82 protein-coding genes, 4 tRNA genes and 1 pseudogene (2 of these 87 cut by a window edge) are annotated in these 92,725 nt (G+C 58.3%); 42 read left to right on the plus strand and 45 right to left on the minus strand.

Annotated elements, in window-relative coordinates; all coding sequences use genetic code 11:
* On the plus strand, window positions 1–165 hold the final stretch of the coding sequence (locus LF599_RS08375) for a glutaredoxin family protein (RefSeq protein ID WP_319023438.1). It extends 183 nt beyond the left edge of the window; only the last 165 of its 348 coding nucleotides appear in the window; its start codon lies beyond the left edge, outside the window; it ends in the stop codon at window positions 163–165.
* 3 nt (window positions 166–168) lie between these two features.
* Entirely contained in the window at window positions 169–501 is a 333-nt protein-coding gene (locus LF599_RS08380) for a ferredoxin-thioredoxin reductase catalytic domain-containing protein (protein ID WP_279522973.1), read from the plus strand.
* Between the two features lie 93 nt (window positions 502–594).
* On the opposite strand, the gene cimA is transcribed toward LF599_RS08380, so the two are convergent.
* From cimA to LF599_RS08415, 7 genes are read right to left on the minus strand one after another with little or no spacing between them, the layout of a single operon-like run.
* Window positions 595–2,193: a citramalate synthase gene (gene cimA / locus LF599_RS08385; RefSeq protein ID WP_269943217.1), complete on the minus strand. Its 1,599-nt coding sequence runs from the start codon at window positions 2,191–2,193 to the stop codon at window positions 595–597.
* A gap of 3 nt (window positions 2,194–2,196) precedes the next feature.
* Window positions 2,197–3,426 carry an aspartate kinase gene (locus LF599_RS08390; RefSeq protein ID WP_279522974.1) on the minus strand — a complete coding sequence of 410 codons (1,230 nt, stop codon included), beginning with the start codon at window positions 3,424–3,426 and terminating at the stop codon, window positions 2,197–2,199.
* A gap of 34 nt (window positions 3,427–3,460) precedes the next feature.
* Window positions 3,461–3,931 (minus strand): tRNA (adenosine(37)-N6)-threonylcarbamoyltransferase complex ATPase subunit type 1 TsaE, encoded by a 471-nt coding sequence (tsaE, locus tag LF599_RS08395; RefSeq protein WP_269943218.1) that lies wholly within the window; start codon window positions 3,929–3,931, stop codon window positions 3,461–3,463.
* Between the two features lie 15 nt (window positions 3,932–3,946).
* Window positions 3,947–4,396 (minus strand): CBS domain-containing protein, encoded by a 450-nt coding sequence (locus LF599_RS08400; RefSeq protein ID WP_279522975.1) that lies wholly within the window; start codon window positions 4,394–4,396, stop codon window positions 3,947–3,949.
* A complete protein-coding gene (locus LF599_RS08405; protein ID WP_279522976.1) occupies window positions 4,390–5,940 on the minus strand; it encodes an NAD(P)H-hydrate dehydratase in 1,551 nt (516 codons plus the stop codon). The genes LF599_RS08400 and LF599_RS08405 overlap by 7 nt, the downstream gene beginning before the upstream one ends.
* Before the next feature lie 24 nt (window positions 5,941–5,964).
* A complete protein-coding gene (locus LF599_RS08410; RefSeq protein ID WP_269943219.1) occupies window positions 5,965–6,339 on the minus strand; it encodes a holo-[acyl-carrier-protein] synthase in 375 nt (124 codons plus the stop codon).
* 10 nt (window positions 6,340–6,349) lie between these two features.
* The gene (locus LF599_RS08415; RefSeq protein WP_279522977.1) at window positions 6,350–7,075 is read right to left on the minus strand and encodes a pyridoxine 5'-phosphate synthase; all 726 of its coding nucleotides are present in this window, start codon (window positions 7,073–7,075) and stop codon (window positions 6,350–6,352) included.
* A gap of 177 nt (window positions 7,076–7,252) precedes the next feature.
* Here LF599_RS08415 and LF599_RS08420 point away from each other — a divergent pair, with 177 nt between their 5' ends.
* The 12 genes from LF599_RS08420 (at window position 7,253) to LF599_RS08475 (ending at window position 21,729) form a co-directional block, all read left to right on the plus strand.
* Complete coding sequence (locus LF599_RS08420; RefSeq protein ID WP_279522978.1) at window positions 7,253–8,590, plus strand: UDP-glucose dehydrogenase family protein; 1,338 nt, start codon at window positions 7,253–7,255, stop codon at window positions 8,588–8,590.
* 162 nt (window positions 8,591–8,752) lie between these two features.
* Window positions 8,753–9,139 carry a hypothetical protein gene (locus LF599_RS18300; RefSeq protein WP_404823761.1) on the plus strand — a complete coding sequence of 129 codons (387 nt, stop codon included), beginning with the start codon at window positions 8,753–8,755 and terminating at the stop codon, window positions 9,137–9,139.
* Between the two features lie 88 nt (window positions 9,140–9,227).
* Window positions 9,228–9,728, plus strand: coding sequence for a chemotaxis protein CheW (locus LF599_RS08430; RefSeq protein ID WP_269943221.1), 501 nt, complete (start codon window positions 9,228–9,230; stop codon window positions 9,726–9,728).
* A gap of 105 nt (window positions 9,729–9,833) precedes the next feature.
* Window positions 9,834–13,319, plus strand: a complete 3,486-nt coding sequence (gene mfd / locus LF599_RS08435; protein ID WP_279522979.1) for a transcription-repair coupling factor — start codon at window positions 9,834–9,836, stop codon at window positions 13,317–13,319.
* Between the two features lie 9 nt (window positions 13,320–13,328).
* Window positions 13,329–14,417 (plus strand): peptidylprolyl isomerase, encoded by a 1,089-nt coding sequence (locus tag LF599_RS08440; RefSeq protein ID WP_269943222.1) that lies wholly within the window; start codon window positions 13,329–13,331, stop codon window positions 14,415–14,417.
* Between the two features lie 94 nt (window positions 14,418–14,511).
* Entirely contained in the window at window positions 14,512–15,483 is a 972-nt protein-coding gene (locus tag LF599_RS08445; RefSeq protein WP_279522980.1) for a SurA N-terminal domain-containing protein, read from the plus strand.
* A complete protein-coding gene (locus tag LF599_RS08450) occupies window positions 15,480–16,508 on the plus strand; it encodes a helix-turn-helix domain-containing protein (RefSeq protein ID WP_279522981.1) in 1,029 nt (342 codons plus the stop codon). Before LF599_RS08445 ends, LF599_RS08450 begins: the two co-directional genes overlap by 4 nt.
* Before the next feature lie 34 nt (window positions 16,509–16,542).
* Window positions 16,543–17,301, plus strand: coding sequence for a DNA repair protein RecO (gene recO / locus LF599_RS08455; protein ID WP_279522982.1), 759 nt, complete (start codon window positions 16,543–16,545; stop codon window positions 17,299–17,301).
* 13 nt (window positions 17,302–17,314) lie between these two features.
* A complete protein-coding gene (glyQ, locus tag LF599_RS08460) occupies window positions 17,315–18,184 on the plus strand; it encodes a glycine--tRNA ligase subunit alpha (protein WP_279522983.1) in 870 nt (289 codons plus the stop codon).
* Between the two features lie 42 nt (window positions 18,185–18,226).
* Window positions 18,227–20,335, plus strand: a complete 2,109-nt coding sequence (gene glyS / locus LF599_RS08465; protein WP_279522984.1) for a glycine--tRNA ligase subunit beta — start codon at window positions 18,227–18,229, stop codon at window positions 20,333–20,335.
* Between the two features lie 120 nt (window positions 20,336–20,455).
* Window positions 20,456–20,722 carry a 30S ribosomal protein S20 gene (gene rpsT, locus LF599_RS08470; protein WP_269943227.1) on the plus strand — a complete coding sequence of 89 codons (267 nt, stop codon included), beginning with the start codon at window positions 20,456–20,458 and terminating at the stop codon, window positions 20,720–20,722.
* A gap of 158 nt (window positions 20,723–20,880) precedes the next feature.
* Window positions 20,881–21,729, plus strand: a complete 849-nt coding sequence (locus LF599_RS08475; protein ID WP_279522985.1) for a substrate-binding domain-containing protein — start codon at window positions 20,881–20,883, stop codon at window positions 21,727–21,729.
* Window positions 21,730–21,783: 54 nt separating this feature from the next.
* On the opposite strand, the gene LF599_RS08480 is transcribed toward LF599_RS08475, so the two are convergent.
* Window positions 21,784–22,458: a Crp/Fnr family transcriptional regulator gene (locus LF599_RS08480; protein ID WP_269943230.1), complete on the minus strand. Its 675-nt coding sequence runs from the start codon at window positions 22,456–22,458 to the stop codon at window positions 21,784–21,786.
* A 102-nt stretch (window positions 22,459–22,560) separates the two neighbouring features.
* Here LF599_RS08480 and LF599_RS08485 point away from each other — a divergent pair, with 102 nt between their 5' ends.
* The 6 genes from LF599_RS08485 (at window position 22,561) to LF599_RS08510 (ending at window position 28,702) form a co-directional block, all read left to right on the plus strand.
* Entirely contained in the window at window positions 22,561–23,877 is a 1,317-nt protein-coding gene (locus tag LF599_RS08485) for a 4Fe-4S binding protein (RefSeq protein WP_279522986.1), read from the plus strand.
* Between the two features lie 30 nt (window positions 23,878–23,907).
* Window positions 23,908–24,687, plus strand: a complete 780-nt coding sequence (locus LF599_RS08490) for an ATP-binding protein (protein ID WP_279522987.1) — start codon at window positions 23,908–23,910, stop codon at window positions 24,685–24,687.
* Between the two features lie 17 nt (window positions 24,688–24,704).
* Window positions 24,705–25,022, plus strand: a complete 318-nt coding sequence (locus tag LF599_RS08495) for a cupin domain-containing protein (protein WP_279522988.1) — start codon at window positions 24,705–24,707, stop codon at window positions 25,020–25,022.
* Between the two features lie 35 nt (window positions 25,023–25,057).
* Window positions 25,058–25,717 carry a nitrite/sulfite reductase domain-containing protein gene (locus tag LF599_RS08500; RefSeq protein WP_279522989.1) on the plus strand — a complete coding sequence of 220 codons (660 nt, stop codon included), beginning with the start codon at window positions 25,058–25,060 and terminating at the stop codon, window positions 25,715–25,717.
* Between the two features lie 159 nt (window positions 25,718–25,876).
* Window positions 25,877–27,244: a Trk system potassium transporter TrkA gene (gene trkA / locus LF599_RS08505; RefSeq protein ID WP_279522990.1), complete on the plus strand. Its 1,368-nt coding sequence runs from the start codon at window positions 25,877–25,879 to the stop codon at window positions 27,242–27,244.
* On the plus strand, window positions 27,245–28,702 hold the full coding sequence (locus LF599_RS08510; RefSeq protein WP_269943232.1) for a TrkH family potassium uptake protein: 1,458 nt from the start codon (window positions 27,245–27,247) through the stop codon (window positions 28,700–28,702).
* Between the two features lie 6 nt (window positions 28,703–28,708).
* Here LF599_RS08510 and LF599_RS08515 read toward each other — a convergent pair whose 3' ends face one another.
* The 4 genes from LF599_RS08515 to nadC form a co-directional block, all read right to left on the minus strand.
* Window positions 28,709–29,446 carry a COG3650 family protein gene (locus LF599_RS08515; protein ID WP_279522991.1) on the minus strand — a complete coding sequence of 246 codons (738 nt, stop codon included), beginning with the start codon at window positions 29,444–29,446 and terminating at the stop codon, window positions 28,709–28,711.
* Between the two features lie 105 nt (window positions 29,447–29,551).
* Window positions 29,552–31,138, minus strand: coding sequence for an L-aspartate oxidase (gene nadB, locus LF599_RS08520; RefSeq protein WP_279522992.1), 1,587 nt, complete (start codon window positions 31,136–31,138; stop codon window positions 29,552–29,554).
* 26 nt (window positions 31,139–31,164) lie between these two features.
* The gene (nadA, locus tag LF599_RS08525; protein ID WP_279522993.1) at window positions 31,165–32,205 is read right to left on the minus strand and encodes a quinolinate synthase NadA; all 1,041 of its coding nucleotides are present in this window, start codon (window positions 32,203–32,205) and stop codon (window positions 31,165–31,167) included.
* Window positions 32,206–32,216: 11 nt separating this feature from the next.
* A complete protein-coding gene (gene nadC / locus LF599_RS08530) occupies window positions 32,217–33,086 on the minus strand; it encodes a carboxylating nicotinate-nucleotide diphosphorylase (protein WP_279522994.1) in 870 nt (289 codons plus the stop codon).
* Window positions 33,087–33,245: 159 nt separating this feature from the next.
* Here nadC and mgtE point away from each other — a divergent pair, with 159 nt between their 5' ends.
* Window positions 33,246–34,583, plus strand: a complete 1,338-nt coding sequence (gene mgtE / locus LF599_RS08535; RefSeq protein ID WP_279522995.1) for a magnesium transporter — start codon at window positions 33,246–33,248, stop codon at window positions 34,581–34,583.
* An 81-nt stretch (window positions 34,584–34,664) separates the two neighbouring features.
* Here mgtE and LF599_RS08540 read toward each other — a convergent pair whose 3' ends face one another.
* Genes LF599_RS08540 through ileS form a run of 7 tightly spaced genes read right to left on the minus strand, consistent with a single transcriptional unit; the run spans window position 34,665 to window position 40,979 of the window.
* A complete protein-coding gene (locus LF599_RS08540; protein WP_269943234.1) occupies window positions 34,665–35,402 on the minus strand; it encodes a protein phosphatase CheZ in 738 nt (245 codons plus the stop codon).
* A gap of 18 nt (window positions 35,403–35,420) precedes the next feature.
* Window positions 35,421–35,939 carry a PilZ domain-containing protein gene (locus tag LF599_RS08545; RefSeq protein ID WP_279522996.1) on the minus strand — a complete coding sequence of 173 codons (519 nt, stop codon included), beginning with the start codon at window positions 35,937–35,939 and terminating at the stop codon, window positions 35,421–35,423.
* Window positions 35,940–35,956: 17 nt separating this feature from the next.
* Window positions 35,957–36,400 carry an NIL domain-containing protein gene (locus tag LF599_RS08550; RefSeq protein ID WP_269943236.1) on the minus strand — a complete coding sequence of 148 codons (444 nt, stop codon included), beginning with the start codon at window positions 36,398–36,400 and terminating at the stop codon, window positions 35,957–35,959.
* Between the two features lie 48 nt (window positions 36,401–36,448).
* Window positions 36,449–37,423 carry a tetratricopeptide repeat protein gene (locus LF599_RS08555; RefSeq protein WP_279522997.1) on the minus strand — a complete coding sequence of 325 codons (975 nt, stop codon included), beginning with the start codon at window positions 37,421–37,423 and terminating at the stop codon, window positions 36,449–36,451.
* Window positions 37,420–37,644: a PLD nuclease N-terminal domain-containing protein gene (locus LF599_RS08560; protein ID WP_279522998.1), complete on the minus strand. Its 225-nt coding sequence runs from the start codon at window positions 37,642–37,644 to the stop codon at window positions 37,420–37,422. Before LF599_RS08560 ends, LF599_RS08555 begins: the two co-directional genes overlap by 4 nt.
* Window positions 37,645–37,656: 12 nt before the next feature.
* A complete protein-coding gene (gene lspA, locus LF599_RS08565) occupies window positions 37,657–38,157 on the minus strand; it encodes a signal peptidase II (RefSeq protein ID WP_269943239.1) in 501 nt (166 codons plus the stop codon).
* A gap of 5 nt (window positions 38,158–38,162) precedes the next feature.
* Complete coding sequence (ileS, locus tag LF599_RS08570) at window positions 38,163–40,979, minus strand: isoleucine--tRNA ligase (protein ID WP_279522999.1); 2,817 nt, start codon at window positions 40,977–40,979, stop codon at window positions 38,163–38,165.
* Between the two features lie 211 nt (window positions 40,980–41,190).
* On the opposite strand from ileS, the gene LF599_RS08575 reads away from it, so the two are divergent.
* Window positions 41,191–41,817: a tetratricopeptide repeat protein gene (locus LF599_RS08575; RefSeq protein ID WP_279523000.1), complete on the plus strand. Its 627-nt coding sequence runs from the start codon at window positions 41,191–41,193 to the stop codon at window positions 41,815–41,817.
* A 73-nt stretch (window positions 41,818–41,890) separates the two neighbouring features.
* Here the strand turns inward: LF599_RS08575 and epsC are convergent, their stop codons facing one another.
* The 5 genes from epsC to LF599_RS08600 all read right to left on the minus strand — a co-directional run bounded on the left by epsC (window position 41,891) and on the right by LF599_RS08600 (window position 46,169).
* The gene (epsC, locus tag LF599_RS08580; protein ID WP_279523001.1) at window positions 41,891–42,811 is read right to left on the minus strand and encodes a serine O-acetyltransferase EpsC; all 921 of its coding nucleotides are present in this window, start codon (window positions 42,809–42,811) and stop codon (window positions 41,891–41,893) included.
* 11 nt (window positions 42,812–42,822) lie between these two features.
* Window positions 42,823–43,743, minus strand: coding sequence for a cysteine synthase A (gene cysK, locus LF599_RS08585; RefSeq protein ID WP_279523002.1), 921 nt, complete (start codon window positions 43,741–43,743; stop codon window positions 42,823–42,825).
* 2 nt (window positions 43,744–43,745) lie between these two features.
* Window positions 43,746–44,942: a cysteine desulfurase NifS gene (gene nifS / locus LF599_RS08590; RefSeq protein ID WP_279523003.1), complete on the minus strand. Its 1,197-nt coding sequence runs from the start codon at window positions 44,940–44,942 to the stop codon at window positions 43,746–43,748.
* Between the two features lie 2 nt (window positions 44,943–44,944).
* Window positions 44,945–45,799 (minus strand): Fe-S cluster assembly protein NifU, encoded by an 855-nt coding sequence (nifU, locus tag LF599_RS08595; protein WP_279523004.1) that lies wholly within the window; start codon window positions 45,797–45,799, stop codon window positions 44,945–44,947.
* 109 nt (window positions 45,800–45,908) lie between these two features.
* Window positions 45,909–46,169 (minus strand): DUF493 family protein, encoded by a 261-nt coding sequence (locus LF599_RS08600; RefSeq protein ID WP_269943245.1) that lies wholly within the window; start codon window positions 46,167–46,169, stop codon window positions 45,909–45,911.
* Window positions 46,170–46,387: 218 nt separating this feature from the next.
* Here LF599_RS08600 and LF599_RS08605 point away from each other — a divergent pair, with 218 nt between their 5' ends.
* From LF599_RS08605 to LF599_RS08645, 9 genes are all read left to right on the plus strand, one after another.
* Window positions 46,388–48,526 (plus strand): putative bifunctional diguanylate cyclase/phosphodiesterase, encoded by a 2,139-nt coding sequence (locus tag LF599_RS08605; protein WP_279523005.1) that lies wholly within the window; start codon window positions 46,388–46,390, stop codon window positions 48,524–48,526.
* Between the two features lie 44 nt (window positions 48,527–48,570).
* The gene (locus tag LF599_RS08610) at window positions 48,571–48,753 is read left to right on the plus strand and encodes a hypothetical protein (protein ID WP_269943248.1); all 183 of its coding nucleotides are present in this window, start codon (window positions 48,571–48,573) and stop codon (window positions 48,751–48,753) included.
* A 128-nt stretch (window positions 48,754–48,881) separates the two neighbouring features.
* On the plus strand, window positions 48,882–49,298 hold the full coding sequence (locus LF599_RS08615; protein ID WP_279523006.1) for an Hsp20/alpha crystallin family protein: 417 nt from the start codon (window positions 48,882–48,884) through the stop codon (window positions 49,296–49,298).
* 17 nt (window positions 49,299–49,315) lie between these two features.
* Window positions 49,316–51,817, plus strand: coding sequence for a Lon protease family protein (locus LF599_RS08620; RefSeq protein WP_279523007.1), 2,502 nt, complete (start codon window positions 49,316–49,318; stop codon window positions 51,815–51,817).
* 70 nt (window positions 51,818–51,887) lie between these two features.
* Entirely contained in the window at window positions 51,888–52,055 is a 168-nt protein-coding gene (locus LF599_RS08625) for a hypothetical protein (RefSeq protein ID WP_279523008.1), read from the plus strand.
* 517 nt (window positions 52,056–52,572) lie between these two features.
* Window positions 52,573–54,249 (plus strand): acetolactate synthase large subunit, encoded by a 1,677-nt coding sequence (gene ilvB, locus LF599_RS08630; protein WP_279523009.1) that lies wholly within the window; start codon window positions 52,573–52,575, stop codon window positions 54,247–54,249.
* Window positions 54,242–54,520: an acetolactate synthase small subunit gene (gene ilvN / locus LF599_RS08635; protein ID WP_269943251.1), complete on the plus strand. Its 279-nt coding sequence runs from the start codon at window positions 54,242–54,244 to the stop codon at window positions 54,518–54,520. Before ilvB ends, ilvN begins: the two co-directional genes overlap by 8 nt.
* A 220-nt stretch (window positions 54,521–54,740) precedes the next feature.
* Window positions 54,741–55,586: a flagellin gene (locus LF599_RS08640; protein ID WP_269943252.1), complete on the plus strand. Its 846-nt coding sequence runs from the start codon at window positions 54,741–54,743 to the stop codon at window positions 55,584–55,586.
* Window positions 55,587–55,823: 237 nt separating this feature from the next.
* A complete protein-coding gene (locus LF599_RS08645) occupies window positions 55,824–56,432 on the plus strand; it encodes a DVUA0089 family protein (RefSeq protein ID WP_279523010.1) in 609 nt (202 codons plus the stop codon).
* Window positions 56,433–56,648: 216 nt separating this feature from the next.
* On the opposite strand, the pseudogene LF599_RS08650 reads toward LF599_RS08645, so the two are convergent.
* The 13 genes and pseudogenes from LF599_RS08650 to LF599_RS08710 all read right to left on the minus strand — a co-directional run bounded on the left by LF599_RS08650 (window position 56,649) and on the right by LF599_RS08710 (window position 70,069).
* Window positions 56,649–57,280: pseudogene (locus LF599_RS08650) on the minus strand (IS1595 family transposase).
* Window positions 57,281–57,439: 159 nt separating this feature from the next.
* Window positions 57,440–60,586, minus strand: a complete 3,147-nt coding sequence (locus tag LF599_RS08655; RefSeq protein ID WP_279523011.1) for an efflux RND transporter permease subunit — start codon at window positions 60,584–60,586, stop codon at window positions 57,440–57,442.
* Window positions 60,583–61,791: an efflux RND transporter periplasmic adaptor subunit gene (locus LF599_RS08660; RefSeq protein ID WP_279523012.1), complete on the minus strand. Its 1,209-nt coding sequence runs from the start codon at window positions 61,789–61,791 to the stop codon at window positions 60,583–60,585. The genes LF599_RS08655 and LF599_RS08660 overlap by 4 nt, the downstream gene beginning before the upstream one ends.
* Before the next feature lie 1,144 nt (window positions 61,792–62,935).
* Entirely contained in the window at window positions 62,936–64,165 is a 1,230-nt protein-coding gene (locus LF599_RS08665; protein WP_279523013.1) for an RHS repeat domain-containing protein, read from the minus strand.
* A gap of 198 nt (window positions 64,166–64,363) precedes the next feature.
* A tRNA-Thr gene (locus LF599_RS08670) sits at window positions 64,364–64,439 on the minus strand.
* A 296-nt stretch (window positions 64,440–64,735) separates the two neighbouring features.
* Window positions 64,736–65,293 (minus strand): hypothetical protein, encoded by a 558-nt coding sequence (locus LF599_RS08675; protein ID WP_279523014.1) that lies wholly within the window; start codon window positions 65,291–65,293, stop codon window positions 64,736–64,738.
* On the minus strand, window positions 65,294–66,553 hold the full coding sequence (locus LF599_RS08680; RefSeq protein ID WP_279523015.1) for an RHS repeat domain-containing protein: 1,260 nt from the start codon (window positions 66,551–66,553) through the stop codon (window positions 65,294–65,296).
* Window positions 66,554–66,751: 198 nt separating this feature from the next.
* Window positions 66,752–66,827 (minus strand) — tRNA-Thr (locus LF599_RS08685).
* 293 nt (window positions 66,828–67,120) lie between these two features.
* A complete protein-coding gene (locus LF599_RS08690) occupies window positions 67,121–67,753 on the minus strand; it encodes a hypothetical protein (RefSeq protein WP_269943262.1) in 633 nt (210 codons plus the stop codon).
* Window positions 67,719–68,009, minus strand: coding sequence for a hypothetical protein (locus LF599_RS08695; protein ID WP_269943263.1), 291 nt, complete (start codon window positions 68,007–68,009; stop codon window positions 67,719–67,721). The genes LF599_RS08690 and LF599_RS08695 overlap by 35 nt, the downstream gene beginning before the upstream one ends.
* A gap of 334 nt (window positions 68,010–68,343) precedes the next feature.
* A complete protein-coding gene (locus LF599_RS08700; protein WP_279523016.1) occupies window positions 68,344–69,651 on the minus strand; it encodes an RHS repeat domain-containing protein in 1,308 nt (435 codons plus the stop codon).
* Window positions 69,652–69,850: 199 nt separating this feature from the next.
* Window positions 69,851–69,926, minus strand: a tRNA-Thr gene (locus tag LF599_RS08705).
* A gap of 66 nt (window positions 69,927–69,992) precedes the next feature.
* Window positions 69,993–70,069 (minus strand) — tRNA-Pro (locus tag LF599_RS08710).
* 262 nt (window positions 70,070–70,331) lie between these two features.
* Here LF599_RS08710 and LF599_RS08715 point away from each other — a divergent pair.
* Complete coding sequence (locus tag LF599_RS08715) at window positions 70,332–70,874, plus strand: chemotaxis protein CheW (protein ID WP_269943266.1); 543 nt, start codon at window positions 70,332–70,334, stop codon at window positions 70,872–70,874.
* A gap of 39 nt (window positions 70,875–70,913) precedes the next feature.
* Here the strand turns inward: LF599_RS08715 and LF599_RS08720 are convergent, their stop codons facing one another.
* Window positions 70,914–71,198 carry a hypothetical protein gene (locus LF599_RS08720; protein WP_269943267.1) on the minus strand — a complete coding sequence of 95 codons (285 nt, stop codon included), beginning with the start codon at window positions 71,196–71,198 and terminating at the stop codon, window positions 70,914–70,916.
* Window positions 71,199–71,216: 18 nt separating this feature from the next.
* Window positions 71,217–71,939 (minus strand): Smr/MutS family protein, encoded by a 723-nt coding sequence (locus LF599_RS08725; protein WP_279523017.1) that lies wholly within the window; start codon window positions 71,937–71,939, stop codon window positions 71,217–71,219.
* Between the two features lie 139 nt (window positions 71,940–72,078).
* On the opposite strand from LF599_RS08725, the gene LF599_RS08730 reads away from it, so the two are divergent.
* From LF599_RS08730 to LF599_RS08745, 4 genes are all read left to right on the plus strand, one after another.
* Complete coding sequence (locus tag LF599_RS08730; protein WP_279523018.1) at window positions 72,079–72,837, plus strand: ABC transporter ATP-binding protein; 759 nt, start codon at window positions 72,079–72,081, stop codon at window positions 72,835–72,837.
* Between the two features lie 25 nt (window positions 72,838–72,862).
* Window positions 72,863–74,023, plus strand: a complete 1,161-nt coding sequence (locus LF599_RS08735; protein ID WP_269943268.1) for a SufB/SufD family protein — start codon at window positions 72,863–72,865, stop codon at window positions 74,021–74,023.
* A gap of 150 nt (window positions 74,024–74,173) precedes the next feature.
* Entirely contained in the window at window positions 74,174–74,743 is a 570-nt protein-coding gene (locus tag LF599_RS08740) for a TetR/AcrR family transcriptional regulator (RefSeq protein ID WP_279523019.1), read from the plus strand.
* A gap of 19 nt (window positions 74,744–74,762) precedes the next feature.
* On the plus strand, window positions 74,763–75,218 hold the full coding sequence (locus LF599_RS08745) for a metal-dependent hydrolase (protein ID WP_279523020.1): 456 nt from the start codon (window positions 74,763–74,765) through the stop codon (window positions 75,216–75,218).
* Window positions 75,219–75,258: 40 nt separating this feature from the next.
* Here the strand turns inward: LF599_RS08745 and LF599_RS08750 are convergent, their stop codons facing one another.
* Window positions 75,259–76,320 carry a glycosyltransferase family 4 protein gene (locus tag LF599_RS08750; protein WP_279523021.1) on the minus strand — a complete coding sequence of 354 codons (1,062 nt, stop codon included), beginning with the start codon at window positions 76,318–76,320 and terminating at the stop codon, window positions 75,259–75,261.
* A 9-nt stretch (window positions 76,321–76,329) separates the two neighbouring features.
* Entirely contained in the window at window positions 76,330–78,408 is a 2,079-nt protein-coding gene (gene sucD / locus LF599_RS08755) for a succinate--CoA ligase subunit alpha (protein ID WP_279523022.1), read from the minus strand.
* Window positions 78,409–78,551: 143 nt separating this feature from the next.
* Here sucD and LF599_RS08760 point away from each other — a divergent pair, with 143 nt between their 5' ends.
* A complete protein-coding gene (locus LF599_RS08760; protein WP_279523023.1) occupies window positions 78,552–79,325 on the plus strand; it encodes a hypothetical protein in 774 nt (257 codons plus the stop codon).
* A 12-nt stretch (window positions 79,326–79,337) separates the two neighbouring features.
* Here LF599_RS08760 and LF599_RS08765 read toward each other — a convergent pair whose 3' ends face one another.
* Window positions 79,338–80,243, minus strand: coding sequence for an exopolyphosphatase (locus LF599_RS08765; protein WP_279523024.1), 906 nt, complete (start codon window positions 80,241–80,243; stop codon window positions 79,338–79,340).
* 112 nt (window positions 80,244–80,355) lie between these two features.
* Complete coding sequence (locus LF599_RS08770; RefSeq protein WP_279523025.1) at window positions 80,356–81,459, minus strand: tRNA nucleotidyltransferase; 1,104 nt, start codon at window positions 81,457–81,459, stop codon at window positions 80,356–80,358.
* A gap of 50 nt (window positions 81,460–81,509) precedes the next feature.
* Here LF599_RS08770 and LF599_RS08775 point away from each other — a divergent pair, with 50 nt between their 5' ends.
* From LF599_RS08775 to LF599_RS08785, 3 genes are all read left to right on the plus strand, one after another.
* Window positions 81,510–82,382, plus strand: a complete 873-nt coding sequence (locus tag LF599_RS08775; RefSeq protein WP_279523026.1) for a biotin--[acetyl-CoA-carboxylase] ligase — start codon at window positions 81,510–81,512, stop codon at window positions 82,380–82,382.
* Between the two features lie 72 nt (window positions 82,383–82,454).
* On the plus strand, window positions 82,455–86,156 hold the full coding sequence (locus LF599_RS08780; protein WP_279523027.1) for a pyruvate carboxylase: 3,702 nt from the start codon (window positions 82,455–82,457) through the stop codon (window positions 86,154–86,156).
* A 362-nt stretch (window positions 86,157–86,518) separates the two neighbouring features.
* Complete coding sequence (locus LF599_RS08785; protein WP_279523028.1) at window positions 86,519–90,109, plus strand: PEP/pyruvate-binding domain-containing protein; 3,591 nt, start codon at window positions 86,519–86,521, stop codon at window positions 90,107–90,109.
* Window positions 90,110–90,181: 72 nt separating this feature from the next.
* Here the strand turns inward: LF599_RS08785 and LF599_RS08790 are convergent, their stop codons facing one another.
* Both LF599_RS08790 and LF599_RS08795 read right to left on the minus strand, forming a co-directional pair.
* On the minus strand, window positions 90,182–90,481 hold the full coding sequence (locus tag LF599_RS08790; protein WP_269943274.1) for a hypothetical protein: 300 nt from the start codon (window positions 90,479–90,481) through the stop codon (window positions 90,182–90,184).
* 140 nt (window positions 90,482–90,621) lie between these two features.
* The gene (locus LF599_RS08795) at window positions 90,622–91,011 is read right to left on the minus strand and encodes a flagellar protein FlaG (protein WP_269943275.1); all 390 of its coding nucleotides are present in this window, start codon (window positions 91,009–91,011) and stop codon (window positions 90,622–90,624) included.
* 277 nt (window positions 91,012–91,288) lie between these two features.
* Here LF599_RS08795 and LF599_RS08800 point away from each other — a divergent pair, with 277 nt between their 5' ends.
* Entirely contained in the window at window positions 91,289–92,410 is a 1,122-nt protein-coding gene (locus tag LF599_RS08800; RefSeq protein WP_279523029.1) for a DUF342 domain-containing protein, read from the plus strand.
* Window positions 92,411–92,413: 3 nt separating this feature from the next.
* Window positions 92,414–92,725, plus strand: partial view of a motility protein A gene (locus LF599_RS08805; protein WP_279523030.1) — the 5' portion only. The gene runs 441 nt beyond the window's last position; 312 of the gene's 753 nt are visible here — the first part of the coding sequence; its start codon is at window positions 92,414–92,416; its stop codon lies beyond the right edge, outside the window.

Raw genomic sequence — 92,725 nt, forward strand, 5'->3', positions numbered from 1 at the left:
GAGTGCGTACACGTGGACGAGTTGACCGGCGACGAGCGCAAGCAGATCGTTCAGGAGGTCAAGGAGCACAACCCGGCGGTTTCCTTCCCGACCATCGTTATTCGCGACAAGGTTGTCGTCGGTTTCCACAAGGACAAGATCGACGACGCGCTCAAGGAGGACTGATTCATGGACGTCAATCAGCTCTACGAGATGTTGAAAAAGGTGCAGGAACCCAAGGGGTATCATTTCAACGCGGACAAGGACATGACAATGCCCCTGCTGGAGAGCCTGCTCACCAACAAGGAACGGTTCGGTTACATGGCCTGCCCATGCCGGTTGGCCAACGGCGACTACGAGGCCGACAAGGACATCATCTGTCCCTGCGTTTACCGCGAGGAGGACGTCAAGGAGTACGGCGCCTGTTACTGCGCTTTGTACGTGAGCAAGGAGTTCAACGAGGGGTCCGTGGAAAAACAGGTGGTCCCGGAGCGCAGGCCCCCGGAGAAAATCCTTTTTTGATTTTTATCCCCGCACGCAATAAAAAGGCCCGCTTTCGAGCGGGCCTTTTTATTGTCGTTGGCGAACGCGCGCCGGGGTTCCTGCGGAGTCGTTCTACTTGGCTATTTCGGCCATTTCGTCCTTGAAGAGCTTGTAGTTGATGGCGTCGACAACGGCCTGCCAGGAGGCTTCGATTATGTTGTGGGAGACACCCATGGTGGTCCAGCGGTCGGTCTCGTCGCCGGTTTCGACCAGGACGCGGACAAAGGACGCCGTGCCGCCGGTGTCGCGTACCGCTCCGGACAGGACGCGGACCTTGAAGTCGAGCAGGCGGATGTTCCTGAGCTGCGGGTAGAATCGCTCAAGCCCCTTGCGCAGGGCCTGGTCAAGGGCGTTGACCGGGCCCATGCCGGTGGCCGCGGTGTGCTCCTGCTGGCCCTTGACGTCCACGATGACCGTGGCTTCGGACATGGGCTCGGCGTCTTCCTCGCGCTTGGCGTCCACCACGAAGAAGTGGCGGAAGTGGAAGTAGTTGAGCGGCTTGCCCAGCGCCTCGCGGAGCACGAGTTCGAAGGAGGCGTCGGCCACGGAGTATTCGTAGCCCATGCTTTCCCTGGCCTTGAGTTCCTTGAGGAGCCGGTCCAGGGTGGGGTCACCCTTGGCCAGTTCGTAGCCCAGTTCGCGGGCCTTGAACAGGATGTTGGATTTGCCCGCCTGATCGGAGAGGAGAACCCGCCGTTCGTTGCCCACGGTTTCGGGCTGGATGTGCTCGTAGGTGCGCGAATCCTTGAGGATGGCGCTGACGTGAATGCCGCCCTTGTGGGCGAATGCGGACGAGCCCACGAAGGGCTGGCGCATGAACGGGCGCAGGTTGCCGATCTCGCTCACGAAGTGGGAAACGGACAGGAGCCGGGCAAGGTTGTCCCGGCCGATGACGTCGAAGCCCATCTTGAGTTCCAGATTGGGGATTACCGAGCAGAGGTTGGCGTTGCCGCACCGTTCGCCGTAGCCGTTGATGGTGCCTTGGACCTGCGTAGCCCCGAGACGGACCGCTTCCAGGGAGTTGGCCACAGCCAGTTCGGAATCGTTGTGGGCGTGTATGCCGAGGCTGGCCTCGGGGAGGCGTTTGCGAACGGCAGCGACGGCTTCCCCGACCTCGCTGGTCAGGGAGCCGCCGTTAGTGTCGCACAGGATTATCCGGTCGGCCCCGGCTTTGAAAGCGGCGGTCAGGGCCTGCATGGCGTATTCGGGATTGCGCTTGAATCCGTCGAAGAAGTGCTCCGCGTCGAAAAACACTTCGTCCACCCGCGCCTTGAGAAAGGCCACGGAGTTGGCAATGAGTTCAAGATTGCGCTCAAGAGGGATGCCCAGTGCGGTGGTGGCGTGGAGATCCCAGGTCTTGCCGAAGATGGTGACCACCGGAGTTTCGGCTTCCAGCAGCCCGATCAGGTTCAGGTCCTTCTCGGGCGTGGTCTTGGCCAGATGCGTGGACCCGAAGGCCGCGAGCTTGGCGTTCTTGAACCTGTGGGATTTTATCGCGTCGAAGAATCTCCTGTCCGTGGGATTGGAACCGGGCCAGCCGCCTTCAATGTAGTGAATGCCCAGATCGTCCAGCTTTTGCGCTATGCGGACCTTGTCCTGAGTGGTCAGATTCAGTTCTTCGGCTTGGGCTCCGTCCCTTAACGTAGTGTCATATATGGTGATGTTTTGCATCGGCTACTCTATGTGTTTGCCTTCCTCCAAGTTGAAGGCTTTATGGAGTGTGCGTACGGCCAGTTCGGTGTACTTGTCGTCGATCAGGCAGGTTACCTTGATCTCGGAGGTGCTGATCATCAGGATGTTCACGTTCTCATCGGCAAGCGCCCGGAAGGCCTTGGAGGCCACGCCGGAATGGTTACGCATGCCGACGCCGATAATCGACACCTTGGCGACGTTCAGGTTGCTGGTCAGCTCTTCGTAGCCAATTTCATATTTTAGTTTGTCCAGGGCCTTGATGGTCTGTTTCACGTCTGCGCGCGGCACGGTGAAGGTCATGTCGGTCAGGCCGTCTTTGGACGGGTTCTGGACGATCATGTCCACGAGAATCTTTTTGTCGGCCAGGGGAGAAAAAATCTGGGCGGACACGCCGGGGGTGTCCTTGACGTGTATCAGCGTAATGCGGGCCTGATCCTTGTCGTATGCGATTCCCGAGACGAGAACGGATTCCATGGTTTCATCCTCCTGAGTGACTACGGTGCCCAGCTCGTCGGAAAAAGTGGAGCGGACGTGAACGGTTACATTGTATTTTTTGGCGAATTCGACGCTTCTGATCTGGAGCACCTTGGCACCCATGCTGGCCATTTCGAGCATCTCGTCGTAGGCGATTCGGTCGATCTTGCGGGCGTCGGAGCAGAGGTTCGGGTCCGTGGTGAACACGCCCGGAACGTCGGTGTAAATTTCGCAGACATCGGCTTTGAGAGCGGCGGCCAGGGCAACGGCGGAAGTATCGGAGCCGCCCCGTCCCAGAGTGGTGATGCGATTGTTGTCGTCGCACCCCTGGAAGCCCGCCACCACGAGGATGTCGTAATCCTGGAGCATGACAAGGAGCCTTTCCTTGTCGATGGCGGTGATGCGTGCTTTGCCGAAGCAGCCGTCGGTTTTGACCGGCGCCTGGAAGCCAAGCACGGAGCGGCATTTAACGCCCTGCTGTTTGAGGAGCATGGCGAAGAGGGTGCAGGAGACCTGCTCGCCGGTGGCGACCAGGGCATCCGTTTCGGCGGGATCGGGATTTTCCGACCATTCGTTGGCAAGGTTCAGCAGGCGGTTGGTCTCACCGGACATGGCGGACAGAACCACGATGACCTTGTTGCCCTCTCGGTAGGGACGCAGAACCTTCTGCATGACCTGGCGTTGACATTCCAGGTCGCGGACAGAGGTGCCTCCGAACTTTTGTACGACGATGTTCATTTTTCGATACTGCTTTCTCTTGATACGGTTGTCATTAGGGCCGCAAGGCGTCGACGACGTCCCGCGCCGCTTTTCCCATGGCACGCAAAACGAGGCTTCGTCCAGTGTCCGACGGGGTCCACTCCAGGAAAAGAGCCTCGGCGGGCCATATTTCCGTAGGCAGGAATTGTATCCATTCCACTATGGTGATCGTCGCCGGGTCTTCGAAGGAGTCGAACAGGGCGTCATCCGGGGACATGCCCTCAAGCCGGTAGAGATCAAAGTGCGCCACGCCGGGTGTTGTCGGATACAGGTTGCAGATGTTGAAGCTCGGGCTTGACACCTCCGCCGCCTCCGCGCCGGGCAGGGATTCTACAAAACCCCTGACCAACGTGGTTTTGCCCGATCCGAGGTCGCCTTGCAAGAGCAAAGCCGGAGGGGTGTCCATTCCGGACAGCAGGGACGCTAGGCGTTGGCCAAGAGCCACGGTGGCGTCGCTGTCGGGAAGATGTAGTTTAAGGCTCACGCTTTGTTCCGCTCCCTAGTCGTTGAGAAGGGTCTTGAGGACGTCTTCCTTGCCGACCACGCCCTTCAGCTTGCCGTCTTCGACAACGGGCAGGGTGTAGAGCTTTTCGTTGGCCATCATGGTGGCCACGTCTTCAATGGACGTGTTCGGATGTACGAAGGTCGGGGTCGGGGTCATGGCGTCGCCCACCTTGAGGGCCGCGATCTTGGTCATCTCGCGCTCCAGCTCATCGTGAGAGGAGAGGGGAAAGACCCCGTCCAACAGAGTGAAGAAGGAGGGCAGGGTGACTTTTTTCTGCTGGGCCACCAGGTCGGACTGGCAGAGCACGCCCACCACCTCGTCGCCATCCAGGACCGGGGCACCGTTGATCTTCTTTTCCAGAAGGGTCTTGGCGGCGACGATGATGTCGGTGTCAGGGGAGAAGGTGATGCATTCGGTGGTCATGATGTCTTTGGCTGTCAGCATGTTTCAAGCTCCTTGATGAAGGATGCCGCCGCGTGGGGCAGCATGTTGGCGATTTCGGACGCGAGGTTGCCGCGTGCGGGAAATTCGTGTTTGAGGGCGTGCCCCGCAAGGCCATGCCAGAAGACGCCGACGCAGGCCGCGTGCAGAGGCGGAAGTCCCACGGCCAGCAGCGCGCCGATGACGCCGGACAGGACGTCGCCGGAGCCGCCTATGGAAAGGTTGGGTTCGGCAAAGGGCGAGACGCAGGTCATGGATTGGTCTGCGGCCAACGTTCCCGCCCCCTTGAGGACCAGGGTGGCGTCGCATTCGGCCAGGAAGCGGTCCGTCGCCCCGAGACGGTCGGCCTGGACTTCCGGTGTGTCCACGCCGAGAAGGCGTGCCATCTCGCCTGGGTGGGGCGTGAGCACGGTCTTTTCATGCAACGCCTTGAGGTGCTCGGGAAAAGCGGCCAGGGCGAAGAGTGCGTCGGCGTCCACCACCATGGGAACATCGCACGACGCCATTAGCTCCAGGGCGAAGGCCGTTGCGCCCGGCTCCCGGCCCAGTCCGGGGCCGATGACCATCGCGTCGAAGCGGTGCAGTTCGGTCTTGACGGCATCGGCCATGTCTTCGGTCCAGGCGGAGCCCTGGCCCAGCGGCAGGGTCATGATGTCGGGGGAACCGCCTTTGACGGCGTCGGCCAGTTCGGCGGGGCAGGCAACCGTGACCAGTCCCGCGCCGCTGCGCAGGGCGGCCAACGCGGCCAGGTGCGGCGCGCCGGTCAGGCCGAAGCTGCCGCCGACCACGAGGACATGCCCGGCTCTGCCCTTGTGCATGTCCCGGGTGGGAGCGGGCAGGGTGTCCATGACACGACCCGTTATTAGATGATGTCTGACCGGATTGTCTTCCTGGACCTTCACGGGGATGCCGATGGGGCAGACGTGCAGCGCGCCGGTGAAGGGCGCGGCTTCAGGCGTGACCAGTCCGAGTTTGGGCGACTGGAAGGTGGCTGTGGCGTCGGCCAGCACCGCCTCGGGCTGGGGACGGCCGGTGAGTCCGTTCAGCCCGGAGGGGATGTCCACGGAAAGGACGAAGGCGCGTTGGCCCAGACGGTTGATGGCCCGCACCAAGTCCAGGAAATCCTGCCGAAGCGTCCCTTGGAAACCGGTGCCCAGCAGGCCGTCCACGATGATGTCGGGTTGGGGCAGGGCGTCGAGGCTGATTCCCGCGAGATGGATGAGGGGGATGCCCAGTTTTTGCGCCCATCGGAGGTTGGTCCGGGTTTCGCCCCGGTATCCTTTTTTTGGGCGTGTGTGAAAGACCGTGACCTCTGCGCCGAGGTCGAGAAGGTGGCGGGCCAGCGCTAAGGCGTCGCCGCCATTGTTGCCGGACCCGGCGAAGCAGTGGATGGCGGCTCCGTCCACCGCGCCGTACTCCTCAAGCAGGACATTGACGGCCTCGCGGCTGGCGGATTCCATGAGGGTGATGCCGGGGATGCCGATGGTGTGGATGGTTTCCCTGTCCCACGCGGACATTTCGGCTGGGGTCGGAAGAGGCAGCAGCATGAGCTCTCCTGAACTGGGGTTTCTCTATCCTTCCAATATCACGACGGCGGCGGCGGTGTCACGGGAGTGGGTCAGCGAAACATGCGCCCCGGTCACGCCGAGTCGTTCGCACACGGCCAATCCCTTCCCGAGGAATCGAATCTCGGGTTTGCCGCTTTCGAGGTGGAGGATTTCCACACACTTGAAATGGACGCCTCCGGCGAACCCTGTGCCGAGTGCCTTGACCGCCGCCTCCTTGCCCGCGAACAGCGCCGCCAGTCTGGGCTCCGGGTTCTTCGCGGGGAGCTGGGCCAATTCACGCTCGGTCAGAATCTTGGCGGCGAACCGGCGGCCGTACCGCTCCCAGAGTTTCCGGATGCGGTCCAGCTCCGCCAGGTCGAGACCGGTTCCCTTTATCATCGCCCGCCCGCTAATCCGCGAAGGTCCTGACGAGTTCGGCCATGTCCCGGACGGCACGGTCAAGGCCCAAATAAATGGCCCGGGCCATGATGGAGTGGCCGATGGAGTATTCGCTGATGCCGGACACGTTCTTGAAGTTCAGGATGTTGCGGTAGTTCAGCCCGTGGCCGAGGTTGACCTTGAGTCCCACGCCCTTTGCCAGAGTGATGCTTTTGAGAATCTTGTCCAGCTCCACACGGCGCTGTCTGTAATCCTTGGCGTCGGCGTAGTGACCTGTGTGGATTTCAATGAACTCCGCGCCGGTTGCCACGGCGGCTTCGATCTGCTTGGGGTCGGCGTCGATGAACAGGCTGGCGCGGATGCCTTTTTCATGGATGGGAGCCAGAAAGTCCTTGAGTTCCGCTTCGCGGCCGATGCAGTTCAGCCCGCCTTCGGTGGTCAGTTCCTTTCTTTTTTCCGGCACAAGGCAGACCATTTCCGGCTCGATATCCAGAGCGATGCCCTGCATTTCTTCGGTGGCGGCCATTTCCAGGTGCAGCCGGGTGTTGCAGGTCTCCTTTATGAGTCTGACGTCCCGATCCTGAATGTGGCGGCGGTCTTCGCGCAGGTGGACGATGATGCCCGTTGCCCCGGCCTGTTCGGCCATGTAGGCGGCGGCCACGGGTTCGGGTTCGATGCCCATTCTGGCCTGGCGCAGGGTGGCCACATGATCGACGTTGACAACGAGTACCGGCATTGATGTATCCTCCAGGTGCGTAATTGCGTTATATCCTCCTTGAGTAAGATACCTGAGGCTGAATGGCAATAGCCGTGGCATTCTGGCGACATTTTGCATTCGTGTTGACGCGCTTGGGCATAAGCGGTATCCGCTTGGCCTGAAAATGAATGGAAACTTAATCCGGAGCAACTCCTTATGAACGTGTGCATTGTTGGCACCGGGTACGTGGGACTGGTTTCCGCGGCCTGCTTTGCCGAAATGGGAAACAATATTTTCTGCGTGGACGTCAATCCCAAGGTCGTTGAGACCCTGGAGAGCGGAAAGGTCCACATCTATGAGCCCGGTCTTGAGGACCTGGTCAGGCGCAACACCGAGCAGGGGCGTCTGCATTTCACCACCGACTTGGGCGAGGGCATGAAGGACGCCGAGGTGGTTTTCATCACTGTGGGCACCCCCTGCGGCGAAGACGGCTCCTGCGATCTGCGTTACGTGGACGCCGTGGCCGCCGAGATCGGCCAGAAGATGACCTCGCCGAAGATCGTGGTGGACAAGTCCACCGTGCCCGTCGGCACCGCCGACCGGGTGCGCGGCATCGTTGCCGCCGAGCTTGAAAAGCGCGGGGAATCCATCCGGTTCGACGTGGTCTCCAATCCCGAGTTCCTCAAGGAAGGCGATGCGGTCAACGATTTCATGAAGCCGGACCGGGTCATCGTCGGCACCGGCGATGAACATTCGGCAAAGACCATCAAGGCGTTGTATGCGCCTTTTGCCCGTAGCCGCGAAAAACTTATTGTCATGGGTGTCCGTTCGGCCGAGATGACCAAGTATGCGGCCAACTGCATGTTGGCCACCAAGATCTCCTTCATCAATGAAGTGGCGAACATCTGTGAAAGGGTGGGGGCGGACGTCTCCGAGGTCCGCGCGGGCATTGGTTCGGACTCCCGCATCGGTTATTCCTTCATTTACCCCGGCGTGGGCTACGGCGGTTCCTGCTTCCCCAAGGACGTCAAGGCGCTCATCGGCACTGCCGCCGAACACGGTTACGACGCCAAACTGATCCGTTCCGTGGACGAAGTGAACAATGCCCAGAAGCGTGTCCTGGCCGAGAAGGTCAAGGCCTACTTCGAGCCGCAGGGCGGCGTGAAGGGACGTACTCTCGCCATCTGGGGCATCGCCTTCAAGGCGAACACCGACGATATCCGCGAGGCCTCGTCCATCGAGGTCATCAAGGATTTGACCGCGTCTGGCATGAAGGTCAAGGCTTTCGACCCGGTGGCCAATACCCGTGCCCGTGAGGAAATCGGCCACATCGAGAATCTTGAGATCCTGGATGATCAGTACGAAGTGTTGAAAGGCGCGGATGCGCTGGCCGTGGTCACGGACTGGAACCAGTTCCGCAACCCGGATTTCGAACTCATCAAGGAATCGCTGACCGCGCCGCTGATCTTCGACGGACGCAACCTGTACCTGCCCGAGCGCATGGGCAAGGCCGGGTTTGCCTATTTCTCCATCGGCCGCACGCCCGTGAAATAGAGCGCTTCAACAAGCCGACAAAAAAAACTCCCCGTCTCGGAAGAGGCGGGGAGTTTTTTTGTCGGCTTTGCGGAAGAATCAGATGCAGCCCTTGAAGCAGGTCCGGTATTGTAGTTCCTGAAGGATAACCCGTTCGTACTCGGGGTTATACTCAAGGTCTGTTTGCTCTGCCTGGTCCAACATGCGGGCAAGCTGCTGGGTTTCTTCCCAGAAATCGAGGAGTTCGTCGTCAGCCAGGCTTTTTACCTGGGCTTCCAGTGTGTCGTGGTCACGAAAATTGGCGTACTGACCCATGCGATGTGGCCTGTCCTCTTTTCAAAAGGTGTGAAAAATCAAATATATAGAATCCAAGTGCGACTTACGTTAGCCCTTTATCCGTGGACCGTCAACCTCACTTTGACGCAGGGTGCGAAGAAAAAATACAACAGAGCATTTTTATTGGCGAAAAAAAGATGGATGCGGCGGCGGGGGAAGAGCGGGCGGCGATGGGTTCTTTCCAACGATTTCGAACGGCTGGATATTCTCGTTGACAAAAAAAGGTATGGTTGACAGATTCGAAACCTGTATTGAGGGGTACGCCGCCGAAAGCTTTTCGGGGCGTTTTTGAACGAAACCGGCCATTCAGGACGGGGAAGCCATGAGAACGGAAGTCGAAGGCGTCATCGACGTCGATGAGGACGAGGTCGATCAGGAATTGACCCAACTGGTGACCTTCAGCATCGGTGACGAGGAGTTCGGGGTCAACATACTTCAGGTCCAGGAGATCATCCGGACCATGGAGATCACCAATGTTCCCCGGGCGCCGGAGTTTGTCGAGGGCGTCATCAATCTGCGCGGCAAGGTCATTCCCATCGTGGATATGCGTCGCCGCTTCGGGCTTAAGTCCAAGGAACACGACAAGTACACCCGGATCATCGTCATCGAGATCGAGATGATTATCGTCGGTTTCGTGGTGGATTCCGTGTCCGAGGTCCTGCGTATCCCGGCCAGCTCGGTGCAGCCGCCGCCGCCCGTGGTGGCAGGCATGGATTCCGATTACATCGACGGCGTCGGCAAGCTGGACGACCGCCTCCTCATCCTGCTCAATCTGGATTCGCTTCTCGACAACGAGGAAAAGGAAGCCTTGGGCACCGTCTAGGTCGGATAGATTGTTGATGACAAGCCGTCCCGCTCCCGCTAGGGGAAGAGGCGGCTTTTCTGTTTTGACGGCTTACGGCCGACAAACCTTTTTCGCAGCGAATTCATGCCAGCCATATATCCTAAGGACATAGCCGACTTCATGAAGGGGACCGGGGATTCGGTCCGCGTCTTTAAGAGCGGCCCGGGCTCTCAGGCCCTGCTCGCGGGCTCCCTGCTGGCGGCCGGAACCGACGTGGTTCTGGTTGTGCCCGGCGTGGCCGAGTTCCGTGAGATGCGGGCTCTTCTGACTCTGCTTTCAAGCGGCGGGCAACCCGGACCGGAACAGCCCGCCTGGGAGCGGGAGTGGGTCTTCCTGCCGCCATACCATTCTCGCAATCCGGAATCACAGGGGTGGAGCGAGCGGTGGGCCGCCCTGTTCGGGTTGGTGTACCGGGACGGTCCGCGCGGCGTGCTTATGACCGCCGACAACCTGCTGCCGCATTGGCCCGACGAGATGGTCCTGCGGGAGAACTGGGTCACCCTTGCCAAGGGTGAGGAGATGTCCCCGGATATTCTTCTGGAGCAACTGGTCTCATGGGGCTATGTGCGCCGCAAGTTGGTGTCCGATCCCGGAGATATGGCCATGCGCGGCGATATCCTGGATATCCACGCGCCCGGCTATGAGCTGCCTGTCCGGCTGGAATTTTTTGGCGACGTGCTTGAGGAAATCCGGCTGTTCGACCCGGCCAGTCAGCGTTCCCGGTCGGATCTCGACGAGGCCGTGCTTCTGCCCGTGGCGCCGTGCATCACCACCGGGGACAGGACCTTCCGCGCCCGCGACAAGTGGGAGAAGCTTCGGAAGACCGGCGAAATATCCGCGGCCCAGGAGCAGGCGTTGTCCGAGCGGCTGGACCGGGACGACGGGTTTATCTGGCCGGGCCTGTATTATGATTCGCCGGTGGGGCTTGAAGCCTTTTTGCCCAAGGACGCGGTCTGGCTGCTTTCGTCGGGTGGGACTCTGCGGGCGCGGCTTGAGGACCGCGAGCAGGCGTGGCGCGATTTTCTGAAGGACGAGGAGCGGGACAAGGGCATAAGCCTGCCCCGGCGGTTCGTCGTTCGTTCCCATGACGTGAGCCGCAAGGCGTGGAGTTCCGCCCGCCAGATGGTCTTCGAAGAATTGACTATCGGCAGAGAGAAGAACGGCATTGAACTGCCCGAGACGCCTTACAGCGATTTCTCGGATATGTTTTGGCGTCCCGAAGCCTCCCGGCGGCCATGGGCAGCCCTTATGGGCGGCCTCAAGGAGTGGCAGGCCGCAGGCGAAACGACCATTTTGAGTTTCCGTACCCAACGGTCCAGAACCAAGTTCCTGAATCTGGCCGAGCAGGAGAATCTGTCCATCGGCCTGGAATACGCGCCGGACCGGCAGGGGCTCTTCGCCCTGGTCTCCCCCTTGCGCAAGGGCATGGAGATCGGCTGGAACCGGACCCGCATCCTGGGCGAGGAGGTCCTTCAGCCTCAGGCCGCCAGGGTGCATGTCGGGCGGGACAAGGCGTTCAAGGGATTGGAGCGGTACGACGACCTGTCCGAGGGCGACCTGCTCGTCCACCGGGATTACGGACTGTCCCAGTTCGGCGGATTGCATCACATGGCCCTTGGCGAAGGGGCCAACGACTACCTGCTTCTGTATTTTTCCGGCGAGGACAAGCTGTATCTTCCCGTGGACCGGCTCAATCTGGTCCAGCGGTTCAAGGGGCCGGAAGGGGCCAAGCAGCCTTCCCTCGATAAGCTCGGCGGCAGCCGGTGGGCGAAGACCACCGCCAAGGTCCGCAAGGCCATTGAGAAGATCGCTCACGAACTCGTGGAGATGTACGCTTTTCGTCGGGTGGCCAAGGGGTTCGGCTACGGCCCTCTGGACGAGATGTACGCCGAGTTCGAGGCCACCTTCGGTTTCGAGGAAACTCCGGACCAGGAAAAGGCCGTCAACGATGTCTTCCGGGATATGGAGAAATCCGAGCCCATGGATCGGCTGGTTTGCGGCGACGTGGGCTTTGGCAAAACCGAGGTGGCCCTGCGCGCCGCGTTCCGTGCGGCCCAGGAAGGCCGTCAGACCGCGTTGCTGTGCCCGACCACGGTTCTGGCCGAGCAGCATTATCAGACCTTCACCAAGCGTATGGAAGGATTCCCCGTGCGAGTGGGGCTGCTCAGCCGGTTCGTTACCGCCAAGCGGCAGAAGACCGTGCTCGAAGCGGCGGCCAGGGGCGAGATAGACATTCTTATCGGCACGCACCGCATTTTGTCCAAGGATGTCGAACTGCCCAACCTTGGATTGCTCGTCCTGGACGAGGAGCAGCGGTTCGGGGTCAAGCACAAGGAAAAACTCAAGCATTTCAGACAGAACATCGACGTCCTGACGTTGACCGCCACGCCCATTCCGAGAACCCTGCAATTGTCGCTTTCAGGCATTCGCGGGCTGTCCGTCATTGAGACCCCGCCTGTCGACCGCAAGCCCGTGGAGACGGGCATTATGGAGCGCGACGAACTGGAGCTCAAGGCGGTGCTGCGCCGGGAGCTGGATCGGGGCGGGCAGGTGTACTGGGTGTACAATCGGGTCAACGGCCTGGAGCGGGTGACCGAGTTCGTTCGCGGTCTTGTTCCGGACGCCAAGGTGGGTATGGCCCACGGCCGGATGAGCGAGAAGGCGCTGGAAGAAGCCATGCGCGACTTCTGGCACGGCGAGCTGGACGTGCTCGTCTGCACCGCCATCGTCGAGTCCGGGCTGGACTTCCCCAACGCCAATACCCTGATCGTGGACCAGGCCCAGCTTTTCGGCCTGGGGCAGCTCTACCAGCTTCGGGGCAGGGTGGGGAGAAGCGAGCGGCAGGCCTATGCCTATTTCGTGGTTCCTTCCATAAAGGATATTTCCGAAATCGTGCGCAAACGCTTGCGCATCATTCTGGACATGGATTATCTGGGGGCAGGATTCAAGGTGGCCATGGAGGACTTGCGCCTTCGAGGCGCAGGCAATATCCTGGGCGAGGCCCAGTCCGGGCAGATCGCCAAGATCGGTCTTGATCTCTTTCTCGAAATGCTTGAGGAAGAGGTCGCCCGTGTGCGCGGCGAGGAACACGCCCGGGCTTCGGAACCGGAGCTCAATTTCGTATTCGAGGCGCATATTCCCGGCGGATACATCCCGGATTCGCGGGAGCGGCTTCGCTATTACAGGGGCCTTTCCTCGGCCGCTTCCGATATGGAAATGCGTGAATACGAAGCCGAGATTCGCGATCGCTTCGGGCCGTTGCCCGAAGAACTGGACGCTTTCTTCGGCGTGCTGCGGCTCAAGCGGACTTTGTCCCGGTTGCAGGCCGCGAGGGCGGAGCTGTATCCGGGCCGGGCGGTTATTACCTGGAAGGACAACGCCATTGCGGTCAATCCCGAGAAGCTTATTCGTTGGGTCGGTGAGCGGGGGGAGACTGCCAGGCTCATTCCTCCGGCCAAGCTGGAAATCCGATATGAAGATGCGCCTTCCATGCGGGAGGCGCTGGAAACCGCCGCAGCGGATCTGGAAGGCATCCTCGATGTCAAAACCGTGCCGCCGAACGGCGGATAACGAGTGAAAATGAGACGTTATACAGCAGTCATTCTGTTTCTCTTCGCGGCCCTGCTGGCCGGTTGCGCGGGCGACGCGGACGATATGGGCATTGTGGCACGCGTCAACGGCGCGCCCATTTACCTGAGTCAGCTTGAATTCCAGCACGATCAGTTCCAGGAGGACAACGTCGGGGCCTATGTGCCCAGCGTGGAAAAGCTGCGCAATGAATACGGCGAAATTCTGTCCGATCTTATCGTTCAGGAACTGGTGGTCCAGGAACTGTCCGGCCGCGATCTGGCCGTGACCGATGAAGAGCTGCGCAAGGCCGAGGAGACGGTGCGCGCCGATTATCCGGAGGGTGCCTTCGAGCAGGTCCTTGTCGAGGAGTATATCGACCTCAAGTCCTGGCGGCAGCAGTTGCGCTATTATCTCGCGCAGAAAAAGTTCTTTCAGCAGGTCCTTCGGCCTCAGATCAAGATCGATTACAAGGAAGCCGAGAAATACTACCGAGACCATATCTCCGATTTTTACCTGCCCGAAAGCCTGCGTATTCTGGTGGTGCGCGGCCCGAGCCGGGAGCTGGTGGTCAAGGCCGTGGAGAAATATCTCAAGGATCACGATCAGATGAATCTGGCCACTTCCTTTGGCGAGGTCGAGACCAGGGAGGTCATGGTCCGCGAGGGGCGGTTGTCCGCTCCGTGGCGCAACGCCCTCGCAGGGCTCAAGGCGGGGCAGGCGAGCGACGTGTTCACCGACCGTTTCGGTTTCGAGGCCCTGGTGCTGCTGGAACGCAGCGATGCCAAGGTGCTGCCCCCGGCCCAGGCTTATCCCCTGGTGGAAGAGGCTCTGCTTGAGAAGAAGCTGGAGAACGCCTTCGAGGAATGGCTTTCCGGCGTTCTTGCCAAGGCGGACATCGAGGTCAGCGGGCATCTTCTCGGATCCGCCGCGCAGTCTGAGAGCGGCGGGAGCGAAGGCCAGGATTTCGCTATCGTGGAACCGGAAGCCACTGTGGATCGGGATTTCGGGCAGACCATGCCGCAGGATGGCATGACCGATCAGGAACCGGCCGATGAAGCCATCCCCATGGATCAGGTCGGCACGGATACGGGCATCTGAGCCCGTTCATTGCATAGTCCGCACAAAGCGACTAGGATTCGACAACAATCCGCGGGAGACGGACGATTCTCCCCGCGATTCAAGGAGTGAATGCGTGGAAAAAGTCTTTTCCTTGTTCTTGGGAGCGATGCTCTTGGCGTGTCCTTTGACGGCCTGGGCCAAGGATGTGGTCGTGGACCGCATCTTGGTGAAGATCAACGACTCCATCGTGACCCAATATGATTTGGATCAGGAGTTGAAGCCTCTTTACAAGCAGATCAAAGACCGCCAGCTTTCCCCTCGGGAGCAGGCCCAGATGCAGGAAATGAAGAGAAAGGCTCTGGACGGCCTCGTCAACGACGTTCTCATCCAGCAGGAGGTGAACAAGTTTTCCATCCAGGTATCCGACGAAATCCTCGACAAGGAGATCGAGCGGGTGCGGGATGAGCGCGGCCTTACTTTGGAGGAGTTTCAGGAAGTGGTGGCCCAGGACGGACTGTCCATGGAGGAATTCCGGGCGCGCCTGAAGAAGCTGCTCGAAAAACAGGAACTCATCGGCCACATGGTCACCAGCAAGGTTGTTGTCACGGATTCGGAAATCCAGGAAGCCTATGATGACCGGAAGGACGACTATTCCATGGGCAAGATGGTCGAGTTGGCCATCATCCTTTTGCCGTCCGATGTGGCCGCCGCGGAAGTGAAGGAGCGGATCGCCAATGGCGAGATGACGTTTCCCGAGGCTGTGGCCAAGTACAGCGTCGGCCCCGGCAAGGACTCCGGCGGTTCCATTGGAGATTTGAGCTGGGACGACCTTGCGGATGAATGGAAGGATTCCTTGCAGGGCGTGGCCCAGGGCGGCGTGAGCACGCCGTTGACCATTCAGGGACATGAGGCCCTGCTTTCCCCGGTCAAGATAGCCGAGGATCGCATGGTCCCGCTTGAGGATGTCCGTAACGATCTTTTCAAGGAATTGATGCAGAAGAAACGGGAAACCTTGTTTACGGATTATTTCGAGAAATTGAAGAACAGCTCGGTCATCATTTACATGGATGATTCGTTGAAGCCCGATAATGGAGTAACCCAATGACATTTCAGGAACTAGGCGAAACATTGCAGCGCGAACGCGAGGCAAGGGGGCTGACCGTCAAGGCTGTCATGGACGCCACCAAGATCAGCCGCGTCGTCATCCTTGCCCTGGAAAGCGGCGACCGATCGGCTCTGCCGCACCCTGTGTATATCAAGGGATTCATCAAGAGCTACGCAAGGCTGCTGGAGCTCGACCCGGACGAACTGTGCATGGTCGTGGATCGCGAATATCAGTTGGAGCAACCCTCTGCCGGGGACATCTCCTATGATGTCGAACCCAACGCGGAAAAGGCGTTCCAGGACAACGACGCGCCCGTTGGACGCCGCAGACGGTCCATATGGCCTACCATTCTGATCCTGTTGTCCCTGGCCGGGGCGGCGGGAATCTTGATGTTCAACTTGAATAAAAATGAAACGCCCGATGTCCCCGCGCCCGACACGGCCCCCGCAGGGGAAGCCGTTCAGCCTGCCGCGCCCGAAGGGATTGCGCCTGACGCGGTTGCGCCTGACGCGGTTGCGCCCGGAATCGCTCCTTCGGAGGAGCAGGGCGCGCCTGCCGTCGAGCCCGATCCCGGGCAGGACGGAACAGGCGAGGCGGAGCAGAGCCCGGCGGTCGAGTCCGCCGCGGCTCCTGCCGAGTCCGCTCCGGTTCCAGCCGGGGCGGAGTCCGTTTCGGACGCGCCTTCTCAAGGAGTGACGTCCACAGCCTCGGCCGCAGCCGAGGTTCCGGACGAGGATGCCGCCATTACCCAGGAAAGCGCGCCCGCCGAGCCTCGGTATGAGCACGTTCTGATTATCCGGGCCACCACCGACAAGGGGTGCTGGATCGGCGTGTGGCGCGGCGATGAAGGCAGAATGAATCGTGATTTCGTCCTGCGCAAGGGCGAGCCCCTGCGGTTGATGTTCAACAGCCCGCGCCGTATCCGCATCGGCAACGTTGCCGGTGTGACCGTGACCTACAACGGTCAGCCTTATTCCCTGGACGCCTCCAAGGGAAACATTCAGACCATCACTTTCGGCATGTAGCGGGGCCGTTTGGCCTATCGCGCGGATTGACGGCATGAGCGCCACCGAGAAAGCCCTTGTACTCAAGACCGGGCGTTTCCGGGAGGCCGACGTCTGGGTCCGGATGCTGACCCCGTCACGCGGGGTGTTCAACGGATTTGCCTTCGGCGGCAGCCGAAGCCGCCGCCGCTTCGTCGGCTGCCTCGATCCTCTGAGCCACGTCCTCTTCACCTTCGGAACCAACAAGACCGGCACGTATACGGTCCTCGAAGAGGGAACCCTGCTGCACAATTTTCCCGGGGTCCGCCGCGATCCCGTGCGGACCGGCCTTGCCGTCAACTGCGTGAAATTCGTGGAAGCGGTGGAGATAGACCCGTCCGACGCCAAACCGGCCTATGAACTCCTCCTGGAGACCCTGCACATGCTTGAGGCGGGCGGTGGTAGCAGCGACTTCACGCCGTGGCTGTTCCGGGCCAAATTGGCCTTCGACATGGGGTTCACTCCCGACTTTCTTGCTTGCGGTGTTTGCGGCCGGCCCCTGTCCTGCGAGTGCGGCCATCGGTTCGGCGTGGAGCGGGGACAAGTGGCCTGCCGGGCTTGTCTTTCGGACGGGAAACCGTTAGAGGGACTTGCTCGGCCGATTTCCGCAGGCGTTTTGCGCGCTCTGGATTGGATTCAGCATAGCAGGCCGTCGGACTGGGCCACGGTGACCATGGACAATGAAGTCCGTCGCCAGGCCAGTCAATTGATCGAACTTTTCGTCGCTTACCACCTGGGCCTGTCCTGGGAGGGCGGCATGTATAAAAAGGTATGAGTTGGAGCAAACGATGAATTTTCAGGATGTAATACTGAAATTGCAGGCGTTCTGGGCGGGTTACGGGTGTGCCGTGGTCCAGCCTATGGACATCGAATGCGGTGCCGGGACGTTCAATCCCTCCACCTTTTTCCGGGTCATCGGCCCCGAGCCGTGGAAGACCGCCTATGTGGAGCCTTCCCGCCGTCCCACGGATGGCCGTTACGGCGAGAACCCCAACCGGCTGCAGCACTACTACCAGTTTCAGGTCATTCTGAAACCGTCTCCCGACAACGTCCAGGAGCTCTACCTGGAGTCCCTCGCCGCGCTCGGTATCGATGCGGCCGCCCACGACATCCGTTTCGTGGAGGACGATTGGGAGTCGCCCACACTGGGTGCCTGGGGGCTTGGCTGGGAAGTCTGGCTCAACGGCATGGAGGTCACTCAGTTCACTTACTTCCAGCAGGTGGGCGGTATCGATCTCAAGCCTGTGTCCGTGGAGCTGACCTACGGGCTTGAACGCATTTCCATGTACCTTCAGGAGAAGGAGTCGGTCTACGACCTCAAGTGGAACGACGAGATCACCTACGGCAACGTCTTCCACCAAAACGAGGTGGAAATGTCCAAGTACAACTTCGAGCTGTCCAACGCGGATATGCTTTTCGACCTCTTCAACAAGTTCGAGGGCGAATGCCTGAAGCTGTGCGAGGCCGGGCTCCCCTGGCCCGCCTACGACTACTGCCTGAAGTGTTCCCATTCCTTCAACCTGCTGGACGCCCGCGGGGCTATCTCCATCACCGAGCGCGCCACCTACATCGGCCGTGTGCGCAACCTGGCCTCGAAGATCGCCAGGCTTTACGCCGACCAGCGGGAAGAGATGGGCTACCCCATGCTCAAGAAGTAAGCGACGCCGTCGTCACGAAATAGATTACACAAGAGAAGTACAATGGCCGAATTCATTCTGGAAATCGGAACCGAGGAAATGCCCGCCCGCTTCGTCCCCAAGTTGGCGGCCGAGCTGAAGGAGGCCTTCGCCAAGGCCCTGACCGAGTCCATGGTCGAGAACGATGGCGTCAGATGCTATGCGACTCCGCGCCGCATCGTCGCTCATGTGCCCTCCCTGGCCTTGACCCAGTTGCAGGAGGAGGAAACCGTCACCGGGCCTCCGGTGCGCATCGCCTATGACGACGGCGGCAACCTGACCAAGGCGGGGCAGGGCTTCGCCAAGACCCAGGGCGTGTCCGAGGACGCGCTGTTTAAGATGGAAACGGGCAAGGGAGAGTACCTGGCGGTCAAGAAGACCGTGGGCGGCGGGAAGACTGCCGATATTCTGCCCGGGGTTTGCATCAAGAGCATCGAGTCCCTGTCTTTTCCCAAGAAGATGCACTGGGGCGCGTATGATTTCACGTTCGGCCGTCCCTTGCGGTGGCTGTTGGCGCTGCTCGACTCCGACGTGATCGATTTCGCTGTGGAGAATCTGACCTCGGGCCGCGAGACGCGCGGACACCGGGTCATGGGCCCCGGTCCGTTTTCCGTGGACTCCGCGTCCGACTATTTTTCCATTGTCCGCGACCAGTGCAAGGTGGTCATCGATCCGGTCGAGCGCCGGGAGACCATCGTGGCCGAGGGCAACCGGCTGGCCGAAGCCCTCGGTGGCAAGATCGTCTGGAATGACGGCTTGCTGGACGAGGTGGCCAACCTGGTGGAATACCCCAAGCCGCTCATCGGCGACATCGATCCGCTTTACCTGGAGCTGCCGCGCGAGGTCCTGCTGACTTCCATGCAGTCGCATCAGAAGAGCTTCGGCGTCGAAGGGGCGGACGGCAAGCTGATGCCGCATTTCCTGACCACCCTGAACCTGGAGCCCCTGGATGTTGCCCTGGTCAAGAAGGGGTGGGAGCGGGTCCTTAAGGCACGTCTTGAAGACGCCCGTTTCTTCTGGGAGGCGGACTGCAAGGTCGAGTTCGGCACTTGGCTCGACAAGCTGGAGAACGTTGTCTTCCTCGGCCCGCTCGGCTCCGTGGGCGACAAGTCCCGGCGTATCGAGATATTGTGCCGCAAGCTGGCTGAGGCCCTGGACGAGTCCCAGTCCATACTGCCCGCCGAGATAGGCAAGTATGCCCAGGCTGGCCGGTTGGCCAAGGCGGACCTCGTGTCCGAGATGGTCAACGAGTTCGATAGCTTGCAAGGCAAGATGGGTGGTATCTACGCCGAACGCGCGGGCCTCGGAGAGATCATTTCCAAGGGCATATACGAACAATATCTGCCTGCCGGTCCCGATACCCCGGTTCCGTCCAGCCTGTCCGGCGCGCTGGTTTCCATGGCCGACAAGGCCGATACCCTGGCCGGTTGTTTCGGCCTGGGCAAGGTTCCCACCGGAGCCAACGATCCGTACGCTCTTCGCCGCTGTGCGCTGGGTATCGCCCGGATTATCATGGAGCACGGCCTCGACGTGAACCTGGAGACTTTCCTCAAGTCCGCTCAGGAGGCGTACTCCGACGTGAAGTGGAAGGTGGAGCAGGGGGAGGCGCTGACCAAGCTGATGGATTTCTTCGGCCAGCGTCTGCGTGCCTTGTTTACCGGACACGGATTCGAGACCCGTGTGGCCGACGCCGCCCTGGGGGCCGGATTCACGGATATTCGCACCCTCAAGGCCCGGCTCGAAGCTCTTGCCGAGTTCAGCCGGTCCACCGATTTCGAACGGTCTGTCCTGACCTTTAAGCGCGCCGCCAACATCATCCGCAAGCAGGGTGACGAGGCGGGGCAGGTCCTGACCGGCTGCTACGATCCGGATTTGTTCGAGGACGAGCATGAGAAGGCCTTCGGCAGCAAGCTTGATGAAGTGGCTCCGCGGTTCGACGATCTTTGGGAAAGCGACGACTTCGAGGGATTGTTCGGCCTGCTCGGCGAGCTGCGCCCGACCGTGGACGGCTTTTTCGATAACGTCATGGTCATGTGCGATGCCGCGGACGTCCGCCTGAACAGGCTGAATCTGCTCAAGGCATTGGTGGACCGTCTGGCGCGGCTGGCCGACTTCAATGCGCTCCAGGTTTAAACTGGAACGAGAAAAGGCTTGACATCGCGCCTGGAGTCCATATAAAAGACCCTCCCTTCGGGAAGAATTGCAAAACATACGCTTTTTAATGCGATAATAAATCGATCAGGAGAAATTACCTTGGCCAATCACAAATCTGCCCTGAAAAGGCATCGTCAGAGCTTGAAGCGTCGCGCCCGCAACCGTATTTCCAAGACCCGCATCAAGAACACCGTCAAGGCTGTTCGTCTTGCCATCGAGGAGAAGGATTCCGCCAAGGCCCTTGAGGCCCTGAAGGAAGCCAGCTCCATCCTGGACCGCGCCGCTCGCAAGAACGTGATTCACTCGCGTCAGGCTCAGCGCCGCATCTCCCGGCTGCAGGCTGCGATCAACCAGATCGCGGAATAGTTTATTACGCACTGACCTCTTTTGCCCGCCGCACTTCATGTGCGGCGGGCTTTTTGCGTTGTGCGGGGCATAGACACGGTCTAAACGCCATTGTGTCTTGATGAACACAGTAGATGATGCTAGTGTGGATCACATTTTACTACACTAAGGAGTTGATTATGAAGAGATTGTTGCTGACAGCCCTGATGTTTCTGCTCCTCCTGGGAACGGCTCATGCCGGTGACGCTCCGTGCAAGCAGACGTATGGCGACGGCGGGACCGTTTACAAGCTCGCTACCGGCTCCCCGGGCGAATTGGGGCTGCTCGAAGCCCTTGCCGACGCCTTCAACGCCAAACATGGGACGACCATGTGTTGGGTCAAGGCCGGGTCCGGTAAATCCCTGAGCCTGCTCAAGGCCGGGGATGTGGATGCCTGCATGGTCCATGCGCCCGCCGCCGAGAAGCAGGCCGTAGCGGATGGATGGGCCGTCGACCGTACCCTGATCGGCTCCAATGAATTTTATATTGTCGGTCCCCTGAACGATCCGGCGGGTATCGCCGGAGCCAAGGACGCGGCCGACGCCTATGCTCGCATCGCCAAGGCCGGGGCATTGTTCCTGTCCCGGGGCGACAACTCCGGAACCCACAAGAAGGAATTGGCTATCTGGAAGAAGGCGGGTATCCAGCCCGAGGGCAAGTGGTACGTGGTCACCAAGGATTTCATGATGGCGACCTTGAAACGGGCCGATGCCGAGGGCGGCTATTTCATGACCGACAGTTCCACCTGGATCATGGGCAAAAAGGATTTGAGCCGCACCAAGATCCTGTTCCGGGGCGACCCCATGCTCATCAATACCTATCACGCCCTGGCTTCGCCCGCGGGCGCGCCCAATCACGAACTGGCCGTGGAATTTATCAAGTTCCTGGCCTCGCCCGAAGGGCAGGGCATTGTCGCCGACTACGGGCGCAAGGAATACGGGGAAGGCATGTACAACGACGCGGAGTACGCGAAGCAGTACGATCACTAGGAACGCCGTCCGTGAAAACAAAAGGGAGTCGGTTTTCGGCTCCCTTTTTTTCTTCTAACGGCCTTCGTCGGCCAGCTCGCGCAGTCGTTCCCTGTCGAGGATGGTGATTTCCCGTCCCTTGATTTCTATTAGCCCCTCGTCGGTGAACCGCTTGAAGATGCGGGACAATGTCTCCTGAATGGTCCCGAGGTACAGGGCGATCTGTCCCTTTGGCAGGTCGAGGCGGAACGTATCGGAGTCCGTGGACGAGCGCAGGAGCAGGAGGTGGGCGGCCACTCGGGCCGGGGTTTCCTTGAGGCTCAGGTCGTCGATCTTGTTGACCAGTATGCGTAACCTCTGGGAGAGCATGGCCATCATCCGCATGGCCAGGTCCGGATCGTCGCGCAGGATGTCGCGGAACGCGTTTCTCGGGAAGAAGAGGGTCTCGCACGGTTCCACGGCCTCGCACTGGGCCGGGAAGGTCGCGCCTTCGAAGACCGGGACTTCTCCGACGGCCTCGCCTGCACCGAATACATGTAGAATCTGCTCCTTGCCCGCCGGGGAGGTGCGGAACACTTTGACCCGTCCGTTCACGAGCGAATAGAATCCGTCGGCCGGGACATCGGCTGGAAACAGGGTCTCGCCTTTTTCGTATCGCCTGGTCACGGCGATTTCGGCCAATTTTGCCTGTTGTTCCTCGGGTAATCCCTGGAAGAAGGCCACTTCTCTCACGGCCGCCAGTTTATCCATATTATCATTTTCTCCGTTTTTTCATGTGGTACTGATAATTTGACCTAAGTCATGGCTGACGTCAAAAAGATTGTCCATGGTAGGGCCATGGAGAGCGTACCCGTGAACAGATACCGACTGATTCTGCCTGTCCTGGCCTTGTCGCTGCTTGCAGCTCATTGGCTTCGCCTGGGCAATTTTGGCTTGGCCGCGTCCTTGGCGGGGCTTGCCGGGTTGCTGTTTACCCGGCAGGCCTGGTTGCGCCCGGTCGCCGTGGCCGCGCTTCTCTGGGGCGGGTATGTGTGGGCCGAGGCCGTGGTGGACATCGTCTCCATTCGATTGGTTCTGGACCAGCCGTGGTTGCGTCTGGCCGGGATCATGAGCGGGGTCATTCTCCTGGATGGGCTGGCCATGGCGTCCCTGCTCGGAGAGCGGAGCGAAGGCTGGTTCGACCGTGACCGTGAATGGGCCTGGCCGCGCGCGGCCATGTTTTCGCTTACGATTGCCTGCCTGGCCTTTGCCCGCAACAAGGTAGGGTTCCCCATACTGCTGGCTGACCGCTATCTGCCGGGTTGGGGGTGGAGTGAGATATTCCTGCTCGGTTTCTACGCCCAGTGGGTAGGCTCGCATATGAGGACCCCGTTGGGCCACCGACGCTTTCGGCCGCGCATCTGGGGTTTGTTTTCGGCATTGTTCTTCCTGCAACTGGCTCTGGGGCTTTTGGGCATGGATCGTATGCTCATGACCGGGACTCTGCATCTTCCGGTCCCGGCCATGATCGCCGCCGGTCCGGTCTTTCGCGGCGGCGGGTTCTTCATGCTTGTCCTGTTCGGCGTCACGCTGGTCCTGGTCGGCCCGGCCTGGTGCAGCCATCTTTGCTATATCGGGGCATGGGATGACGCCTTGAGCCGCTTGAAGGCTCGGCCCGTAGCCGTCAGGGCATCGCGCAGGCTGAGCCTGTGGGGCCGTGGAACGACTCTGCTCCTGACCGTGGGGGCGGCCTGGGGACTGCGCGTTCTCGGGTTGCCCGGGGTGAGTGCGGTCCTCTTCGGGGCCGCCTTCGGCCTCGTCGGCGTGGGAGTCATGCTTTATTTTTCCCGTAAGCGGGGGATGATGGTCCACTGTGCCGAATTTTGTCCCATTGGACTCGTGGGCAATATCTTGGGCCGCGTCTCGCCTTGGCGCATTCGCATCGGCGCGGATTGCATCCAGTGCGGGGCGTGCGTCCCCCGGTGCCGATACGGCGCTCTCGACGGCGAGAGGCTGGCCTTGGGACGGCCCGCTCTTTCCTGCACCCTGTGCGGCGACTGCGTGTCCGCCTGCTCCGACAACCAGATAGGCTACGCTTTTCCCGGTCTTTCCAAAAGGACGGCCAGGACCGCGTTTATTGTCCTGGCCGTCAGTCTCCATGCCGTCTTTCTCGGTGTGGCCAGAATTTGAACATATCGAAAAAAACGAGAGGATAGAAAAATGATTCATCAGCGCAAGATGATTACCATCAATAAGGAACTGTGCAACGGCTGCGGACAGTGCGTCCCGGCCTGCGCAGAGGGCGCGTTGGCCATCGTCGATGGCAAGGCAAAGCTGGTCAAGGAAATCTACTGCGACGGTCTGGGCGCATGTTTGGGAGATTGTCCCACCGGCGCGCTCAAGGTGGAGGTCCGCGAAGCCGCCGACTTCGATCCCTCGGCCGTGGCCGAGCATCTTCGCGCCCAGGGCCGCGAGGTCCCGGACCACATGCCCGATCCCGAGAGCCTGCGTCTTGCGTCTTCCGCGCCGAAGACGGGCGGATGCCCTGGCGCGTCGCTTCAGAGCTTGACCCCGTGCGGCAGGGCCAACGTTCCGTCGGCTCAGGACGCGGGCTCGGCTCTGTCCCATTGGCCCGTGCAGCTTCGGCTCGTGCCGCACAACGCGCCGTTTTTGAAGAACGCCGATCTGCTCCTGACCGCTGACTGCGTGCCGGTGGCCATGCCTTCCTACCACAGTGAGTTCGTCTCGGGCCGGGTGGTTCTCATGGGGTGCCCCAAGTTCGACAACCAGATGGAATACGTGGATAAGCTGGCAGGAATAATAAGGGAAAACGACCTCAATTCCATCACCGTCATGGAGATGGAGGTGCCGTGCTGTTCGTCCATGAGCGCTATTTTGGGCGAAGCCGTCAGGCGGGCGGGTAAGGATGTGTCGGCCAGGCGCGTAATCGTGCGCCGCACCGGCGACATACTGGAAACCGTGGCGTTGCATTTCGATTAACGATAAGGAGAACCGTCATGAAGAAGATAGAGCTGTTTGACGTTCATGGCTTCAAGGACCTGACCTTTTCCAATTACTTGGCCCATGAGTCCGAATTCGTGAAGGTCATCAATTTCAACTTCAGAGCCGGGCAGACACTGCCCGTTCATTCTCACGACCTGGAAGGGGAGTTGACCTTGACCGTTCTCGAAGGGGAAGGCGAGTTCCTGGGCGCGGACGGCGTGTCCATGCCCGCCCGGCCCGGCGATGTGCTCGTTTCGCAGATCGCCGAACCCCATGGGGTCCGCGCCGTCACCGACATGCGCGTGCTGGTGCATATCGCACCGCCCATCTGATGCGCCCTTCAGGACGCGGGGAGGAGAAAATTGCTGTGAATATTAAGGAATACTTGGAGCAATTGCCCGAAGGGGCGGTGCGGCAACGCAAGGACGGCTCCTACACGGTCGTACCGCGTATCCGTATGGGACGGCTCGACGCCGAGCTTCTGGACGCCGTCAACCGCGCTGTGCGGCAATTCGGTTTGGGCGGGGTACGGCTGGCCGCGAACCAGCGTTTGATGATCGACGGCGTGCCCGAATCCGCTCTGCGAGGGGTGGTCGAGGCCGTCGGGGCAGTGGGCGATCCATGCGCTTGCCCGGTCCAAGCCTGCCCCGGAGCGGCCGGGTGCAGGCGCGGCTTGCAGGACTCCACGGCCATGGCGGATCGATTGGAGAAGGTGCTGGCCGCTTTTGAGTTTCCCGCCAAGCTCAAGGCGAGCGTGTCCGGATGCCCCATGTGTTGCGCTGAACCCATGGTCCGCGATGTGGGCCTTTTCGGCGGCAAACGGGGCTGGACGGTGGCTTTCGGCGGTAACAGCGGGCGGCGTGTGCGGCAGGGTGATGTCCTGGCTGAGAACGTTTCCGAAGAGGAAGCGTTCGCGGTTATTGGCAAGGTTCTGGCCTTTTACGTGGAAAATGCAAAGAAAAAGGAACGGACCGCCCGGTTCATGGAACGGGTCGGCTTCGACGCCGCAAGAGCGGCGATCCTTTGATTCAATCCTTGGAAAATGGCGGCGGGACGCGGTTTTTCGCGACCGTTAGCTGTTTCTTAACGGTCGGATATTATTGATTCGGACTGCTTGCCGCAATGTTGCGCTGGCGTGAAAACACGGGTAAACATATGTTGTTTTCACTCAATTAAGGAGCATCATTTGCGGGTCATCATCATCGGTGCCGGCGAGGTCGGCTATCACCTCGCGCAGCGGCTGGCCGTGGAGAACAAGGAAGTCGTGGTCGTGGATACCAGCGACGAGGCGCTGCGCAAGGTCGCCGAGAGTTCGGACGTCCAGACTATCAAGGGCTCGGGTTCCAGCCCCAGGATTCTGGCCGAGGCGGGTGTCGCCGAGGCCGACATCTTTTTGGCCGTGACCGACTCGGACGAGATCAACATTATCAGTTGCTACTATGCGAGTATGCTCAGCCAGGGCGTGACCAAGCTCGCCCGCATCCGTAGCGAGATGTATACGGATTACGGTCATCTGCTCACGGAGCGGGGGGCCAACATCACCAAGATCATCAACCCCGACGAAGAGGTGGTGAACTCGGTGCTTCGGCTCATGAGTGTGCCGGGGGCGGTGGAGATCAACGAATTTGCGGGCGGCAAGATCCGTCTCATCGGCATCCATCTGCCTGACCACAGCCCGATCATGGGTAGCCAGCTCATTCATCTGCGCGACAAGATCGGCGACGATCTGCGATTGGTCATAGCGGCCATAGTCCGCAACGACCAGCTCATCATCCCCGGCGGACTCGATGTGCTCAAGCCCGGCGATCTGGTCTATTTCGTCTGCGACATCCGCGACCAGGATGAAATCATGGCCCGGCTGGGCGTGGCCGACGACCCGGTTCGCAAGGTCCTGATTATCGGCGGCGGCAACATCGGCTTCCGTCTGGCCAAGGCGTTGGACAACAAGTACTACCACACCCGGCTGCTCGAAAATCAGCAGAAGCGGTGCGAATATCTCTCCGAGCATCTGGATCGGCCCATCGTGCTCATGGGCGACTCCACGGATCAGGAAATCCTGCGCGAAGAGAACATCCAGGACATGGACATGGTCATCGCCGTGACCGGCGACGAGGAGACCAACATCCTTTCCTGCTTGCTGGCCAAGAGTCTCGGAGCCCGGCGCACCGTCACGCGCGTCAACAATTTTGGATATATGCCGCTTATCGAGCCTATCGGCATCGACTACGTGGTCTGCCCCAGGCTGTCGGCCATCAACTCATTGCTGCATTACATCCGGCGCGGAAAGATCATTTCCTCGGTTTCCATCAAGGGCGAAGAGGCGGAAGCGCTGGAGGCCGTGGCCCTGGAGGATTCCCCCATCGTGGGCAAGGCCGTCCGGGATCTCGGTTTTCCCAGAGGAAGCCTGGTTCTTTGTTTTCAGCGCGGCGACGAGGTTGTCATTCCCCGCGGCGATAGCGTGGTTCAGCCCAATGACCGTCTCATAATCATCTCCACTCGCCAGAACATTCCCAAGGTGGAGCGAGTCCTGACCACAAAGGTGGAGTTCTTCTAAATGCGTTGGCGCTATGTGCTGCACGTCATCGGGGCGTTGGTGGCCTGTGTCGGACTGACCATGGCCCTGCCTTTGGCGTGGGGGCTTTACTATGGCGACGGCACGGCCGCTCCCTTGGGCATGTCGATGGCCATTACGGTCTTTGTGGGTGGAACGGCCTTTCTGATTTTCCGTCACAGCTCGCACAAGACTTCTATCATGACCCACCGCGAAGGCATGGCCATCGTGGCGCTCGGCTGGTTCGCCGCCGGAGCCTTCGGAGGACTTCCGTTTTATTTGGGCGGGATTTTCGAGTCGGTCGTGGATTGCGTTTTCGAGTCCCTGTCGGGGTTCAGCACCACCGGGTCGTCCGTGCTCGCCGACATTGAGTCCGTGCCGCGCGGCCTGCTTTTCTGGCGCAGCCTGACCCATTGGCTCGGCGGCATGGGCATCATCGTTCTTTCCCTGGCCATCCTGCCGTTTTTGGGCGTGGGCGGAATGCAGCTCTACAGGGCCGAGGTGCCCGGACCGTCGCCGGACAAGCTCAAGCCGCGCATCAAAGACACGGCCATGACCCTCTGGAAGGTCTACGTTCTGTTCAGCGCGCTCGAAACCGTGTTGCTCATGTTCGGCGGCATGGATTTCTTCGACGCCCTTTGCCACACCTTCGGAACCATGGCCACAGGCGGATTCTCCACCAAGAACGCTTCTGTGGCCGGATTCGACAGTGCCTACATCGACTATGTCATCACCATATTCATGCTTATTGCGGGCGTGAACTTTTCCCTGCACTACCTGATGCTCAAGTGGAAGCCCTCGGCCATGCTCAAGGACCCGGAATTCCGTGTCTTTGCGTGCATGGTGCTGGTTTTCATCGTTATTTTGACAACGGCTGTGCTCATCTCCGGCAACTACGACAACCCGGCCGATGCGGTGCGCTACACTTCGTTCCAGGTGGCCTCCATTCTGACCACCACGGGATTCGCCACGGCTGACTATGAACTGTGGCCAGGATTGGCCCAGGCCATCCTGCTGCTATGCATGTTTGTGGGCGGTTGTGCGGGGTCCACGGGCGGCGGCATGAAGGTCATGCGTATCATGCTGCTGTTCAAGCAGTCCTACCAGGAGCTTTTCCGGCTCATTCATCCCCGTTCCGTGAGTCACGTGAAGATGGGCCATACCGTGGTCAAGGATGACGTCATCAGAGGCGTCTGGGGCTTCGCCTTCCTTTGGGTGGGTCTCTTGATTCTGGCCGCCTTCGTGGTCGCCGCCACCGGCGTGGACGTGGTCACATCCCTGGCCGCGTCCCTGGCGTGCATCGGAAATATCGGTCCCGGCATCGGCGGAGTGGGGCCGACGGACAATTTCGCCTGGATGCCGGACGCGGCCAAGTGGGTCCTGACCTTTTGCATGGTCCTGGGCCGTCTGGAAATCTATACCGTCATCATTCTCTTCGTGCCCGAATTCTGGCGCAAGTAGCGGCGGCTACAGATCGCCCTTGACCGCGCACCCTTTGTAGGCCGCGCCGTCCACCACGGCCTCGGCCTGCCAGCCGAACTGTTCTCCGCTCATGGTGTCCATGCAGACGCCGCGGGTCAGGGTCAGGCTGACGTTGTCGCCCGTGAATACGGCGTCGTCCCCGGATCGCGTGGTCGAGACGCCGGTGAAACGGCGCGGTTCGGGGGAGTCCATCGTGGTCAGTGAAAGCGTTCCCGGCGTGACCCTCATGGTCCAACCGGGTTCATTGCCCATGGCCTTGAAAGAGAATTCGCCGAACCGTTCGCGGCATCCCCAGCTTTCCCCAACGGCCGAGGCATGGAGGAGTTCCCAGGCGGTCAGGCCCACGGAGGAAGGGGCTGAGGTTCCGAGGATTTCAGTGAAGATGGGACCTTTCGAATCCGGCGAGAACAGCTTCATGGCCGCTTGCAGTCGGCCTTTTGTTTCATCCCGGACGGGCAGGGCGATCTGTCCTCCGCAAAGGGTCAGGACAAGGCCGTTGTCCTGAGCCGCAAGTAGCCCTCTGAATGTCTCAATTTTCTCTAGACTTTTTCCAGACTCGTTGCTGTACGCGGGTTTCCCGGCGGATTCGGCTTGTTTCGATAATATGTTGTTGCTCTCGCCGGATGGGGCGGAGCATCCTGTCGACAGGATGGAAAATGCGGCCAGGAAAAGTAAAAAGAAGCGGGAAAAGAAGTTGTTGGATGGGGATTTCGATATGTGCATTGGAGACCTCGTCATGTTTTTCTGAGCCTATACCGAAGAAGAGGCCCGCGCCATCCCCGGGGGGACGGCGCGGGCCGTATGAGCCGTTGATGGGACTTGGGCAGCCTAGTCGATGCGGTGGTGGCATCCTACTGTTTTCTGGTTGCGCAGGGCGGCCTGGGTAATGATGTAGGCCGTCTGGGAACCGTGGAAGAGATCGATGATGGATTTGCTCAATTCCGTCTCGCGATAGAAATCCTGAAGGTTCTTGGTCAGCTTGTGCAGGTCCACATAGGCGCGGTTCAGGCGATTGCTCGTGCGGGTGACGCCCACGTAGTTCCACATGGTGTTGCGGATGTTGGACCAGTCCTGCGCGATGAGCGCAGGGTCCTCGTCGTGGATGCCGTGGGGAACCCAGTCCGGAATGGCGTCGAGGAGCTTGCGGGGCAGGCTGGAACTCCGGTTGAGGCGCATGGCCATGTCCTGTCCGGCCGAATGCCCCCAGAGCATTCCTTCCAGGAGCGAGGTGCTGGCCAGCCGGTTGGCGCCGTGAACGCCGGTGCAGCTGCATTCGCCTGCCGCGTAGAGGTGGTCCAGAGTGGTGCGCGCTCTGTTGTCCACCAGGATGCCGCCGCAGAAATAGTGCGCTGCCGGGACCACGGGAACCGGGTCCGTGGCCATGTTAATGCCCATTTTGCGGCACCGCTCGGAAATGGTCGGGAATCGCTTGGTGACGTCCTGCTTGATTCCGGAACAGTCCAGGTAGACGCAGTCGTCGTCCGTGTTCAGCATCTCTTCCATGATGGCCCGCGTGACGATGTCGCGGGGAGCCAGGTCCGCGCGGGGATCATGGTTGGGCATGAAACGTTCGCCACGTGAGTTGACCAGAACGGCTCCCTCGCCGCGCACGGCCTCGGAAACCAGGAAGCGCCGTTCTCCGCGTTTGGTGCCGCCATAGAGGGCTGTGGGGTGGAACTGCACATATTCACAGTTCATCAGCCGGGTCCCGGCGCGATGGGCCATGGCAAGGCCCGAGCCTATGGACCCCGAGGTGTTGGTGGTGTGCAGATAAATCTGCCCGATGCCGCCGGTGGCCAGCAGGGTGTACTTGGACAGGATGGTTTCGACCTTGCCCACCTGATCGTTGAATACGTAGGCCCCGACGCATTGGTTGGACAGGTTGTACTGGAAGTCCAGATGCCGGGCGTGGTGCTGGGTGGTCAGGAGGTCGATTGCGGTGCGCTGGGTCAGCACACGGATGTTGGGGTGCTCCTCAACGGCGTTGGAGAGCACTTCCATGATGTTCCGGCCGGTGTGGTCGTCGCAGTAGAGAATGCGCGCCAGGGAATGGCCGCCCTCGCGGGTCAGGTACCAGTCGCCCGGTTTGCGCTGGTTGAAGGGTATCTTGTATTTTTCGAGGAAGAGTTCTTTGAGGACTACCGGCCCCTTGCGGGAGATGAAACGCACCGCTCGGGAATAGTTGTGTTTCCAGCCCGCGGTAAGGATATCTTTTTCCAGTATCCTGGGGTCGTCGTGCTCGTTGCGGTAGACGATGCCCCCTTGCGCGAGGGAAGTGTTGCCGGTTTTCAGGTCGACCCCGGCAGTGATTAGGATGACGTCGCGCCCCTGGTCGGCCAGGGTGAGGGCGGCCACGGAACCGGCGATGCCGGAACCGATGATCAAAGCGTCGGATTGCAGGCGGAAATCGTTCATGGCTAATGGTGTAGCACCAGGCACGGCTAGGAGCAAACAGCGAGCATTCTTTCCAGGGCAAGCTTGGCGGGCTCCCGGATGGCGTTGCTCACCGTGACGGGTGTGGCTGTGTCGAGGGTTTGCAGGGTATGGGCGAGTTTTTCGATTGTGATCTTGCCCATGTCCTCGCACAAGGCAGTGAGCAGGGGTTTGATGGTTTTTTGTCCGGCGTGCCGTGCGGCGAGCCGCTTCACGAGATTTTCCTCGGTGCCGATATACACGGTGGACCCGGCCGGAGCCTCTTCCGCATATTTGATGAGGAAGGAGGTGGAGCCGTTGCCGTCCGTTTCGCGTACGACCGCAGGAGAGCATTCCGGGTGGACCACGATCTTCGCCTCGGGCTCGTTTTTACGGATGGCGCGCACGGCGTCCAGAGTGAAGGCTTCGTGGATGGGGCAGTAGCCGGGCCAGAGGAACAGCTTTTTGCCGTCGGCGGTCTCGGGGTCAATGAACAGCCCGGGGTCGCCGTGGATGACATCGGCAGGAAGAATGAGTCGCTGCTTCTCGGGGATGCCGAGCACGTCGGCGGTGTTGTTGCCGAGGTGCTGGTCGGGCAGGAACAGGACGGCGTCGCCCTGCGACATGGCCCAGTCGAGCATGATTCGGGCGTTGGCGGAAGTGCATACCGAGCCGCCGTGTTCCCCTACGACGCCTTTCACGGCGGCGGAGGAGTTTACGTAGGTCAGCGGGACTATCCTGCGCCCATTCTCTTCAAGGGTGTCGAGGGTCTTGCGCACGCGGCTCGCTTCGGCCATGTCGGCCATGGGGCAGGATGCGGTGACGTCGGGTATGTGGATTTTCTGGCCGGGGCGGCTCAGGATGGCGGCGGACTCGGCCATGAAGAAGACTCCGCAGAAGACCACGTGATCGGCCTTCAGGCCGTGAATCTTGCGGGCCAGTTCCAGGGAGTCGCCCCTTATGTCCGTGCAGTCGATGACGGCGTCGGACTGGTAGTGATGGCCGAGGATGGCCAGGGAGTCGCCCAGGGCGTCCTTTATCCGAAAAATGGTTTCCTTGGCGTTTTCCACAGTGTTCCTCTTTATCGCAACGGCACGAATTGCATACTGAAATCGGAACTGGGCGCGGAGTGGGTCAGTTTACCCACCGAAATGAAGTCCGGTCCGAGTTCAGCGATGCTGCGGATGTTATCCAAGGAGACGTTGCCGCTGATTTCCGTCTCGATGTTTTCGGGGATCATGGACAGTGCGGCCTTGGTGGCCTCGGTGCCCATGTTGTCCAGCATGATGCGCTTGATGTCGCACTTGCAGGCTTCCTGTACCTCTTCGATGGTCCGGCATTCCACCTCGATGGGCGGACAGGGGGAATGGACCGTCTGAAGTTGATGCACGGCCTCGGTGATGGAGCCGGCCCGGTCGATGTGGTTGTCCTTGAGCATGAGCATCTCGGACAGGGTCAGGCGATGGTTTTTTCCGCCGCCGGCCAGAACCGCGTATTTCTCGGGGAAGCGCAGGCAGGGAAGAGTCTTGCGCGTGTCGAGCAGGGTAGTTCCCGTACCTTTGAGGGCTTCCACGTACTGCGCGGTCAGGTTGGCTACGCCGGACATGTGGCACAGGAAATTGAGGATGATCCGTTCAGCCTTGAGAAGGTGGATGGCCGGGCCTTGCAGCGCGGCGACCATGGTTCCTTCGGATACGGTTTCGCCGTCGTCCACGTTGAGGTGAGCCTGACAGCCCTCGCCGCCGAATTCAAGGATCATCGGGATGATCGGCAGACCGGCGACAACGGTTTTCTGTTTCGCCACGATCATGGCCTGGGCCATGTCGGAATCGGTAAAAAGGCCCTGGCTGGTCAGGTCTGAGCCGTCCTCTGCCAGGGCGATGCGGATGGTGGCCAGCAGGAACATCCTGGCTTCGGCCTGGAAAAAATCGTCGAAAAGATTGCTAGGCATGGCTTAGTCCATATATTTGCAGGTAGATGTTGGCAAGTAAGTCACGGATGGTCTTTCGTCAAGGGGGTGCGCGGTTGATGAAATATTTCACATTAATATCACGGGACGAAAGCCCGATTGCTTTGACCTGGAGCCTGTTTTGAGCTAGGTATCCAGCGCATGAGCGTAGAAGAAAAAGAGGAAAAAATCACTCATCCGGTCGACGGGGCGGACGGCCTGTCCGGTGTGGACTTCGATCAGCATCCCGCTGACGCAGCCGAGACTATTGAAGGTCTCGACATCGCCGATCAGGTCAAGTTCATTAAGCAGTTGCCCATCAAGGACGCGGCCGAGTCCATCGCGGAGATGGACGACCTCGACCAGAAAGCGCTCATCAGCAACCTTAACCGGGGGCTGGCTGCCCGCATCGTCGAGGAGATGGCTCCGGATGACGCCACCGACCTTCTGGACGGATTGGGCGAAGATCTGCAAAAGGCCCTGCTCAGCCGAGTGGCCGCCGAGGATCGGGCGGAGCTCAAGACGCTCCTGACCTTCGATCCCGATACTGCGGGCGGCGTCATGAACACCGAGGTGGTCATCCTCGACCAGGACCTGAACGCGGACGAAGCCGTGGCCAAGATTCGCGAGGAGGTCGAGGACAAGGAAATTCCGTACTACGCCTACCTCGTGGACAAGAAGGACCGGCTGGTGGGCGTCGTCTCCCTGCGCGACCTGATGCTCGCCAAGCGCGGAGCGATTCTCAAGGAGCTGGTCAAAACCCAGAATCTCATCACTGTGGGCTACAACGAAGACAAGGAAGAGGTGGCCCACCTTATCGCCCGCTATAATTTCCTGGCCCTGCCCGTTGTGGATTTCGGCAATCGCCTTCTCGGCGTCGTCACCGTCGACGACGTCATCGACATCATTCATGAAGAGGCTTCCGAGGACATGCAGGCCATGGTTGGCGCGGGCGCGGACGAAACCACGGATTCCCCGTGGTCTTATTCTGTCCGTATGCGTCTGCCCTGGCTCATCCTCAACATGATTTTTTCCGCCATTTCGGCCTGGGTGGTCCATCTTTTTGAAGGCAACATCGCCCAGATGGCGGTGCTTGCCGTGCTTATGCCCGTTGTCGCCAACCAGGCGGGCAACACCGGGCAGCAGGCCCTGGCCGTCATGATCCGCCAGTTGGCCATGGAGCGTTTTGACCGCAAGCGGGCGTGGATAGCCGTGCTTCGCGAGTTGCGCATCGGATTCATGAACGGCATGATTATTTCGATGCTGGTTTTCTGCGTGGTCCTTCTGGTTACCCACAAACCGTTGCTGGCCCTGGTCATGGGGGTGGCTCTCTGCGTGGACATGCTTCTCGGCGCGCTCGCCGGGGCGTCCATCCCGCTCCTGCTCAAGGAGTTGGGCCGTGATCCGGCCCAGGCGTCGAGTATCTTCCTGACCACCATCACCGACTCCATGGGCTTTCTGGTTTTGCTCGGCCTGGCCGGGATGGTCCTGCTGAGATGAAAGGAACGGATTGAAAAGACAATGAAAAAGAGGCGCCCCGGATATCCGGGGCGCCTCTTTTTCATTTGATTTGTTCGGGGATCAGTCCAGGCCGAGGGAGGCGAGGAGGTCGTCCACGTCGTGCTGGTTGGTGCCTTCGGACGGCCCCTGGAGTTTGGATGTGGCCTCGGTCTTGGCCTCCTGGGACAGTTCCTCGAAGTCCTTTTCCGGCTCGGCTTCGCGCTGACGGATCATCAGCCCGGTGGAGAGCATGACTTCGCGGACGATCTGTTCGATCTGGCGGATGGAATTGATGATCCGTTTGATGCGCTGTCCAGTCAGGTCCTGAAAGCTCAGTGAAACCATGATGTTGGACAAATCCGAGCCAAGCGTTTTGTTGATTTCCTTGAGCTTTTCCCGGCTTTCGCGGGTCACGCCGCCCGATTCGAACCCTTTGACGATGCTGGATACGGACCCTTGCAGGCTTTGGAGTTTCTCGACGATGTCGATGATTTCCACGGCCGCTTTTTCGGTGGTCTGGAGTACCGCGTCCAACTGGTCCGAGGTTTCGGAAAAAAGCTCCTCGGGGTCGATGTCGGCGGTGATGGTCTTGATCTCGGTGCCGCCGCGGGCGGCTTTGACTTCCTGATAGATTTTCTTGAGGCCGCCTTGCAGGTCTTCGTTGACCCGTCGGTAGAATTCGCCTTCCAGCAAAGCCTTGGACAGGTTTCTGGCGATCTCCCTTTCTACGGAAGCGGCTATGGTCCCCTTGAGGCTGGCTACAAGCTGGTCGGAGACCTTTTCCATCAGCTCCTTCACCAATTCATCATTGCTGGTCATGCGTCTGCTCCGGGACGGCTACATTTTGGAGTTGCGAATCTGTTCCCTTTGTTCCTTGAAGACGAATTGCACTATGGCTTCCATGTCCGAGCCGCGCAGGTCCACGAATTCGAAGCGGTACAGTCCCGTGTCGGACTCTTGCTCCAGGATGCGTCCCTTGCTGCCTGCCAGGCGCAGAGGAGCCTGGCTGAGGTAGATGATGATCTCCAGGGAAGCGCCGATGTCGAATCGCTCCCTGGACCGGAACTTCACCCCGGCCGCGGATATTTCCATGACCTCCACGGGAATGGAGAAATCGGTCTTGACGGAGTCCTGGCCGAGCATGGATATGACCTGGTCGAGCTTGCGGTCCATTTCCGCGAGAAAGGTGGTCACTTCCTCGGGGAGCTTGCTCTTCTTGACGAAATCGGCCCGTGAGACAGGCTGCGGCATGGAGTCGCCAGTGAATATCTGGGGTGAATCCAGGGACTCCATGACCCGGGCCTGAGCCTTCAGCCTGACCTGTATCCTAGAGAATGAACGTTTCTCCTCACTCATGGGACCCCCTTGGCGGCTCAGGGCCTGCCGTATTCATCCATGTCGAGCGTCATGCATTTGACCGGGCAGACGCGGGTGCACATGCCGCAGGCCGAACATTTGTCCACGTCGAAGACGACCTTCAAGGTCTCGCGGTCCAGGGTCAGGGCGTCGGTGGGGCACATGGCCGTACAGACGCCGCAATGGATGCACGAGTCGTCGTTGCGGAAAATCTTGTGCGCTACCGGGGTGATGCGCACGCCGTTCTCCTTGAGGTAGCCGATGCCCTTGCGGAAGGTGTCTTCCCGGCCGGAAACCTCAAGGGTCATGGTGCCTTCGTGTCGCGGGCTGATATCCGCCTTGAGGATGTTGAAGCTCAGGTCGAACTTGCGGAGCAGGTTGCAAACCACGGGTCTGCCGGACACTTCCGGCGGAAACGAAAGATAGACGATTTTTCTGAAACCATTCTTGGTCTGGGTCATGGGATTTTCCTGAATGCCTTCATGGCACGTTCGGCGCTAGGGCCGCAATTATTTCATTTTATCCAGAGACCGTTTCGCCTGCGTGGCTTCGACGGACTTGGGAAAGTTCTGAATCACTTCCTGGAAACGCATCTTGGCCAACTCGGGCTTGCCGATGTGTTCCCAGGAGTAGCCAGCCCGGAGCAGGGCGGATTTGTACTTGGAGCTTTTTTTGTACTTCTCGATGACGTCTTCGTAGAGGATGACCGCCCGGGCGTAGTCCTTGAGCATGTAGTAGCACTGGCCCTGCCAGAAAACCGCGCTGGGCGTGAAGGCGTGTCCCTTGAAGGTGTCGGTGAACTCGGCCCAGTAAGAGCGGGCGCGTTCGTAGTTGCCGTCCTTGTACAGGGCGTATGCCTTGTCGTAGAGCGCCTTGGCCGGGTCGTTGTCGGCCTGAGGCGCGGAATCGTTCTTGTCGGCGGCAGCGGCTGTCCCCACGGCAGCGGCGGCACCGGCGGCAGCGCCGTTTTCGGCAGACTTGGCCTCGGCTTGACCCGCCAGAGGCGCATTCGCCTCGGGCGTTGCGGCGGGGAGGGCCGCAGCCATGGCCGCGTTGCGCTCTTCACGAATCTTGGGCAGATCGACCTGAAGCTGGTTCTCCATGGCGAATTCCACTTCGGAAAGCCGCCGGGCCAGATCATCCACGGTCACGGCGGAATCGGCTGCACCGACCTGCCGGTCCATGCGGATGTTCAGGTTGTCCATCTCGCCCCGCATCTTGGCGATTTCGGTGCGCAGGGACTGGATTTCGGCCCACATGTCGGCGGATCTTTCGCGGATGGGGTTGTTGGACTGCTCGATTTCTTCCTTGAGCTGCTGCCGGGATTCGGCCAGTTCGGCTTCGAGCTGGCGAATGCGGTTGCGGTCCTGCTGCCGGTCGGATTGTATGGCTTCCACGTCGGTCCTGGTGGCGCAGCCGGACAGGGCCGAGATGCTCAATATCGCCAAAAACAAGCTGAATATACAGGTCTTTTTTATCGTCATTGCAAGCTCCCTCTTTTTCTGCCGAGGAAAAGATACGTCAGAGCGCCCAGAATGGGAATGAAAATGCAAATCTGCATCCACAGGCTTTTTTCCGCCGAGGATTCGAAGTGCCGTTTCCAGACGTCCAGGATCGACCAGGCGCTAAAGGAAAAGCAGGCGCCGACGGCGATCAGCACGATGGCCCACTGGGTCGGGGTCAGGGCCGTGAAGTCTGCGAACATGATACGTTCTCCTTAGGAAGGGCGCGACGCCTTCCGGGTGTCTCCTCGGTGTATCAGCGTGGAGACGATGATGCAGCCCGCGCCCACGGTCAGGGCGCTGTCGGCCACGTTGAAGGCGGGCCAGTGATAGCTGCCCGCGTAGAAGTCGAGGAAGTCGATGACCGAACCGAGCCAGATGCGGTCGATAGCGTTGCCGACGGCTCCGCCCGCTATCATGCCCAGTCCGGAAAGCATCCAGCGGTCCTCATCCCTGGTCAGGCGGATCATATAGGCGATGACCGCCACCGCCGCCAGGGAGATAAGGATGAACAGGGGACGCTGCCAGTCGATGTTGTCGTCGTCCAGAAAACCCCAGGCCGCGCCCTTGTTGAGGACGTGGACCAGGTTGAACAGGCCGGGAATGACCTCTCTCCCGGTCCACACCGGCATGAGGTTGTGGACCAGGAGTTTGGTGATCTGGTCGAGCACCACGGTGCCCGCCGCCCATATGGCTGCCAGCTTGTACTTGTTCATGGAATCTAGGCGAGTTTCTTCAGCACCGCCGTGCAGCGCGGACATGCGTCGGGGTGGGCCGGGTCGGTGCCCAGGTTTTCGGCGATGCGCCAGCACCGTTCGCACTTTTCACCCGGCGCGGCCTCGACAGCCACTTGCAGCCCCTCGATTTCTTCACTCTCAAAGGCGTCGGCAGGAGCGTTCTCGGGCTCGTCCAGAATCAGCTTGGAGATGATGAAGAACTCGCGCGGGTCGATGTCCTCGGTGGACACCAGGTCGAGGATTTCCTCCTCGGCGTAGAGGGTCACCTGGGCGTCCAGGGACTTGCCGATGACGCGATCCTTGCGCTTGGGCTCGATGGCCTTGTTCACCTCGGACCGGACCAGGGCCAGCATTTCCCAACGGGCACGTTCCTCGCCGGACAGTTCGGGGCGGTCCGCCGCAAAGCGCAGGGCGAAGACCGTCTTGTCCTGGGGCAGGGCCCGCTTGATGGCTTCGGGCAGCGCCTGGAAGGCTTCCTCGGCGGTGAAGGACAGGACCGGAGCCATGTCTTCGAGGAGCATGAGCAGGATCTGCCAGAGCACGGTCTGGGCGGAGCGGCGCTTGAGGCCGTCCTCTTCCTCCACGTACAGGCGGTCCTTGATGATGTCGAGATAGAAGGCGGACAGGTCGACCACGCAGAGGTTGTGCAGGGTGTGGTAGACCTTGTGGAATTCGAATTCGCGGTATGCCTTGCGGATGGAATCGTGCTGGCGCACGACCATGTCCAGGGCGTAGCGGTCGAGCGGCAGCATATCGGCCACGTCCACCTTGTTCGCCGGGTCGAAGTCGTTGAGGTTCGACAGCAGGTAGCGGCAGGTGTTGCGGATGCGGCGGTATGCGTCAACAAGCCTGTTCAGGGTCTCGTCCGAGATGCGGATGTCCTCCTGATAGTTGGAGGCCGACACCCACATGCGCAGGATTTCCGCGCCGAATTTGTCGATGATCTCCTGCGGCGCAATGACGTTGCCGATGGATTTGGACATCTTGCGGCCCTCGGCGTCCACCACGTACCCGTGGGTCAGGACGGTCTTGTAGGGCGGGACGTCGCGCGTACCGACCGAAGCGAGCAGGGAGGAATGGAACCAGCCGCGATGCTGGTCGGAGCCTTCAAGATAGAGGTCCGCCGGGAAGCGGGTTTCCTTGCGCTGCTCGACCACGGCGGCATAGCTGGTGCCGGAGTCGAACCAGACGTCCAGGATGTCGGTTTCACGCCGCCAGTGGACTCCGCCGCACTTGGGGCAGGTCAGTCCCTCGGGCACGATCTCCTCCAGCGGGGCCTCGAACCAGTAGTCGCAGCCGGTTTCGTTGGCCGCGTACTTGTCGCAGATGTCATAGACCCATTTCGCGTCGAACCAGGTTTCGTCGCAGTCCTCGCAGATGAGCGCGGAGATGGGCACGCCCCAGTTGCGCTGACGGGAGATGCACCAGTCGGGCCGGTTCTCGACCATGCTGTGGATGCGCTCCTCGCCCCAGGAGGGGACCCATTTCACTTCGTTGCGAATGGCGTTGAGCGCGCGTTTGCGCAGGTCGTTCTCGTCCATGCCGATGAACCACTGGGTGGTGGCCCGGAAGATGACCGGCTGCTTGCAGCGCCAGCAGTGCGGGTAGGAGTGGGTGATCTTTTCGGAGGCCATCAGGTTGCCCAGTTCGGTCAGCTTTTCGATGACCTTGGGGTTGGCGTCCCAGACGTTCAAGCCGGCGAAGTGTTCGACTTCCTTTAGGAACTCGCCCTTGTTGTTCATGGGCGAGTAGATTTCCAGGCCGTACTTCAGGCCGGTCTCAAAGTCCTCGCGGCCATGGCCCGGAGCGGTGTGGACGCAACCCGTGCCAGTGTCGAGGGTGACGTAGTCGGCCAGGACCACGGGAGATTCGCGGTCGTAGATGGGGTGCTTGGCTTTCAGGCCCTCAAGGTCGCCGCCCCGGAACGTCGCCAGGGTCTCGAAGGATTCCCAGCCGAACTTTGCGGCGCAGGATTCGAGCAGCCCTTCGGCCAGGACGTAGAAGTCGTCTCCCGCCTTGACCAGCACGTAGTCGAAGTCCGGATGCACGGCCACGGCCATGTTGTCGGGAATGGTCCACGGGGTGGTGGTCCAGATGAGAATGTACAGCTTGGAGATGTCTACGTCGGCGATCTTCTTGAAATTCTCGTCGGCCATGGGGAAGCGGACATAGATGGACGGGGAGGTATGGTCCTCGTATTCCACTTCGGCCTCGGCCAGGGCTGTGTGGCAGTCGCAGCACCAATAGATGGGCTTCTTGCCGCGCACAACGCCGTCGCGCTCCATGAATCGGCCCAGTTCGCGGGCAGTGGCCGCCTCGTACTGGGGGTTCATGGTCATGTAGGGATCATCCCACACGCCGAACACACCGAGCCTCTTGAATTCCGCGCGCTGGGTGTCCAGCCACTTGGCCGCGTAGGAGCGGCAGATCTTGCGGATGGTGAGGGTGTCGAGTTCCTTGTTCTTCTTTTTCAGCTCCTGCTCGACCTTGTGCTCAATGGGCAGGCCGTGGCAGTCCCAGCCGGGCACGTACTCGGCCTTCTGGCCCTGGATGTTCCGGGATTTGACGATGATGTCCTTGAGGACCTTGTTCAGGGCCGTGCCCATGTGAATGTGCCCGTTGGCGTACGGAGGACCGTCGTGCAGCACGTACCTGTCGTCGGCGTCACCGGCCGCGATCATTTCATCGTAGGCCTTGGTCTCTTCCCAGAACTTGAGCATTTCGGGCTCGCGTTGCTTGAGGTTGGCCTTCATGGGGAACGAAGTTTTGGGCAGGAGCAGGGTTTTTTTGTAGTCGCTCATGGATTTTCGAGTCCTCCGGGAACCGTATATTTCTTTAGATGAAAGTGTCCATTTTTGTGAGACCGCGTAGATTGGTATAAGCCGGGCCGGAAGTCAAGCTTTGCACCGTCTGCGCGGGGCGTTGCACAATGTTTACACGGTCGGCGAAACGTGTTTTTGTTACAGGTGGATGACAAGATTCGATTCGAACAACCATGATTCAGGAGATACGATGGGAGTGCATAAACGTGAACGCGAGGCCGACGAGTTCGAGGCCAAGTATATCAAGAAAAGCTCGGCCGTCATGCTGGCGGTTCTGGGGGTGCTGGTCGGCATCTTCGTGGGCAACGCCGTAACCATGATTTATGTGGGACAACGGGACCAACGGGTGAATATGACCACCCAGGCCGTTCCCACTGAGTCGCCCGTTCCACATACGGCCGACCCGGAAGCCCTGGCCAGCCTGGAAAACGCCGCGGCCGCCGATCCGGCCAACGCCGATCTGTGGATCAAGCTCGGCAATTTCTGTTTTGACCACAACCTCCCGGCAAGGGCTGTAAACGCCTATGAGCGAGCCCTGGAACTCAGGCCCACCGAGGTCAATGTCTGGTCCGACCTGGGGGTCATGTACCGTCGTACGAAACAGTTTCAGAAGGCCGTGGATGCTTTCGGCCATGCCGCAGCTCTGGAGCCTGACCATGTAACCTCGCGGTTCAACATGGGGATTGTCTATCTGCACGATCTGAATGACAGGGACTCCGCTCTCAAGGTCTGGAAAGAAGTGCTGGCCATCAATCCCGATGCCAAATCACCCACTGGTCAGAGCGTGGCCGTCATGGTTCAAGAACTCGAAAAATAGTTAAAGTCAAACATTAAGAAAAAGGAGGCACGGTTTTCCATGCCTCCTTTTTTATTTGTCTTTTCCTTAATGCTTAAATACCGGAGCCGTGTTCGAAGGATTGCTCCAGGACGCGCGTCTGGACGATCTGCGCCCCGGCAGGAACATCCCGGACGATCCAGACGTTGCCGCCTATGACCGCTTCTCTGCCGATGGTGATTCGGCCCAGGATGGTCGCTCCCGCGTAGATGATGACATCATCCTCAACGATGGGATGGCGGGGCAGCCCCTTGATGAGCATCTCGTCCTCGCCCTTGGGGAAGCTCTTGGCCCCCAGGGTCACGCCCTGGTACACGCGGACGTTGTCGCCGATGATGCATGTCTCACCGATGACCGTGCCGGTTCCGTGGTCGATGAAAAAGGACTTGCCGATGGTCGCACCGGGATGGATGTCGATGCCCGTGTCGGAGTGGGCCATCTCGCCGATGATGCGGGGGATGATGTCCACACCGAGCTTGTACAGCTCATGGGCTATGCGGTGGTTGGTCAGGGCGCGGATGGACGGATAGCAGAAGATGGTTTCCCCGTGGGTCTTGGCCGCAGGGTCGCCAACATAGGCCGCTTCCACATCGGAAAGCAGATGTTCCCTTATTTTGGGCAGTTTGGTGATGAACTTCTTGGCGATGCTCTTTGCCCGTTTTTCGCAGTCGCTGCACCGCTCGGTCGTGGTGGCGTCGCAGACGAAGCAGTACCCACGGTTGATTTGGTCGGCGAGCTTGCGTTCCACCTGGTCCAGGGTTGCGCCGATGTAATAGGGCATGGTGTCCGGAACGATCTCGGACGGGCCGAAATAGCCGGGGAACAGGACGCAACGCAGGTCCTCGACGATCTCCCGCAGGGTCTCCACCGAGGGCATGGGGGCCTCGTCGGAAAATCTGTGCGAAGCCGGGCCGTTGTCCCCGGATTCCACGAGGAGCGCGACCACATCCGCCAACGTGTAGTCTTCACTGGTCATGGACAGCACCTCTAATCGAAGAGCGGAGTGCTCAGGTAGCGTTCGCCGGTGTCGCAGACGATGAATACGATCATCTTGCCCGCGTTTTCCTCTCGCCTCGCCAGTTTCAGGGCCGCCGCACAGTTGGCTCCGGAGGAGATGCCGGAAAGGATGCCTTCCTCGCGCATGAGCCGCTTGGCGGTTTCCACGGCTTCATCGTTCTCGATGCGCACGACTTCGTCGATGATGGCCGTGTTCAGGGCGTTGGGTACGAAACCCGCGCCAATGCCCTGGATGGCGTGCGGACCGGGTTTGCCGCCGGACAGGACTGGGGATGCATCGGGCTCAACAGCCACGGCCTTGACGCCGGGTTTTCTTTCCTTGAGGGCCTCGGCCACGCCGGTAAGGGTACCGCCCGTGCCCACGCCCGCAACGAAGATGTCTACTGCGCCGTCGGTGTCGTCCCAGATTTCCAGTGCCGTGGTCCTGCGATGGGCCTCGGGGTTGGCCGGGTTGTCGAACTGCATGGGCATGAAGGCGTTGGCCGTCTCCTCGACGATTTTTCGGGCGCGGTCGATGGCGCTTTTCATGCCTTCCTCGGCCGGAGTGAGGATCAGTTCCGCGCCTAGCCCCTTGAGCAGCTTGCGGCGTTCCATGGACATGGATTCCGGCATGGTGAGGATAAGGCGCAGCCCCTTGACCGCACAGACGAAGGCCAGCCCTATGCCCGTGTTGCCGCTGGTCGGTTCCACCAGGACCGTATTTTCGTCAATGGTCCCGTCGGACAGGGCCGTTTCAATCATGTTCCGGGCGATGCGGTCCTTGATGGAGCCGCACGGATTGTTGAATTCAAGCTTGGCCACGACCGAGGCCTTGAGGCCCCGGGCGAGTTTGTTTAGACGGACCATCGGCGTGCCGCCGACGAGTTCTGTCATGTTATCGGCGATTTTCATGATTACTCCGAAAAGCTTTTGGTGCAGGCCGGGGCCTTTTTATCCGCCGAAAACGGCGAGAGTTTGCGTAGATTCTTGATGATGGGAGGCAGGATCTCGATTACGAAGTCGATTTCCTCCTCGGTATTGAATCGGCTCAAAGAGAAGCGGATGGACCCGTGGGCGAAAGTGAAGGGCACGCCCATGGCCCGCAGCACGTGGGATGGCTCCAGGCTTCCCGAAGTGCAGGCCGAGCCAGAGCTGGCCGCGATGCCCATCTGGTCGATCATCAGCAGGATGGCCTCGCCCTCGACATAACCGAAGGAGATGTTCGTGGTATTGGGCAGACGATGTTCCGGATCGCCGTTCAGCTTGGTGTCCGGGATTGCCTTGAGCAGGCCGGTCTCCAACTTGTCGCGAAGTCGCTTGACCTCGGTGTTTTCTTCTTTCATGTGCTCCCGCGCCAGTTCGCACGCCTTGCCCAGGGCGATGATGCCCGTGGTGTTCTCCGTGCCCGCGCGGCGGCTGCGTTCCTGGTGTCCGCCGATGAGGTAGGGACGGAAGGGCAGCCTTTTGCGGACGAACAGTGCGCCCACGCCCTTGGGGCCGTGCAGTTTATGCCCGGACAGGGAAAGCATGTCGACCGGGACCTTGCTCAGGTCGATGTCCACCTTGCCCACGGCCTGGACCGCGTCGGTGTGGAAGAACACGTCGTGTTCCTTGGCGATCTTCGCCATTTCCTCGATGGGGTGGATGTTGCCGGTTTCGTTGTTGGCCCACATGATGGACACGATGGCCGTGTCCGGTCGGATGGCCGCCTTGTACTCCTCAAGATCGAGCCTGCCGCGGTCATCGGTGCCGAGGTAGGTGACTTCGTAGCCGTCCCGCTTTTCGAGGAACTTGCACAGGCTCAGGATGGCCGGGTGCTCCACTGCGGTGGTGATGATGTGCCGCCTTTCCGGACGGGCCGCAAGAGCGGAACGGATGGCTGTATTGTCCGACTCGGACCCGCAGGAGGTGAAGATGATTTCCTCCGGCGCGCAGCCTAGCAGATTCGCGACCGAGGCGCGGGCTTCCTTGAGTTTGATCCCGACCTGTCCGCCGAAGCGGTGCATGGACGAAGGGTTGCCGTATAATTCGGTGAAATAGGGTTTCATGGCCTCGAACACGGCCGGGTCGACCTGTGTTGTGGCGTTGTTGTCGAGATAGATGGTTTTCATGGTTATCCCTCCCGTACCGTCAGGGCCGGGTCGACCTTTTCCCTGAGGGCGGTTTCCACCAGATTCTTGAGGGTGGCCTGGCTGGACGGGCAGCCCGAGCACATGCCCAGGAAGCGGACCACGACGGCGTCGCGGTCTATGTCCACCAGCTCGATGTTGCCGCCATCGGCCTGGAGCTTGGGCCTGACATCGTTGTCGATGATCGACTCGATGAGATGCATACGCTGGATGTTGGTCATGCCCTCAGCCGGGAAGGCTGGCTTGGAGGACGGAGTGGGGCAGACGCCCTCGCCGTGCGCTTCGGCCAAGAGCCTTTCAAGGTCCGGGATGCACTTGCCGCAACCGCCGCCGGCCTTGGTGAAGTTGGTCACGTCCTCAACGGTTTTGAGGTCGTTTTCCTTGATGGCGTGAAGGATTTCCTCGTCGAATACGCCGAAACATTCGCAGATGAGTTCGCCTTCGTGCGAATGCTCCATCTTGGACGGGGCTTCTCCGCGCATATTCTTAATGGCCTGTTCAAGGGCTTCCTGGCCCATGACCGAGCAGTGCATCTTTTCGCGGGGCAGTCCGCCCAGGTATTCGGCGATGTCCTTGTTGCTGACCTTCTCCGCCTCTTCGACTGTCTTGCCGATGAGCATCTCGGTCAGGGCCGAGCTGGAGGCGATGGCGCTTGCGCAGCCAAAGGTCTGGAACTTGGCGTCGGAGATTTTCCCTTCGTCGTCCACCTTGATGTACAGGGTCAGGGCGTCGCCGCAAGCAAGCGAGCCGACTTCGCCGACGCCGTCGGCGTCTTCGAGGGTGCCCACGTTGCGGGGATTCAGGAAATGGTCCTTAACTTTATCGGTATATTCCCACATATTCTCTCCAGGATGGCTGAGTATGTCTGAACAGTTGTAACAAGTGTGATACGATCACATTTGTGTACAGTAAGTCCCCGAGTGCCAAGTGTAAAGGTTTGCGGAACAATTAGAGCGACATGATCCCCGGCACGCGGGCGGCCCGTTCGTAGACCGCCATGACCTCGTCGGCCGAGCACATGGTCGAAGTCATTGTCACGCTGGTATATTTACCCGTTCTCGACAGGCGGGTCTCAAGCGATTCCGAGGAAAACAGCTCCTTGAATTTGCCGAGATTCTCCGTCGGAACGATGAATTTGTATACGTATGGGCACGGCCACTGGTGGTGTTCGTCCAGGACCTGCTTGAATTGTTTCGATTTGTCGGACATAAGATTCTCCTGTTTCGTTTTTGGCGAAAAGGTCTATATGGGCTTTGTTTTCGGCATGTCAAACCATAGGGGACCATACCCCAAAGGGCTTGCGATTCCAATAAAGTGGTTTTGCATAGCGCAATTTATAACATCCTTCCTCAACAACCTGGGATATGTTGTTGTTCCCGGACAGGGCGGGGTCGTCCTTTACGGTCGAATATGAAGGGACAGGTGAAATGAGTGATATTGTCGACGTTCTCGTCGTGGACGACGAACGGATCAACCTCAAGTTGGTAGAGGCCATACTTCGCGGTCAAAACCTCAATTTGATAATGGCCGGTTCCGGCGCGGAAGCCCTTGAGAGGCTCCCGGAGCACGATTTCGCAGTGGCCCTGCTGGACGTGATGATGCCCGGCATGGACGGTTTCGAGCTGGCCGAACGGCTTCGGAGTTCGGAGAACGGCAGGAATATTCCGATCATCTTCATTACCGCCATCAGCAAGGAGGAGCGGCACGTTTTCCACGGCTACGAGCTGGGGGCGGTCGATTATTTGTTCAAGCCCGTGGAGCCGGAGATTCTGCGCGGCAAGACCAGGATTTTCGCTGAACTGCATCGTCACAAGCGGTCTCTTGTGGAGACGACCAGACGGCTTGAGGCGACTGTTGAGGAATTGCAGGAATCGCAGAAGGCCCTGGCCCGTTCCGAGCAGCGTTATCGCATGGTCGCCGATTACAACTACGATTGGGAGAGCTGGATCGGTCCCGGGGGAGAACTGCGTTACATATCGCCGTCCTGTGAGCGGATCAGCGGCTACGGTCCGCAATGTTTTTTGGACGATCCGGACCTGATGCAGCGCATCGTTCACCGGGAGGACGTGGGCAGGTGGATGCAGTTCATGCGGGACGAGACCGTGGGCGACGAGGATAACCTCGATTTCAGGATCAGCGACGTCAACGCCAAGGTAAAGTGGTTGAGCCTGGTCCGGCATTCCATTTATTCCGACGAGGGCCAGCCGCTTGGCGTCCGGGTGAGTATGCGGGACATCACCAACCGCAAGCTCATTGAGAGCCAGTTGCAGCACAGCGTTTTTCACGACGCCCTGACAGGTCTTCCCAATCGGGCTCTGTTCCTGGAACGACTTAATCGGGCGGCCGAGCGGTGCGCCCGAACCGGCGAATATTTCGCGGTTCTGTTTATCGACATAGATCGTTTTCAGGTCGTCAACGATCATTACGGGCACAGCATGGGCGACAAGCTGGTGGTCCGGCTCGGGGTCAAGCTCCAGCAGTCGGTCCGGTCCATCGACACCGTTGCCCGGTTCGGCGGCGACGAGTTCGGAGTTCTTCTTGAAGACATTCACAGGAAAGGGGACGCCCGAGCCCTCGTTCGGAAGATATTCGAGTCGTTCAGGGAACCCGTTGAAGTGGATGGGCTTACTTTCGCTCTGTCCGCCAGCATGGGCTACGACATCGGGTCAGGCATGGACGTGGATTCCGAGAAGGTCGTGCACAACGCGCAGGTGGCCATGAACACCGCCAAGCACCATGGTAAAAACCGTGTCGAGGGGTACGAGAAGCGGATGCGCGAAGGCATGGTCAACGTCCTGGCCGTGGAGAGCGAACTCAATCGCGCTCTGGATGCCAGGGAGTTCACTGCCTACTATCAGCCCATCGTCAATTTGGCCGACGGCAGCCTATACGGTTTCGAGGCCCTTGCCAGGTGGAATCATCCGGAACGGGGGCTGGTTGGTCCCGGCGAGTTCATTCCCGTGGCCGAGGAGACCGGGCAGGTCGTGCAGCTCGGCTCTCAGATATTGGAAGAGGCCTGCGCGGCCATGCAGGAATGGACCCTTCGCCACTCGGGGGCGGAAGGGCTGACCATCGCCGTGAACATCTCGGCCAAGCAGTTCGCGGAAAGTACCCTGGCCTCGGACGTGGAGCGTATCCTGAAGCAGTCCGGCCTGTCGCCTGGCCGCCTGAAGCTCGAAATCACCGAGACCGTGGTTATGCTGGACGCGCTCAAGTCGGTCAATCAATTGAAGTCCTTGAAGGACCTCGGTATTTTGTTGTCCATAGACGATTTTGGGACCGGGTATTCCTCCATGAGCTATTTGCAGAGGTTTCCCACGGATCAACTCAAGATCGACCTGAGCTTCGTCCAACGGATGGAGTCCACTCCGGAAAACATCGAGATAGTCAGGGCTATCGTGAATATGGCCCATTCCCTGCGGCTACGCGTCGTGGCCGAGGGCATCGAGACGGAGAGCCAAAGAGACTTGCTTTATTCACTGCAATGCGATTACGGTCAGGGCTACCTGTATTCCCGGCCGCTTCCGAGAGAAGAGGCTGAAGAATTCGTTAAGGATTCCGATTAGATTAACCAGCATTCCACCTGTCTCAACAACTGGAGTCGTTTCCCATGAATCTCAGCGCACCCCAACTGCTCACCTGGATCGTCGGCGTCATTATCGGCCTTCTCGGTATTCTCATTCAGGTCGACGTCATGTCCATCCCGGCCCTGGAAGACATCGTCAGGCCCTTTTGGCTTGTCGCCACGGGCTTCGTTATCCTGGCCGTGTCCAATCTCTTTCGCAGTCTGTAACGAAGCGGATTCCACCATGCCGAAGACAGGGGCTTGACGAAAAATCGTCAAGCCCCTGTCTTTTTTCTTGCGGGTATTGTACCGTGGAACTGCCTTTAAAATTGATTTGCAATGGAGGGTTAGCGTCAATGGCCGATTTGAAACGGTGGAGCCGCAATGAGATTTCGCGCATCCGCAGCGACATGGACCGGCTCTTCGATGACCTGTGTGCGGATTTCAACCTGCCGTCCATGTTCTGCCGCATGGCGGGAGACCTTACCCTACAGGACGAAGGGAATGCTTTGGTGGTTCGTTTGGAGCTGGGCAACATGGCGCCGGACGATGTGCACGTGGGGGTGACGGAGCGCCTGCTTTCCATAGTCGCCGAGACCCGGGAATCCGGCCCGGGCCATGCCAGTTCCCATAGCTTCCGCAAGGAATTGCGTCTTCCCTGTCGTATTGATCCCGAGGCGGCCCGGGCGGAGTTCGCCGAAGGCGTTCTGGTGGTCAGGCTGCCCAAGCGCGCGGCCCCATTCGGATCGAGCGTTGCCATTTCCAGGAAATAACCTACGGAGTCGGATAAATGGTCAAGAAAAGCAAGATATTCGAAGTGCCCGTCGACAAGCTTAAGTGGACGCCCGATCCCAAGCGGCTGTCCATCACATCCACGAACGACCTGGAGCCCCAAAAGGACATCATCGGCCAGAAGCGCGGCGTGGAGGCCTTTCGTTTCGGTCTGGGCATGGTCAAGAAAGGCTATAATATTTTCGTCACGGGTCAGCCGGGAACCGGCCGTCTCTCCACCGTGCGCAAACTGCTCGGCGAAATGGGCAATGGGCAGGCGACCCCGAGCGATCTTTGCTACGTCAATAATTTCAAGCATCCCGAGGCGCCCATTATGCTCCGGTTCGAACCGGGGCAGGGTGACCGCTTCAAGAAGGACATGCAGAAGTTCTTGGACGATATCAAGCGCGAAGCCCCGCAGCTCTTTGAGAGCGAGGAATATATCGCCCGCAAGAACGAGATCGCCGAGGCCCATGAAAAAAAGGTCATGAGTTTCTACAAGGCCATCGAGGACCAGGTGAAAGACACCGGCCTGGTGGTGGTGCGTATGCAGATGGGGCCTATCCAGCGGCCCGACGTGGTTCCGCTGGTGGATGGCGAGCCCAAGCGCATGATCGAGCTGGAGGAGCTGGTCGACAATGGCCGCTTCCCGCGTGCCGAGTTTGAGAAGTTGCGCGACAAGCGGTTGGAGCTCAAGGAGGAGATCGACCATATCGTCCAGGAGCTGAAGGGGCTCCAGAAGGCGGTCGGAGAGAAGCACCGCGAGGTGGACCGGCTCATGTTCCTGACTCTGGCCCAGGAGTTTCTCAAGCCTGTGCGGGAGGCATACCCCGATGAGAAGGTCGCCAAATACCTCGACTCCGTGCTCGACAACATGGTCGAGGACCTGGATGCGGTCAAGGCGTTGGGCAGCCCCGGCCAGCCCGGTCCGATCCCCGGCATGGTCATGCCCGGCCCTTCCCCCGAGATGGTCTTCCAGCCGTATCAGGTCAACCTGTTGGTGGACAACGCCGAGATCAAGGGCCCGCCGGTTATCGTGGAATCCTACCCGACCTACCGCAACCTGTTCGGCTCCATCGAGCGCGTAATGGACCGCATGGGCGGCTGGCATACCGATTACACCAAGATCAAGGCGGGCTCCTTCGTCAAGGCCAACGGCGGTTATCTGGTCATCAACCTGATGGACGCCATCATGGAGCCGGGCGTGTGGCAGACCCTGAAGCGGGCGCTCAAGACCGAGCAGATCGAGATCGAGACCTTTGACCCGTATTATTTTATCAGCGCCACGGGGCTGAAGCCCGAACCCATCGACATGGCCGTCAAGGTCGTCGTCCTCGGCAGCCCGTATCTGTACGCTTTGCTGCGTAACTATGACGAGGACGTAGCCAAGATATTCAAGGTTCGGGCCGACTACGAATCAAGCATGGACGTTACCGACGATTCCGTGCTCGATGTGGCCCGGTTCGTACGGGCCGAGGTGGACCGCAACGGCCTCAGGCCCTTTGATGCGGACGGCGTGGCCGCCGTTCTGGAGGAGGGCGTCCGCTGGGCAGGCAGGCAGGAGAAGATATCCACAGCCTTCCCGGCCCTGGGCGACCTCTTGAGCGAAGCGGATTACTTTGCCGGACGGGCCGGGGCCGAAGCGGTCTCCGGCGAGCATGTCCGAGAGGCTGTCGAGGCCAAGGTTTACCGCTCCAATCAGGTGGAGGAGCGTATACAGGAGATGATCGACCGCGGCAGTCTGTTCGTGGACACGGACGGCGAGGTCGTGGGGCAGGTCAATGGGCTTGCCGTATATTCCTTAGGCGACTATATGTTCGGGAAACCTTCAAGGATCACAGCGGTTACTTCCTTGGGCAAGGAAGGGATCATTAATATCGAGCGCGAGGCGGACATGTCCGGCCCGACTCATAACAAGGGGATGCTCATCCTGTCCGGTTTTCTGCGAAGCCGGTTTGCCCAGGACAAGCCCCTGTCCCTTGCGGCAAGCATCGCCTTCGAACAGTCCTACGGCGGTATAGACGGCGACTCTGCTTCGTCCACGGAGCTGTACGCATTGCTGTCGAGCTTGTCCGGGGTGCCTCTTCGTCAGTATATCGCCGTTACAGGTTCGGTGAACCAGTATGGCGAGGTCCAGCCCATCGGCGGCGTGAATCAGAAGATCGAGGGGTTCTATCTCTGCTGCAAGAATGCGGGGCTGACCGGGGAGCAGGGCGTCATGATCCCGCATCCTAACGTCAAGGACCTGATGCTCCGCGACGAGGTCATTGAAGCGGTTCGCAAGGGGGTGTTCCACATATGGGCCGTGAAGACCATTGATGAGGGCATTGAAATCCTGACCGGCAAGAAGGCCGGAGTGCGCGGGAAGAACGGAGCCTATCCGGCCGGGACCATTAACCGGCTGGTGGATGACAAGCTGCGCGAGTTGGCTGATAAGCTGGCAGCCTTTGGCAAGGACGATCAGAACGGGAAGAAATCTTCCGCCAGGAAATCCGCCAAGGGCAAGCCTGCAAAGAAATAGGGCTTTCCGACATTGATTGAACTACAACAAAAGGGTTGCGGCTCGTCGCAACCCTTTTTCGAGGTTTTGCATGAATCTGTTGAGACTGAATATCTGGAGGAAGTGCATTTTGGGTGGTTTTGTGGTCGCCCTGGCGCTCATGTTTTCCATCGACTGGGGCTATCACTTTCACATTGGCCACGTGGTACGGCTTTTTGTCGGCGCGGCTGCTTTCTGGCTTGCCGTGGATCGTCTGTAACTCGTATTCGATCACGAAAGATCGCAAGAAGTGCGGTCGGTTGAGGGCGTCCCGATCATGTGGGAGAATGTATTCATCTCCGGCTCGGGGCGTCTTCTTTTGCCGGTCTCGTCGTTTTCTCCAGGGAAAAGGAGAACGCTCGGCATTCGGAGGGGGAGTATCCGGGCGTTGCTCCGGTGGCTCGTCGTGAATACAGCCGATTCCGCAGCCCGCCAGCGGGTGCATCCTGTGAGGTTATTTCGGAAAAGTGCTTGACCTTTCATTTCTGTGGGATTAACGAAAACTTTAAAGACAAAAGGAACATTCCATGTTGCGCGTTGAAAACCTCATTTCCATCATCCCCGCCAGCCTAACCGTGGCCAGCGTATGCGTCGTAGTGGACGTAGTAGTAGGTGGTGTTCATAGGGACGCGCCATAGCGGGATAGGTACAATCGAATTTTATAACCCCCGTCGGTGCGAGCCGGTGGGGGTTTTATTTTTGATTCCTACCGGATACGGGGCACACAGGAGGCTAAAATGAAAATGTCAGGTGCGGAAATAATCATTAAATTGCTGGAGCGGCAAGGTGTGCGGACCATTGCCGGCATCCCGGGCGGGGCGAATCTGCCTCTTTATGACGCCATGGGAAAGAACGGCAATATCAAACACATTTTGACCCGGCATGAACAGGGGGCCGGGTTCATCGCTCAGGGCATGGCCCGGGTTACTGGCAAACCTGCGGTTTTCTTCGCCACATCCGGCCCGGGCGCGACCAACACCCTGACGGCCATCGCCGACGCCAAGCTCGACTCCATCCCGATCATCTGCATTACCGGCCAGGTGCCCTTGTCCATGATAGGCACCGACGCTTTTCAGGAAGTGGACACCTACGGGCTGTCCGTTCCCATCACCAAGCACAATTTTCTTGTCCGGTCCGCCGAGGACCTGCTGCGCATCATCCCCGACGCGTTCCGCATCGCCGCCAGCGGCCGTCCCGGTCCTGTGGTGATCGACGTGCCCAAGGACGTGCAGATGGCCGAGGTTGAGTTCGACGAATGGCCCGAACTCGGTGTCCCGGATGCCACGCCCGAGCTTTTCCACGGCGAAATCGAACACGCCGCGGCCATGATTAACCGGGCGAAAAGGCCTATCCTCTACCTGGGGGGTGGCGTTATCCTGTCCGATTCTTCGGCCGAGGCCCTTGCCATGGCCGAGAAGGGGGCCATCCCGTCAGTCCTGACCCTTATGGGGCTGGGGGCCATTCCTTCGGGGCATCCGCTCAATCTCGGTATGCTCGGGATGCACGCGGCTCGCTATACCAATCTGGCGCTGGAAGAGTGCGATCTGCTCATAGCCGTGGGCGTGCGTTTCGACGACAGGGCCACGGGCAAGGTTTCCGAATTCTGCCCCAAGGCCAAGGTCATCCACATGGACATCGATCCGAGCGAGCTGGACAAGATCAAGACCGCCCATGCCTCGGTTCGTGGGGATGTGGCCGATGTGCTCAAGGCGCTGTTGCCGCATATCGAGCAAAAAAACAGGGCAGAATGGAACGGCCGCATCGAGTCCCTCAGGACGGCTCATCCCATGATCGTCCCGGGCGCGGACGATCCCACCTCGCCCTATGGCGTCATTCTCAAGGCCGCGGAACTGGCCGGGGAGGAAGCCATCGTGTGCACCGACGTGGGGCAGCATCAGATGCGCACTGCGCAGGTTTATCCCTTCACCCGCCCGCACCGCTGGCTGACCTCCGGCGGTCTCGGAACTATGGGTTTCGGAATGCCCGCCGCTCTGGGGGCGGCTTTGGCCGCTCCGGACAAGCCGGTCATCTGCTTCTCCGGCGACGGGTCCATCATGATGAACATACAGGACCTGGCCACCGCCATGGAGTACGACATCCCGATCAAGATCATCCTGACCAACAACAACGCGTTGGGGTTGGTCCGTCAGCAGCAGGATCTTTTCTATGGTCAGCGTTATGTGGCGTCCGATTATGACAAGTGTGTCGATTTCATCAAGATCGCCGAGGGGTTTGGAATAAAGGCCTATGATCTGGGCAATTGCGACGACCCTGCGGTCACATTGGCCGAGGCCATAGCCGCCCCCGGACCGGCGTTGATTCATGTGCCTGTCAGCCCGAATGAGCCGGTTTATCCCATGGTGGCTCCCGGAGCGGCCAATTCCCAGATGATCGGAGGAGAAAATCATGTGTAAACAGACTGTTATCGAATTGTCCGTGAATAACCATCCCGGCGTCATGTCTCACATCTGCGGTCTGTTCGCGCGTCGGGCCTACAACGTCGAAGGCATTGCCTGTATGCCCGTCAATGGCGGTCAGACTAGTAAGATTTGGCTCCTGGTCAACGCTGATGACCGTCTTGACCAGATGATAAAGCAGGTGGACAAGTTGGAAGACGTCCTTCTTGTCGAGCGGTACGACAGCGGGCATCCTGTTTTTGCCAAGATGGCCGAATTCGTCCAATAATCTCTTTGGGTAATCCTTCCTTCAAGGCCGGCGCAAGTCGGCCTTTTTCTTTGCTGTCCGGGTTACCAAACGTCATTCGCCCGCGGTGCAGGAAATCATCGGCAAAGGGGCGGGGCGGCATTTGCGTCGAGCTTATGCTGGAAACTCCTTCAAGAGGGCTAAAGATATGGGCGGGACAGCCGATAAAAATATTGGTGAATTGTAATCTGCGGGAGGCGGCATGGCCCTGACCGACATCGAAAAGAGCTTCATCTACGACTATTCGTTGCAGTTGTTGCAGCAGGATATGTTAACCAACCGGCTGTTCGGCTCGTCGGCCGTCGGTCGGAATCTGCGCAGTCTGGTGCTGGGCGAACCGGCTCGCGCGGCAACCTTCACCAATCCTTTCGAGGAGGCCATCAGCGGCACCCTGCGCGGGGATGCGGCCGCAGTGCGTCAGGCGGCCCGAAACGTGGGCGAGGCGGCCTCCATGATGGGCGTTGCCCGGACCGGGATGGCTACGATCGTGGATGCTCTGAACGACATGGAGGACATTATCGACCGGATCGATTCCGGCGAGTTGGACGGCACGAGCAGTGTGGTCCAGGGCGATTTCGACGCGCTCGCGGACAAGATTTCCGGCGTTGTCTCCAACGCCGATTTCAACGGCATAGCCCTGTTGGACTCTTCCCAATGGGACACGGATCAGGTCGATTCCGACGGTAATGTCTATATTCAGTCCAGCAAGGATGGAGGGTTCAACATCACCTTCCATTCCGTGGATATGCCTTCCGGTGGAGTGGGGTGGGCAGACCTGGACGGTGCGGCTTTGGGTGCGGATGGGGCCCGCGCCACCCAGCTCGGCTACGTCCAGTCACTCCAGAGCGAGATGACGGCCATCACGGACATGTATGGGGGCAAGGAGGACAGTCTTCAGGCTCAACAACTCAGCCTTGAGAGCCAGGCCCAGCTTCTGGATCAGGCGGCCCAACTTCGCAAGCCCTCCAATCCGGAGTATTCGCTGGAACAACTCCTCGCGGACCTCATTATTCGCGATACCGGCACCATATTCGACGGCACCAGTTGATAGTTAGGGCGATATGGCCAGAGCGAAACGCCGTTCCTCCAGGAGCGGCGTTTTCAATATGTGAAACTCCAAGTGGCTTAATCCGGGAGGTCGGTCGGGGAAATTTACAGTTAGTGTCGATGCCTTTGACAAAAGAGAGGGAGTATTTCGATATGCGGCATATCGTATTATTCTGATGTGATTTTATATCTTCATCTGTGGCATGATATATGCTTTTCCTTCGGCAAAGGAGGTATTATGAAGAAAATCACTATCCTGTTTTTCCTTGTCTTTTTGTTGTCTGGAGTACCTGCGCAGGCCTACGACTACGACTATTTCGGCAACATGGAGTACCACAACGACGTCTTGCGTTTTGACTTCAGTGTTTCGACCTCGGGCGAACGAATCTTTTTCTCTTCTTCCTGGGACGACGGCGGCTTCGATCCCATGCTTGGCCTTTGGGATGCAGCTGGCAACCTCATCTATTTCCAGGATGACGGAGGTCTGGTCGGGTCTCAATTGTCGAACGGCGTGTCGTATGATTACGAGGAATGGGATTCCTTCTATACCGTTCTGCTGGACCCCGGGAGCTATTTCCTCACACTGACGACTTACGACAACTTCAATATTTCCGATTCGTACAGCGACGGTTTTTATCGTGCCGGCGAAACGCCGATTCTTATCAGCGAGTGGTCCCAGCCTTCCAACGGCTTCCGGACCGACGATTATGCGTTCCACATTCTGAATGTCGACACGGCCAGCGGCCCCGGCGAAACCCCGCCCGTGCCCGAACCGTCGACCGTCGTTCTCCTCATTGCAGGTCTCGCCGGTTGCCTGGTTTTCGGAAGAAAGCGTTTCCTCAAGTAACGCTGAATCCGAATGGTTGAATAAGGCGGACAGAGTAACGCTTTTGGGAACGGGAGTATCTTCGCCGCATGTTGAGGCAGGGGGTTGAGCCTCCACAAGCGGTCGATACCCGAAAGAAAAGCATGTTCTGAAACAACAGCGTTTTCAGCAAATAAAAAGATAGCCCCTGCAATTTTGCAGGGGCTATCTTTTTGGGGGCTGTATCAGATAATCAGTCTATGTATTTTTTACCCATTGTTTCAGTTGTCTAAACTGAGTTTGTGGATGTTGGTATTAAAGCGCCATTCGTATTCCTTCAAAAAAGAGAAAAATGTTTGGTCGGAATACCGTTAACTTTCTCATATGACGCTTGGCCTGGTTCCCAAAATACTCAATTCGTTGATGTGGTTTTGCTTGTCAGCAGACAACTTCGAGTGGTTGATCCTGAAGTGTTTGAATTTGGGAACGTCCAGAACATTGTAGCTGTAAAGAGCATCTGAGTACACGATGCTGTCTGGTCGCACCTTCTTCTTAATGATTGGTAGTAGCGTTTTGCCTTTGGCGTTGGGAATTACCTGTGTGTACACCTTTGCGCCTCGCTTAAGGATTTAAAAGACAGGCTGCGGCCCCTCGGCTTCGTTTGCTCTTCCGTTTCCCTCCAAAGTAGCTTTCATCGACTTCAGATTCGCTAACATCCCTCCCCTTCACAGGTTTTCTTCGGCTATAATTTTCTGGAGCCGGTGAAAATAGAAGGCGGCTGTCTTGACGTTCACTCCGACCAAATCCGCAGCACAGCGGGCTGTGGTGCCTACCATGAAATGCTCTATCAAACTAAGTTGCTTGTTCTGACTCAAACGATTTTTTCGCATTGCCGCACTGATACCCCAGAGGAGTTCTCTGGCACAGCCCCTTTCCAAATCTTGTCAGGGGATATCGTGGCGTCTGTGCACTGGCTTTGGCATAGCGTCCTCGCTTGTGTTGTGACAAACAAAGTATGTCACACAATCAGACTCTAGATAATCTCGTGACTACAGCATCTGATCGGATGGAGTCTTTTTCTTGAAGAAGTTGACGATCAAAACAAAGAATATCGGGATAAATATGAGATCGATGAAGGTGGCGGAAAGCATGCCGCCGCAGACCGCCGTACCGATGGCGTTCATGGCTCCGGCACCGGCTCCCGTGTTGATGGCCAGAGGTAGAACACCGAAGAAGAAGGCCAGCGAGGTCATGATCACCGGTCGGAACCGGGTTTTGACCGCGCCCAGGGTCGCTTCAATGAGTTCTTCGCCATGCCCCATGCGCTCCTTGATGAACTGGATGATCAAAATGGCGTTCTTCGTCGAAAGGCCCAGCGTGGTCAGGAAGCCGATCTGAAAGTAGACGTCATTGTGCAGACCGCGCAACGAGGTAGCCACGATGGCCCCCAACACGCCCAGCGGGAGCATCAGCAGGTTGACGAAAGGAATGGTCCAGCTCTCGTACAGGGCGGCCACGCAGAGGAAAATGACAAAGATGGAGATCGCATAGAGTATGGGGCCCTGGGAGGTGGCCATGCGTTCCTGGTAGGACAGTCCCGTCCAGTCGTAGCCGATTCCATCCGGCAGTTTGCGGACGATTTCTTCCATGGCCTGCATGGCCTCGCCGGTGCTGTAACCGGGCGCGGCCTCGCCCCAGATGTTGGTGGCCGGGAAGGCGTTGTAGCGTTCCAGTTTCGGCGATCCCGTTGACCAGCGGCCAATGGCGAAGGAGGAAAAGGGCACCATTTTACCCAGGTCGTTGCGGACATAAAGTTTTTCCAGGTCCGTCGGCAACATGCGGTAGGGAGAATCGGCCTGGGCGTAAACCTTCTTGACCCGTCCGGCTTGCACGAAATCGTTGACGTAGGAACCGCCGAATGCGGCGGACAGGGTCGTGTGAATTGAGGAGATGGGCACGCCCAAGGCTCCCGCCTTTTCCCAATTTACATCGACGTAGTATTGCGGGGAGTCCTCAATGCCATTTGGACGGACCCTGGCCAGCCGGGGGTCCTGTGCGGCCATGCCCAAGAGCTGATCGCGCGCCGCCAGGAGCTTCTGGGGCCCCAGGCCTCCCATGTCAAGCAGTTCGAAGTCGAATCCCGAAGCCATGCCGAGCTCCACGACCGGAGGCGGCGGAAAGGCGTAGACTGTGGCCTCTTTGATCTGGGAAAAGGATCGCATGGCCCTGTTTGCGAGGCTGGGTACCGACAGGGAGGGATCGTCGCGTTCCTCCCATGGCTTGAGTCTGACGAATCCCAAGGCCATGTTCTGTCCTTGACCTCCGAAGGAGATGCCGGAAACGGGCATGACCGACTCCACCGCGTCCTGCTCATGTTCCTTGAAGTATTTTTCGACCGTGTCCATGACCGCTTCGGTCTGCTCTAGAGTGGAGCCCGAGGGAAGCGTGGCCTGAACCAGCAGGATTCCTTGATCTTCATCCGGAATGTAGGACGTGGACATGCGCGTGAACAGAAAGCCCACCGTCAACACGAGCAAACCGTAGAATATCAGATATCGGATTTTTTTGGAGAAGGAATGGTGGACGATTTCGATGTAGAATCCTCTGATTCTGGTGAAGTTGCGCTCGAACCATCGGAAGAAGGGGCGCATGAAAAAGATCGCGTTGACTGCGGGGCCGTGACCTTTTTTCACGGGTTTGAGAAAGGTTGCGCACAGCACAGGAGTGAGGATCAGGGCCACGATTACCGAAAGGATCATGGAGGCGATGATGGTGATGGAGAACTGACGGTAGAGCACGCCGGTGGATCCCTGGAAAAAGGCCATGGGGCCGAAGACCGCCGAAAGCACCAGCCCGATGCCGACTAGGGCGCTGGTGATTTCGTCCATGGATTTGGCAGTGGCCTCACGGGGGGGAAGTCCTTCTTCCGTCATGATCCGCTCCACGTTCTCGACGACGACGATGGCGTCGTCCACCAATAGCCCAATGGCCAGGACCATGGCGAACATGGTCAGCATGTTGATGGAGAAACCGAAGATTCCGAGTACGGCGAAGGTCCCCAACAGCACCACAGGCACGGCGATGGTCGGAATCAGGGTGGCCCGGATGCTCCCCATGAAAACATACATGATGATAAAGACCAGCAGCACGGCCTCGAACAGGGTCGTGATCACTTCGTCAATGGCCACTACGGTGAAGGGCGTGGTGTCGAAGGGATAGACCACCTTCATTCCCGGGGGGAAATACAGGCTCATTTCAGCAAGTTTCGCCTTAATGGCGTCGGTCGTGTCCAGGGCGTTGGCCCCGGCGGCCTGGCGAATGGCCATGCCGGCCGAGGGGGCGCCGTTGAAGTTGGCCGAGACGTCGTAGCGCTCTGTTCCCAGTTCGGTGCGGCCGATATCCTTGACGCGGATTGTGGAGCCATCCTGGTTGATACGGATGGGGATGGAGGCGAATTCCTCCGGGGTCTGCAACAGGTGCTGCACCACGATGGGGGCGTTGATGCGCTGCCCTTTTTCGGCCGGGGCCCCACCCAACTGCCCGGCCGATATCTCGACATTGTAGGTCCTCAGGGCGGTGATGACGTCTTCCATGGTCAGGCTGTAGTTGGTGAGGCGGTCCGGGTTGACCCAGACGCGCATGGCGTACTGGGTGCCGAAGCTCTCCACTTCACCTACTCCGGGCACCCTGGCCAGGACCTTTTCCAGGTTGGACTGGGCATAGTCTCGTAGGTCCTCGCCGTTCATGCTGCCGTCTTCCGAAATGAGGCCGACCACGATGAGGTAGTTCCGGGTGGACTTGCTGACCTTGATGCCGAAACGCTGCACCGAATCGGGCAGACTGGCCGTCGCTAGTTGCAGTTTGTTTTGCACCTTGGTCCAGGCCAGGTCCGGGTCGGTGCCCGGGGCGAAGGTCAACTCAATCCGTGACTGACCGGAAGAGGAGCTCGTACCGGTCAGGTAGAGCATGTTGTCCAGGCCGGTCATTTTCTGTTCAATGATCTGGGTGACCGTGTTCTCGACAGTTTCCGCCGAAGCGCCGGTGTAACAGGCCTCGATCGCAATGGAAGGCGGAGCGATGGGCGGATATTGCGCGACCGGCATCAGGTAGATCATGAGCGCGCCGAGGGTCATCATGATGATGGCGATGACCCAGGCGAAGACAGGTCGGTCAAGAAAGAATTTGGACAGCATCATTCTTCTCCCGGACGCGACTTTCGGGGCTGTGCGTCGGCAGGCGGGTCTTTCGGTGAATCAAAAGGAGAGGCCGTAACTTCCGTACCCGGTTGCAACCGTTGCAATCCTTCGACGATCACCCGATCTCCCGGGGCCAGGCCAGAGATCACGAGCCATTTGTCGCCAATGGCCCGGCCCAGGACCAGGGGCCGTCGTTGCGCCTTGCTCCCCTCATCGACCACCATGGCGAAGGGCTCACCTCGGTGGTCGCGCGACACGCCTTGTTGCGGAATGAGGAGGGCCTGTTCGTCGACGCCTTCCTGCAACACCGCCTTGACGAACATGCCGGGCAGCAGCGTTTTGTCCGGATTGGGGAAAATCGCTCGTAGGGTCACCGTGCCGGTGGTCTGATCCACCGTGACGTCGCTGAACTGCAACCTTCCCTCGTGGGGATAAAGCGCGTCGTCTTCCAAGATGAGTTGGACTGCGGGGTGCTGCGAATTCGATTTGAATTTCCCCTTGCCGACGCCGTTCCTGATGCGCAGCAGCTCCGTGGTGGACTGGGGGACGTCCACATAAATGGGGTCGAGCTGCTGGATGGAGGTCAGGGCGGTATTCTGATAGGCCGTAACAATGGCCCCGTCCGTGACGGAAGACTTGCCGATGCGGCCGGGAATGGGGGCGGTGATTTTGGTGTATCCCAAGTTGATGCGGGCGACTTCCAGGGATGCCTGCAATGACCTGATTCTGGCGTTGAGTTCATTCAGGGCGGAGGCGGCATCATCGTAATCCTGTTGGCTTACGGTCTTGGCTTCTAAAAGTTTTTCGTAGCGTTCCGCCTTGGAGCCTACGGACTGGAGTTGGGCCTGAGCCTGCTTGAGTCCCGCTAGCGCGTTGTTGTACTCTGCTTGAAAGGGAGCGGGGTCGATCAGATAGAGGATCTCTCCTTCCTTGACATCGGAACCTTCCGTGAACAGGCGCCGCTGAATCAACCCGCTGATGCGCGGACGAATCTCCGCGATACGAAAGGGGGTGGTGCGTCCGGAAAGTTCCCTGGTCAGCGTGACTTTCTGCCTGTGTATTGTGATCGTGCTGACCTGGCGACTTGTTGGTGCGGGCATCGCCGTATCCGCATCGCCGTTGCATCCGAGGAGCAGAACGGCCAGCAACAGTGTTGAGAGCAGCTTGAACCGAGCCGTATTGTTCATTACGCCGTATGGGGCCATTCTAAATCCTTCCTGTGATGACGAGCAGAGTTAAACGATATTGTAGTCTGTACGCGTATCCTTTGGCTGCGCGGTTAACTTTTGACAGGTTTCGCTCAAAGCCGTTTTTAGTCAAGTCGATATGGTTACAAAATACGTCCCTTCGCTTACTCCAGCCAAGCCTGCATTGGCTCGATTTGATCTTCTTCCGACGCGACCGAACGCCTACTGCCGTAATCAAGGCAGGGCATCCCATGGCCTTCGTTATACCTCTCCTAGTATGGGACTCCTGAAATCGTACCAATCCGAACTTTTGAAGTTGAGCATGGAAGAACACTAACACAAATAGCAATACTTGGCAGCAACAGCTTTCTCTTCATTCTGTGACCTGCCTTGGGGAAATGGGTCCACCGGCAATGTGAGTTTTTTTCACAGGTGAATACGGCACCGTCATCGCAACGCATGGAGAAGGGGCCTTTCGTCATCCAAGTACACGGGGGCATGGCCTTCCGATGAAAGGGTGGGCCGACTTTTGGTCGGCCCACCGGGGTGTTTCATCGCTTGGTCGGGATGAGAGGGTTTGAACCTTCGACCCTTTGAACCCCATGACCGGAATAGAGTTTTATATGTCGAAATTATTAAGTAAATTTTTATGCGGATAACAGGTTTGGGCTAAAAATGGGGATTTTGTGCCAGCGAAGGTTATCCAAGAAAGACTGGAAAAGGGGAGACTTTCAATTCGCTGGAAAATAAATATTCAGTTTGGGCATGCTTGGTGAAGTACCACAGCAGTTGCTTCATGAGTTCCACACAAAACGTCGAAAAAAACTAACGGCCAGCCATCCCACTCTGGATGGCTGGCCATTTTTTCTTTATTATTGCTCTGTCTTGATAGAAACTATTTTTTTACACTTTGAACACCAGTAGGTGTACCGAGGTTTTGATTGAAGAAGCAAAATACCAGGGACCATGAAAACAATGAACCAAAGATATACAGCTATTCCAGATTCAAGCGAGAAGTCCAGATTCATTTGCAAGACAAGGATGAATGCTATGCCCATGCATATCCATCCTCCAATTCGTTTATCTAATTTACGGATCTTATTATCACAAATGTTACAATTCATACATGCACCTCTAAGGTTTTAATGCCAGGGTGGGTTTCCTATCTTCCGAACCAACCTCCACCACCGTCATAACCGCCGCTTCGAGACGAACTTCCTCCACCAGTGGAGCCGGAACCGCTTCCGGTTCCAGAAGATCCAGAGCTGCTCCCGGAATTGGAGCTACCGCCCCCACCAGAGGAACCACGGCCAAGATCATTGGGGATTTCTCCATAGACTGCACCTAGGCCGCCAAGGGCACCACCCACAGCTGCACCTGTCACAGCACCGGCAGGGCCCATGGAGACGCCCCCACTGATAGTTCCTGTGATAGCCCCGCCTATAATGCCCCCAACAATCCGCCCCCCGGGACCATCCCCAATGATTTGGAATAGCCCCAGCGGGTCCACCCCGTTCACCGGATCATCCAGGCAATACCCATACCAATCAGGATCACCACCTTTGTCCCCAATGGGGTCGGGCGCGGTCCATCGACCGGTATTCACGTCGTAATCCCGCCATCCGAAGCGGACGAAACCGAGGTCTCGGTCATGCAGCCCGCCCGCAAAGCCGATGGGCACGTGGAAGCCCGGATTGGTGTCCTCGATGATGCCGCCGAACGGATCGTACAGGACTTCCTTTATCACGTTGCCGTGTGAATCGGCAACAACACGGAGCGAGCCTACTTGGTCGTAATGCAGGGTGAATACGGCACCGTCCTCGCGGCGCATGGAGGATGGGAGCCGTTCTTTGTCCGTGTAGTCGAACTCGTAGCTCATGCGTCCGTCGTGGAAGGCTCCGAGTCGGATGAAGTCGAGCCACTGGTAGGCCTCGGCAAGCTGCCCGTTCAAGTATTCGGCTGCCCGCTGACCATCATCATTATGCTGGAAGGTGTAGACGCGGTTTTGGTCTTCTACCTCCATCCTGAGCAGCCGATAGTCCGGCGTGTACTCGTAGAGATGGTACGTGCCGCCGTTCGACCAGATGGACCGGAATCCGTTGTCGTCGTGGGTGTACGTATTGTTGCCCGCACGGAGCAGACGGTTGTCCATGGTGTACCGGTAATCGCGGTAGTGGGGCCCGACGGTTGCGGGAAAATAGTCCCGGGACCGGCGGCCTTCCCCGTCGTAGTTGCATTGGCAGATCAGCCTGCCGTCCCGGTGCGCTTCCGTTAGACGCCCGCCGTTGTCGTAGGTGTACTTCCAGGTGGCGGGTGTGCCTGCCACGGTTTCGGTTTTTTCCACGATGCGGCCGTTCCGGTCGCGTTTCAATTCCATTTCAAATACGTTCATGACGTTCCCCTTTATTTTGCGGAGAGCGTATCACCGATTTTTCTGGAAACCCCGTTTTGTCGAAGAATGACAATTGAATGCGTTGGAAATGTATAAGAAAACAACTTGACAGGGGGCAGGATAATTAGGTCCTCCCGCAAACCGCGGCAGGGTGGCAAAAGAAAAAACCGCCGATCTTGCGATCAGCGGTTTGATATGTGGAGCTGCTGGGCGGGATTGAACCGCCTACCTCGTCCTTACCAAGGACGCGCTCTACCGATTGAGCTACAGCAGCGTTCCGGCTGTTTCCGATGAAAGGGTGGGCCGACTCTTGGTCGGCCCACCGGGGTGTTTCATCGCTTGGTCGGGATGAGAGGATTTGAACCTCCGACCCCTTGAACCCCATGACCGGAATAGAGTTTTTATATGTTGAAATTATTAAGTAAATTTTATGAGGATAACAGGTTTTGGCTAAAAATGGGGATTTTGTGCCGGAGGAGGGTATCCAACTCTAGGAGTCGTCCGCTCGCAATAAACTGAAGGCCTGTAACCTCTCTTGTGCCCCTAGAATTTCATCGGATGTATTTCCACTTATTTTGGCCAATAGGCAGGGGATACTTCGCATCGGATATCCTTTTGATAATGGGAAAGCTTGGAAAATGGAGATTCAACTACCACTTTGAGAGTTACCGAGTCGTGACCCTGGAAAGGGAGGTCAAATGTAAACAAGGCGATGTCGCAGATGCCATTACTGTCTTGGCCTCTCATTGGACGTTTGGGTATCGCAATTGTCTTTGAGTCCAACTCGATCCCGTTGAGCAAAAATGAATATCGGATTGATCCTTCCATATTGCAATAAGACTCTGAGCTGATATCATCACAGGGAAAGGTCAGAAAAAAACCATGTCGGACATGATATGAAGGCGTTAATTGGGCGCTGACGGTACTGCCGGGTTGTAATACATTCAAATATCCAATGAATATTGGTTTATAGAAAGAGTCACTATTAAACCAAACCGCGAGTTCATTCCTGTGAGAATTTGCCCAAATAGCGATAACTACCAACACGGCAATCAATATGCCCGCTTTTTTCATTCTATCCCCTTGTAAGGTGGGGCGATCAGCCCCACCTTTTTTATTGCCTTTCAATTATCGTTGGCGGTCACCTCGATCCAGCAACGAATATCGGTTGCGCATCTTGTCCGCATAGTCTTGGCAGTTGTTTTTCTTTCCGCCTATGCCAAGAAGGTTGTATTCTTGTTTCCCAAGGCTTTTGACAACACGGCGCATTCGCTTGTCGTCATAGCTCTTGTCTTCCAATTTGTAATTATTAATGTTTTCTGTGTCGAATCTACGCCCATCCTTGAACAGCCCAACATTACCCCCAGTCCCATCTTCATAAAAACCGTGTTCATGAGCTATTTCCGTATTGGCCGCATCATTTATCGGGTTATCGGAAAAGATGCCAAGCAATGGCAACCCGCCCAATCCTCGCTTCCCAAATCGAAATAGCCCCAGCGGGTCCACCGCATTCACCGGATCATTCAGGCAATACCCATACCAATCAGGATCACCGCCCTTGTCGCCAATCGGATCGGGCGCAATCCAGCGGCTGGTGTTCACGTCGTAGTCCCGCCATCCGAAGCGGACGAAACCGAGGTCCCGGTCGTGCAGCCCGCCCGCAAAGCCGATGGGGACGCGGAAGCCCGGATTGGTGTCCTCGATGATGCCGCCGAACGGATCGTACAGGACTTCCTTTATCACGTTGCCGTGTGAATCGGCAACAGCGCGCAGGGACCCAACCTGGTCGTAGTGCAGGGTGAATACGGCACCGTCTTCGCGGCGCATGGAGGATGGGAGCCGTTCTTTGTCCGTGTAGTCGAACTCGTAGCTCATGCGTCCGTCGTGGAAGGCTCCGAGTCGGATGAAGTCGAGCCACTGGTAGGCCTCGGCAAGCTGGCCGTTCAGGTATTTGGCTGCCCGCTGACCATCATCATTATGCTGGAAGGTGTAGACGCGGTTTTGGTCTTCTACCTCCATCCTGAGCAGCCGATAGTCCGGCGTGTACTCGTAGAGATGGTACGTGCCGCCGTTCGACCAGATGGACCGGAATCCGTTGTCGTCGTGGGTGTACGTATTGTTGCCCGCACGGAGCAGACGGTTGTCCATGGTGTACTGGTAATCGCGGTAGTGGGGCCCGACGGTTGCGGGAAAATAGTCCCGGGACCGGCGGCCTTCTCTGTCGTAGTTGCATTGGCAGATCAGCCTGCCGTCATGGTGCGCTTCCGTTAGACGCCCGCCGTTGTCGTAGGTGTACTTCCAGGTGGCGGGTGTGCCTGCCACGGTTTCGGTTTTTTCCACGATGCGGCCGTTCCGGTCGCGCTTCAATTCCATTTCAAATACGTTCATGACGTTCCCCTTTATTTTGCGGAGAGCGTATCACTGATTTTTCTGGAAACCCCGTTTTGTCGAAGAATGACAAGTGAATGCGTTGGAAATGTATAAGGAAACAACTTGACAGGGGGCAGGATAATTAGGTCCTCTCGCAAACCGCGGCAGGGTGGCAAAAGAAAAAACCGCCGATCTTGCGATCAGCGGTTTGATATGTGGAGCTGCTGGGCGGGATTGAACCGCCTACCTCGTCCTTACCAAGGACGCGCTCTACCGATTGAGCTACAGCAGCGTTCCGGCTGTTTCCGATGAAAGGGTGGGCCGACTCTTGGTCGGCCCACCGGGGTGTTTCATCGTTTGGTCGGGATGAGATGATTTGAACCTTCGACCCTTTGAGCTCATGACCGGATTTAAGCTTTTATACTTTGAAATTATTTGTGAAATTTTTCCAAGGATAACATTTTTGGGCGAAATGCCGCGATTTTGTGGTGTGGGAGGTTAGCCATGGCAATGCAAGCTCCGAATAGGTAACAGCGGCGTTTTTGAGAAAATATGAGTTGTCAATATGTGCCTACTTTTTGCCTTTTACTTTAGCTTTTCAATAGACTTAAGAGTATAATCACCCCTTGAGAGCAAGCCTAAACCAGAGGCAATCTCCCATGTGACCGATGTGGTCTCAAGTAATTGATTTTTAATATCGCACCGCACCACAGCAACTCGCCTTTCCTCATCAAGAATTTGTTTTTCACTTACGGAAGTAATTCTACAAATAGCTAGAAGTGCATTTGATTCAAAATTTCCATATGCTTTTCCCGGAACTGTCCAATTTTTTGCAGCAAAGTCGATGAGTGTAAATTCGACACCTGCCATTTGCATAATCAATTTTTGCTCTTCGACTTTCAAAGTATACTGACTGTATATTGATTTATATTCTTTTTTGTTGTTCTTTTTAATTTTGTTATCCTTTGAGAAGCAGCAAAACACTTCCTTTACAAGTAGCACATTGCCTTCCGACCATTCAGAATGAACCTCAACTGTCAGCCCGTTAGAGTTGGAAGACTTAAGCAGTAGTCCAGGTTTTGGGCCAATGAATTCATTTGGATTGCCGTCAAATGCTATGGCTTGTTCCCCGATAATCGATACAGAAAGCACTATTAATGTGACGACTATGTGTAAGTTACTTTTAGCGAGAGCTTTTTCGAACACTTCTTGAATCATATGGGTTCCATGGATTTGTAGAAATAAAGACATCGCCACCTTCTGGATCTCCGCCTTGGTATATAGCGATGGCAGGAGCCTCACGAACCTCAACCTTTTTTCTGCTTCGTTTTTCATTTTTATTTTCGATTTCTAAAATCGAAGCCCCACATGTTCGAATAACTTTCCGCGTTCTGATTTCTTCAATCCTGCTTATCTGGTGCCATGCAGCAGTGCATTTTGCTCCAAAACAAACAATCCCTGCTATTCTATACATGATCACAGTTTCCGAAACCACCTTCCAATCGCCGTATTGGGTATCGTACTCACACTCGACGACTTGACATTTGCAATTCGGATGCGGTTTCTCTGGGGCATCATCTTTATTTAAATATAGGGGCTGTCCTAGCTAACTAGTTTTTTTATTGCGGGATGGAGATCGAAGGAACCAAGCCAGTATGGGGATAACAACCCCTATCGCTGTCATTGCATAGGCTGCCAATGGGAACATGGGTACTCCATATAGTGTGTAAATCCCAGTTCGAATCATGGAAATACCATAGAATACCATCAGGATACTCATAATCCATTCCCATACTTTGATACGCATTCTATCTCCTGTTTTGTTTATACCAATCATAGACGCCCTTGGTGAGGGCTCCTGCGCCACCGGCAGGGCTTTGTGGCGGGGGACCCTCTACAAGTCCATTAGCAAAATCAACCGCAGCCTTTGATGCAGCCGCAAGCTTATCCGGGTGCTGCATGGCGGCTCCTGCGATAATAGGAGCAGTTTCAATCGCTCCCGCCGCCGCAATGGGGAGCATTCCCGCCCCCAAGGCGATGCCTGTGTATTTTTGCAAATCCTTATTTGTTGCAAAAGCATTGGCGGTTTTGCTCAATGCTTCTTCGGCTCCTTTTGAGCCTTTGGTAATGGCTTCGCCGATTCCTTTAGGGGCTTTGTTCCAAAGTTGCCCAAGTCCGGTTCCAATCGATTTCATACCACTCCAGAATCCGCCTTCCAGCCCTAATGGATCATTGCCATTCACCGGATCATCCAGACAATACCCATACCAATCCGGGTCACCGCCCTTGTCGCCTATGGGGTCGGGCGCGGTCCATCGACCGGTATTCACGTCGTAATCCCGCCATCCGAAGCGGACGAAACCGAGGTCTCGGTCATGCAGCCCGCCCGCAAAGCCGATGGGGATGCGGAAGTCCGGGTTGGTGTCCTCAATGATGCCGCCGAACGGATCGTACAGGACTTCCTTTATCACGTTGCCGTGCGAGTCGGCAACAACACGGAGCGAGCCCACCTGGTCGTAGTACAAGGTGAATTCGGCACCGTCCTCGCGGCGCATGGAGGATGGGAGCCGTTCTTTGTCCGTGTAGTCGAACTCGTAGCCCATGCGTCCGTCGTGGAAGGCTCCGAGGCGGATGAAGTCGAGCCACTGGTAGGCCTCGGCAAGCTGGCCGTTCAGGTATTTGGCTACCCGCTGACCATCATCGTCATGCTGGAAGGTGTAGACGCGGTTTTGGTCTTCTACCTCCATCCTGAGCAGCCGATAGTCTGGCGTGTACTCGTAGAGATGGTACGTGCCGCCGTTCGACCAGATGGACCGGAATCCGTTGTCGTCGTGGGTGTACGTGTTGTTGCCCGCACGGAGCAGACGGTTGTCCATGGTGTACTGGTAATCGCGGTAGTGGGGCCCGACGGTTGCGGGAAAATAGTCCCGGGACCGGCGGCCTTCCCCGTCGTAGTGGCATTGGCAGATCAGCCTGCCGTCCCGGTGCGCTTCCGTCAGCCGCCCGCCGTTGTCGTAGGTGTACTTCCAGGTGGCGGGTGTGCCTGCCACGGTTTCGGTTTTTTCCACGATGCGGCCGTTCCGGTCGCGCTTCAATTCCATTTCAAATACGTTCATGACGTTCTCCTTTATTTTGCGGAGAGCGTATCACCGATTTTTCTGGAAACCCCGTTTTGTCGAAGAATGACAAGTGAATGCGTTAGAAATGTATAAGAAAACAACTTGACAGGGGGCAGGATAATTAGGTCCTCCCGCAAACCGCGGCAGGGTGGCAAAAGAAAAAAACCGCCGATCTTGCGATCAGCGGTTTGATATGTGGAGCTGCTGGGCGGGATTGAACCGCCTACCTCGTCCTTACCAAGGACGCGCTCTACCGATTGAGCTACAGCAGCGTTCCGGCTGTTTTCGATGAAAGGGTGGGCCGACTTTTGGTCGGCCCACCGGGGTGTTTCATCGCTTGGTCGGGATGAGAGGATTTGAACCTCCGACCCCTTGAACCCCATTCAAGTGCGCTCCCAGACTGCGCTACATCCCGACGCGAAGTGAGTAACTATCTGCGCTCGGTTCCGTTGTCAACGTTTATTTTAAAAAAAATTTCAACTTGGTGTTTTTTTTGATGATTGCCAAAGGTCATCATTGCTCCTCGATGGCGTCATCCGGACATTTATAATGGCGTGAGGGCCTGTCCGCGGTGTATGGAGTAATCCAAGTCGAAACCTTTGGGGAGCGGCCGTGCCGAGTTGCGCGGCATCCTTCAAACGATTCAAAATATAACTGCAAGCAATCAGGGGGTTGGCATGGCCGATGAAGCTCTGAAAGATATCAATCAGTTTTTGACGTTCACTTTGGGCAAGGAAATTTTCGCTCTCGATATAGGAACGGTCCGCGAGGTTTTGGAGCTGACGTCCATAACCAAAATTCCGAGGACACCCAAATTCATGCGCGGTGTCATCAATCTGCGAGGGCACGCCGTTCCTGTGGTGGACATGCGGCTCAAGCTGGGTATGTCCAAGGGCGAGGACACCGTGGATACCTGCATTATCATCGTGGAAATTGAATACGAGGGCGAGTTCACCGTTATGGGCGCACTGGTGGATTCCGTGCGCGAAGTGTTCGAAATGGCACCGGATACCATTGAGCCAGCCCCCAAGATGGGCGCGGCCATCAATGCCGAGTACATAAAAGGAATGGGGCGCCAGAACGAACAGTTCATCATTATCATCGACATCAACAAGATATTTTCCGCCGAAGAGCTGGCCATCGCAAAGGATATGGGGGCGTTGAGCGCGGAACCTGATCGCGCTCCGGCCACAGAAGAGGCTGCGTCAGCGCCGGCATAGCTGAAATGAAACAGCCCCCCGTTCGAAAGGACGGGGGGCTTATGTGTTTTCGAGCAGCAAATCCGCTTTCATCTGGATGGCTCCCATGTGAAAGGCCGTGTGGGCCAACGCGCCCGCCGCGCCCCAGGCCGATTCGGGATTCGTCGTCGCATGGCGGGTGATGACGTTTGCGAGTCTTTCGGCTTGGTTGGCTATCCGTTTGAGCAATGCCCGCCACTCCGATTCATTCACCGTGTATTTCTCCCAGCTTGCTTCCCAATTATATGTTTTGTCGCGGTTCCCTTTGATCCAGTCTGCGAAGGCGTAGATGGATGCGTTCCGCATCTCGTCCTCCGGGGGAGGCTAGTCGCCCCAGTTCATCATTGTGTCCCAGCGAACCTTGCCTTCGGTCTTTTTCTGTTTTCGCAGCAGGATATAGATGGCTCCGGCCCCACCGTGTTTGGGTTGGGCCGTGCAGAAGGCCAGGACCACGCGTCTGAGCGGCTCTTTCGTCAGCCAGGTTTCGGTCTCGGTGCGCAGGATGGACTGGCCTCCGGGAGAGTTTTTTCCCCGTCCAGTGACCACGAGTACGCAACGGTACCCCTGGAGGTAGGATTCGCGGATAAAGAAGAGCAGGGAGTCCCGAGCCTGATCCGAGGTCATGCCGTGCAGGTCGAGGTGGGCGGCTACGCTGAGGGAACCAGCCTTGAGTTGCTGGAATATCTTGATGTCCAGGCCGCGCACGTACCCGTACATGAACTCGTCGGTGTATTCGAGCTCGAACTCGATATCCCCGCGCATGAAACGGTCAAGATCATTTTTAGCCTCGTCCTCGGACGATACGGCGTTTCTTGAGCCAGTGGCGGTGGCCGGAGGCACCTGGCGGCCGCTTTCGCCGCCCATGGGCTTCACGCCCTGCATGGCGGCGAAAAAAAGTTCCTCATCCTGAGGACCTTCATCGGGGTTGACTTTTCCCTTTGGAGGCTCATTTTTCTCGTAAGGAAGAGAATAGACATCGTCTTTTTGTTTCTTGAACTTGATCTGCTTGAGATCGCCAAGGTTGTTCATGCGTTTTTTGGTCATCATGTAACCTTACCTTTGGTCGAACCGAGTATATCCGAACCCTTATGGGTGGTGTCTGGTGCCGTCCGGCGAAGCAATCGCTGGACTTCCGCGACGTGCTTGAGTAATGAGCCTGTTGCACATCATCAAAGCGAGGAATCACATGCTGACCATTGAAGACCTGCATGTCAACATCGGCGATAAAGAGGTCCTGCGAGGGATCAATCTCCAGATAAACGACGGGGAAACTTTCATACTGTTCGGGCCCAACGGATCGGGCAAAACGTCCCTGCTCATGACCTTGATGGGATTTACCGGCTACGAGGTGACCAAGGGCAAGATTATTTTCAAGGGGCACGATATTACCGAAGCCCCCATGTACGAGCGCGCCCGGCTTGGAATGGGAATGTCCTTCCAGCGGCCGCCGACCATCCATGGTCTGCGCACCCGTCACCTGGTGCAGATGTGCGCCCGCAAGGGCACGGTCAACCCTGACATGCTGGCCGAAATCGTCAACATGGGCGATTTTCTTGATCGTGACATCAATGCGGGCTTTTCCGGCGGCGAGATCAAGCGTTCAGAGCTTCTCCAGCTCATGGCCCAGCAGCCCGATCTGGTGCTCTTCGACGAGCCCGAATCCGGCGTGGACATGGAGAATATGCAGTTGGTGGGGCAGGTCGCCCGCGACGTGCTGGACGGCAAGTTCAGCGTGGCCCCCGACCTGAGCCTCAAGGAGCGCAAGGAGAAGGTCACGACCGCCGGACTTATCATCACCCATACCGGGTACATTCTCGACTACGTGAACGCCGACCGGGGCCAGGTCCTCTATCATGGCCATCTGTGCTGTGAAGGTCGCCCCAGGGATATTCTGGACCACATCCGGCAGCATGGCTACCAGGAATGCGTCCGCTGCATGAACTAGCCGTCGGCATTGGAGAGATATAGATATGAGCAAAGTCGATCTGAAGGATTTCAAGTTTGACGGCCTCAAGCAGGAGGCCATTACCGATCTGAACGCCCTTTCCGACGCGGACAAGGACCAGCTTCTCATGGCCGGCGTGGTCTCTGACCTGTCCACCCGTTCCGCTTCCTATTTGCAGATGGACCAGTCCGCGGTTCATTGCCAGTCCAGGAACGAGGCCGTGGAGATCATGGACATCAAGGACGCCCTCAAGAAATATGACGGCCTCAAAGAGTATTTCTGGACCCTGGTGGACAGGGACAAGGACGAGTTCACCCGTTCCGCCTACGACAACCTCCACGGCGGTTACTTCATTCGGGTCAAGGCCGGGGCCAAGATCAAGGAACCCATCCAGTCCTGTCTCATGCTCAAGTCCGAGCATGTCGGCCAGAACGTTCATAACCTCGTGATAATCGAGGAAGGGGCCGAGGCGCACATCATCACCGGCTGTTCCGTGGCGCATGGCACCAAGGCCGGCGCGCATCTGGGCATTTCCGAGTTCTTCGTCAAGAAGAACGCGTCCCTGACCTTTACCATGGTTCACAACTGGTCCGAGTCCGTGGCTGTTCGGCCGCGTTCGGCGGGCATGGTGGAGGAGGGCGGCAAGTTCCTGAACAACTATGTTTTGCTCAAGCCTGTCCAGGATTTGCAAATGTACCCCGCAATCACCCTGAACGGCCCGGATTCCGTGGCCCGTTTCAACTCCGTGGTGGTGGCCACCGAAGGATCGCATCTGGACATGGGCAATCGTGTCATCATGAATGCCCCGAACACCCGGTGCGAGATCATCGCCAGGACCATCGCCTCCGGCGGAACCATCATCAACCGGGGACACATCGCCGCGCATCACGTCCCGAGCAAGGGACATCTGGAATGTCAGGGCTTGATTCTCGGCGGGGGCCGCATCTGGGCCATCCCGGAACTGGACGGCACAGTGGAGGGCGTGGAGCTTTCCCACGAAGCCTCGGTGGGCAAGATTGCCCAGGAGGAGATCGAGTATCTCATGGCCCGCGGCATGGACGAGGATGAAGCGACCTCGACCATCGTGCGCGGCTTCCTTAATACCGATATCATGGGCTTGCCCGAGCGGTTGCAAAAGGAGATCGATAAACAGATCGAGGAATTGCAGTCTTCGGACGTCATGTAAAAAGAAAAGTTGTATACGCAGGGGCGGGGGCTTCGGCCACCGCCCCTTTTTTTTGCCGTGCGGGATTGGATTAGCCCTTGAACAAACTGAATTGACGTACTAATCAATGTTTTCCATCTTCTTGAAAAGAGACGCGACAGGGAGTGCCGAATGACGAAAAAGGAAGGAATCCTGCTGGCAGCCCAGGAATTGTTCGCTCGTTACGGTTATGCGGGAACGACCATGAAAATGGTCGCCGAGCAAGCCGGAGTGGCCTCGGGCCTGGTTTTTCATTATTACGAATCCAAAGAAAAGCTCTTCATGGTGGCCGGAGCCGGATTGATCGACAACATGGTTTCCGTTCTGCATCAGGCCACCGCCGGAACGGCCTCCGGCTGCGAGGCCATGGGCATTTTCGTTAAGGCCTACCTGGATTTCACCGCCGAGCATGAGAAGACGTTCCCCACGATCATCCGGTGTTCGCCCTTCAGCGACGACAACCCCGATCTGGATCGCGAGAGAATCGCCACCAAGTTCCTGGATTTGATAAACATCATAGAGGATATACTGCGACGGGGGATCGAGGACGGCTCCATTCGCGAGATGCCGGTTCCCCAGACGGCATTCATGATCTACGGGGTCATCGTGGGTGCGGTTCGTACCCGGTTCCTGACACCCTATGACATCCCTGGATTGTATGCCGAGGCGCGGGAGTTCGTTCTGCGCAGCGTCTGCGCCTAACCGCTCGTCGTATCTATTTATGTCTGATTATAGAGGACATCTTGCCGGAGGGCTTTTTTTCGGCATTATGGGATTGGTGGGGGTGATCCTTCTTGGTTGGATGACCTTTGATCCGCTCCAGGCCGCCGGGTTGCTCGGCTTCTGTCTGCTTGGCGCGCTTTTCCCGGACGTGGACACCAACTCCAAGGGGCAAAATCTTTATTACGCCGTCTTCGTGCTTGTCGACCTGGGGTTGATTCTCAGGGGACTTTACGTCTGGGCCGCATGGTTCGGGCTTTTCTCCATGCTTCCGGCCGTGGGCTCCCACCGCGGCTGGACCCACACCTGGTGGGCCATGCTCCTTGTGCCGCTGCCCATCGTGGTCATCCCTTTCTTCATGCAGGAGCAAGGGCTGGCCCGTTACTTTGCGCCGTTTTACGCCGCTTTTGTGATCGGCTATTTCTCCCACCTGATCTTGGACGGAGAATTCAAGTAATTCCTGTGATAGAGACGTGATCGGCCCAGCCGGTTGCGGGTCAGCTTCGAAGCCCTTTGTACAGGGCCATGTATCGATCGGCCATGGCCTTGTCCGTGTACCCGGTGACCGATTCCGCGCCGTTGGCGACCAGCCATTCGTTCAACTCGGGATCGTTGACCAGGCGGACGATGCTTGTCGCCAGATCGGCCGCGTCGCGGTTTTTGAAAACCAGTCCGTCGTGTTCATGGGTGACGAGTTCCAGGTTTGAGGGCAGATCCGATGAGATAACCGGAGTTCGGGTGGCCCAGCCTTCCTTGATGACCGCGTTGGACCCTTCGCCGTCCACGGAGGGGACGGTCAGGATATCGATCTCGGGCAGGACTTCTCGGCTGTCGCGGTATCCCAGGAAGAGGATCGAGTCGGCCAGACCGAGCTTTTCAGCTTGTCGTTTCAGGTCCTGCTGCATGGGGCCTTCGCCCGCGATCATGCACTGCCAGTTCGGCATGTGGGGAGACTTGCGCAGATGGGCCAGAGCCTCAATGAGGACTTCGAATCCCTTTTGGGAACTGAGTGCGCCCACCGCGCCCAGCGTCAGGACAGGGTGCCTGCGCGACTCGGAGGTGTACATGGTCGGATCGATGCCGCTGTGGATGACGGTGGTTTTCTCCTCCGGCACCCCGCAGTCTACCAGAACTTCCTGAATTTCGCGGCTGACGGCCACCAGGACGTCGCCCATGAGGTATTTGTTCCGGCTCCAGCCCGGCTTGAGGCGGTAGGATACGCGTCGGCTGTGGACCAGACGGAACGTGTTGCGCAGTTTCTTGGCCAGAGCGGCCAGGGAAGCGCCTTTGGCGTCGTTGGAATGCACCACATCGGGCTTGAAGGATTTTATGATCCCGAGCACCCGAAAAATGTTCATGGGGTTGTAGTCGTTGTGGGAGGGCAGTGCGGCGAAGGGGATGGAGTCGGCCTTCAGCAGGGGAATCAACGGGGAATCCTCGGGCACCGCGACCAGGGGCTCAAATCCTTCGGCGCGATTCAGGGCGCGTGCCAGATAGTACACCTGGCGTTGTCCGCCGCGCATGATTCTGCCCAGGTCGAGTAACAAAACCTTCAACATAAACCTCTTTTATTTCAAAGCCCTCGCCGCAGTTTTAGCAACGGCTTCCAGGCTGGGGCAGACCGCGAATCCGGCTCTGCCCATGGTTTCGAGCTTGTCCTTGATGCCGCCGCCCGAGTCCAGAATGGCCCCGGCGTGGCCCAAACGTTTGCCCGCAGGTGCGGTCTGTCCCGCGATGAAGGAGATGACCGGCTTGTCGAATCCCGTGCGGACGACGTATTCAGCCAGATTCTCTTCCGCCTGTCCACCGATTTCACCAAGGACGATCACGACCTTGGTTTCGTCGTGATTGCGTATCATTTCGAACATATCCACGAAATTGATTCCGATGAAGGGGTCGCCGCCGATGCCTACGCATAGGGATTGCCCGATACCAGCCCGGGTCAGACGGTCGGCCACTTCGTATGTCAAGGTGCCGCTGCGGGAGAGAATGGCCACGGGGCCGGGCGAGAAAGGCCGGGTGGGCATGATGCCTATCTTGGTCTGTCCGGGCACGATGATGCCCGGCGTGTTCGGGCCGACGATTCTGGTGGGCGACCCTTTGGCCCGCGTAAAGGCTGCCAGCATGTCGTGCTGGGTGATGCCTTCGGTGATGCACACGGTCCACGGAATTTCGTTGGCGACGGCTTCGGCCACGGCGTCGGCGGCCATGCGCGGAGGCACGAAAATGATGGAAGCGCCGATTTTTCCGGCGCGGGCGGCTTCGGCGATGGAGTTGTAGACCGGGACGCCGAGCACTTCCTCGCCGCCCTTGAATGGAGTTACGCCAGCCACCACGTTGGCTCCGTATTCCAGCATGAGCTGGGTGTGAAGTCTGCCCTCGCGTCCGGTGATGCCCTGGACGAGGATGGGAGTGCCCTTGTCGATGTTGAAAACTGCGTCGCACGAGTAGTCGGCGGGCGCGGGACGGGGGCCGAGGGGCAGGTCCAGAGGGGCTGGAAATTCCACGGCCGGAGTTTGGGCTGGCCTGATGGTGTCCAAAATCCCGATGGCCGCCTGCATGTCTTCGGCCATGTGAAGGTTGTCCACATCGAGTTTCCGGAGAACCTGCAAGCCTGCTTCGGCGTCCTTGCCGGACATGCGGACCACGATGGGTTTTTGCGGGGATTCACCTCCTAGCGCTCCTTTCAGGGCGAGGGCGACTTTTTCGCAGGAGAGTATCCCGCCGAAGAGATTGATGAAAATGGTTTGGACCTGGTCGTCGCCGAAGAGCAGTTCAAGGGCGGTTTCCATGCGTTTCTGGTCGGCGGCTCCGCCCAGATCGAGGAAGTTGCTGGCGGGCAGGCCCGAGAAATTGAGCAGGTCCATGGTGGCCATCGCCAGTCCTGCGCCGTTGACCATCAGCCCGACCCAGCCGGGGAGCCGGACGAATGAGAGGCCTGCGTCTCGGGCCATGTTTTCTTCGTTGGTGGCGTGTTCGCGCTGGTAAAACGCCTCGGTTCCGGGATTAAGCTCGGCGAAGTTGTCGTCCATCTCCACCTTGCCGTCCAGCGCCACCAGCCGGTTGTCCGGGGTGATAATCAGGGGATTGATCTCGGCCATGAGCAATCCATTGTCGAGCATACACCCGAACAAGGTGGTCAGAAGCTCCTGGAAAGGCTGGAACTGTTCCCTGTCCAGGCCGAGATGGAAAAAAGCGGCCCTGATCTGGTGCGGGACAAGGCCGCCCGGCAGGGTGATCCTTTGGACCAACAGGTTGTCCGAACCAAGCTTTTCGATCTCCACGCCCCCTTGGCGGCCGGTGGTGAGCAGGATGCAGCGGTGCTCGCGGGAGACAGTGAGGGAGAGGTAGAATTCTTGCTCAATGGCTTCGCCCGGCTCCACGCGAATGAACGGCACAAATTCGCCCTTGATGGAACGGTTGAATAATTTTCGGGCCTTGTCCGGGAATTCGGCGGGATCGTCGATGCGCAGGATGCCTCCGGCCTTGCCGCGTCCGCCGGATAGTACCTGGGCCTTGAGGAACCAGGGCAGGGGGAAGTTCGTGGAGAAGCCGTCCTCTTCCCCGGGGAAGACGGCCGCACCCTGCGGCACGAGGATGTGGGCCTTTTCGAAGAGGAGTTTGCTTTTGTGCTCGTTGAGTAACATGACAGGCTCCTGGTCTTGGCTTATGGGTCGATGAAACCTTAGTTGGTTTAAGCGGTTGAATCAATGTAAATATATTGACCATGGCATGATTTGAGGAGAAAATGTATTATGAGGGTGAAAAAACGCCCGTCATCGGAGGAAATATGTCGGACCTCAGTGATTTTGCCGATCAGTTGCATACGGAAGTTATTTCGGACATGGCCGAGAGTTTCTTTGGCGGAAGGAAAGAGTTGGATAATGCCCTGAAGGCGTATTCCAGCATGGTCAAGGAGTTCCTGCCCGTAATCGAACATATGTTTCAGGCGGCCGCGACCCTACGGTTGCTGCTGCTGGACGACGCCGGGGCCGATGCGTTTTGCGCCGAACTCGGCATCGATCCGTCGCGCATTCCGCAGGCCGAGGGAGCTCCTATCCTGGTTCGCGAGTCCCTGCCGTTCTCCCTGACCGGCGGAGGGCGGTACAACGACTGCGTGACTTTGGCCTACCAGGGGCTTCACGAGGCGATTTGGGAGTATCTTCACGGACGGCATTACGACGACCCCGATCAGTCGGGACGCAAACGGCTGACCATGCACTACCGCCGTCTCAAGGAGATCGCCGAGATCATCAATGAGAAGATTCACAAGGCCAACAACGAGCGGTCCGTATCCACGGTGTTGCGCGAAGTAAAGCGGTTGGACCCCGTTCAGATGGAGCGTGAGGAGATGCTTGGCGACGTGGTGTACGGCGACGGGTGCGAAAAGGACCCTGATATGTGTTTCGTTCCGATCGATTTCGATGGGTATCAGTTCCCCGAGGTGGAGGAGTTGCCTTCACCCAAGGATGTTAAACCGGCCGTCAAGCGGTTTTGCTCGCGCCTTTATGCGGAAAGGAAGGACGAGGTTCGCGAGGCCATCGACGTGTTCACCGGGCGATGAGTCCCGTCCGGATTACGCGTTGATTCGCGCGAGGATGGTTGCCAGCGTTTCGTTGACCGTGTGTTCCGGGACCTGGCAGGTCCCCACGGCCCTGTGTCCTCCGCCGCCCAGGGAGAGCATCAAGTCGCCTACATCCACCGCGCTTGTTCTGTTAAGGATGGAATGCCCCACGGCGATGACCACGTTCTGTTTCTTGAATCCCCAGATGACGCGGACGCTGATGTTGCACTCCGGAAACAGGGTATAGATCATGAACCTGTTGCCGCAATACAGGCGGTCCTGATTGCGCAGGTCCACGAGCACCGCGTCGCCGTGCGTCCTCGCATTGCTTTTGAGCATGGCGATGTAATCGTCGCGATCCGCGAAATACCTGTCCACGCGCTCTCTGACGTCGTCGATTTCAAGAATTTCTTCCGCTGACAAGGTGCGGCAATGCTCAATCATGTCGAGCATAAGCTGGTAATTGCTGATGTTATAGTTTCGGTATCGTCCCAGCCCGGTCCTCGGGTCCATGATGAAGCCGAGCAGTATCCAGCCTGAAGGATCGGTTATTTCGTCCATGGTCAGATCGGCTGAATCCATTTTGTCCACGGCTTTGACGAACTCGGCATAGGAGGCGGGGAATTTGTCCGGCCCGTAGTATTCGTAAACCACCCGGGCGCAGCTCGGCATAGGGCTGCTCGCACCCTCGAAATCGAATTGGCCCAGCCGGTCCATCTCGCTGGTGTGATGATCGAACCACAGTCCGCAGCCTTCGACGTAGGGCACGTTGGCGAGGACGTCGTTGCCGGTCACTTCAACACGGCCGTCCTGTAAATCCTTGGGGTGGGCGAAAAGATAATCGTCAATGATGCCGAGCTGTTTGAGGAGAGCGGCGCAGGCAAGGCCGTCAAAATCGGATCGGGTGACAAGTCTCATGCGGGATTCTCCATGTGTCACGGGAGGTTGGCGGCAAAATCGTGTTCCCTGTCAAAACAGTCGCATTATTAGTCGGGTAATGAGTATTTGTCAAAAATGACCACAATGCGGATCAGGCGTTCCGCAAGGCCTGGGCGCGAAGCATCCGCAGCTTTTCGCCCGAGGCTGATCCGTGATTCCTGTCTTCGGGGGCGAGTTGGACGGGAAGGATGATTGCCAATTCCCTGGCGGCGCGCTCGCCGTAATCCTCGCCGTGGTCCGCCTGAACCAGCTTGAAAAGGGGGGCCAGGACGCGGGAAAGATGCAGGTCCATGAGCAGGTCGACCCGGGTTGCCGGGCGCAGTTGTCCGTATCGGGCCGCGATCATGTGCCAGCGGGCCGCTTTGACGCCTGCCGTCTTGTATTCGTTGGACATTCGAAGCCGCAGGGCGACTGTTTCAGCCAGGGGAGCGCCCGCAAGGTCGTGCCCGTAGTGGCGGGGCAGCCGTTCCGGTGGAGTCAGGGTCTTGCCCAGGTCGTGGCATAGGCCCATCCAGACGGCGATGGGATCACCGGCCAGATCGTCCATGATCCGGCAGGTGTGTGTCAGCGCGTCGCTGTTGTGATACGGGGCAGGACCCGCCGGGATGGAACGGGCAATGTCGAATTCCGGAAACCATGGCAGCAGGCAGTCCGCCTCGGCCAGGAGACGTAGAAAATTGCCCGGCCTCGGACTTTCGAGTCCCTTGCGCAGTTCTGGCCCGATACGGTCAGCCGAAAGGCCTTCAAGAAGTCCTTCGCGGTTAGCGTCGCGCATGGCCCGGACAAGCTCCGGGTGTGGGGTGAATTCCGGCAATTGGGCGGCGAACCGGGCTGCGCGGAAGACGCGCAAGGGGTCTTCCTTCATGGAATGTTCGGAGGCGGGGCGCAGGATGCGACGCTTGATGTCGTCGAATCCCTGGGGATGGAGGATGAGTTCACCTTCCTCGGAGAGCAGTTGCGCATTGACAGTCAAGTCCCGGGCTTTTAATTCTTCTTCAAGGGAGTCCGCCCTCGGGAAGGAAAACTCGATGCCGTTTATCAGGAAAATCGGGAAGGTGCGGCCTACTTCGCGGGCTTTGGGAAAGGCTCTGCGAAATTCCTCGCGGGAGGAGTCCATGACGAGGTAATCCCTGTCGTGCAATGGCCTGCCGAGCAGGAGATCGCGGACCGCGCCGCCAGCCAAGTATAATTTCATTGCCCATGTCTAGCACAAGGTAACTCATGCTTCCACAAGGAATTTTTCTCATGGAGCCGGAGGATGGCGTCACTGCGGCCACGCATCCGTTGTGGCAGGCGGATTTGCGCGTTCTTGAGCCCTGGACGTCCTGTCCCGAACTGGATGCGGTGCCGCCCGGCTGGCGGAAAAGCCCCGGAGGGACGGGAGAAACCCTGATCGTGACCGAGTCCTGCTCCAGCACCATGGAGTTGGCGGCCCGGATGGTCGCCGAAGGAATGCTCGGTCCATGGGGCGCAGTGGTTTGCGCGCGTCAGACCATGGGACGCGGCCAGTTGCGGCGTCCGTGGGCGTCGCTTCCGGGCAACTTGCACGCCTCCATCGTTCTTCCGCCGTCGCCTGCCGGAGGAATGTGGGCAGACGCCATGTCCGACCTTCTTCCTCTCGTCATTGGCCATGTGGTCAGCGAGGTCCTGACGGACCTCGGGGCGGATGTTCAGATCAAATGGCCAAACGATATTCTTCAAGGAGGCCGAAAGGTTGGCGGGATGCTGATCGAGGAGCGAAATAACACGTCCATTGTCGGCGTGGGCCTCAATCTCGCCGATAGTCCTGACGATGCGAGGATGCGCGAAGATCGTTCGGTTCCGGCCGCAAAAGTCCGACTGCCGTTCTTTTCCGGGGGGGCCGTATCTCTCCTCAGTCGGCTTGTAAACCATGGGAAAAGCGTGTATGCAGCAATACTCGACGAGATTCCACCCCCTCGATTCATCTCTATGTTCGAGAGCAAACTCGCCTGGTTCGGACGAACTATCTTGGTCAGGGAAGGAGACGATAACTCCTATGAGGCTGTCTTGGCAGGCCTCTCCTTGAGTGGTGGACTTGTTTTACATCGTGGGGGAGAAGAATCGGTGCTGTATTCAGGGTCGATTTCTCCTCTTTAAGTCCCGCATGGGGCGGGACGGGCCAACAGGTTTTTATATCAGTCATTTCTGTCTAGGAGACCAGTGAGATTCATGCAGCCGAAGTCCTTTGAACAGGTACTCGAAGAGGTCAAGGGGAAGCGGATACTGGTGGCCAACCGGGGCATCCCGGCAAGGCGCATCTGCCGTTCCATAACCGAAATGTTCAACGCCAAGGCGATAATGACCGCCACCGACGTTGATAAAACCTCTCCGGCATCCTCCGGGGCCAACGAACTCCTGATGCTCGGCTCCGATCCCCGTGCGTATCTTGACCAGGACAGGATTATTCGTGAGGCCAAGGCGAACAACGTGGTCGCCATTCATCCCGGTTGGGGATTCTGTTCCGAGGACGACTCCTTCCCGGCCCGTTGCGCCAAGGAAGGGATCATTTTCATTGGCCCTGAGCAGGAGCCCATGCGCATCCTCGGCAACAAGGTCGCCGTGCGTAAACTGGCCATCGAACAGGGCGTGCCCGTGGTGCCCGGTTCCGAAGGGGCCGTATCCATCCCCGAGGCGCGCAAGATCGCCCAGGAGATCGGTTTCCCGGTGATGCTCAAGGCCGAAGGCGGCGGTGGTGGCCGCGGCATCTACGAGGTCTACCAGGAGGAGGATCTCGAAAACGCCTTCTCCAAGGCTTCGGCCCTGGCCCAGGCGTCTTTCGGCAACCCGCGTCTCTACGTTGAAAAGCTGTTGACCTCGATCCGCCACATCGAAATTCAGGTCATCGCCGACAAGTACGGCAATGTTTTCTGTCTGGATGAACGTGACTGTACGGTTCAGCGCAATCACCAGAAACTCATCGAGATCACGCCGTCTCCCTGGCCCAAGTTCACCCCCGAGTTGCGTGCGCAGCTCAAGGAATATGCCCGTCGACTCGTTTCGGCCGTAGGCTATTATTCCCTGGCCACCGTCGAGTTCCTGGTGGACAGCGAAGGGGTGCCGTACCTCATCGAGGTCAACACCCGGCTTCAGGTGGAGCACGGCATCACCGAGTGCCGCTACGGCATCGACCTGGTCGAGGAGCAGATCGCCATCGCCTTCGGCGCCAAGCTGCGCCTGAGCGAGGAACATACGAAACCGTTCCAGTGGGCCATGCAGTGCCGCATCAACTGCGAGGACCCGCAAAAGCATTTCGAGCCCAACTCCGGGCGTATTACCCGATACGTGTCCCCCGGCGGCCAGGGCATCCGCATCGATTCCTGCGTGGGCGACGGCTATCGCTTCCCGTCCAACTACGACTCGGCGGCCTCGCTGCTCATCGCTTACGGCAACACCTGGAAGAAGGTCGTGGCTCTGATGAATCGAGCCTTGCGCGAATACATGATCGGCGGTGTGAAGACGACCATTCCCTTCCATCGCAAGATCATCGACCACAAGAAGTTCGTCGAAGCGGATTACGATACCAATTTTGTCCGCCAGAATTACGCCGAGTTGATGAATTATTCCGATCGTGAGCCGGATTCCCTGCGCTTGACGAAGCTGGTGGCCGAGATTTCCGCTCTTGGCCACAACAAATATGTCCAGCTCGGCGAATACCGGGGACGCGAGGACAGACGGGTAGGCCGTTTTCATCTGGCCGAGCCGCCCGAGGTTTCCTCCTGGTTCGAGCCGCGCTTCTCGCGCAAGATGGGCCGCGAAGCCATTCTGGATACCCTGCGCACCGACCGCGAGGCCGGGATCATCCACATGACGGACACCACGACCCGCGACATCACGCAGTCCAACAGCGGCAACAGATTCCGTCTGGCCGAGGATCGCATCATCGGACCCTCGCTCGATCAATGCGGTTTCTTCTCCCTGGAGAATGGCGGCGGCGCGCACTTCCACGTGGCCATGCTTGCCAACATGACCTATCCGTTCACCGAGGCGGCCGAGTGGAACAAGTTCGCGCCCAATACCCTTAAACAGATTCTCATTCGGTCCACCAACATCCTTGGCTACAAGCCGCAGCCCAAGAATGTCATGCGGCTGACCGGCGAGATGATAAACGAGCATTACGAAATCATCCGCTGTTTCGACTTCCTCAATCATGTCGACAACATGCGGCCATTTGCCGAAGTCGCCATGGCTTCGAAGCGTAACATCTTCGAGCCCGCCATTTCCCTGTCCTGGGCCAAGGGCTTCGACGTGGAACGCTACCTGACCGTGACCGACGAGATCCTCCGCATGTGCTCCGAGGCTGCGGGCGTCACCAGGAAGCAGGCGGAGAAGATGATTATTCTCGGCCTCAAGGACATGGGCGGCGTTTGCCCGCCCCGGTTCATGCGCGAGCTTATTACTTCCATTGCCAAGAAATATCCCGAGCTGGTCATCCACAGCCACCGCCATTACACCGATGGTCTGTTCGTCCCGACCATGGGCGCGGCCGCCAAGGCCGGAGCGCACATCGTGGACGTCGCCATCGGCGCGAGTGTCCGCTGGTACGGCCAGGGCGAAGTCCTGTCCACGGCGGCGTACATCGAGGATGAGATGGGCCTGAAAACCCACCTCGACAAGGACATGATCCGGGCCACCAATTTCCGGCTCAAGCAGATCATGCCGTACTACGACCGCTACACAGCTCCGTACTTCCAGGGGATCGACCATGACGTGGTCCGTCACGGAATGCCGGGCGGCGCGACTTCCTCCTCCCAGGAGGGCGCGCTCAAGCAGGGCTACATCAAGCTGTTGCCCTACATGCTCAAGTTCCTGGAAGGCACCCGCAAGGTGGTGCGTTACCATGACGTCACGCCAGGTTCCCAGATTACCTGGAACACCGCGTTCCTTGCCGTGACCGGCGCGTTCAAGCGCGGCGGCGAGCGGGAAGTGCGGCGGTTGCTGAACATCCTGGACATCGTCACCCTGTGCGGCGAGGAGGAACTGACCGATCTCGAACGCGAAGCGCGTCTCGATCTGTACCGCGATTCCAATGACGCTTTCCGCAATCTGCTGCTCGGCAAGTTCGGCAAGCTGCCCCTCGGCTTCCCGGCCGACTGGGTTTATCAGTCCGCCTTCGGTTCCGGTTGGGAAACGGCCGTCAAGGAACGCACCGAGGCTTCGCCGCTGACCACTCTTCAGGATGTGGACCTTGCGGCTGAGAAAAAGGCGTTGCGTTCCCGGCTGCATCGCCAGCCCACCGAGGAAGAGTTCATCATGTATCTCAATCATCCGGGCGATGCCATCAAGACCGTCGACTTCTGCGAGAAGTTCGGCAACGTCAACAACCTTCCCGTGGATGTCTGGTTCGAGGGACTGGAGAAGGGCGAGGTCCTGGAGTTCCAGGGCAATTGCAAGAAGCCGCACGTCATGCGCATCCTGGATATCTCCGAGCCGGATGAGAACGGTATGACCGTGGTCCGTTACGTGCTCGACTCCGAGATCATGAGCCATCAGGTCAAGGTGGCCGAGGCTGAGGTTGGGGGCAAGGACGCCATCGAGATGGCGGACCCGTCCAACGTATTCCAGGTGGGTTCGCCCAGCAACGGCGACCTGTGGGTCACCCATGTCCGCCCCGGCGATCGCGTCAAGGCGGGCGAGGAACTGCTCAACATCTCCATCATGAAGCAGGAGAAGGCCGTCCTGGCTCCTGTGGCGGGCATGGTCCGTCGGGTCATCAAATCCGCCAATTACACCGAGGACAAGAAGATGGTTCCGGTGGTGGAAGGGGAGCTTCTCGTGGAACTCGGACCCGAGGCGGGCACCTGTCCCACCTGCAAGGTCGACGTTCCCATGGAGGATTACAACTTCTGTCCCAACTGCGGTCAGAAATTGTAAAAAAATAATCAGGGCCGTTAAATTGGTCTGAATTGTCCATCCTCCGTACTGCGGAGCGGACAACTGGTGAATATAAGGGCCGACGCGTCGCAATGGCGTGTCGGCCTTTGTTTTTTGGGGAAAGGATAATTCTCGAATCAGCGGATTGTGACAGATATATGACTCTTTTAATGGAATGATTGGTCTAATGGTTGGGCCAATTGTTTCGTTGACGAAGTCGATGATAACCCGTAAGCGGGAATTCGAAACTCAGGTTTTGATTGTTCTTTTTTGATGATTCAAAAATGAGAGCGCCGTGAGCTTGGGGGGATGGAACTGGTTGAGATTCTGTCCGATCCGCACGGTAATACCAGGAGGAAGAGATGGCCAAAGCCAAGAATGACGCAACGGAAAACGCACCGGCGGCCAAAGCTAAAAAGGCCGATACCAAAGTGGAGAGCCTCAAACAGAAGCTCGTCCTTAATGGTGCCGAGATCAAGAAGATCGGCGAGGACGCCGAACTGCTGGTCGGCGGCAAAAACTACAACACGGCCATCATTAGCCAGGTGCCCGGCATTCGGGCTCCGGAATTCCGGGCCATCTCTTCGAACGCCTTCCACATCCTTCTCGACGAGACCAAGGTTAACGCCGCCGTTGTCCGTTCGACTGTGGATAAGGAATACAACAAGATCGACTGGTACTCCGACGCGGTCAACGAGGATTCCGATTATCTTCAGCAGTTCGTTCGCCAGGTAGGCAAGCGGATTCGCGAGGAGTCCAAGAAGCAGTCCGGCACTTTGATTCGTCTGCGCACATTCATTAACAATGTGGTCGAGGGCTTCGCCACTTCTCCCGAAGGTATCGACCAACTGCGTATGCGTTCGGTTTTGGTTCAGTCGGCAATCCTGTCCGTTGAGATGCCCGAGGAGGTCGGCAAGGAAGTCAAGGCCGCCTATAAGTTCATCTGCAAGGAAGCCGGACTGGACGATGTCCCCGTGGCCGTGCGTTCCTCTGCGGCGGGTGAGGACAGCCGCAAGAAGGCTTTCGCCGGTCTTCAGGACACATACCTTAATATAGTGGGTGCGGAGGAGTGCCTTGAGGCGTACCATTGGGATTGCGCTTCGGCCTACAACCTGCGTTCCATGACCTATCGCCGCGAGGCTATTCTCGATGCCATCACCAAGGCCGAGAAGACCGGCGACGATTCCATCGCCGAAAGCGCCAAGAAGGAGTGGGCCATCGAGCACACCTCCCTGTCCGTGTGCATCATGCGGATGATTAACCCGGTTATTTCCGGCACGGCGTTCAGCGCGGATACGGCCACCGGCTGCCGGGGCACGGACCGCAACGACCTGGTCTCCATCGACGCCAGCTATGGCCTGGGCGAGGCTGTGGTCGGCGGCATGGTCACCCCCGACAAGTTCTATGTCTTCCAGCGCGAGGGCGGCCGCGAGGTGGTCATTCGCTACATGGGCTGCAAGGAACGCAAGATCGTCTACAAAGAAGACGGCAGCGGCACCCATGTGGTCAAGGTCCCCGACAACGAGGTCTTCCGTTGGGCGTTGTCCATCGCTCAGGCCGAGACCGTGGCCGAGGGAGTGCGCAACATTTCCAAGGCTTACGGCGGCATGATTATGGATACCGAGTTCTGCATCGACAAGACCGATAGGCTCTGGTTCGTGCAGGCTCGTCCCGAGACCCGCTGGAACGAAGATTTCGAGCAGCATCCCAACACCATTTTCATGCGCCGTCTCGAAGTGGACAAGAAGGCCATTGATTCGGCCGAAGTCATTCTCGAAGGCAACGGCGCTTCCCGCGGCGCCGGCCAGGGTACCGTCAAGTACCTTCGCTCCGCCTTGGAACTGAACAAGATCAATAAGGGCGACATTCTGGCCGCAGATCGTACCGATCCGGACATGGTTCCCGGTATGCGCATAGCTTCTGCCATTCTGGCCGACGTGGGCGGCGACACCAGCCACGCGGCCATTACCTCGCGCGAGCTGGGCATCCCGGCCATTATCGGTATTCAGCGTCTCGAAGCCCTGCGTTCCCTGGAAGGACAGCAGGTCACCGTTGACGGTTCCCGCGGCAAGGTCTACCGGGGCGAACTGCCCCTGGTCGAAGTGGGCGGCGAGATCAACGTTGGCGAACTGCCTGCCACCAAGACCAAGGTCGGCCTGATTCTGGCCGACGTGGGCCAGGCCCTGTTCCTGTCCCGCCTGCGCCGGGTGCCCGATTTCGAGATCGGCCTCCTGCGCGCCGAGTTCATGCTCGGCAACATCGGGGTCCATCCCATGGCCCTGGAAGCCTATGACAAGGACACCCTGAATGATCTGGTGGAAGAGAAGCTCCAGGAAATGGACCATCATCTGACCAAGGTCATGAAGGAGCAACTCGATTCCGGTCTGATTACCATGCCGCTCAAGTTGCGCGAATACGTCGGTTTGATTACCGGCCTGACCCATCGCATGGAGTCCCTGGCCGAGCAGGAGGGTGCCCGGAGCACTGACGAGGTGCTTGCCATGCACCGCCGCCTCCGCGAAATGGACCACAAGCTCGACGAGCATATTTCTCACGCCACTGAACGGCTGGACGTTCTCAAGACCTCCATCGACCCCGAGGCCCACGTGGCCGTCGTTCTCGGCTACCACGACATGCTCGAGCCCACTCCGACGGTTCGCACCGAGGCGTGGAAAATCCGCCAGCAGCATGAGAAGACTGTGGCCGAATATGTGGATCGCCTCAAGGATGATCCGGATTTCGTTGCCTACATTGACAAGATCATCCGTCTGCGCGAGGAAGTAGCCCTCAAGATGGGCCTGAAGTCCGAGATGGACGAGGTGGCGACCCTGCCCGACCGTATCCGCAAGCTGTTGGAATCTCGTGGATACACCACCGGCAAGGAGAACTACATCCAGACCCTGGCCCAGGGCTTGGCCCTGTTCGCCATGGCCTTTTACGGCAGCAACATCGTCTACCGGACCACCGACTTCAAGTCCAACGAGTACCGCAATCTGCTCGGCGGCTCCCTGTTCGAAGCTCATGAAGACAACCCCATGATCGGCTACAGGGGTGTTTCCCGCAACATTCACGACTGGGAACTCGAAGCCTTCAAGTTGGCGCGCGGCATCTACGGCGGCACCAATTTGTCCATCATGTTCCCGTTCGTCCGAACCCTGGAAGAGGCCCGCTCCATGAAGCGGTACCTCAAGCAGGTCCACAACCTGGAATCCGGCAAGGACGGGCTGAAGGTCATCCTCATGGCCGAAATCCCGAGCAACGCCGTGTTGTGCAAGGAATTCCTCAAGGAAGTGGACGGATTCTCTATCGGTTCCAACGACATGACCCAGATGGTTCTGGCCACCGACCGCGACAACGCCAGCCTTCAGCACATCTACGATGAGGAAGATCCGGCCGTTATCTGGGCCATTCTGTCCGCCATCTTCGCTGGCCAGAAGGTTTGCAAGAAGGTCGGCTTCTGCGGCCAGGGCGTATCCAACAGCGTCATTCTGCGCGGCCTCGTGACCATTGCGGGCATTGTCTCTGCTTCGGTTGTGCCCGATACCTATCACCAGACCAAGCATGACATCGCTGCGGTCGAGGCCGAGAACATCAAGACTCGTGATCTCGGCAAGTGGCTCAAGAAGCAGCACATGATCAAACTGCAGGACCTTCTTGAGGAGAACAGCTACGGCCATATTCTCAAGAAGTACAAGTCTCCCGAGGACTTCATGGAGTGGTACGAGGGTGAGCTCGACAGGTTCAGCGAACAGCTCCGCGATCATATGGAGACTCCGAAGGAAGAGTTCTACCGCCAGGAAATGGAGCAGTTCCGTTCCACCTTCCACAAGCCGGTCATCTACGCCAGCTGGGATTGGAGCAATACTGTCGAAGACGCCCTGCACCATGCCGGTTTCGCCTCCTTCGAAGAGCAGGAAGCGGCCCTGGAGATGCAGCGCAAGAAGCAGTGGTAGCAACTGCTTGAATCGCGATAAAAAAAGGCCCCGACCGCAATGGTCGGGGCCTTTCTTTTGCTATGGATCAGGTCAGGCGATCTTGTCGGTGATGGCGCCAATGCCCGTGTCCGCAGCCGCTGCGTGAACGGCCTGTTGGATGTCGATGTCCGTTCCCGTGGAACTGAAGTCCGGGCCGGTTCCGATATAGTCTTCGGTGCGGGAAGCGACCTCAAGGCCCGCAACGGCCTGTTCCCGGTTGTGAATGGCTTGGGAAGCGTCCATGCCCGAGGCCATTTCGTCATGGTGGTCCCGTATGGACTCCGGGCCTTGGCTCTGGTTGTCCCAAGCCATCCCCTGTACCGTGTCCGTGGAAATGCTGATGTCCGACATGGGGCCTCCGTCGTTGGGCTGTGTGTACTTCCTCTATGCCCAAGCCCCGGTGCGTTGGCAAGCTTACGGAAAAAGACCGATGTACGAAACGCCCCCGGCCGGTTGACCGGGAAGCGGAATTATGGCTGTGCGGGAATCGGCTAGGACATCCGGTCCAGGAACCCCTGTCCCAGGTCCTTCAGCGACTTTGTCAGCTTAATCAATTCGTCGTCCGGAATCTTGCGGATGGTTTTTCCATCGGAATCAACCACCTCGACTTGGATCGTGTCGTTGTTTTCCAAGACGTTGAACTTGAGTTTGACGTTGTTCGCCTTCAAATGTTCCTCGGCCTCGGCGATCAGGGTGTCCAGCTCCTCGCGGGTTGGATTTTCCGATTGTCTGTCCGCCTGCGCCTTGCTCTGCGCCATGACCGTGTCATTGCGCGGAATTGAGCCGTCCGGAGCATTCTGCTTTGGCCCGGCTCGGCCCGGAACGACGTTCTCCGAGCGCGAATCTTGCTTTATGTCGATATTCATAACGGGGATATTCATGGTTTCCCTCCCTGGTCTTGCACGAATCATCCCTACCTGGGTTGCCTCTTACGTTTAATATCGGCGTAATGTTCGGAATCTTTAGAGCGCCGGAGGAATTCATCCCGTAATTTACTTGCGGGGTAGAAATAGTGTTAGTTATTGACGCTAAGTAGATAATCAAATACGATCTCACTGTTTTTTAATCGGCTTGTAACATGCCGTTTTGCTTGGGGCTTTCGAGGTCATTCGAGCATCGGGTCGTATTTGGTTTTTCCTTTAACCCCGCAGAGGGGCAATGCCGTTTTTTTTGAAGCACTACTTCGATCCGGACTGGGACCCGGCCAAGCTAAAGCCGGAGGAGCAGGCGGATGGGAGTGTGGATCATCATGAGCGTCAGTTCGTCAAGAACGTGTCCGCCGGGGATCTTATCGCCGAATGGCTTCCATTGGAGGAGGCGGGAGAAGAACTCGACGAGCGGTTCGTGTTTGAGGAAAAGGCGTTTCCGGCGGGAAGGGGCACGGGCATACGGCGTGAGTCGCCGGACAAGCTCTTCGCCGCCGTGGACGGATATGTCTGCTACAAGGAAGGTCGGATTCTCGTTCGCAATCCGCTGACAGTTCACTCCGATATCGACTACCACACCGGCAATGTCGATTTCGTGGGCAGCGTGGTGGTGGAAGGAGCTGTCCGGACAGGATTTTCCGTTGAGGCGGCGGACGATGTTCGGGTCAATGCCCAGATCGAAGGCGCCGCTGTCACGGCTCGCGGGAATTTGGACTGCCGAGGTGGCGTCAAGGGCGGCAAGGAAGCCATACTCCGGGCCACCAAGGATATGCGGCTTGCTTTTTGCGAATATGCCACGTTGCTCGCGGGCGGCGACATACTCGTCAAGGGGGCGTTGATGCACAGCGACGCCTACGCTGGAAAACGGCTGGCGGTGGGCGGACGGCTTACCGGCGGGAGTATCTGTGCCTACAAGTACATTTACGTGGGCGGGCAGCTCGGCGGCGGCATGGACACGGATACGTCTCTGATCCTGGGATACCAGCCTACGCTGTTGTATGCCGACCAGCGTTACAATCAAAGAATCAAGGTTCTGCATGAGGACATCGCCTTTTTCGAGAAGGCGTTGAACAGGGGCGAGGAATTTCGGGCCGAGTACGAGCCTCGGTTGGAGTCTGCCCGCAGTGAGTTGGAATTGCTCAAGGATATGAAGGTGGAGCTGTGGGACGGCATCTATGCCACCGAACGGCTGGATGATTGCCGGGTTCTGGTGCCCGGCGTTGTCAGGCCGGGCGTGGAGATCTGTATCGGCTCGGCTTATTACAGAGTGGATGATTTTTTGGAAGACGTTTTTTTCTACTACGATAACGGTGAAGTGAAGTATGGCGCTTCAACCGGGAAAATGAAGAAATAGCATATGGATATCGCAACTCTTATCGGTCTGGCCGGTGCCTTTGGTCTTGTCTTCACCACGATTTTTATGGGTGGCAACGCGGCGGGATTTCTTGATGTTCCCTCCATCGTCGTCGTTATCGGCGGCACATTCGCCGTTACCTTCGTGATGTTTCCAATGGGCGTGGTCATCAATGCCTTCAAGGTCGGCATGAAGACGCTCATGTTCAAGTCTTCCGACCCGCAGGACATCATCAAGCTGATTACTTCCCTCTCCGACAAGGCCCGTAAGGAGAGTCTGGTTTCCTTGGAAAAGGTCAACATTGACGATGCGTTT

This window comes from Pseudodesulfovibrio thermohalotolerans, assembly GCF_021353295.2.
Classification (GTDB): Bacteria; Desulfobacterota; Desulfovibrionia; order Desulfovibrionales; family Desulfovibrionaceae; genus Pseudodesulfovibrio; species Pseudodesulfovibrio thermohalotolerans.

Excerpts from the sequence above, each read along its gene's own strand:
- LF599_RS08380 (WP_279522973.1), top strand. The coding sequence starts at position 169 with ATGGACGTCAATCAGCTCTACGAGATGTTGAAAAAGGTGCAGGAACCC.
- cimA (WP_269943217.1), bottom strand. The coding sequence starts at position 2,193 with ATGCAAAACATCACCATATATGACACTACGTTAAGGGACGGAGCCCAA.
- LF599_RS08390 (WP_279522974.1), bottom strand. The coding sequence starts at position 3,426 with ATGAACATCGTCGTACAAAAGTTCGGAGGCACCTCTGTCCGCGACCTG.
- LF599_RS08400 (WP_279522975.1), bottom strand. The coding sequence starts at position 4,396 with ATGCTGACAGCCAAAGACATCATGACCACCGAATGCATCACCTTCTCC.
- LF599_RS08405 (WP_279522976.1), bottom strand. The coding sequence starts at position 5,940 with ATGCTGCTGCCTCTTCCGACCCCAGCCGAAATGTCCGCGTGGGACAGG.
- LF599_RS08410 (WP_269943219.1), bottom strand. The coding sequence starts at position 6,339 with ATGATAAAGGGAACCGGTCTCGACCTGGCGGAGCTGGACCGCATCCGG.
- LF599_RS08415 (WP_279522977.1), bottom strand. The coding sequence starts at position 7,075 with ATGCCGGTACTCGTTGTCAACGTCGATCATGTGGCCACCCTGCGCCAG.
- LF599_RS08420 (WP_279522978.1), top strand. The coding sequence starts at position 7,253 with ATGAACGTGTGCATTGTTGGCACCGGGTACGTGGGACTGGTTTCCGCG.
- LF599_RS08430 (WP_269943221.1), top strand. The coding sequence starts at position 9,228 with ATGAGAACGGAAGTCGAAGGCGTCATCGACGTCGATGAGGACGAGGTC.
- mfd (WP_279522979.1), top strand. The coding sequence starts at position 9,834 with ATGCCAGCCATATATCCTAAGGACATAGCCGACTTCATGAAGGGGACC.
- LF599_RS08440 (WP_269943222.1), top strand. The coding sequence starts at position 13,329 with ATGAGACGTTATACAGCAGTCATTCTGTTTCTCTTCGCGGCCCTGCTG.
- LF599_RS08450 (WP_279522981.1), top strand. The coding sequence starts at position 15,480 with ATGACATTTCAGGAACTAGGCGAAACATTGCAGCGCGAACGCGAGGCA.
- recO (WP_279522982.1), top strand. The coding sequence starts at position 16,543 with ATGAGCGCCACCGAGAAAGCCCTTGTACTCAAGACCGGGCGTTTCCGG.
- glyQ (WP_279522983.1), top strand. The coding sequence starts at position 17,315 with ATGAATTTTCAGGATGTAATACTGAAATTGCAGGCGTTCTGGGCGGGT.
- glyS (WP_279522984.1), top strand. The coding sequence starts at position 18,227 with ATGGCCGAATTCATTCTGGAAATCGGAACCGAGGAAATGCCCGCCCGC.
- LF599_RS08475 (WP_279522985.1), top strand. The coding sequence starts at position 20,881 with ATGAAGAGATTGTTGCTGACAGCCCTGATGTTTCTGCTCCTCCTGGGA.
- LF599_RS08480 (WP_269943230.1), bottom strand. The coding sequence starts at position 22,458 with ATGGATAAACTGGCGGCCGTGAGAGAAGTGGCCTTCTTCCAGGGATTA.
- LF599_RS08490 (WP_279522987.1), top strand. The coding sequence starts at position 23,908 with ATGATTCATCAGCGCAAGATGATTACCATCAATAAGGAACTGTGCAAC.
- LF599_RS08495 (WP_279522988.1), top strand. The coding sequence starts at position 24,705 with ATGAAGAAGATAGAGCTGTTTGACGTTCATGGCTTCAAGGACCTGACC.
- LF599_RS08510 (WP_269943232.1), top strand. The coding sequence starts at position 27,245 with ATGCGTTGGCGCTATGTGCTGCACGTCATCGGGGCGTTGGTGGCCTGT.
- LF599_RS08515 (WP_279522991.1), bottom strand. The coding sequence starts at position 29,446 with ATGCACATATCGAAATCCCCATCCAACAACTTCTTTTCCCGCTTCTTT.
- nadB (WP_279522992.1), bottom strand. The coding sequence starts at position 31,138 with ATGAACGATTTCCGCCTGCAATCCGACGCTTTGATCATCGGTTCCGGC.
- nadC (WP_279522994.1), bottom strand. The coding sequence starts at position 33,086 with ATGCCTAGCAATCTTTTCGACGATTTTTTCCAGGCCGAAGCCAGGATG.
- mgtE (WP_279522995.1), top strand. The coding sequence starts at position 33,246 with ATGAGCGTAGAAGAAAAAGAGGAAAAAATCACTCATCCGGTCGACGGG.
- LF599_RS08540 (WP_269943234.1), bottom strand. The coding sequence starts at position 35,402 with ATGACCAGCAATGATGAATTGGTGAAGGAGCTGATGGAAAAGGTCTCC.
- LF599_RS08545 (WP_279522996.1), bottom strand. The coding sequence starts at position 35,939 with ATGAGTGAGGAGAAACGTTCATTCTCTAGGATACAGGTCAGGCTGAAG.
- LF599_RS08550 (WP_269943236.1), bottom strand. The coding sequence starts at position 36,400 with ATGACCCAGACCAAGAATGGTTTCAGAAAAATCGTCTATCTTTCGTTT.
- LF599_RS08555 (WP_279522997.1), bottom strand. The coding sequence starts at position 37,423 with ATGACGATAAAAAAGACCTGTATATTCAGCTTGTTTTTGGCGATATTG.
- LF599_RS08560 (WP_279522998.1), bottom strand. The coding sequence starts at position 37,644 with ATGTTCGCAGACTTCACGGCCCTGACCCCGACCCAGTGGGCCATCGTG.
- lspA (WP_269943239.1), bottom strand. The coding sequence starts at position 38,157 with ATGAACAAGTACAAGCTGGCAGCCATATGGGCGGCGGGCACCGTGGTG.
- ileS (WP_279522999.1), bottom strand. The coding sequence starts at position 40,979 with ATGAGCGACTACAAAAAAACCCTGCTCCTGCCCAAAACTTCGTTCCCC.
- LF599_RS08575 (WP_279523000.1), top strand. The coding sequence starts at position 41,191 with ATGGGAGTGCATAAACGTGAACGCGAGGCCGACGAGTTCGAGGCCAAG.
- epsC (WP_279523001.1), bottom strand. The coding sequence starts at position 42,811 with ATGACCAGTGAAGACTACACGTTGGCGGATGTGGTCGCGCTCCTCGTG.
- cysK (WP_279523002.1), bottom strand. The coding sequence starts at position 43,743 with ATGAAAATCGCCGATAACATGACAGAACTCGTCGGCGGCACGCCGATG.
- nifS (WP_279523003.1), bottom strand. The coding sequence starts at position 44,942 with ATGAAAACCATCTATCTCGACAACAACGCCACAACACAGGTCGACCCG.
- nifU (WP_279523004.1), bottom strand. The coding sequence starts at position 45,799 with ATGTGGGAATATACCGATAAAGTTAAGGACCATTTCCTGAATCCCCGC.
- LF599_RS08600 (WP_269943245.1), bottom strand. The coding sequence starts at position 46,169 with ATGTCCGACAAATCGAAACAATTCAAGCAGGTCCTGGACGAACACCAC.
- LF599_RS08605 (WP_279523005.1), top strand. The coding sequence starts at position 46,388 with ATGAGTGATATTGTCGACGTTCTCGTCGTGGACGACGAACGGATCAAC.
- LF599_RS08610 (WP_269943248.1), top strand. The coding sequence starts at position 48,571 with ATGAATCTCAGCGCACCCCAACTGCTCACCTGGATCGTCGGCGTCATT.
- LF599_RS08615 (WP_279523006.1), top strand. The coding sequence starts at position 48,882 with ATGGCCGATTTGAAACGGTGGAGCCGCAATGAGATTTCGCGCATCCGC.
- LF599_RS08620 (WP_279523007.1), top strand. The coding sequence starts at position 49,316 with ATGGTCAAGAAAAGCAAGATATTCGAAGTGCCCGTCGACAAGCTTAAG.
- LF599_RS08625 (WP_279523008.1), top strand. The coding sequence starts at position 51,888 with ATGAATCTGTTGAGACTGAATATCTGGAGGAAGTGCATTTTGGGTGGT.
- ilvB (WP_279523009.1), top strand. The coding sequence starts at position 52,573 with ATGAAAATGTCAGGTGCGGAAATAATCATTAAATTGCTGGAGCGGCAA.
- ilvN (WP_269943251.1), top strand. The coding sequence starts at position 54,242 with ATGTGTAAACAGACTGTTATCGAATTGTCCGTGAATAACCATCCCGGC.
- LF599_RS08640 (WP_269943252.1), top strand. The coding sequence starts at position 54,741 with ATGGCCCTGACCGACATCGAAAAGAGCTTCATCTACGACTATTCGTTG.
- LF599_RS08645 (WP_279523010.1), top strand. The coding sequence starts at position 55,824 with ATGAAGAAAATCACTATCCTGTTTTTCCTTGTCTTTTTGTTGTCTGGA.
- LF599_RS08655 (WP_279523011.1), bottom strand. The coding sequence starts at position 60,586 with ATGATGCTGTCCAAATTCTTTCTTGACCGACCTGTCTTCGCCTGGGTC.
- LF599_RS08660 (WP_279523012.1), bottom strand. The coding sequence starts at position 61,791 with ATGGCCCCATACGGCGTAATGAACAATACGGCTCGGTTCAAGCTGCTC.
- LF599_RS08665 (WP_279523013.1), bottom strand. The coding sequence starts at position 64,165 with ATGAACGTATTTGAAATGGAATTGAAACGCGACCGGAACGGCCGCATC.
- LF599_RS08680 (WP_279523015.1), bottom strand. The coding sequence starts at position 66,553 with ATGAACGTATTTGAAATGGAATTGAAGCGCGACCGGAACGGCCGCATC.
- LF599_RS08690 (WP_269943262.1), bottom strand. The coding sequence starts at position 67,753 with ATGATTCAAGAAGTGTTCGAAAAAGCTCTCGCTAAAAGTAACTTACAC.
- LF599_RS08695 (WP_269943263.1), bottom strand. The coding sequence starts at position 68,009 with ATGTATAGAATAGCAGGGATTGTTTGTTTTGGAGCAAAATGCACTGCT.
- LF599_RS08700 (WP_279523016.1), bottom strand. The coding sequence starts at position 69,651 with ATGAACGTATTTGAAATGGAATTGAAGCGCGACCGGAACGGCCGCATC.
- LF599_RS08715 (WP_269943266.1), top strand. The coding sequence starts at position 70,332 with ATGGCCGATGAAGCTCTGAAAGATATCAATCAGTTTTTGACGTTCACT.
- LF599_RS08720 (WP_269943267.1), bottom strand. The coding sequence starts at position 71,198 with ATGCGGAACGCATCCATCTACGCCTTCGCAGACTGGATCAAAGGGAAC.
- LF599_RS08725 (WP_279523017.1), bottom strand. The coding sequence starts at position 71,939 with ATGATGACCAAAAAACGCATGAACAACCTTGGCGATCTCAAGCAGATC.
- LF599_RS08730 (WP_279523018.1), top strand. The coding sequence starts at position 72,079 with ATGCTGACCATTGAAGACCTGCATGTCAACATCGGCGATAAAGAGGTC.
- LF599_RS08735 (WP_269943268.1), top strand. The coding sequence starts at position 72,863 with ATGAGCAAAGTCGATCTGAAGGATTTCAAGTTTGACGGCCTCAAGCAG.
- LF599_RS08740 (WP_279523019.1), top strand. The coding sequence starts at position 74,174 with ATGACGAAAAAGGAAGGAATCCTGCTGGCAGCCCAGGAATTGTTCGCT.
- LF599_RS08745 (WP_279523020.1), top strand. The coding sequence starts at position 74,763 with ATGTCTGATTATAGAGGACATCTTGCCGGAGGGCTTTTTTTCGGCATT.
- LF599_RS08750 (WP_279523021.1), bottom strand. The coding sequence starts at position 76,320 with ATGTTGAAGGTTTTGTTACTCGACCTGGGCAGAATCATGCGCGGCGGA.
- sucD (WP_279523022.1), bottom strand. The coding sequence starts at position 78,408 with ATGTTACTCAACGAGCACAAAAGCAAACTCCTCTTCGAAAAGGCCCAC.
- LF599_RS08760 (WP_279523023.1), top strand. The coding sequence starts at position 78,552 with ATGTCGGACCTCAGTGATTTTGCCGATCAGTTGCATACGGAAGTTATT.
- LF599_RS08765 (WP_279523024.1), bottom strand. The coding sequence starts at position 80,243 with ATGAGACTTGTCACCCGATCCGATTTTGACGGCCTTGCCTGCGCCGCT.
- LF599_RS08770 (WP_279523025.1), bottom strand. The coding sequence starts at position 81,459 with ATGAAATTATACTTGGCTGGCGGCGCGGTCCGCGATCTCCTGCTCGGC.
- LF599_RS08775 (WP_279523026.1), top strand. The coding sequence starts at position 81,510 with ATGGAGCCGGAGGATGGCGTCACTGCGGCCACGCATCCGTTGTGGCAG.
- LF599_RS08780 (WP_279523027.1), top strand. The coding sequence starts at position 82,455 with ATGCAGCCGAAGTCCTTTGAACAGGTACTCGAAGAGGTCAAGGGGAAG.
- LF599_RS08785 (WP_279523028.1), top strand. The coding sequence starts at position 86,519 with ATGGCCAAAGCCAAGAATGACGCAACGGAAAACGCACCGGCGGCCAAA.
- LF599_RS08790 (WP_269943274.1), bottom strand. The coding sequence starts at position 90,481 with ATGTCGGACATCAGCATTTCCACGGACACGGTACAGGGGATGGCTTGG.
- LF599_RS08795 (WP_269943275.1), bottom strand. The coding sequence starts at position 91,011 with ATGAATATCCCCGTTATGAATATCGACATAAAGCAAGATTCGCGCTCG.
- LF599_RS08800 (WP_279523029.1), top strand. The coding sequence starts at position 91,289 with ATGCCGTTTTTTTTGAAGCACTACTTCGATCCGGACTGGGACCCGGCC.